General features: G+C 71.5%; 101 protein-coding genes and 3 tRNA genes. 53 read left to right on the top strand and 51 right to left on the bottom strand.

The features are described 5' to 3' along the window. Positions 1-593 precede the first annotated feature (593 nt). From dnaN to ACWGO8_RS07875, 10 genes are all read left to right on the top strand, one after another. On the top strand, positions 594-1742 hold the full coding sequence (gene dnaN, locus ACWGO8_RS07920) for a DNA polymerase III subunit beta (RefSeq protein ID WP_452042539.1): 1149 nt from the start codon (positions 594-596) through the stop codon (positions 1740-1742). Between the two features lie 125 nt (positions 1743-1867). Beyond that, positions 1868-3073, top strand: coding sequence for a DNA replication/repair protein RecF (gene recF, locus ACWGO8_RS07915; protein WP_452042538.1), 1206 nt, complete (start codon positions 1868-1870; stop codon positions 3071-3073). Continuing rightward, on the top strand, positions 3066-3560 hold the full coding sequence (locus tag ACWGO8_RS07910; protein ID WP_452042537.1) for a DUF721 domain-containing protein: 495 nt from the start codon (positions 3066-3068) through the stop codon (positions 3558-3560). Before recF ends, ACWGO8_RS07910 begins: the two co-directional genes overlap by 8 nt. A 123-nt stretch (positions 3561-3683) precedes the next feature. Further along, entirely contained in the window at positions 3684-5702 is a 2019-nt protein-coding gene (gyrB, locus tag ACWGO8_RS07905) for a DNA topoisomerase (ATP-hydrolyzing) subunit B (protein ID WP_452042536.1), read from the top strand. 76 nt (positions 5703-5778) lie between these two features. Next, on the top strand, positions 5779-8304 hold the full coding sequence (gene gyrA / locus ACWGO8_RS07900) for a DNA gyrase subunit A (protein ID WP_452043531.1): 2526 nt from the start codon (positions 5779-5781) through the stop codon (positions 8302-8304). A gap of 6 nt (positions 8305-8310) precedes the next feature. After that, a complete protein-coding gene (locus tag ACWGO8_RS07895) occupies positions 8311-8715 on the top strand; it encodes a DUF3566 domain-containing protein (protein ID WP_148733021.1) in 405 nt (134 codons plus the stop codon). A gap of 87 nt (positions 8716-8802) precedes the next feature. Then, a tRNA-Ile gene (locus tag ACWGO8_RS07890) sits at positions 8803-8876 on the top strand. A gap of 40 nt (positions 8877-8916) precedes the next feature. Beyond that, positions 8917-8989: transfer RNA gene (locus tag ACWGO8_RS07885), tRNA-Ala, on the top strand. Positions 8990-9212: 223 nt separating this feature from the next. After that, positions 9213-10016 (top strand): hypothetical protein, encoded by an 804-nt coding sequence (locus ACWGO8_RS07880; RefSeq protein WP_452042535.1) that lies wholly within the window; start codon positions 9213-9215, stop codon positions 10014-10016. 25 nt (positions 10017-10041) lie between these two features. Then, positions 10042-10488 (top strand): NUDIX hydrolase, encoded by a 447-nt coding sequence (locus ACWGO8_RS07875; protein WP_452042534.1) that lies wholly within the window; start codon positions 10042-10044, stop codon positions 10486-10488. A 211-nt stretch (positions 10489-10699) separates the two neighbouring features. Here ACWGO8_RS07875 and ACWGO8_RS07870 read toward each other — a convergent pair whose 3' ends face one another. Further along, positions 10700-10951, bottom strand: a complete 252-nt coding sequence (locus ACWGO8_RS07870; protein ID WP_452042533.1) for a hypothetical protein — start codon at positions 10949-10951, stop codon at positions 10700-10702. 599 nt (positions 10952-11550) lie between these two features. After that, positions 11551-12075: a hypothetical protein gene (locus ACWGO8_RS07865; RefSeq protein ID WP_452042532.1), complete on the bottom strand. Its 525-nt coding sequence runs from the start codon at positions 12073-12075 to the stop codon at positions 11551-11553. A 120-nt stretch (positions 12076-12195) separates the two neighbouring features. Between ACWGO8_RS07865 and ACWGO8_RS07860 the strand changes: the two genes are divergently transcribed. Both ACWGO8_RS07860 and ACWGO8_RS07855 read left to right on the top strand, forming a co-directional pair. Then, the gene (locus tag ACWGO8_RS07860; protein WP_452042531.1) at positions 12196-12741 is read left to right on the top strand and encodes a peptidylprolyl isomerase; all 546 of its coding nucleotides are present in this window, start codon (positions 12196-12198) and stop codon (positions 12739-12741) included. Positions 12742-12757: 16 nt separating this feature from the next. Further along, positions 12758-13624 carry a rhomboid family intramembrane serine protease gene (locus tag ACWGO8_RS07855; RefSeq protein ID WP_452042530.1) on the top strand — a complete coding sequence of 289 codons (867 nt, stop codon included), beginning with the start codon at positions 12758-12760 and terminating at the stop codon, positions 13622-13624. A 196-nt stretch (positions 13625-13820) separates the two neighbouring features. Here the strand turns inward: ACWGO8_RS07855 and ACWGO8_RS07850 are convergent, their stop codons facing one another. Then, positions 13821-14060, bottom strand: coding sequence for a cell division protein CrgA (locus tag ACWGO8_RS07850; protein ID WP_148733012.1), 240 nt, complete (start codon positions 14058-14060; stop codon positions 13821-13823). 72 nt (positions 14061-14132) lie between these two features. Here ACWGO8_RS07850 and ACWGO8_RS07845 point away from each other — a divergent pair, with 72 nt between their 5' ends. From ACWGO8_RS07845 to ACWGO8_RS07835, 3 genes are read left to right on the top strand one after another with little or no spacing between them, the layout of a single operon-like run. After that, positions 14133-14930 (top strand): class E sortase, encoded by a 798-nt coding sequence (locus ACWGO8_RS07845; protein WP_452042529.1) that lies wholly within the window; start codon positions 14133-14135, stop codon positions 14928-14930. A gap of 1 nt (position 14931) precedes the next feature. Further along, entirely contained in the window at positions 14932-15090 is a 159-nt protein-coding gene (locus ACWGO8_RS07840) for a hypothetical protein (RefSeq protein WP_376952919.1), read from the top strand. Next, a complete protein-coding gene (locus ACWGO8_RS07835; protein ID WP_452042528.1) occupies positions 15087-15725 on the top strand; it encodes an anthranilate synthase component II in 639 nt (212 codons plus the stop codon). Before ACWGO8_RS07840 ends, ACWGO8_RS07835 begins: the two co-directional genes overlap by 4 nt. Positions 15726-15728: 3 nt before the next feature. On the opposite strand, the gene pknB is transcribed toward ACWGO8_RS07835, so the two are convergent. The 9 genes from pknB to ACWGO8_RS07790 all read right to left on the bottom strand — a co-directional run bounded on the left by pknB (position 15729) and on the right by ACWGO8_RS07790 (position 27945). Then, on the bottom strand, positions 15729-17423 hold the full coding sequence (gene pknB / locus ACWGO8_RS07830; RefSeq protein ID WP_452042527.1) for a Stk1 family PASTA domain-containing Ser/Thr kinase: 1695 nt from the start codon (positions 17421-17423) through the stop codon (positions 15729-15731). A 37-nt stretch (positions 17424-17460) separates the two neighbouring features. After that, positions 17461-19164 (bottom strand): protein kinase domain-containing protein, encoded by a 1704-nt coding sequence (locus ACWGO8_RS07825; RefSeq protein ID WP_452042526.1) that lies wholly within the window; start codon positions 19162-19164, stop codon positions 17461-17463. Next, on the bottom strand, positions 19161-20615 hold the full coding sequence (locus ACWGO8_RS07820; protein WP_452042525.1) for a peptidoglycan D,D-transpeptidase FtsI family protein: 1455 nt from the start codon (positions 20613-20615) through the stop codon (positions 19161-19163). The genes ACWGO8_RS07825 and ACWGO8_RS07820 overlap by 4 nt, the downstream gene beginning before the upstream one ends. Further along, complete coding sequence (locus tag ACWGO8_RS07815; protein ID WP_452042524.1) at positions 20612-22024, bottom strand: FtsW/RodA/SpoVE family cell cycle protein; 1413 nt, start codon at positions 22022-22024, stop codon at positions 20612-20614. Before ACWGO8_RS07815 ends, ACWGO8_RS07820 begins: the two co-directional genes overlap by 4 nt. Continuing rightward, a complete protein-coding gene (locus ACWGO8_RS07810) occupies positions 22017-23249 on the bottom strand; it encodes a PP2C family protein-serine/threonine phosphatase (RefSeq protein WP_452042523.1) in 1233 nt (410 codons plus the stop codon). The genes ACWGO8_RS07815 and ACWGO8_RS07810 overlap by 8 nt, the downstream gene beginning before the upstream one ends. 3 nt (positions 23250-23252) lie before the next feature. Then, positions 23253-23801 carry an FHA domain-containing protein FhaB/FipA gene (locus ACWGO8_RS07805; RefSeq protein ID WP_452042522.1) on the bottom strand — a complete coding sequence of 183 codons (549 nt, stop codon included), beginning with the start codon at positions 23799-23801 and terminating at the stop codon, positions 23253-23255. Then, complete coding sequence (locus tag ACWGO8_RS07800; RefSeq protein WP_376952911.1) at positions 23798-24538, bottom strand: FhaA domain-containing protein; 741 nt, start codon at positions 24536-24538, stop codon at positions 23798-23800. Before ACWGO8_RS07800 ends, ACWGO8_RS07805 begins: the two co-directional genes overlap by 4 nt. Before the next feature lie 63 nt (positions 24539-24601). After that, complete coding sequence (locus tag ACWGO8_RS07795) at positions 24602-27112, bottom strand: glycoside hydrolase family 65 protein (protein ID WP_452042521.1); 2511 nt, start codon at positions 27110-27112, stop codon at positions 24602-24604. Further along, the gene (locus ACWGO8_RS07790) at positions 27109-27945 is read right to left on the bottom strand and encodes an HAD family hydrolase (protein WP_452042520.1); all 837 of its coding nucleotides are present in this window, start codon (positions 27943-27945) and stop codon (positions 27109-27111) included. The genes ACWGO8_RS07795 and ACWGO8_RS07790 overlap by 4 nt, the downstream gene beginning before the upstream one ends. A 365-nt stretch (positions 27946-28310) precedes the next feature. Between ACWGO8_RS07790 and ACWGO8_RS07785 the strand changes: the two genes are divergently transcribed. Next, positions 28311-28394: transfer RNA gene (locus tag ACWGO8_RS07785), tRNA-Leu, on the top strand. Between the two features lie 92 nt (positions 28395-28486). Beyond that, a complete protein-coding gene (locus tag ACWGO8_RS07780) occupies positions 28487-29170 on the top strand; it encodes a phosphatase PAP2 family protein (RefSeq protein ID WP_452042519.1) in 684 nt (227 codons plus the stop codon). A 112-nt stretch (positions 29171-29282) separates the two neighbouring features. Here ACWGO8_RS07780 and ACWGO8_RS07775 read toward each other — a convergent pair whose 3' ends face one another. Beyond that, the gene (locus ACWGO8_RS07775; RefSeq protein ID WP_452042518.1) at positions 29283-29666 is read right to left on the bottom strand and encodes a DUF4406 domain-containing protein; all 384 of its coding nucleotides are present in this window, start codon (positions 29664-29666) and stop codon (positions 29283-29285) included. Positions 29667-29714: 48 nt separating this feature from the next. Between ACWGO8_RS07775 and ACWGO8_RS07770 the strand changes: the two genes are divergently transcribed. Beyond that, a complete protein-coding gene (locus ACWGO8_RS07770) occupies positions 29715-30467 on the top strand; it encodes a DeoR/GlpR family DNA-binding transcription regulator (protein WP_452042517.1) in 753 nt (250 codons plus the stop codon). On the opposite strand, the gene ACWGO8_RS07765 is transcribed toward ACWGO8_RS07770, so the two are convergent. The 3 genes from ACWGO8_RS07765 to ACWGO8_RS07755 are packed head-to-tail and all read right to left on the bottom strand — an operon-like array spanning position 30454 to position 31894. Beyond that, positions 30454-31029: an AAA family ATPase gene (locus ACWGO8_RS07765; RefSeq protein ID WP_452042516.1), complete on the bottom strand. Its 576-nt coding sequence runs from the start codon at positions 31027-31029 to the stop codon at positions 30454-30456. The genes ACWGO8_RS07770 and ACWGO8_RS07765 overlap by 14 nt on opposite strands. Continuing rightward, the gene (locus tag ACWGO8_RS07760; RefSeq protein ID WP_452042515.1) at positions 31029-31244 is read right to left on the bottom strand and encodes a hypothetical protein; all 216 of its coding nucleotides are present in this window, start codon (positions 31242-31244) and stop codon (positions 31029-31031) included. Before ACWGO8_RS07760 ends, ACWGO8_RS07765 begins: the two co-directional genes overlap by 1 nt. After that, the gene (locus tag ACWGO8_RS07755; RefSeq protein ID WP_452042514.1) at positions 31241-31894 is read right to left on the bottom strand and encodes a helix-turn-helix domain-containing protein; all 654 of its coding nucleotides are present in this window, start codon (positions 31892-31894) and stop codon (positions 31241-31243) included. Before ACWGO8_RS07755 ends, ACWGO8_RS07760 begins: the two co-directional genes overlap by 4 nt. A 149-nt stretch (positions 31895-32043) precedes the next feature. Between ACWGO8_RS07755 and ACWGO8_RS07750 the strand changes: the two genes are divergently transcribed. Beyond that, positions 32044-32613: an NADPH-dependent FMN reductase gene (locus tag ACWGO8_RS07750; protein WP_452042513.1), complete on the top strand. Its 570-nt coding sequence runs from the start codon at positions 32044-32046 to the stop codon at positions 32611-32613. A 34-nt stretch (positions 32614-32647) separates the two neighbouring features. On the opposite strand, the gene ACWGO8_RS07745 is transcribed toward ACWGO8_RS07750, so the two are convergent. Then, the gene (locus ACWGO8_RS07745) at positions 32648-32866 is read right to left on the bottom strand and encodes an SCO4848 family membrane protein (RefSeq protein ID WP_452042512.1); all 219 of its coding nucleotides are present in this window, start codon (positions 32864-32866) and stop codon (positions 32648-32650) included. Between the two features lie 77 nt (positions 32867-32943). Between ACWGO8_RS07745 and ACWGO8_RS07740 the strand changes: the two genes are divergently transcribed. Further along, positions 32944-33744, top strand: coding sequence for an alpha/beta fold hydrolase (locus ACWGO8_RS07740; protein ID WP_452042511.1), 801 nt, complete (start codon positions 32944-32946; stop codon positions 33742-33744). A gap of 1 nt (position 33745) precedes the next feature. On the opposite strand, the gene ACWGO8_RS07735 is transcribed toward ACWGO8_RS07740, so the two are convergent. Next, complete coding sequence (locus ACWGO8_RS07735; protein WP_452042510.1) at positions 33746-34918, bottom strand: low temperature requirement protein A; 1173 nt, start codon at positions 34916-34918, stop codon at positions 33746-33748. 124 nt (positions 34919-35042) lie between these two features. On the opposite strand from ACWGO8_RS07735, the gene ACWGO8_RS07730 reads away from it, so the two are divergent. The 4 genes from ACWGO8_RS07730 (at position 35043) to ACWGO8_RS07715 (ending at position 38121) form a co-directional block, all read left to right on the top strand. After that, positions 35043-36326: a flavin-dependent oxidoreductase gene (locus ACWGO8_RS07730; protein ID WP_452042509.1), complete on the top strand. Its 1284-nt coding sequence runs from the start codon at positions 35043-35045 to the stop codon at positions 36324-36326. 3 nt (positions 36327-36329) lie between these two features. Then, positions 36330-36797 (top strand): MarR family winged helix-turn-helix transcriptional regulator, encoded by a 468-nt coding sequence (locus ACWGO8_RS07725; protein ID WP_452042508.1) that lies wholly within the window; start codon positions 36330-36332, stop codon positions 36795-36797. Further along, positions 36794-37261 carry a DUF3237 domain-containing protein gene (locus ACWGO8_RS07720; RefSeq protein ID WP_452042507.1) on the top strand — a complete coding sequence of 156 codons (468 nt, stop codon included), beginning with the start codon at positions 36794-36796 and terminating at the stop codon, positions 37259-37261. Before ACWGO8_RS07725 ends, ACWGO8_RS07720 begins: the two co-directional genes overlap by 4 nt. Positions 37262-37335: 74 nt before the next feature. Beyond that, the gene (locus tag ACWGO8_RS07715) at positions 37336-38121 is read left to right on the top strand and encodes a nucleotidyltransferase domain-containing protein (protein ID WP_452042506.1); all 786 of its coding nucleotides are present in this window, start codon (positions 37336-37338) and stop codon (positions 38119-38121) included. Between the two features lie 67 nt (positions 38122-38188). On the opposite strand, the gene ACWGO8_RS07710 is transcribed toward ACWGO8_RS07715, so the two are convergent. Together ACWGO8_RS07710 and ACWGO8_RS07705 are read right to left on the bottom strand one after the other, a co-directional pair. Beyond that, complete coding sequence (locus tag ACWGO8_RS07710; protein ID WP_452042505.1) at positions 38189-38686, bottom strand: SRPBCC family protein; 498 nt, start codon at positions 38684-38686, stop codon at positions 38189-38191. After that, positions 38683-39024, bottom strand: coding sequence for an ArsR/SmtB family transcription factor (locus ACWGO8_RS07705; RefSeq protein WP_452042504.1), 342 nt, complete (start codon positions 39022-39024; stop codon positions 38683-38685). The genes ACWGO8_RS07710 and ACWGO8_RS07705 overlap by 4 nt, the downstream gene beginning before the upstream one ends. Positions 39025-39083: 59 nt before the next feature. On the opposite strand from ACWGO8_RS07705, the gene ACWGO8_RS07700 reads away from it, so the two are divergent. Then, positions 39084-39464 (top strand): DUF2255 family protein, encoded by a 381-nt coding sequence (locus tag ACWGO8_RS07700; RefSeq protein WP_452042503.1) that lies wholly within the window; start codon positions 39084-39086, stop codon positions 39462-39464. A 33-nt stretch (positions 39465-39497) separates the two neighbouring features. Here the strand turns inward: ACWGO8_RS07700 and ACWGO8_RS07695 are convergent, their stop codons facing one another. Further along, positions 39498-40202, bottom strand: coding sequence for an SOS response-associated peptidase (locus tag ACWGO8_RS07695; RefSeq protein WP_452042502.1), 705 nt, complete (start codon positions 40200-40202; stop codon positions 39498-39500). Positions 40203-40253: 51 nt separating this feature from the next. After that, positions 40254-40805: a YbaK/EbsC family protein gene (locus ACWGO8_RS07690; protein WP_452042501.1), complete on the bottom strand. Its 552-nt coding sequence runs from the start codon at positions 40803-40805 to the stop codon at positions 40254-40256. Between the two features lie 157 nt (positions 40806-40962). Here ACWGO8_RS07690 and ACWGO8_RS07685 point away from each other — a divergent pair, with 157 nt between their 5' ends. Genes ACWGO8_RS07685 through ACWGO8_RS07675 form a run of 3 tightly spaced genes read left to right on the top strand, consistent with a single transcriptional unit; the run spans position 40963 to position 43359 of the window. Continuing rightward, positions 40963-41442, top strand: a complete 480-nt coding sequence (locus tag ACWGO8_RS07685; RefSeq protein WP_452042500.1) for a universal stress protein — start codon at positions 40963-40965, stop codon at positions 41440-41442. Positions 41443-41488: 46 nt separating this feature from the next. After that, a complete protein-coding gene (locus ACWGO8_RS07680; RefSeq protein WP_452042499.1) occupies positions 41489-42406 on the top strand; it encodes a DNA-3-methyladenine glycosylase family protein in 918 nt (305 codons plus the stop codon). A 59-nt stretch (positions 42407-42465) separates the two neighbouring features. Next, entirely contained in the window at positions 42466-43359 is an 894-nt protein-coding gene (locus ACWGO8_RS07675) for an LLM class flavin-dependent oxidoreductase (RefSeq protein ID WP_452042498.1), read from the top strand. A gap of 182 nt (positions 43360-43541) precedes the next feature. Here ACWGO8_RS07675 and ACWGO8_RS07670 read toward each other — a convergent pair whose 3' ends face one another. After that, positions 43542-44402 carry a carbohydrate kinase family protein gene (locus ACWGO8_RS07670; protein ID WP_452042497.1) on the bottom strand — a complete coding sequence of 287 codons (861 nt, stop codon included), beginning with the start codon at positions 44400-44402 and terminating at the stop codon, positions 43542-43544. A gap of 18 nt (positions 44403-44420) precedes the next feature. Next, positions 44421-44765, bottom strand: a complete 345-nt coding sequence (locus tag ACWGO8_RS07665; RefSeq protein ID WP_452042496.1) for a cupin domain-containing protein — start codon at positions 44763-44765, stop codon at positions 44421-44423. 123 nt (positions 44766-44888) lie between these two features. Here ACWGO8_RS07665 and ACWGO8_RS07660 point away from each other — a divergent pair, with 123 nt between their 5' ends. After that, positions 44889-47396: an HAD-IC family P-type ATPase gene (locus ACWGO8_RS07660; protein WP_452042495.1), complete on the top strand. Its 2508-nt coding sequence runs from the start codon at positions 44889-44891 to the stop codon at positions 47394-47396. Here the strand turns inward: ACWGO8_RS07660 and ACWGO8_RS07655 are convergent. Beyond that, positions 47326-47769: a DUF7144 family membrane protein gene (locus ACWGO8_RS07655; protein ID WP_452042494.1), complete on the bottom strand. Its 444-nt coding sequence runs from the start codon at positions 47767-47769 to the stop codon at positions 47326-47328. The genes ACWGO8_RS07660 and ACWGO8_RS07655 overlap by 71 nt on opposite strands. A gap of 88 nt (positions 47770-47857) precedes the next feature. On the opposite strand from ACWGO8_RS07655, the gene ACWGO8_RS07650 reads away from it, so the two are divergent. Continuing rightward, the gene (locus ACWGO8_RS07650; RefSeq protein ID WP_452042493.1) at positions 47858-48838 is read left to right on the top strand and encodes an N-acetylglucosamine kinase; all 981 of its coding nucleotides are present in this window, start codon (positions 47858-47860) and stop codon (positions 48836-48838) included. Positions 48839-48844: 6 nt separating this feature from the next. Here the strand turns inward: ACWGO8_RS07650 and ACWGO8_RS07645 are convergent, their stop codons facing one another. The 5 genes from ACWGO8_RS07645 to ACWGO8_RS07625 all read right to left on the bottom strand — a co-directional run bounded on the left by ACWGO8_RS07645 (position 48845) and on the right by ACWGO8_RS07625 (position 52369). Then, entirely contained in the window at positions 48845-49315 is a 471-nt protein-coding gene (locus tag ACWGO8_RS07645; protein WP_452042492.1) for an SRPBCC family protein, read from the bottom strand. Next, a complete protein-coding gene (locus ACWGO8_RS07640; protein ID WP_452042491.1) occupies positions 49312-49647 on the bottom strand; it encodes an ArsR/SmtB family transcription factor in 336 nt (111 codons plus the stop codon). The genes ACWGO8_RS07645 and ACWGO8_RS07640 overlap by 4 nt, the downstream gene beginning before the upstream one ends. 407 nt (positions 49648-50054) lie before the next feature. Further along, positions 50055-50606, bottom strand: coding sequence for an SDR family NAD(P)-dependent oxidoreductase (locus tag ACWGO8_RS07635; protein WP_452042490.1), 552 nt, complete (start codon positions 50604-50606; stop codon positions 50055-50057). Further along, positions 50603-50917: an SDR family NAD(P)-dependent oxidoreductase gene (locus tag ACWGO8_RS07630; RefSeq protein WP_452042489.1), complete on the bottom strand. Its 315-nt coding sequence runs from the start codon at positions 50915-50917 to the stop codon at positions 50603-50605. Before ACWGO8_RS07630 ends, ACWGO8_RS07635 begins: the two co-directional genes overlap by 4 nt. Before the next feature lie 96 nt (positions 50918-51013). Further along, positions 51014-52369 (bottom strand): pyridoxal phosphate-dependent decarboxylase family protein, encoded by a 1356-nt coding sequence (locus tag ACWGO8_RS07625; RefSeq protein WP_452043530.1) that lies wholly within the window; start codon positions 52367-52369, stop codon positions 51014-51016. A gap of 348 nt (positions 52370-52717) precedes the next feature. On the opposite strand from ACWGO8_RS07625, the gene ACWGO8_RS07620 reads away from it, so the two are divergent. The 5 genes from ACWGO8_RS07620 (at position 52718) to ACWGO8_RS07600 (ending at position 58603) form a co-directional block, all read left to right on the top strand. Next, positions 52718-53596: a DNA/RNA non-specific endonuclease gene (locus ACWGO8_RS07620; RefSeq protein ID WP_452042488.1), complete on the top strand. Its 879-nt coding sequence runs from the start codon at positions 52718-52720 to the stop codon at positions 53594-53596. A gap of 116 nt (positions 53597-53712) precedes the next feature. After that, positions 53713-54519, top strand: coding sequence for a DNA/RNA non-specific endonuclease (locus ACWGO8_RS07615; protein ID WP_452042487.1), 807 nt, complete (start codon positions 53713-53715; stop codon positions 54517-54519). Between the two features lie 285 nt (positions 54520-54804). After that, a complete protein-coding gene (locus ACWGO8_RS07610) occupies positions 54805-56202 on the top strand; it encodes an MFS transporter (RefSeq protein ID WP_452042486.1) in 1398 nt (465 codons plus the stop codon). Positions 56203-56412: 210 nt separating this feature from the next. Further along, on the top strand, positions 56413-57564 hold the full coding sequence (locus ACWGO8_RS07605) for an alcohol dehydrogenase catalytic domain-containing protein (RefSeq protein ID WP_452042485.1): 1152 nt from the start codon (positions 56413-56415) through the stop codon (positions 57562-57564). A 121-nt stretch (positions 57565-57685) separates the two neighbouring features. Then, the gene (locus tag ACWGO8_RS07600; protein WP_452042484.1) at positions 57686-58603 is read left to right on the top strand and encodes an NAD(P)-dependent oxidoreductase; all 918 of its coding nucleotides are present in this window, start codon (positions 57686-57688) and stop codon (positions 58601-58603) included. Positions 58604-58627: 24 nt separating this feature from the next. Here ACWGO8_RS07600 and ACWGO8_RS07595 read toward each other — a convergent pair whose 3' ends face one another. Next, positions 58628-59164: a MarR family winged helix-turn-helix transcriptional regulator gene (locus ACWGO8_RS07595; protein ID WP_452042483.1), complete on the bottom strand. Its 537-nt coding sequence runs from the start codon at positions 59162-59164 to the stop codon at positions 58628-58630. 45 nt (positions 59165-59209) lie between these two features. On the opposite strand from ACWGO8_RS07595, the gene ACWGO8_RS07590 reads away from it, so the two are divergent. Next, the gene (locus ACWGO8_RS07590) at positions 59210-59434 is read left to right on the top strand and encodes a hypothetical protein (RefSeq protein ID WP_452042482.1); all 225 of its coding nucleotides are present in this window, start codon (positions 59210-59212) and stop codon (positions 59432-59434) included. A 165-nt stretch (positions 59435-59599) separates the two neighbouring features. Here ACWGO8_RS07590 and ACWGO8_RS07585 read toward each other — a convergent pair whose 3' ends face one another. Continuing rightward, positions 59600-60160 (bottom strand): GIY-YIG nuclease family protein, encoded by a 561-nt coding sequence (locus ACWGO8_RS07585; RefSeq protein ID WP_452042481.1) that lies wholly within the window; start codon positions 60158-60160, stop codon positions 59600-59602. A 120-nt stretch (positions 60161-60280) separates the two neighbouring features. Between ACWGO8_RS07585 and ACWGO8_RS07580 the strand changes: the two genes are divergently transcribed. Continuing rightward, positions 60281-60934: a hypothetical protein gene (locus tag ACWGO8_RS07580; protein WP_452042480.1), complete on the top strand. Its 654-nt coding sequence runs from the start codon at positions 60281-60283 to the stop codon at positions 60932-60934. 33 nt (positions 60935-60967) lie between these two features. Here the strand turns inward: ACWGO8_RS07580 and ACWGO8_RS07575 are convergent, their stop codons facing one another. Then, a complete protein-coding gene (locus tag ACWGO8_RS07575) occupies positions 60968-61636 on the bottom strand; it encodes an arsenate reductase ArsC (protein ID WP_452042479.1) in 669 nt (222 codons plus the stop codon). 39 nt (positions 61637-61675) lie between these two features. Here ACWGO8_RS07575 and ACWGO8_RS07570 point away from each other — a divergent pair, with 39 nt between their 5' ends. Beyond that, a complete protein-coding gene (locus ACWGO8_RS07570; protein ID WP_452042478.1) occupies positions 61676-62287 on the top strand; it encodes a DUF1349 domain-containing protein in 612 nt (203 codons plus the stop codon). An 18-nt stretch (positions 62288-62305) separates the two neighbouring features. On the opposite strand, the gene ACWGO8_RS07565 is transcribed toward ACWGO8_RS07570, so the two are convergent. Continuing rightward, entirely contained in the window at positions 62306-63622 is a 1317-nt protein-coding gene (locus tag ACWGO8_RS07565) for an FAD-binding oxidoreductase (protein WP_452042477.1), read from the bottom strand. 121 nt (positions 63623-63743) lie between these two features. Next, entirely contained in the window at positions 63744-65918 is a 2175-nt protein-coding gene (locus tag ACWGO8_RS07560) for a S9 family peptidase (protein ID WP_452042476.1), read from the bottom strand. Between the two features lie 200 nt (positions 65919-66118). On the opposite strand from ACWGO8_RS07560, the gene ACWGO8_RS07555 reads away from it, so the two are divergent. Beyond that, positions 66119-66313, top strand: a complete 195-nt coding sequence (locus tag ACWGO8_RS07555) for a hypothetical protein (protein ID WP_452042475.1) — start codon at positions 66119-66121, stop codon at positions 66311-66313. 23 nt (positions 66314-66336) lie between these two features. On the opposite strand, the gene ACWGO8_RS07550 is transcribed toward ACWGO8_RS07555, so the two are convergent. The 3 genes from ACWGO8_RS07550 to pdxR all read right to left on the bottom strand — a co-directional run bounded on the left by ACWGO8_RS07550 (position 66337) and on the right by pdxR (position 68833). After that, complete coding sequence (locus tag ACWGO8_RS07550) at positions 66337-66726, bottom strand: hypothetical protein (protein ID WP_452042474.1); 390 nt, start codon at positions 66724-66726, stop codon at positions 66337-66339. A gap of 10 nt (positions 66727-66736) precedes the next feature. Further along, positions 66737-67213, bottom strand: a complete 477-nt coding sequence (locus ACWGO8_RS07545) for a LysM peptidoglycan-binding domain-containing protein (RefSeq protein WP_452042473.1) — start codon at positions 67211-67213, stop codon at positions 66737-66739. Positions 67214-67336: 123 nt separating this feature from the next. Beyond that, positions 67337-68833 carry a MocR-like pyridoxine biosynthesis transcription factor PdxR gene (gene pdxR, locus ACWGO8_RS07540; RefSeq protein WP_452042472.1) on the bottom strand — a complete coding sequence of 499 codons (1497 nt, stop codon included), beginning with the start codon at positions 68831-68833 and terminating at the stop codon, positions 67337-67339. A 93-nt stretch (positions 68834-68926) separates the two neighbouring features. Between pdxR and ACWGO8_RS07535 the strand changes: the two genes are divergently transcribed. From ACWGO8_RS07535 to ACWGO8_RS07525, 3 genes are all read left to right on the top strand, one after another. Then, the gene (locus tag ACWGO8_RS07535) at positions 68927-69601 is read left to right on the top strand and encodes a pyridoxamine 5'-phosphate oxidase family protein (RefSeq protein WP_452042471.1); all 675 of its coding nucleotides are present in this window, start codon (positions 68927-68929) and stop codon (positions 69599-69601) included. Positions 69602-69941: 340 nt separating this feature from the next. Next, positions 69942-70139: a hypothetical protein gene (locus tag ACWGO8_RS07530; protein WP_452042470.1), complete on the top strand. Its 198-nt coding sequence runs from the start codon at positions 69942-69944 to the stop codon at positions 70137-70139. Positions 70140-70249: 110 nt separating this feature from the next. Next, entirely contained in the window at positions 70250-73264 is a 3015-nt protein-coding gene (locus ACWGO8_RS07525) for a helix-turn-helix transcriptional regulator (protein ID WP_452042469.1), read from the top strand. 157 nt (positions 73265-73421) lie between these two features. On the opposite strand, the gene ACWGO8_RS07520 is transcribed toward ACWGO8_RS07525, so the two are convergent. From ACWGO8_RS07520 to ACWGO8_RS07510, 3 genes are read right to left on the bottom strand one after another with little or no spacing between them, the layout of a single operon-like run. Next, positions 73422-73826, bottom strand: coding sequence for a hypothetical protein (locus ACWGO8_RS07520; protein ID WP_452042468.1), 405 nt, complete (start codon positions 73824-73826; stop codon positions 73422-73424). A 31-nt stretch (positions 73827-73857) separates the two neighbouring features. Next, complete coding sequence (locus ACWGO8_RS07515; protein WP_452042467.1) at positions 73858-75375, bottom strand: leucyl aminopeptidase; 1518 nt, start codon at positions 75373-75375, stop codon at positions 73858-73860. Then, positions 75372-77075 (bottom strand): MFS transporter, encoded by a 1704-nt coding sequence (locus ACWGO8_RS07510; protein ID WP_452042466.1) that lies wholly within the window; start codon positions 77073-77075, stop codon positions 75372-75374. Before ACWGO8_RS07510 ends, ACWGO8_RS07515 begins: the two co-directional genes overlap by 4 nt. A 159-nt stretch (positions 77076-77234) precedes the next feature. Here ACWGO8_RS07510 and ACWGO8_RS07505 point away from each other — a divergent pair, with 159 nt between their 5' ends. Genes ACWGO8_RS07505 through ACWGO8_RS07495 form a run of 3 tightly spaced genes read left to right on the top strand, consistent with a single transcriptional unit; the run spans position 77235 to position 80777 of the window. Next, positions 77235-78815: an SLC13 family permease gene (locus tag ACWGO8_RS07505; protein WP_452042465.1), complete on the top strand. Its 1581-nt coding sequence runs from the start codon at positions 77235-77237 to the stop codon at positions 78813-78815. A 16-nt stretch (positions 78816-78831) separates the two neighbouring features. Beyond that, complete coding sequence (locus ACWGO8_RS07500; protein ID WP_452042464.1) at positions 78832-79710, top strand: hypothetical protein; 879 nt, start codon at positions 78832-78834, stop codon at positions 79708-79710. A gap of 11 nt (positions 79711-79721) precedes the next feature. Then, the gene (locus tag ACWGO8_RS07495) at positions 79722-80777 is read left to right on the top strand and encodes a LacI family DNA-binding transcriptional regulator (RefSeq protein ID WP_452042463.1); all 1056 of its coding nucleotides are present in this window, start codon (positions 79722-79724) and stop codon (positions 80775-80777) included. A gap of 3 nt (positions 80778-80780) precedes the next feature. Here the strand turns inward: ACWGO8_RS07495 and ACWGO8_RS07490 are convergent, their stop codons facing one another. After that, positions 80781-82400 carry a glycoside hydrolase family 32 protein gene (locus ACWGO8_RS07490; RefSeq protein WP_452042462.1) on the bottom strand — a complete coding sequence of 540 codons (1620 nt, stop codon included), beginning with the start codon at positions 82398-82400 and terminating at the stop codon, positions 80781-80783. A gap of 754 nt (positions 82401-83154) precedes the next feature. On the opposite strand from ACWGO8_RS07490, the gene ACWGO8_RS07485 reads away from it, so the two are divergent. Further along, a complete protein-coding gene (locus ACWGO8_RS07485; RefSeq protein WP_452042461.1) occupies positions 83155-84756 on the top strand; it encodes a glycoside hydrolase family 68 protein in 1602 nt (533 codons plus the stop codon). 65 nt (positions 84757-84821) lie between these two features. On the opposite strand, the gene ACWGO8_RS07480 is transcribed toward ACWGO8_RS07485, so the two are convergent. The 6 genes from ACWGO8_RS07480 to ACWGO8_RS07455 form a co-directional block, all read right to left on the bottom strand. Beyond that, positions 84822-87488, bottom strand: a complete 2667-nt coding sequence (locus ACWGO8_RS07480; RefSeq protein ID WP_452042460.1) for an ATP-binding protein — start codon at positions 87486-87488, stop codon at positions 84822-84824. Positions 87489-87569: 81 nt separating this feature from the next. Beyond that, positions 87570-90185: a DUF4062 domain-containing protein gene (locus ACWGO8_RS07475; RefSeq protein ID WP_452042459.1), complete on the bottom strand. Its 2616-nt coding sequence runs from the start codon at positions 90183-90185 to the stop codon at positions 87570-87572. Further along, entirely contained in the window at positions 90182-92800 is a 2619-nt protein-coding gene (locus ACWGO8_RS07470) for an ATP-binding protein (RefSeq protein ID WP_452042458.1), read from the bottom strand. Before ACWGO8_RS07470 ends, ACWGO8_RS07475 begins: the two co-directional genes overlap by 4 nt. 16 nt (positions 92801-92816) lie before the next feature. Beyond that, the gene (locus ACWGO8_RS07465) at positions 92817-95468 is read right to left on the bottom strand and encodes an ATP-binding protein (RefSeq protein ID WP_452042457.1); all 2652 of its coding nucleotides are present in this window, start codon (positions 95466-95468) and stop codon (positions 92817-92819) included. Beyond that, positions 95465-98068 (bottom strand): ATP-binding protein, encoded by a 2604-nt coding sequence (locus tag ACWGO8_RS07460; protein WP_452042456.1) that lies wholly within the window; start codon positions 98066-98068, stop codon positions 95465-95467. The genes ACWGO8_RS07465 and ACWGO8_RS07460 overlap by 4 nt, the downstream gene beginning before the upstream one ends. A 195-nt stretch (positions 98069-98263) precedes the next feature. Then, positions 98264-101122, bottom strand: coding sequence for a GH32 C-terminal domain-containing protein (locus ACWGO8_RS07455; protein ID WP_452042455.1), 2859 nt, complete (start codon positions 101120-101122; stop codon positions 98264-98266). A 211-nt stretch (positions 101123-101333) separates the two neighbouring features. On the opposite strand from ACWGO8_RS07455, the gene ACWGO8_RS07450 reads away from it, so the two are divergent. Beyond that, a complete protein-coding gene (locus ACWGO8_RS07450) occupies positions 101334-101849 on the top strand; it encodes an N-acetyltransferase family protein (RefSeq protein ID WP_452042454.1) in 516 nt (171 codons plus the stop codon). Between the two features lie 26 nt (positions 101850-101875). On the opposite strand, the gene ACWGO8_RS07445 is transcribed toward ACWGO8_RS07450, so the two are convergent. Beyond that, positions 101876-102802 (bottom strand): carbohydrate kinase family protein, encoded by a 927-nt coding sequence (locus ACWGO8_RS07445; protein WP_452042453.1) that lies wholly within the window; start codon positions 102800-102802, stop codon positions 101876-101878. A 4-nt stretch (positions 102803-102806) separates the two neighbouring features. Continuing rightward, positions 102807-103811: a LacI family DNA-binding transcriptional regulator gene (locus tag ACWGO8_RS07440; protein ID WP_452042452.1), complete on the bottom strand. Its 1005-nt coding sequence runs from the start codon at positions 103809-103811 to the stop codon at positions 102807-102809. Between the two features lie 233 nt (positions 103812-104044). Between ACWGO8_RS07440 and ACWGO8_RS07435 the strand changes: the two genes are divergently transcribed. From ACWGO8_RS07435 to ACWGO8_RS07415, 5 genes are all read left to right on the top strand, one after another. Beyond that, positions 104045-105145, top strand: coding sequence for a substrate-binding domain-containing protein (locus ACWGO8_RS07435; RefSeq protein WP_452042451.1), 1101 nt, complete (start codon positions 104045-104047; stop codon positions 105143-105145). Between the two features lie 135 nt (positions 105146-105280). After that, a complete protein-coding gene (locus tag ACWGO8_RS07430; RefSeq protein WP_452042450.1) occupies positions 105281-106354 on the top strand; it encodes an ABC transporter permease in 1074 nt (357 codons plus the stop codon). Then, a complete protein-coding gene (locus ACWGO8_RS07425; protein ID WP_452042449.1) occupies positions 106351-107157 on the top strand; it encodes an ATP-binding cassette domain-containing protein in 807 nt (268 codons plus the stop codon). The genes ACWGO8_RS07430 and ACWGO8_RS07425 overlap by 4 nt, the downstream gene beginning before the upstream one ends. Further along, the gene (locus ACWGO8_RS07420; RefSeq protein ID WP_452042448.1) at positions 107154-107507 is read left to right on the top strand and encodes a putative quinol monooxygenase; all 354 of its coding nucleotides are present in this window, start codon (positions 107154-107156) and stop codon (positions 107505-107507) included. The genes ACWGO8_RS07425 and ACWGO8_RS07420 overlap by 4 nt, the downstream gene beginning before the upstream one ends. Before the next feature lie 64 nt (positions 107508-107571). Further along, complete coding sequence (locus tag ACWGO8_RS07415) at positions 107572-108201, top strand: TetR/AcrR family transcriptional regulator (protein WP_452042447.1); 630 nt, start codon at positions 107572-107574, stop codon at positions 108199-108201. 153 nt (positions 108202-108354) lie between these two features. Here ACWGO8_RS07415 and ACWGO8_RS07410 read toward each other — a convergent pair whose 3' ends face one another. Beyond that, positions 108355-111189, bottom strand: a complete 2835-nt coding sequence (locus ACWGO8_RS07410) for an immune inhibitor A domain-containing protein (RefSeq protein ID WP_452042446.1) — start codon at positions 111187-111189, stop codon at positions 108355-108357. A 338-nt stretch (positions 111190-111527) separates the two neighbouring features. Here ACWGO8_RS07410 and ACWGO8_RS07405 point away from each other — a divergent pair, with 338 nt between their 5' ends. Continuing rightward, positions 111528-112391 (top strand): alpha/beta hydrolase, encoded by an 864-nt coding sequence (locus ACWGO8_RS07405; protein WP_452042445.1) that lies wholly within the window; start codon positions 111528-111530, stop codon positions 112389-112391. Positions 112392-112542: the final 151 nt, after the last annotated feature.

Genomic DNA, 112542 nt, shown 5'->3' with positions numbered 1-112542 from the left:
TTCCGCGACCTTCCACAGGCCCTCCGTGCCCCCAGAACGGGAGATTCCCACAACTGTGGACAAGTTGTGGATTGTTAAGGGGACGGCCCGCAATCCCTGTTGAGACGGCGGGGGAACCTGTGCAATACGCCGCACCGCGCATCGCCCCGGCCGCTCGGTTTCCGATCGAATCGCACACGCTGTGCACAGCTCCGATGGCGCTGCTTCGGCGTCGTTCCGCGGATCGCAGCACACCATCCACAGTTTCCACAGCGGTTAACACCGTTAAGAGAAATATGGATTAAGCAGGGCTCCACAACATCGAGTGGTCGAGCTCGGCGGCGCGGTGCTCACGGTCGCACGCCGATCCCCCTGTGGATGGTCTCGGGGTGTGGAGGGGTCCGTCGCCGCAGTTCGGTCGCGCGGAGGGGCGAGCGAGCCTGAGCGCTCACCTCCACGCGGGTCGAATCAGAGCGCACTCGATGCGCACGTGGTCGACCTCACGCTCACCACCCCCGCGACCGCGCCCGTGCGCACACGGAATGTCCCGACACCGGGCGGAACAGTCCGGATAGCATGGGTGAGCCAGCCAGCACCTCGAGGACGGGAGAACCGTGAAGTTCCAGGTCAATCGCGACGTCTTCAGTGAGGCCGTGTCCTTCGCCGTCAAGCTCCTCCCGCAGCGCACGACGCTGCCGATCCTCTCCGGCGTGCTGATCCAGGCGAACGACGACGGCCTCGTCCTCTCCTCCTTCGACTACGAGGTCTCGTCGCAGACCGAGATCCAGGCCGACGTCGAGGAGTCGGGCACCGTCCTGGTCTCCGGCCGCCTCCTCGCCGAGATCGCCGGCCGCCTGCCGAACGCCCCCGTGCACGTCGCGACCGAGGAGTCCCGCATCTCCGTCACGTGCGGCTCCGCCAGCTTCACGCTGCTCTCGATGCCCGTCGAGGAATACCCGTCGATCCCCGAAGTGGGCACCGAGTCGGGCGTCGTCCCCGCCGAGGAGTTCGCGACTGCCGTCGCGCAGGTCGCCGTCGCGGCATCTCGCGACGATGTGACCCCGGTCATCACGGGCGTGCAGCTCGAGGTGCGCGAGAACAACCTCAGCCTCGTCGCGACCGACCGCTACCGCGTCGCGATCCGCGAGATCGACTGGGACGGCGGCGGAGTCGCGTCCGAGGAAACACTCACCGCACTCGTGCCGGCCCGCACGCTCCAGGAGGTCGGCAAGACGTTCGGGCACTCGGGCACCATCTCGGTCGCGATCACCAGCCGCGACGACCGCGAGCTCATCGCCTTCAGCGCCGACCGCAAGACCGTGACGTCGCTCCTCATCAAGGGCAACTTCCCGCCCGTGCGCCGGCTCTTCCCCGACACGGTCGACAACTACGCGGTCATGAACACCGCCGAGCTCATCGAGGCGACCCGTCGTGTGGCGCTGGTGCTCGAGCGCGAAGCCGCGCTGCGCTACAGCTTCACCGCCGACGGCCTCACCCTCGAGGCGATCGGCAGCGAGCAGGCGCAGGCCTCCGAGACGATCGACGCGATCCTCTCCGGAGACGACACCGTCGTGTCGCTCAAGCCGCAGTTCCTGCTCGACGGCCTCGGCGCCGTGCACTCCGAGTTCGTGCGCATCTCGTTCACCAAGACCGAGAACCCCAACAAGCCCGGCCCCGTGCTCATCACGAGCCAGACCTCGCGCGAGCAGGCCGGCGCCGACACGTACCGCTACCTGCTGCAGCCGAACCTGCTGCTGCGGTAGAACCGTTCGCCGAGCTCGTCGAAGCGAACGGGCCGCGCCCGCTCCCTTCGACGGGCTCAGGGAGCGGGGCAGGTGTCATCCGCCGCGGGTAGCGTTGAGGCGTCCGACCGTCGAAGGGAGCCAGCGTGCACGTCGCCCGCCTCTCCCTCACCGACTACCGCAACTACGAGCGCGCCGAGCTCACGCTCGGCCCCGGTGCCACCGTGTTCGTCGGGCGCAACGGGCAGGGCAAGACCAACCTCGTCGAGTCCATCGGCTACCTCGCGACGCTCGGCTCGCATCGTGTCTCGGGCGACCAGGCCCTCATCCGGGCCGGCGCGGATGCCGCGATCGTGCGCGCCCTCCTCGCACACGGCGACCGGGAGCTCCTCATCGAGCTGCAGCTGAACCGGCAGGGCTCGAACCGCGCGCAGCTCAACCGCTCCCCGGTGAAGACCCGCGAGCTCCCGCGCTACGCGCACAGCGTGCTCTTCGCCCCCGAAGACCTGGCGATCGTGCGTGGCGAACCCTCGGTGCGGCGCCGCATGCTCGACGAGCTCCTCGTGCAGCGCACCCCGCGTCTCGCCGGCGTGATGGCCGACTACGAGCGTGTGCTGAAGCAGCGCAACTCGCTCCTCAAGAGCGCCCGCGCCAGAGGGCTCGCCGCGGCGCAGCTCCCGACGCTCGACATCTGGGACGAGCGGCTCGTGCAGCTGGGCTCCGAGCTGATCGACCAGCGCGTCGCCCTCATCCGAGAGCTCGCCGCGCCCCTGGCCGAGGCCTATCACTCGATCGTCGACGCCGATCACGCACCAGAGCTGCGTCCGCTCCTCTCGATCGACGGGGCCGACCCCGAGGCCGAGATCCCGGCGGATGCCGCGCCGAGATCGGCTGCGGCAGCGGATCTCGTCGCCGCCATCGCCGGCGACGGGGCATCCGCCACGGCCGTCCGCTTCGCCGAAGCGGTCCGAGTGCTGCGCCCGAAGGAGCTCGAGCGGGGGATCACGCTGGTCGGGCCCCACCGCGACGACGTGGTGCTGCTCCTCAACGGCCTGCCCGCGAAGGGGTACGCGAGCCACGGGGAGTCGTGGTCGTTCGCGCTCGCGCTGCGACTGGCATCCGCCGAGCTGCTGCGCCGGGACTCGACGACCGGCGACCCGGTGCTCGTGCTCGACGACGTGTTCGCCGAGCTCGACCGGCTCCGCCGTGAGCGCCTGGCGGCCGCGATCGGCGGATTCGAGCAGGTCCTCGTGACCGCGGCCGTGCTCGAGGACGTGCCCGAGCCGCTCACCGCGCGGATCGTGCACATCGACGCCGGCCACATCGTGGAGGAGGCGACGACGGATGCCTGACGCCCCGCAGCGGTCCGAGGCCGCACGTGTGTACCAGCACTTCCGCGAGATCTTCGGCGACACCCGGTCCCGCCCCGGCCGTGCGCGCAGTCGCACCCGGGAGGTCACGGGGAGCGAGCCGTTCACGCCCGGCCGCGACCCGAAGCCGCTCGCCGACGCGATCGACGGGCTCACCACGCAGCTCGGCTGGACCGCACCGCTCTCCCAGCACGAGGTGCTCGCGTCCTGGTCCGAGGTGGTCGGCGAGGAGATCGCGCATCACTCCGAGGCGATCACGATCGACAACGGCGTGCTGCAGGTGCGCTGCGAGTCGACGGCGTGGGCGACGCAGCTCCGGCTCATGCGCACCGATCTCGTCACGCGCATCCTCGACCGGTACCCCGGTGCGGGGGTCGAGACCATCCGCTTCCAAGGGCCGGATGCCCCCACCTGGAAAAGGGGTCCCAGATCGGTTCCAGGGCGTGGTCCACGCGATACCTACGGCTGAGTCGGCAAATTCGGTCACTTCCCCTGAGTCATCGCCTCAGATCGGCGCTTCCGGGCCGGTGGCGACCCTCCGTTTGATAGGATTGAGAGTCGCCAGAACGACGGTCAGGAGCCCGATCCACCCATGACAGCGGAACCGACGAAGGCCCAGCAGACGCCTGAATACGGTGCAGACGCGATCCAGGTTCTCGAGGGCCTCGAAGCGGTTCGCAAGCGCCCCGGTATGTATATCGGTTCGACCGGGCCACGGGGTCTCCACCACCTCGTCTACGAGATCGTCGACAACTCGGTCGACGAGGCGCTCGCGGGCTATGCGACCGTCATCGACGTGACCATCCTCGAGGACGGCGCCGTCCGCGTCATCGACGACGGCCGAGGCATCCCGGTCGACGTCCACCGGACCGAGGGTCGATCGACGGTCGAGGTCGTGCATACGATCCTCCACGCCGGCGGCAAGTTCGGCGGCGGCGGGTATGCCGTGTCCGGCGGCCTGCACGGCGTCGGTGCATCCGTCGTCAACGCGCTCTCGACGAGGTTCGACGTGGCCGTGAAGCGACAGGGACACGTGTGGCGGCAGTCGTACACGGTCGGTGTGCCCGACGCGCCCCTCTCGCAGGACGAGTCGATCCCCGAGTCGGAGACCGGGACGACCACCACGTTCTGGCCGAGCCCCGACATCTTCGAGACCGTCGAGTTCGACTACGAGACGCTGCGGACCCGCTTCCAGCAGTACGCGTTCCTCAACAAGGGCCTGCGCATCACGCTCACCGACCTCCGCGTCGGGCACGTCGAGATCGACCCCGAAGACACGGCGGAATCCGAGGCGGATGCCCCGGAGCCGCGTTCCGACACCTTCTACTACGAGCGCGGCCTCGTCGACTACGTCGAGTACCTCAACCGCTCGAAGCGGGGCGACGTCGTGAACGACGAGATCATCTCGTTCGAGTCCGAGGACACCGAGCGCAAGATCGCGCTCGAGGTCGCGATGCAGTGGACGACCGCTTACACGGAGTCCGTGCACACCTACGCGAACACGATCAACACGCACGAGGGCGGCACGCACGAGGAGGGGTTCCGCGCGGCGCTGACCACGCTCATCAACCGCTATGCGCGCGAGAAGGGCATCCTCAAGGAGAAGGACGACAACCTCTCGGGGGACGACGTGCGCGAGGGCCTCACCGCGGTCATCTCGGTCAAGCTCGCCGAGCCGCAGTTCGAGGGCCAGACGAAGACGAAGCTCGGCAACACCGAGGCCAAGTCGTTCGTGCAGAAGGTCACGGGCGACCAGCTCGGCGACTGGTTCGAGCGCAACCCCAACCAGGCGCGAGACATCATCCGCAAGGCGATCCAGGCGGCCACCGCCCGCATCGCGGCGCGCAAGGCACGTGAGGCCACCCGTCGCAAGGGCTTCCTCGAGTCGAGCGGCATGCCGGGCAAGCTCTCCGACTGCACGAGCAAGGACCCGACGATCTCCGAGATCTTCCTCGTCGAGGGCGACTCGGCCGGCGGCTCGGCCAAGACCGGTCGCAACCCCGAGACGCAGGCGATCCTTCCGCTGCGCGGCAAGATCCTCAACGTCGAGAAGGCGCGTCTCGACCGGGCGCTCGGCAACGCCGAGATCCAGGCGATGATCACGGCCTTCGGCACCGGCATCGGCGAGGACTTCAACTCCGAGAAGGCCAGGTACCACAAGATCGTGCTCATGGCCGACGCCGACGTCGACGGCCAGCACATCACGACCCTGTTGCTGACGCTGCTGTTCCGCTACATGCGGCCGCTCATCGAGATGGGCTACGTCTACCTCGCGCAGCCGCCGCTCTACCGACTGAAGTGGACGAACGCCGAGCACGAGTACGTCTACTCCGACCGCGAGCGCGACGCGCTGCTCGCGGCCGGCCAGGCGGAGGGCAAGCGCATCGCCAAGGAGAACGGCGTGCAGCGCTACAAGGGCCTCGGCGAGATGAACCACCAGGAGCTGTGGGACACCACGATGAACCCCGAGACCCGCACACTGCTGCAGGTCACGGTCGACGACGCGGCCGCCGCCGACGAGATCTTCTCCACGCTGATGGGCGACGACGTCGAGAGCCGCCGCAGCTTCATCCAGAAGAACGCGAAGGACGTGCGTTTCCTTGACATCTGACGTGATCAACCCCGGCGGCGACGGCGAGGGCTTCGGCATCCACGGCAGGATCGACCAGGTCGACCTGCAGCTCGAGATGCAACGGTCGTACCTCGACTACGCGATGAGCGTGATCATCGGCCGCGCGCTGCCCGACGTGCGCGACGGCCTGAAGCCCGTGCACCGCCGGGTCATCTACACGATGTACGACGGCGGCTACCGTCCCGATCGCGCCTTCTCGAAGTGCACCCGCATCATCGGCGACGTGATGGGCCAGTTCCACCCGCACGGCGACAGCGCGGTGTACGACTCGCTCGTGCGCCTCGTGCAGCCGTGGAGCCTGCGCTACCCGCTCGCACTCGGCCAGGGCAACTTCGGCTCGCCCGGCAACGACGGAGCGGCCGCCCACCGGTACACCGAGACGAAGATGGCCCCGCTCGCCATGGAGATGGTGCGGGACATCGACGAGGACACCGTCGACTTCCAGGACAACTACGACGGCCGCACGCAGGAGCCGACCGTCCTGCCGAGCCGGTTCCCCAACCTGCTCGTCAACGGGTCCGTCGGCATCGCGGTCGGCATGGCCACGAACATCCCGCCGCACAACCTCCGCGAGGTCGCGTCGGGCGCGCAGTGGTTCCTCGAGCACCCCGAGGCTTCGCGCGAGGAGCTCCAGGAAGCGCTGATCCAGCGCATCAAGGGCCCCGACTTCCCGACGGGTGCCCAGATCCTCGGCGTCAAGGGCATCAACGACGCCTACCGCACGGGTCGCGGGTCGATCACCATGCGCGCCGTCGTGAACGTCGAGGAGATCCAGGGCCGCACCTGCCTCGTCGTAACCGAGCTGCCCTACCAGGTCAACCCCGACAACCTCGCGATCAAGATCGCCGACCTCGTGAAGGACGGCAAGGTCGCGGGCATCGCCGACATCCGCGACGAGACGTCGGGCCGCACGGGCCAGCGCCTCGTGATCGTGCTGAAGCGCGATGCGGTCGCCAAGGTCGTGCTGAACAACCTCTACAAGCACACGCAGCTGCAGGACAACTTCGGCGCGAACATGCTCGCGATCGTCGACGGCGTGCCGCGCACCCTCTCGATCGACGGCTTCATCGCGCACTGGGTCGACCACCAGATCGACGTGATCGTGCGTCGCACGCAGTTCCGCCTCCGCCAGGCCGAGGAGCGGATGCACATCCTGCGCGGCTACCTCAAGGCGCTCGACGCGCTCGACGAGGTCATCGCGCTCATCCGCCGCTCGCCGACGGTCGAGGAGGCCCGTGACGGCCTCATCGACCTGCTCGACGTCGACGAGGTGCAGGCCCGCGCGATCCTCGACCTGCAGCTCCGTCGCCTCGCGGCCCTGGAGCGCCAGAAGATCATCGACGAGGCCACCGAGCTCGAGGCGAAGATCGCCGACTACAACGCGATCCTCGCGAGCCCGACCCGCCAGCGCAGCATCATCTCCGACGAGCTCGCGGAGATCACCGCGAAGTACGGCGACGAGCGGCGCACGCACATCCTCCCGGGCTTCGACGGCGACATGTCGATGGAAGACCTGATCCCCGAGGAGGAGATGGTCGTCACCGTCACGCGCGGCGGCTACGTGAAGCGCACCCGCAGCGACAACTACCGCTCGCAGCACCGCGGCGGCAAGGGCGTGAAGGGCGCGCAGCTGCGCGCCGACGACGTGGTCGAGCACTTCTTCGTCACGACCACGCACCACTGGCTCCTCTTCTTCACGAACATGGGCCGCGTCTACCGCGCCAAGGCGTACGAGATCCAGGAGGGCGGCCGCGACGCCAAGGGGCAGCATGTCGCCAACCTGCTCGAGATGCAGCCCGACGAGCAGATCGCCGAGATCCTCGACATCCGCGACTACGAGGTGGCCACGTACCTCGTGCTCGCCACCCGCGACGGGCTCGTGAAGAAGACCGATCTCACCGCCTACGACACCAACCGCTCGCGCGGCATCATCGCGATCAACCTCCGCGAGGGCGACGAGCTCGTCTCGGCGATGCTCGTCGACGAGCACGACGAGATCCTGCTCGTGTCACGCAAGGGCATGTCCCTCCGATTCGAGGCGACGGATGACGCGCTGCGCCCCATGGGCCGGTCGACGTCGGGCGTGAAGGGCATGTCGTTCCGGTCGGGCGACAGCCTGCTCGAGGCATCCGTCGTGCCCGGATCGAACGGCAACGAGGCGGAGCTCGAGGCCGTCGACGCGGCCACCGACGACAACGGCCAGAAGCTCAGCCCGACCGACACCTACGTGTTCGTCGTGACCGAGGGCGGGTACGCGAAGCGCACCCGAGTCGAGGACTACCGCAAGCAGCAGCGCGCCGGACTCGGCATCAAGGTGGCCAAGCTGAGCGAGGATCGCGGCGACCTCGCCGGTGCGCTGATCGCCTCCGGGGGCGACGAGGTCCTTGTGGTTCTTGCCAGCGGCAAGGTGGTACGCTCTGACGTCGCCGAGGTTCCCGCCAAGGGCAGGGACACGATGGGCGTCGTGTTCGCGAAGTTCGCGGACGACGACCGGATCATCGCCATCGCGAGGAATTCCGAACGGAATCTCGTGGAGGAGGCCGCAGAGTCCGAAGCGGCCGAGCCCGCGCGAGAGGAGTAACCGTCAATGAGTAGCGTCGCCGAGAAGCTGGCCCGCAAGTCGAACCGCCGGCCCCCGGCCAAGCAGGTGCGCCTGCGTCTCGTCTACATCGACTTCTGGTCGGCCGTGAAGCTGTCCTTCCTCGTGGCCGTGTGCTTCGCGGTCATCAGCATCGTCGTCACCTTCCTGATCCACACGGTGCTCAGCTCGACCGGCATCTTCGAGCAGGTCAACTCGCTCGTCCAAGACGTCGCCGGATCGAGCGGTGACCTCACCGCCGTGCTCTCGCTCGGCAACGTCATGGGCTTCGCCGTCGTCGCGGCCCTGCTCAACCTGGTCGTGACCACGGCACTCGGTGCGATCGTGGCGGTGCTGTACAACCTCAGTGTCAAGATCACGGGCGGCCTGCTCGTGGGCTTCACGAACAACTGACCCTTCGACAGGCTCAGGGACCGGCCGACCTCGGCTCGATTCGGAGATTCCCGCCCCGTCGGGTAGTCTTTCCTTCGGCCGAAATTCGGGGATATAGCTCAGGCGGTTAGAGCGCTTCGCTGATAACGAAGAGGTCCGAGGTTCAAGTCCTCGTATCCCCACTCCACAACTCCACACCCGCGGATGCCGCGACATCCGCTCGGGGCCTTAGCTCAGTTGGTAGAGCGCCTGCTTTGCAAGCAGGATGTCAGGAGTTCGAATCTCCTAGGCTCCACCCAGTGTTCATCGGCTCGCCTGCCTGGTCGGGCGGGCCGCTGTCGTCTCCGGGAACGGCGTTCGACCCCAGCCGCCGTACCCCTCCGCCGCCCGCCCGAGCGACCCTCGCCGATCGACGGCAACAGTGCGAGGATGGCGTCGGAAGAGGGGGACCGACGCGGATCGACCGCACGTGCTCGCGTCCCGCACGCCGACGGCGCACGGGATACCTCATTGCGGCCATGGCCGCGATGGCCGCCTACACGTTCGTGGCATCACTGGCCATCGTCGGGGCATCCGGCGCCCCACCAGTCACGCCGGCCGCCGCAGCCGAGCAATCGGCTGAGCCGGACGCCACCGACGACGCGAACATCGTCGCAGCGTGGAGCCGGCTGCGCGTCGGGTGGATCTACGTGTACGGGGACGGGCGCGTCGTGCTGCGGCACGACAACGGGCGGCTCCTCACGTCCGAGGGCAGCGTCTCCTTCGGGGTCATCCAGCGTCGCCTGAGCCCGTTCGGCCTGCAGCTCGTGCGGACGGGGACCGTCAACTTCGCCGCCGTCCTGGGGCAGCCCGACGACGTCGAATCCGGGTTCTGGTCGCCGGCCGCACCGGCGCTCTACCAACCGTCGTCGTATGCGCTCTGCCTGGTCAACACGGCACCGAATCCGCCCCGCGATCAACTCCTGCTCGACATGCCCGACATCATCGACCGGGTCGACGGGCCGGCCGCGGAGGTGCTGCGCGACGGCGTCGTGCGCAGCTTCACCGACGACTTCCTCGACGAGGACGGGAACTTCGCCGGCCTGGACGGGTTCCACAGCGCGCCCGGACCAGGCGTCGAGTGCATCGTCCTCGACAAGGCGGGCATGCTCGAGCTGTGGGCGCAGACGCGGCTTCCGCTGAGCGGACCCGATGATCGCGGCGTGCTGCGGCTCAGCGACGCGACGTTCGGTGTGCTCACCGATATCGACGGGGTGGAGCAGTACCTCGTCGCGGCGATCCCGATCCTGCCGCACGGGGGGTGGGTGGTCTGGGCGGGGTGAGACCGCCCTGTCGTACAGTGGCCGGATGGACATCCGCATCGCAGCGTATGGCGTGATCATCCGCGACGGGCAGATCCTGCTCTCGCACTGGAACGAGCACGGCCGGTCCGGATGGACGCTGCCGGGCGGTGGAATCGAGGGCTCGGAGCATCCGGTCGCTGCTGCGCGGCGCGAGATCTTCGAGGAGACGGGCTACGAGGCATCCGTCGACCGGCTGCTCGGCATCGACACCATGGTCGTGCCCACCGAGAAGCGCCACTCGGGCGTCGTGCCCCTCTACGCCATGCGAGTGGTCTACCGGGCGACGGTGACCGGCGGTGACCTGCGCAACGAGGTCGACGGATCGAGCGACGAGGCGCGGTGGTTCCCGCTCGACGAGGTGGCCGGACTCAAGCGGGTGAGCCTCCTCGACATCGCGCTGCGGCTGAACGCCCAGGAGCCGGCGGACGGATTCCCGCCCGCAGCGACCTGAGCGTCCGGCTCCAGCAGCGCCAGCTCCGGCCTCGGCCTCGGCGAACGCGACGACGGCGACGACGACAGCACAGCGGCCTTGAAGACCGATGCCCTCTCGACGTCGCCGTCGTGCGTTGCCGAGACCCCCGCGGATCGCATCCCCGCCGGGCGGGATGGCGTCCCGAGGTGCGGATGGTTCCGCGGGGGCTCGGTGTGTACGGTGCCCATGATCAGATGAGGCCGGCACCGCCGAGCGCGAGGCGACGGTACTGCTCGTCGCGCGCGCGGGTGGCGTCCTGCTCGGTCAGGCGGCGCAGGGTCACGGCGTCGGTGGTCCGACGCTCCTCCTGGCGACGGCTCCACGCGAGCAGCGCGAGGCCGGCGCGGCGGGCCAGTCGCTCGCGCAGCTGGCGTGCCTGGGCACGGATGGCGGTGGCTTGGCTCTGCTGAGCCGAACCGGCGGTGAGTGATGTCGTGTTCACGATCATTCCTTCTGGTGGTGGGTTCCCGACCGGGCGATCGCCGGTCGGGGGTGATGCGATCCGTGGCGGTGCGTACAGCAGGAGGCGTGCCCTCGGACGGATCGGCGCGAGGGCGCGCCAGTAGGACGTTCCGGGCGCGCGAGGGCGCGCCGGTGAGGCGGGAAGCCTGGCGGCTCCGGGCTGCCGTCCGGCGCGGCATCCGAGGGCCGAGGTGATCGATGCGACCGGGTCGACGGATGCTGCGGCGGATGCCGCGGGTCACGCCCGAGTGGGCTGCGTTCGAGTGAACGCTGTGACGGTCAGGCGCCGAAGCGCCGGGTGTCGGTGCGGGCTAGCAGGCCGGGTACGTGAGGAGGACTCCCGTGTGCGGCTCCGTGAACGAAATGATGTGCATCATCGGGTATCAACTCCTCTCCGGTTTCGTGTTGCCAGGACCGAGAGTTGACACTAGCGGGATTCTCAAGTGGAACGCAAGGCGATTTCCCAGATTCGTCGGAATCGGCTCGGAAATCAGTGCCAGCCCTGAGCTCGGCGCTCTCCAGGACGACGAAGGGCCCGCCCTGATCGGATCAGGACGGGCCCGTCGTGGAAGACCTGGTTCAGGCGGCCGGCGTGCCGCCGGCCGACGAGCCGGGCTCGTCGTCGGCGACCCAGAGCTCGTCGTCGGCACGGAACGTCTGCCAGACGGCGTAGGCCACGCCGACGGCGGCGACGATGCCGGCCCCGATCGCGAGGTACGTGCCGACGCCCGGGCCCTTCTTCTGCTGGACCACCGCGGCCGCGCGCGGCGAGACGCGCTCGACGGCGCGGCGCACGCGTGCGTCGTTGGCGATGTCGCCGATCGCGAGCAGCGAACCGAGTGCGTTGCCCAGCCCCTGCTGCGCGGCGTCGCCCGCGGAGCGGGCGTAGTCGCGCGCGGAGTCCATGCCGGGCCGGACGTAGCTCTCGTAGCCCGAGCGCATGCGCGGAACGACCTCTTCACGGGTGACGTGGCCGAGCTGGCGGCTGGCCTCCCGTGCGACCGAGTTGGCGTGCGCGAGCACCTGCTGCTGGTTCCCCCAGAGTTCTTCCGCATTGCTGCGCAGTCGCTTGAGTTCCTTGCGGCGCTTGCGTGACAGGCTCATCTCGACCTCCATCGATATGCAGCGAACCCTTCCATCTTGCCACCGAAACCGCTGGAAACGGGGTGGGAGTCGCAATCATCCATGCCGGTTGACGAATCCGCGCGTGACAGAATAATGCGCATGGCGAATCCCACCGCAGTCGCGACGATCAACACGAACCACGGCCCCATCAAGGTCGACCTCTACGGCCACCAGGCCCCGAAGACCGTGAAGAACTTCGTCGGCCTCGCGACCGGCGAGATCGAGTGGACCCACCCCGGCACCGGCGCGAAGTTGAACGACCCGCTGTACGACGGCGTCATCTTCCACCGCATCATCCCGGGCTTCATGATCCAGGGCGGCGACCCGCTCGGCCAGGGCGTCGGCGGCCCGGGCTACCAGTTCGACGACGAGATCAGCCCCGAGCTCGACTTCACCGAGCCCTACGTGCTCGCGATGGCCAACGCCGGCCGCGACCGCATGACGGGCGGCGGCACGAACGGCTCGCAGTTCTTCATCACCGTCGGCCCGACCACCTGGCTGCAGGGCAAGCACACCATCTTCGGCAAGGTCACGGATGCCGCGAGCCAGTCCGTTGTCGAGAAGCTGGCCTCGGTGCCGACCGACGGCCGCGACAAGCCGCTCGAGGACGTCGTCATCGAGAGCATCACGATCGAAGAGGCCTGACGCCCAGGTGACCACAGTGCCTGCTGGTGACGGTGGTGCCGCCGATCGGCCCGAGGTCTGCTATCGGCATCCCGATCGGCCGAGCTACATCCTCTGCCAGCGGTGCGGGCGCACGATCTGCCCCGAATGCCAGACCCAGGCGCCCGTCGGCGTCATCTGCCCCGAGTGCATGCGCGAGCAGCGCGCGTCGGCACCGCGGACGAAGCCCGCGGTGCTCACGCGCGCCCGCTCGGCTGCCGGGCGCGGCGCACCCGTGGTGACGTATGCGCTCATCGGCATCACGCTGGCGGTCTTCCTGCTGCAGCTCGTCCCCGGGCTCGCGGTCACCGACCGCCTGCTCTACGCCGGCGTCTACTCGATCCCCGGCAACTTCGAGCCGTGGCGCATGCTGACGTCGGTGTTCGTGCACTCGACCGGCCTGATCTTCCACGTGCTGCTCAACATGTACACGCTGTGGATCTTCGGGCAACTGCTCGAGGGACTGCTCGGCCGGTGGCGATTCCTCACCCTGTACCTCATCTCGGGGCTGGCGGGTTCGGTCGGCGTGCTCTGGCTGGGCGATCCGCGCACCGGCGTCGTCGGGGCATCCGGTGCCATCTTCGGCCTGATGGGCGCGTTCCTCGTGATCCAGCGGCGGTTGGGCGGCAATGCCACGCAGTTGTTCATCCTGCTCGGCGTCAACCTGGTGATCGGATTCGTGCCCGGCTTCAACATCGCCTGGCAGGCGCATCTCGGCGGCCTCATCGGCGGAGCGCTCGTGGGGCTCATCTTCACCGAGACGCGCAAGCGCTCGCAGCTGGGATTGCAGGTCGGATTGCTGGTCGGCCTCGTCGTGCTGTTGCTCGTGCTGAGCCTGCGGTACTTCTACTTCCCGATCGTCTGAGGGTTATCCACATCCCCGTCCACAGGTGGGGAGAGTTACACGCATGTAATTGTGGCCAGTTCAGGGGACACGAGGTATCCGCACGGGTATCCACCCTGTGGACAACATGTGGAGAACTCGGGCGTCGCGGCATCCGTGGGCGCACGAAAGGGGCGGATGCCGCAGCATCCGCCCGCTCGGGTCGTGTGGAAGCCGGCTAGCGCCAGCGCGTCGTCATGAGGAAGCCGACGAAGGCGATGCCGAAGCCGATGAGGATGTTCCAGGAGCCGAGGTCGGCGATGGGCAGCCGGCCCTGGCTCACGTAGAAGACGATGATCCAGGCGAGTCCGAGCAGCATGAAGCCGAACATCACGGGCTTGAACCAGACCGGGTTCGGCGCCTCTTCGCCGCTCGCCTGCTCCGCGCGCGCGGGCTTCGATGATTTCGTACGTGCCATGCGGGCGATTCTATCCGAGCCGGATGCGTACTCCCAGTCGAGGGGCTCCCAGCCGGGAATAGAATCGCTCCCATGTCCGTTTCGCAGCCCGAATCCGGTGCTGCGCAGGGCGCTCCGGGGCCCGCTCGTGCGCATCGCCGCACCGGCGTCGTCGGCGTGATCGGGGAGCTGCTCCTCACGGCGGGCGTGCTCGTGCTGTTGTTCCTCGGCTGGCAGCTGTGGTGGAACGACGCGATCATGGCGGGGCAGCAGTCGACCGCGGCATCCGATCTCAGCGCCCGGTGGCTCGAGGAGGGCCGGGCCGCCCGAGGCGACGCCGAGGTGCCCGCGCCGGCCGACTACGGCGAACCCGTCGTCGACACGGCCGACCACGAGAACGGCGAGGCGATCGCCGTCATGTACGTGCCGCGTTTCGGGGCGGACTCGCAGCGGAACATCGCCGAGGGCACCGGACTCGACGTGCTGAACAGCACCGAGCTCGGAGTCGGCCACTATCCCGGCACGCAGATGCCGGGCGAGGTCGGCAACTTCGCGATCGCCTCGCACCGCAGCGCCTACGGCGGCGGGATGCACGAGATCGAGCAGCTGCAGCTCGGCGACGCCATCTACATCCAGACGCGCGACGGCTGGTACACGTACCGCTTCCGCGACCTCGAGTACGTCACGCCCGAGACCGTCGAGGTGCTGGCGCCCGTGCCCCACCATCCCGACCTGCAGGCCGCCGACCGCCTCGTCACGCTGACGAGCTGCAACCCGCTGTACTCGACGGCGGAGCGCATCGTCGCCTACGGCGTGCTCGAGTCGTGGCAGCCGACGGCGGCCGGTCCGCCCGCCGAGATCGCCGACGTCGTCGCGACCTGGGAGGCCTGACATGTACGCTGCTCTGTGGCGGATCCTGCCCGGCCCGGCCTGGGTTCGGATCATCCTGCTCCTGCTGCTCCTCGCAGCGGTGGTCTTCGCCCTCTTCACCTGGGTGTTCCCCTGGGTGGACGGCATCATCAACCCGATCGAAGTCACGGTGGACTCATGACCCGCGTTCTCGTCATCGACAACTACGACAGCTTCGTCTACACGCTCAACGGCTACCTCCAGGAGCTCGGCGCGGAGACCGAGGTGATCCGCAACGACGACATCGAGGTCGCCGACGTGCCCGCGCGCCTCGCGGAGTACGACGCCGTGCTCATCTCGCCCGGACCCGGCAAGCCCGGCGATGCCGGCGTCTCGATCCCCGTCGTCGAGGCGGCGCTCGCGTCGGGGCAGCCGCTGCTCGGCGTGTGCCTCGGGCACCAGGCGATCGCCGAGGCGTTCGGCGCCACGGTCACGAACGCCGAGGAGCTCATGCACGGCAAGACGTCGCGGATCACGCACAACGACAGCGACTTCTACGACGGCGTGCCGCAGCCGTTCACGGCGACGCGGTACCACTCGCTCGCCGTGGTCGACGGCACCGTGCCCTCGGAGCTCGTGGTGACGAGTCGCACCCAGGGCGGCGTCATCATGGGGCTGCGCCACGAATCGGCGCCGATCTTCGGCGTGCAGTTCCACCCCGAGTCCGTACTCACCGAGGGCGGCTACCGGATGCTCGGCAACTGGCTCGCCGTGGCCGGGCTGCCCGAGGCGCGCGAGAGGGCTCTGCACCTGAATCCGCTGGTGCGGGCGGACTGAGGGTCAGCCCGCGCAGTAGGTCAGCTGGACCTCGGAACGCTGCGGAACGTCGCCCGGCGGCAGCGACTGCTGCGTGACCGGAGATCCGGGCTGCGAGTCGCACGACGGGTCGGGCTTCGGCACCGGCGTCAGCTGCAGGTTCTCGGCCGACAGGTACGACGAGGCGGCGGCCAGCGTCTGGCCGGTCAGGTCGGTCAGCGTGACCAGCCCGCTCGAGATGCGGAAGTCGACCGGCGACCCGGCCTCGGCCGAGGTTCCGGCCTCGGGCGTGGTCGCCGTGACCGTGTCGGCGGGCACGGTCGGGGAGTTCTCCCGCGTCTCGGTGCCCGGCACGAGCCCGGCCGCCTGCACGTCGGCCTTCGCCTGCTCGAGCGTCTTGTTGCGCACGTCGGGCACGGTCACGGGTTCTCGACCGGATGAGACGTACACGGTGACCGCGGTGCCGTTGTCGACGATCTCACCCTCGGGCGGATCGGTGCGGATCACCGCGCCGGCGGCCACGGTGTCGTTCGTCTCGTCGATGCGAGTGGCGGGCAGCCCGAGCTCCTGGAGCTGCGAGACCGCGTCCTCGTAGGTGACGCCGGCCAGCGCCGGGATCTCGCGCGCGTTCGACGGCAGGTCGTCGGTGGGCTGCAGGTTGAACGCCCAGTACATGACCGCGATGACGATGACGACGACGCCGATGATGCCCGACCAGATCCAGATGGCCGGAGGACGCCGCTGCGTGCGCGACATCGTCTCGTCCTCCGTGAGCTGGCGCAGCGCGAGCTCGGAGCTGGACAGCGAGCTCGTGGGCGCGCCGAACAGCAGCGTGGCCTCATCGGGCTGGCGGTGCACGGGCACGCGACCGGATGCCGCGGTGTCGACGTCGGCCCGGAACTCGGCAGCGGTCTGGTACCGCTCGTCGCGGTTCTTCGTGAGGGCGTGCAGCACCACGGCGTCGAGTGCGGGGGAGACCTTGGGGTTGATGATGCTCGGCTTCACCGGGCGCTCGCTCACGTGCTGGTACGCGACCGCGACCGGGGTGTCGCCGCGGAACGGCGGCCGGCCGGTGAGCATCTCGAACAGCACGACGCCGGTCGAGTAGAGATCGGTGCGCGCGTCGACGGTCTCGCCCTTTGCCTGCTCGGGCGAGAAGTACGACGCGGTGCCGAGGATCGCGGTGGTCTGCGCCACGGTCGTCGACGAGTCGGACACCGCGCGGGCGATGCCGAAGTCCATCACCTTCACCTGACCGGTGGTGGTGATCATGATGTTGCCGGGTTTGATGTCGCGGTGCACGACGCCGGCCCGGTGCGAGTACTCCAATGCGGTGAGCACGCCGTCGATCACGCGCACGGCGGCGACCGGCTCGAGCGGGCCGTCGTGGATGATGTCCTTGAGCAGGCGGCCCTCGACGAACTCCATCACGATGAACGGCAGTTGCACCTCGTGCCCGGCGGAGTCGACGACGGTCTCCTCGCCGGCATCGAAGACGCGGACGATCGTGGGATGCGCCATGCGCGCCGCGGACTGCGCCTCCTGCCGGAACCGCATGCGGAACGCCGGGTCGGTCGCGAGCTGCGGCTTCAGGAGCTTGATCGCGACCTTGCGGCCGAGCCGCGTGTCGGAGCCGACGTGGACGTCGGACATTCCGCCGCGACCGATGAGCGCGCCCACGCGATACCGCCCCGCGAGCACTCGTCCCTCATCGGTCACCCTGCAGCTCCGTCCTTCGTCGTCCTGATCGTCTCGGTCAGTTCTCGATGTCCACCGTCAGGGCAGGCGAGAAGGGCGAGTCGAGCTGGCCGCAGAAGTAGCGGAACGTGACGTCGAACGAACCACCGGGCGTGTCGTTCACGTTGACCTGGGCGCTCGTCGTTCCCGGTCCGAACACGGGGTTGTTCGGCACGGACGCGTCGCCCGTCACCGCGACCTCGTAGCCGCTCAGGGTCTGGCCCGCCGGGCAGCTCTGCGCCGTCCAGTTGACCGTGATCTGGCCGACGTTCGACTTGACCGGGTTCGTGTTCGTGGTGGGCGGCGACGTGGGCGCGCTCGGGGCCACGGGGTCGGTGAGGTACGTGAGCGTGATCGTCGTGCCGGGCTGCACCGGGCCGCTCGGGTTGACCTCGGACACCGTGTTGGCGAGTCCGGGCTCGCTCGCGGCCGCGCCGGCCTCGCGCACGACGGGCAGGCCGAGCCCCTCGATCTGCGCGGCCGCCTCGTCGACGTTCATGCCGATGTAGGCGTTGCGGTCGATCTGGATCGTCTGCGGCGCCTCGGTGGTGGGCGGCGGGGTCTGCGTCGTCGGCGGGGCGCTCGTCGACGTGGGCCGCCCGGTCGTCGACGCCGGAGGCTTGTCGTTCCCCTGGTTCATCGCCAGGGCGATGAGCGTGCCGATGAGCACGATCGCCAGGATCGCGATGAGCACGATGAGCGGCCAGGTCCAGGGGCTGCGCTTCTTGGGCGCAGTCTCCTCCTCGACCACCTGCTCGTCGCTGATGCCGGCCGCACCCGCGCCCGCCGCGGGCAGCACGGTCGTGGCCGCCGTGGCACCGGCGGCGGCGGGCATGAGCATGGTCGCCGCCGTCGCGCCGGCGGCGCCGAGCACCGCGGGGACTGCTGCGGCCGCGCCCTGCACATCGCCCCGGCGCAGCGCCTGCGCGGCACGTGCGAGGTGCGCTGCCGACTGCGGACGGTCGGCCGGGTTCTTCGCGATGCACGCGTAGACGAGGTTGCGCACCGGCTCGGACACCGTGACCGGCAGGTCGGGCGGCGTCTCGTTGATCTGCGCCATCGCGATGGCGACCTGCGACTCGCCCGTGAACGGACGGCGCCCGGCGAGGGCCTCGTAGGCGACGATGCCGAGCGAGTAGATGTCGGTCGTGGGCGACGCGGGGTGACCCGACGCCTGCTCGGGCGAGAGGTACTGGACCGTGCCCATGACCTGGCCGGTCGCGGTGAGCGGCACCTGGTCGGCGATGCGCGCGATGCCGAAGTCGGTGATCTTCACGCGCCCGTCGGGCGTGATGAGCAGGTTGCCCGGCTTGATGTCGCGGTGCACGAGGCCGGCCGCGTGGGCGGCCTGGAGCGCGGCGGCGGTCTGCGCGACGATGTCGAGGACCTTGTCGGTGGAGAGCACATGCTCGCGCTCGAGGATCGTCGAGAGGGCCTCGCCGGGGACGAGCTCCATCACGAGGTAGGCGCTGCCCTCCTCCTCGCCGTAGTCGAAGACGTTGGCGATGCCCTCGTGGTTGACGAGCGCGGCGTGACGGGCCTCGGCGCGGAACCGCTCGAGGAAGCCGGGGTCGCCGAGGTACTCGTCCTTCAGGATCTTGATCGCGACCTGACGCCCGATGACGAGGTCGGTGGCCTGCCACACCTCGCCCATGCCGCCGATGGCGATCCGGGACTGCAGTTCGTAGCGCCCTCCGAAGGTGAGCCCTGCGCTCGGTCTCATTTGTTCAGCACCGCCTCTAGTACCTGCTTTGCGACGGGTGCGGCGATGAGATTGCCGTACCCCTCCTGACCAAGTCCCCCGCCATCCTCCACGAGTACCGTGATCGCATACTGAGGGTTGTCGGCTGGGGCAAAACCTGTGAACCAGAGAGTGTAGGGGTCACTCTCTCCGTTCTCCGCTGTACCGGTCTTACCGGCCACGCTGACGCCGTCTATTCTTGCATTACTCGCGGCCCCGTTCTCGACGCCGTTCACCATCATCTGCACCATGGTGTTCGCCGTCTCCTCGCTGATCGCACGGCCGAATTCCGAGGGCTCGAACTCCTGCAGCGGGGTGAAGTCGGGGGCCGTGATGGCGTCGACGAGGTTGGGGTTCATCACGATGCCGCCATTGGCGATCGCCGCCGAGACCATCGCCATCTGCATCGGCGTCGCCCGCACGTCGCCCTGGCCGAACGCGGTCAGCGCGGTCTGCGGCTCGTCGAGCACGCGCGGGTAGGTGCTCACCTCGGTGAGGGTCGGGATGTCGAACTCGGAGTTGAAGCCGAACTTCTCGGCCTGGTCGCGGATCGCGGCGTCGCCGAGCTCCATGCCGAGCTCCGCCATCGGGATGTTGCACGAGAGGCGCAGCGCGTCGGCCAGCGTGACCTCGGCGCCGGAGCCGCAGGTCCCGCCGCCCGAGTTCCGCACCACGGCGTCGGTGCCGGGCAGCGTGAGGGTCGCCGGGTTCGGGAACGTCGACTCGGGCGTGTAGCGACCGGACTCGAGGGCCGCGGCGGTGACGACGAGCTTGAACGTCGATCCGGGCGGGTTCATGTCGCCGCCGGTCGCGCGGTTGAACAGGGGGTCGCTCGGGTCGGCGAGCAGGCCGTCGTACGTCGCCTGCACCTGCTCGCTGTCGTGCACCGCGAGGGCGTTGGGGTCGAAGGTCGGCTTCGTCACCATGGCGAGGATGCGTCCGGTGGACGGCTCGGTGAGGATCACCGCGCCCGTGTAGTCGCCGAGCGCGTCCCACGCGGCCTGCTGCGCCACCGGGTCGATGGCGACCTCGACGGACGCGCCCATCGGGTCCTGCCCGGAGATGATGCGGTTGAGCGAGTCGAAGAACTGGCTCGAGCTCTGCCCGCTGAGGTAGTCGTTGAGCGAGCGCTCGAGGCCGGTCGCCTCGCCGTTGACGGGGATGTACCCGGTCACGGGAGCGTAGAGCGGCCCGTTCGAGTACACGCGCTGGAACTTGTAGACGTCGTCGGACGGCTGGGAGTACGCGATCGGATCGCCGCCCACGAGGATCGGGCCGCGCTCCACGGAGTAGCTCTCGTAGAGCGTGCGCGAGTTCCGGGGGTCGGCCGCGAGCGTCTCAGCCTGCGCGTACTGGATGATCGTCGACGAGACGAACAGGGTGAGGAACATGAGCAGCACGACGATCGTGACGCGCTTGAGTTCGCGGTTCATCCGTCGATCACCAGCCTCGGATGGTTGCGGACCGTATCGGACAACCTCAGCAGCAGCGCGACGATGATCCAGTTCGCCACGAGCGACGAACCGCCCGCGGCCAGGAAGGGCGTGGTCAGGCCGGTGAGCGGGATGACGCGGGTCACGCCGCCGACGACGATGAAGACCTGCAGCGCGATGACGAACGCGAGCCCGACGCCGAGCAGCTTGCCGAAGTCGTCCTGGCCGGCGAAGCCGATGCGGAACCCGCGCGCCACGAGCAGCACGTAGAGCGCGAGGATCGCGAAGATGCCCGCGAGCCCGAGCTCCTCGCCGAGGCTCGCGATGATGTAGTCGCTCTGCGGGACGGGCGTGATGTCGGGTCGGCCCTGTCCCCATCCGGTGCCGATGAGGCCGCCGTTCGCGAGCCCGAAGAGGCCCTGGACGAGCTGGTAGCTGCCGCCGAACTCCTGGTCGAACCGATCGGGGCTGAACGGGTCGAGCCAGTTCGCGAAGCGGTTGCTGACGTAGTCGAGGGTCTGGCTCGCGACGAGCGCGCCGCCGATGAACAGCGTGAGTCCGAGCACGACCCACGACAGGCGGCTCGTGGCGACGTACAGCATTACGAGGAACAGCCCGAAGTAGAGGAGGGCGGTGCCGAGGTCGCGCTGGAACACGATGACCGCCATCGACAGCGCCCACACCACGAGCAGCGGGCCGAGGTCGCGGGCGCGCGGGAACTGCATGCCGAGGAACTTCGTGCCGACCATCGAGAGCGAGTCGCGGTTCCGCACGAGGTAGCCGGCGAAGAACACCGCCAGCGCGATCTTCGCGATCTCACCGGGCTGGAAGGTCGCGAAGTCGCCGACGCCGATCCACACCCGCGCGCCGCTCACCTCGCGGCCGATGCCCGGCACGAGCGGCAGCAGGAGCAGCACGATGGCGATGAGGCCCGAGAGGTAGGTGTAGCGGAACAGCACGCGGTGGTTGCGGATCAGCAGGATCGTCGCGATGGCGGCGACGATCGCGATGGCGCTCCACACGATCTGGCGCACCGAGGCGCTCTCCCAGCCGCTCTCGCCGTTGGCGATGTCGATCCGATAGATCATCGCGATGCCGAGCCCGTTGAGCACGGTGGCGATCGGCAGCAGGAACGGATCGGCGTCGCGGGCCACGAACCGCATCGCGATGTGCAGGCCGAACACCAGCGCCGAGAGGCCGGCGCCGAGGAGCACGAGCTGCGTGTCGATGCGGCCCATCGCGCCGAGCTGCACGAGCACGATCGCGGCCGAGTTGATGATGCACGCGACGATGAGGAGCCAGAGCTCCATGTTCCGCAGCTTCTGCGGCAGTCGGATGCGACGCACCGAAGCCGTGGGCGGCCCGCCGGAGCGGGGCGCCTCGGCCGTGCGACCTGCGGCGTCAGTCAACGGAGTCCTCCAGTCGCTGCACGATGCGGTAGGCCTCCGAGAACGAGCTCGCGCTGATGGTCTGCTCCACGCGCTGCTGGTCGTAGGTGCGCAGGTCGGCCACATCGATGGTGGTCTCGGTGTGCAGCTCGTGCAGCGAGATCGGGCCGAGGTCCTGCTGGATGCCCTGGTAGATGGCCACCCGGCCGTTGGACTCGCCGACGTAGTAGCGCGTCTGCGTCCACTGGTAGCCGAGCACGAACGTCGTCACGATCGCCGCGACGAGCAGCACGATCCAGAAGCCCCACATCCAGCGGCGCCGACGCCGGCGACGGGCGTCCTCCTCGATCAGCTCGTCGAAGTAGTCCTGCGAGTCGGGCTCGAAGTGCGTCTCCTGCACCGGGTGGGGCCGCAGGGTGGGCAGGCGGATGCCGCGGCCGCGCACCGGCTCCGCCGCCGCGCCGAACGCGAGCGGAGCCGCCGCCGACCCGACGACGAGGGCAGGCGTCTCGGGGGCCGGTGGTTCCCCCACGTCGATGACCACCACCGTGACGTTGTCGGGGGCGCCGCCGTCGAGCGAGGCCTTCACGAGCCGGTCGGCGACCTGCTTCGCGCCCGCGTCGGCGGAGAGCACCTCCTGGATCTCGTCGAACGACACGACGCCCGAGAGGCCGTCGGAGCAGAGCATCCAACGGTCGCCCGGGCGCGTGTCGAGCACCATCGAGTCGATCTCGGGCGAGCTCTCGACGTCGCCGAGCACGCGCATGAGCACCGAGCGACGGGGGTGCACCATGGCCTCTTCGGCCGTGATTCGGCCGGCGTCGACGAGGCGCTGCACGAACGTGTGGTCGATCGTGATCTGGCTGAGCTCGCCGGACCGCAGCAGGTAGATGCGGGAGTCGCCGATGTGGGCGATGACGACCCGGTCGTCCTGCAGCAGCAGCGAGCTGACCGTGGTGCCCATGCCGGTGAGCTCGGAGTGCTCGGCGACGGTCTCGGCGAGCTGGCGGTTCGCGGCGACGAGGGCGCCCTCCAGGGCGGCAGCGGCCTCGGGCCCCGTGCCGTAGTCGGCGTCGGCCTCGGCGATGCGGCGCGTCGCGATGGCGCTCGCGATGTCGCCGCCGGCGTGCCCGCCCATGCCGTCGGCGACGAGGAAGAGGCGTCGCCCGGCGTAGCCGGAGTCCTGGTTGTTCGAGCGGATCCGGCCGACGTGCGAGACGGCCGCGCTCGCCTTGACGTTCGCCATGGGCTACCGCCGCAGCTCGAACGTCGTCGCTCCGACCTTGACGGTGGCTCCGAGCGGAATGGGCGTCGGCACGGTCACTCGGGAGCCGTTGAGGAACGTGCCGTTCGTGGAGTCGAGGTCCTGGATCATCCACCGGCCGTTCCACAGCATGAGGCGGGCGTGGTGGGTGGACGTGTAGTCGTCGCGGATGATGATCGCGGAGTCGCTCGATCGGCCGATCGTGATCTCGTCGCGGCCGAGCGGGAACTCCGCTCCGGCCTTCTGGCCGCTCGTGATGACGAGGCGGGTCGCGTTCTCGGTCGAGGCGGTCTCGCCGCCCGGGCCGGAGGCGGGCGCGGCGGGATGCGCCGAGGTGACGGCCGATGGCGAGGCGGGCGCTGCGACGGGGAACGCGGCCGCCGGCGCCGGTGCGGCTGCTGCGGCATCCGGCTGCAGCTTGCGGACGCGCTGGCCGAACAGGTCGCTGCGCAGCGAGTAGACGATCGCGAAGATGAAGACCCAGAGCAGGACGAGGAAACCGAGCTGGAGGACCAGGAGGGTGAGTTCGCTCATTCGCCGGGCCCCCAGAACCCGCCCATGTCGTGGCGCTGCGTGGCGGGGTCGGCGCCACGGCCGGCGGGCGCGGAGGCCTGGGCCAGCACGCGGAAGACGATCCGCGAGCGGCCGATGGTGATCACGGAGTCGGGCTCGAGCACGGCCTCGCGCACGGGCGCGCCGTTGAGCTGGGTGCCGTTCGTCGAGCCGAGGTCGCGCACGCGCGCGCGGGTGCCGTCCCACTGCACCTCGGCGTGGCGGCGCGAGGCGCCGGAGTCGTCGAGCGTGAGGTCGGCGTCGCTGCCACGGCCGATGACCGTGCGGCCCTTCAGGATCGGGTACCGCTTGCCGCCCACGTCGAGCACGGGCGTCCAGGCGACCTGGCCCTTCACGTTGCGCGAGTCGACCTGCACCATGCCCTCGGAGAGGCCGGGGTCGGGCTGGAGGGTGATCGAGATGCCGCCGGCGAACTGGAAGCGCTGGCTCGCGGCGTGCTTCTGCACGAGGTCGGTGAGCTCGTCGATCAGCGCCGGACCGAGGCCCGCCATGCGGTCATGGTCGGTCGGCGCCATGCGCACGGTGAACGTGTTCGGCACGAGCACGCGGTCGCGCGAGACGACCGCCGCCTTCGTGTCGATCTCGCGCTTCAGCGCCGCCGTGATCTCCACGGGCTGCAGCCCCGAGCGGAAGGTCTTCGCGAAGGCGCCGTTCACGGCGCGTTCGAGACCCTTCTCGAAGTTGTCCAGTAGGCCCACAGGTCTCCCGATCCCGTTCGTAGATGGTGTCATGGTAGCCGCAGCGGCTGTGAACCCCCGTCGTCAGTCGATCGCAATCGCCGTTTCCTCCGCGTCGACGTCGAGCGACAGCGTGGGGATCGAGGCGGTGAGCAGCGTGCCGTCCGCGCGACGCGATCCGGTGACGTCGCGCATGGTCGGCGCGCCGTAGAGCCGGGGGCCCTGGCCGTCGAGCGCCACGGTCACCGGGGCATCCGCCGTGACGACCACGTCGACGCCGCGCACCTTGACCCGCACCTCGTCGCCGACCTCGGCGACGAAGGTGATCGACTCGGGCTCGAGCTCGACCCGCACGCGCGTGCCGCGCAGCGTGAGCCGGTAGGTGAGCTTGCGCCAGTCGTCGGGCAGTCGCGGATCGAAGGAGAAGACGCCGTTGTGGTCGCGGAACCCGCCAAAGCCCGACACGAGCGCGGCCCACACGCCGCCGGTCGAGGCGACGTGCACGCCGTCGGCCGCGTTGTGGTGCAGGTCGGCGAGGTCGACGAACAGCGCCGAGCGGAAGTACCGCATGGCGAGCTCGTGATAGCCGACCTCCGCCGCGATGATCGACTGCACGACCGCCGACAGCGTCGAGTCGCCCGTGGTCAGCGGGTCGTAGTACTCGAAGTTCGCGCGCTTCGCCTCGGTCGAGAACCGGTCGCCCTGCAGGTAGAGGGCGAGCACCACGTCGGCCTGCTTCAGCACCTGGAACCGGTAGATGACGAGCGGGTGGTAGTGCAGCAGCAGCGGGCGGCGGTCCTCGGGGGTGTTCTCGAGGTCCCACAGCTCCTTCTGCAGGAACGCGGAGTCCTGCGGGTGGATGCCGAGCTGCTCGTCGAACGGGATGTGCATGTGCGCGGCCGCGCGGCGCCAGCTCGCGACCTCGGCCGGCGTGACCTCGAGGCGCGCGACGAGCTTGTGGTACGCGACCGGGTCGTTCACCTGCAGGTTGTCGACGGCGGATGCCGCGGCGGCGAGGTTCGCACGGGCCATGACGTTCGTGTAGAGGTTGTCGTTCACGACCGTCGTGTACTCGTCGGGACCGGTGACGCCGTGGATGTGGAACACGTCGTCGGCGCCCGTGCGCCAGAACCCGAGGTCCTCCCACATGCGCGCCGTCTCGACGAGGATGTCGATCGCGCCACGGGCGAGGAAGTCGACGTCGCCCGTCGCGGCGACGTACTGGCAGAGCGCGAAGGCGATGTCCGCGTCGATGTGGTACTGCGCGGTGCCGGCCGCGTAGTACGCGCTCGACTCGAGGCCGTTGATGGTGCGCCAGGGGAAGAGGGCCCCGCGCTGGTTGAGCTCGAGCGCACGGCCGCGAGCGGCGTCGAGCATCCGCTGCCGGAATCGCAGGACGTTGCGCGCGACGACGGGGGCCGTGTAGCTGAGGAACGGCAGGACGTAGATCTCGCTGTCCCAGAAGTAGTGGCCGCCGTAGCCCGAGCCCGAGACGCCCTTCGCGGCGACGCCGTCGCCGTCGGTGCGGGCGGTGGCCTGCGCGAGCTGGAACAGGTTCCACCGAATGGCCTGCTGGAGCGACGGGTGGCCCTCGATCTCGACGTCCGAGCGGGCCCAGTAGTCGTCGAGCCAGGCGTGCTGCTGGTCGAAGATCTCGGCGACCCCGAGCTCCGCCGCGCGGTCGAGCGTGCGGTCGGCGCGGTCGACGAGCTCGCGCGCCGGCACGGTGCGGGCCGTGTGGTAGCTGATCGCCTTGGTGATGCGGATCGGCTGGCCCTGCTTCGCGTGCACCCGGTAGATGTGCTTGGCGAGGTCGTCGCCGATGGTGCCCGACTCGGTGAACTCGTTCTCGGTCTCGATCGAGTGCTCGGCGCCGATCGCCAGGGTCATGCCCGAGTTCGTGCACTGGTAGCCGAGCATGTAGCGCGAGCCCTCCGCACGCTTCACGCGGGGCTGGAGCACGCGCTCGGTGAATTGCTCCGCCTTGCGGGGGTCGAAGGCGCCCTGCGGCTCCTGCACGCCCGAGCGGTACTCGTCGCGTCCGTCCTGGCGGTTCAGGATCTGGCTCGAGATGGTCACCGCGGCATCCGCGTCGAGCAGCTCGACCTCGTAGTCGATGAGCGCGAGGTGCCGGTCGGTGAACGACACCATGCGCCGGCTCGTGATGAGCACGCGCTTGCCCGACGGCGTGCGCCACTCGATCGAGCGGGAGAGCGAGCCCAGGCGGAAGTCGAGCCGACGCTCGTAGGCGAGGATCTCGGCCACCGTGATGACGAGCGGCTCGTCGTCGACGTAGAGGCGGATGACCTTCGCGTCGGGCGCGTTCACGATCGTCTGGCCCACGCGGGCGAAGCCGAACGCCTCCTCGGCATGGCGGATGGGCCACGTCTCGTGGAAGCCGTTCACGAACGTGCCGTGCATGTGGCCGTCGCGTCCCTCCTCGACGTTGCCGCGCAGGCCGAGGTAGCCGTTGCCCACGGCGAACAGCGTCTCGGTGCGGCCCATGTCATCGACGCCGAACTCGGTCTCGGTGAGCGCCCACTCGTCGATGGGGAACCGGCTGCGGTTCAGCGGGTCGTGGTCGGCGAACCTCATGCAGGTTCCTCTCGGGTGCTGGGGGTGGGGGAGGGGGCGTTCGTGGCCGCGTCGGGCGATGCGGTGCCGGAGGCCGCGGCCGCTCGTTCGACGGCGGGGATGAGCTCGTCGAGCTCGTCGACGATCACGTCGGCGCCGAGCTCTCGGAGGGCCTCGCGGCCGACGCCGCGATCGACCCCGATGACGATACCGAATTCCCCGGCCGCACCGGCTTTCACGCCGGATTCCGCATCCTCGACGACGGCGCACTCGGCGGTGTCGAGGCCGAGCAACTCGGCGGCGCGCTCGAACGTGTCGGGCTCGGGCTTGCCGGGCAGGCCGTCGCGTGCGGCCACGGCGCCGTCGACGACGATCTCGAACCGGTCGGCGAGGCCGGCCGCGGCGAGCACCGAGGGCGCGTTCTTGGAGCTCGAGACCACGGCGACCTTCGCGCCCGCGCGCGTGACCGCGTCGAGGAATGCGACGCTCGCCGGATAGGGCTCGACGCCCTCCTCGGCGAGGGTGGCGTTGAAGGCGTCGTTCTTGCGGTTGCCGAGGCCGTGCACGGTTTCGGCGGTCGCGGCATCCGTCACCTCGCCCTCGTCGACGACGATGCCCCGGCTCGCGAGCAGCGACCGGACCCCGTCGTAGCGGGGCTTGCCGTCGATGTAGGCGAAGTAGTCGTCGTCGGAGTAGGGCTTCGCGCCATGCGTCTCGAGGAAGGGCGTGAACAGCCGCGACCACGCGTGCATGTGCACGACCGCGGTGGGCGTGAGCACCCCGTCGAGGTCGAACAGGTAGCCGCGGATGCCGCTGAGGTCGGCCGCCTCGGGGGCGATGGGGGAATGGGTCACGGGGGCGATCCTTTCGTCTCGTCGCGTCGTGGGGGAACGTCTCGTCGCTTCGGTCGGTGCGGGCGCCAGAACCTCTGTCGATGCTAGGGCCGCATCGAGGGTCAGCGCGAGGCCCTGGTGCCACGTTGCCGGGGTGGTTGCGGGTCGGGATCGGGTCTGGGAGCATGGCCGCCCCTCGGTGGGGGCGGCAGCTTCTGCAGGAACTTCCGCTGGGCGGGCGGCGGGCCGGGTCTCCTCAGCCGGCGTGTCGGGCGGTTCTTCCTGCATTCGGGAGGGTGCTGCCGGGGCGGCGGCGCCGAATGGCGATCGCCGCGACGAGATGTTAGTCTCGGTTGGCTGGTTCGCACCTGTGTGCGTCGCAGCATGCGCAAGTGGCGGAATAGGCAGACGCGCACGGTTCAGGTCCGTGTGCCCGAAAGGGCGTGGGGGTTCAACTCCCCCCTTGCGCACCGAGGAACGGCCCGGGTCATCGACCCGGGCCGTTTTCCGTGACTCGGTGGCGGAGCCGCGGTGGCCGATACCCGCCGACTAGGCTGCGGGCATGCACCGGGTCCTCCGCTCGTTCGTCCTCCCGGGGCTCGGAGCGATCGCCGTCCTGGCCGGCGCAGGTCGTGTCGCACGGCTCGTCGGCGGCGATGATCCCGTCGAGGACCGGCCGGTGCGCGCCCTGCAGGCGGCGTTGGGCCACGGACCCGACGACGACGGCGCGCCGACCGATGCGCCGCCCGATGCGCCCGAGCCACGTGAGGTGCTCGATCGCGTCACCGCTCCACTCTCCTGGTACTCGGGGGTGCCGCAGACGATCGCGAACGGGGCGATCTGGTGCGGAGTGGCGTGGTGGCTCACACGCGATCGGCGCTCCGCCGCCGCCCCCGGTGCAGCACTCGCGCTCGAGACGGCCTGCTTCGTCGGCTCAGCGGCCCTCGTCGGCCGGCCGCGACCCCTGGGCGTCTGGCGGCCGGAGCATCCGCACGCGACGTCGTCGTTCCCGTCGGGGCACACGGCGGCTGCGGTCGCGCTGCATACGACGCTCGCCGACCTGCTCGACCGCCACGGCGTCCGGGGCAGCCGGGTCCTCGGGCCGCTGCTGCGCTACGGGATCCCGGGTGGCGTCGCGCTCTCGCGGATCTACCGCGGCCAGCACCACATCTCCGACGCAGTGGCGGGCGTGCTGCTCGGGCGCTGGAGTGCCGGAGTGGTCAGGCGGGAGTTGCTGTCGTCGTAGGCGGCGGGCGGGCGGCGGGACCCGGCGCCCGCTGCGCCACTTCGCCGTGGGCTGCGCCAGTCGAACGGGCGCACCTGGCGTCGAAGTGGCGCAGAGCCGCCGGGGAGATGTGTCAGGCGGCGGCATCCGCAGCGTCGGGGATCTCGTCGATCGAGGTGTAGACCGGGATGCCGCGCTCCCGCGCGATCGCGACGTCGAGGTCGGCGCCGCGGGAGTCGCCAGGCAGGCGCAGCACGCCGTCGCAGTGCTGGAGCAGGCGATGCGCCGTGGGGTAGAGCACCTCCTCTGCGAGGGGATCGCCGATGCCCTCGGCGCCCGCGCTCGAGAGCACGGGAAGCGCGACCCATTCGCCGATCATCGGGACGTGGCCCTTGCGGAAGATCGGCCACGCCGCCTCCTCGAGCCGGCGGAGGTTGCGGTCGAGGAGGACGGGGTCGTCGCCCGTGCCCGAACGATAGGGGCCGGCGATGAGGATGAGCTTGGGATTGGGTTCCATGCTTCGACACCATAGTATGGAAAAACGCGTAAGAACAAGGAGAAACGTGTGCTGACCGCGCAACGACGGGACCTGCTGCTCGAACGCCTCCGACGCGACGGGCGGCTCGTCGCGCGCGAGATCGCGGGTGAACTCGGCGTCACCGAGGACATGATCCGCCGCGACCTGCGCGAGCTCGCGTCCGCCGGGCTCATGCAGCGCGTCTACGGCGGCGCGCTCCCGGTGTCGCCCGCGGTGGCCGACTACGCCGCGCGCACCGCGGTCGCGCCCGAGGGCAAGCGTCGCGTGGCGGCATCCGCTGCCGCCCTCGTCGAACCCGGATCGGTCGTCGCCCTCGACGGCGGGACGACCGCGCTCGCCGTGGTCGACGCGCTGCCGCGCGACCTGCGTGCGACGATCGTGACGCACAGCCCGACGATCGCGGTCGCGCTCGCCGAACACCGCGACATCGACGTCGAGATCATCGGGGGGCGGCTGTTCCGGCACTCGATGATCGCGTCGGGCGCGACCGCGCTCGACGCCGTCGGTCGCCTGCGGGTCGACGTGTTCCTGCTCGGCGTGACCGGCGTGCACGCCGAGGCGGGACTCACGACGGGCGACCGCGAGGAGGCGACGCTGAAGCGCTCGATCGCAGCGCGTGCAGGCGACACCTACGTGTTGGCGAGCTCGGAGAAGATCGGCGCGGCATCCGCCTTCGAGGTGCTGCCGATGGCGGCCGTGAGCGGCGTCGTGACCGACGCCGACGACGGGCCGGCGATGTCGGCGCTCGCCGCGGCCGGCGTGCAGCTCATCCGCGCGTGACCTCGCCGGGTTCCGCGGATGCCGCGACGGCCGCCTCGAGCGCCGAGAGCCGTCGCGCCGGCGAGCCCGAGACCTCCACGACGGTCGTGTGCTCGCCGATGAGGCCGGTGTCGTCGGCGAGCTCGAGCAGCACGTCGTTCATCGCCTCGCGGAGCGCGGGGTCCTCGGACCCGTCGACCTCGATGCGGTCGGGGCCGGACTCGAGGGGGAGCACGACGAGCAGGTCGACGTGGCGCATGCCCGCCGCCGCCAGCGGCTCGGCGCGTGCGGTGAGGTCGGCCGACCGGCCGCCACGGCCGAGCTCGTCGAGCGCCATGAGATAGGCGAGGAAGTCGAGCGGCGACCGTTCGGCGATCACTCGCGCACCCTCGGGCTGCTCGGCCGAACTCCGCACCGAGAGCTGCAGTTGGCGGAGGAAGCTGCCGGCATCAGGCGCCTCGAGGTCCTCGTCGAGCCACTCGTACGGCTCGGCCTCGTGCTCGTACTCGGGATGGGCCGCCAGGAAGTCGGCGATGAGCGTGCTCTTGCCGCTCGCGTGCGTGCCCGCGACCGCGATGCGCATCAGATGAGCGGCGCGTGCGTGGTCGACGCGATGAGCGCGTCGCGGCGGCGACGGGCCTCGGTGGCCTCTGTGGCGAGGCGGATCGCCTCGAGATGCTGCGCGCGACGGCGCAGGGCGTGTGCTCGACCCCAGGCCTCGAGCGCGCGGCCGGCGCGGATGGCGGCGGCGGCGATCCCCGTGGCGGGGGAGGCGGGTCGGGTCAGGGTCGCGCTCATGACTGTTCCTCCGTTGGTGCGTCGTCTTCGGTTCGTGCGTCGTCTTCGGTGACCGCCCCCCGCACGAGCGGGAATGCGTTGAGGTGCAGCTGCACCGGGCGCGCGCCGGGTGAGGGGTTGCCGCGGAAGCGGTCGATGTAGCCCTGCACCACGACCTCGACGTCGCGCGCGAGCGCGCGCAGCTCGTCGGCCGTGAGGCGGAGGTTCACCGTGTCGCTCGTCGCGGCGTCGATCCACTCGCGGCCGAACGCGCCCTCGCCTTCGGCGAGGAACTCGTGGTAGTTCTGCTGGCGTCCGCGCTCCCACTCGTTGGTGATGAGCTGGGTCGCGAGGCGCTCGGCGCTGCCCGGTGCGAAGACGCGGGCATCGGGAGTGGCGATGCCGCCGGGCCGGCGCTCCCACCAGCGCTCGCGCGCGGTGCCGCGGCCCTTCACCTCGCGCACGAGGTCGTGCTTCTCGAGCTGGCGGAGGTGGTAGCTGGTGGCGCCGCTCGACTCGCCCAGCCGATCGGCGAGGCCGGTCGCGGTGAGCGGCCCGTAGGCCGAGAGCTCGTCGAGGATGCGGATGCGGAGCGGGTGCGCCAGCGCCCGCAGGGCCGCCGCATCGAGGACCGCCTCGTGCAGCTTCGGGGTCTCATCGTGCTCGCTCATGATGCAAAGATACCGCTGCAAAGAAATATTTGCAAGCGTTTCTTTGGAAGCTTGGGATGCATCGCGAGGCCCGTCGTCGCGGCATCCGCAACCCTCTGCTGCTCGACCGCGGCCCGCCGTAGCGTGGTGACGGAGAGTGAGGAGAGACCATGCCCACCTACCGCGTCGGCTACTTCGTCGGGAGCCTGTCGTCGACCTCGATCAACCGCGTGCTGTCGAAGGCGCTCATCCGCGTGGCGCCGTCGGACCTCGAGTTCACCGAGATCCCGATCGGGCGCCTGCCCCTCTACAGCCAGGACTACGACGACGACTACCCGCCCGAGGCCATGGACCTGAAGGCGGCGATCGGGCGGTCGGACGCCGTGCTGTTCGTCACGCCCGAGTACAACCGGTCGATCCCTGGCGCCCTGAAGAACGCCATCGACTGGGCCTCACGTCCATGGGGCCAGAACTCGTTCGACCACATCCCGGCGGCCGTCATCGGGGCATCCGTCGGCTCGATCGGAACGGCCGTCGCGCAGCAGAGCCTGCGCGCGGTGCTGAGCTTCTGCAACGCGCGGCAGATGACCGCGCCCGAGGCCTACATCCAGTTCTCACCCGAGGTGTTCACCGACGACGGCGGCATCACGAAGGAGAGCACCGAGGCGTTCCTGACCGAGTTCATGCGGGAGTTCCGCGTGCACATCGAGCGCGTGCTGACGGTGCTGCCCAGGCAGTGAGGCGACGCCGCGCGGGGTCGTCGGTCGCGCGGGCTCAGAGCAGCACGACGATGCCGGCGATCGCGGATGCCGCGGCGAGCACGAGCGCGATCACGATGAGCACGACGTGCACGGTGTAGAAGCGGGTGCGGCGGCCGTCGGCATCGCGGGCGCGCGGGTCGCTCGCGATGCGCGGGTAGAAGCGCGGCCACGCGATCACGTTGAAGAGGGCATTGGCGAACAGCAGGACGGCGGCGAGCACGGGAGCGGACACCCTGCGATCGTAGGCGCTGCGTCGATGTGCGAAGCCCGGGAGGCCGCCGCACGCGACCGAGGGGGAGAATGGCCGACATGATCGACGCGTTCCCCGCACTCACCGAGATGCCGTCGCCGCAGTACGTGATGTGCACCGAAGGACGCCGGATCGCGACCTACCTCTGGGGCGAGGAGGACGCGCCGACCGTGCTCGCCGTGCACGGGTTCGCGTCGAGCTGCCGCGACAACTGGGTGAGCACGGGATGGGTGCGCGACCTGACGCGCGCGGGCTTCCGCGTGCTCGGCGTCGACCAGCGCGGACACGGTGCGAGCGACAAGCCGCACGACCCCGCGGAGTACACGATGGACGCCCTCGTCGGCGACCTCGTCACGGTGCTCGACACGTACCTGCTCGACACCGTGCTCTACGCCGGCTACTCGCTCGGCGCCCGGGTGGGCTGGCAGGTCGCCGTGCAGGTGCCGCACCACGTCGAGCGCGCGGTGCTCGGCGGCATCCCCGACGGTCGTCCGCTCGCGCGCCTGCAGATCGACCAGGCCCGCGCCTACGCCGAGCACGGCACCCCGGTCGACGACAAGGTCACCCAGAACTACGTGACGCTCGCCGAGCGGGTGGCGGGCAACGACCTCCTGGCGCTCATCGCACTCGCCGAGGGGATGCGGCTCGGGGACGCCGACCCCGACCCGTCGAACCCGCCGGCCCAGGACATCCTGTTCGCCACGGGCTCCGAGGACGCGATCCTCGAGCGGTCGCGCGCGCTCGCCGCGGCCACGCCGAACGGCACATTCGTCGAGCTCCCCGACCGGCACCACTTCAACGCGCCAGGGTCGCGCGTGTTCCGCGAGGCCGCGATCGAGTTCTTCAGCGGGAACGGCTGAATCACGTCGCGACGCCTGGCTTCGCCCGGTCGGTCAGCTCCGCGATGAGCACGATGATCACGAGCACGCCGACGGCGCAGAGGATCACGAGGCCGGATTCGAGCACGAGCGAGGCGAGCGCCAGCGCGAGGGTCAGCACCAGCGCCGGCACCGCCCACCGCAGCACCGCGCCGAGCGGACGTCCGAAGCGCAGCGAGATGATCGCGTTCGTCGCGTAGAAGATGGCGATGCCACCGCAGAGCGAGATGGCGGATGCCGCGGGCAGCAGCGCGCCCGGATCGTGGATCGCGCTCACGAGCGCGCCCGAGATCGCGGTGACGCCGACCACGATGAGGAACGGCAGGAAGCCGACGGTGTCGCGGATCGCCCGGTAGTCGCCCGCCTCCCGCAGGTGTTCGAGCCCCGAGCGCATCGCGTCCGTGCCGTACATGAAGAAGGACCACGCGAGCAGCGAGATGACGCCCAGACCGAGGAGGGCGGTGAGTCCCGAGGCGACGGTGAACGCGTCGTCGAGTGCCGTGACGCTCGAGAGCACCGACTCGCCGAGCACGATGACGACGAGCAGCCCGAAGCGCTCCGAGAGGTGTTCCACGTTCATGTTGGGGAGCACGCGGTCGGCCCAGCTCTGGCTGCTCGTGACGAGGAGGGTCACCTCGATGACGATGACGAGCCCCCAGAGCACGAAGTTCCACGGGCTCGGCACCCAGATCGACACCAGCCAGATCAGCGCGGTCACGCCGTTGTAGACGAGCAGGCGGATCCGCGACGCCGTGCCGGCGCCCCACGACTGCGAGATCCAGAGCCCGAGCAGCACGAACCGCAGCGCCGCGTTGCCGGCGGCGAAGAGCCAGGCCCGGTCACCGGTCGCCTCGGGCGCCGCCACCGCGATCGCCCCGACGGCGAACATCGCCGCGAGCATCACGACGGCGAGCTGCTTGCGCGTGAGCCACGGCATCACGTTCACCGTGAACGTCAGGTTCACCCACGACCACCACACCGACGCGAACAGTGCCGTGAACAGCAGCAGCGTCTCGAGGCTCGGATGCTCGTGGAGTCCGAGCGCGAGCTGGCCGACGAGCGCGACGAAGATGAGGTCGAAGAACAGCTCCATCCAGTGCGCGCGCGACGGATCGCGATCGACGGCCCCCTCGAACCGTGCTGCCTCGCTGGTCACGTGGTCCCCCTCCCGTCGCGCGGGATCGCGGTGATGGACACACTAGCCGCGGCATCCGCTCGCTTGACAGTACCGATGCTTTTGTGGCAAAACTGTTTGCACCACGGAGCAAGGAGGCCCCCCAGTGCGCATCGTCATCGTCGGAGCGGGGATCGGCGGACTCGTCACCGCCCTCAGCCTGCACGCGGCCGGCCATCGGGACATCCGGGTCGTCGAGCGCGTGCGCGAGCTGCGGCCGCTCGGCGTCGGCATCAACCTGCTGCCGCACGCGGTGCGCGAGCTCAGCGAGCTCGGCCTGGGGGAGCAGGTGGCGGGCATCGGCGTCGCACCCGGCCGGCTCGCGTACTTCAACCGCCACGGCCAGCCGATCTGGAGCGAACCGCGCGGCCTCGAGGCCGGCTATCGCTGGCCGCAGCTGTCGGTGCATCGCGGCGAGTTCCAGCTGCTGCTCGTCGAGGAGGTCGAGCGACGACTCGGCGCCGGCACGGTGCGCCAGGGCCTGCGGCTGACCGCGATCGACCACGGAGCGGGCGATGGCGGCACCGACGTGGCGCGCTTCGCCGACGCATCCGGCGTGACCGTCTCGATGGAGGCCGAGGTGATCGTCGCGGCCGACGGCATCCACTCCGCGATCCGCCGACAGCACCATCCCGACGAGGGCGACCCCGTGTGGAACGGGCTCCTGCTCTGGCGCGGCACCGCGATCGTGCCCGCCTACCTCGACGGGCGCACGATGATCATGGTCGGCGACGGCGAGCAGAAGTTCGTCGCGTACCCGCTGGCGGCACCGGATACCCCGGCCGGACGCTCGCGGGTCAACTTCATCGCCGAGCGGCGCGCCGCCGAGGGCGCCGAGGCGCAGTCCGACTGGAACCGCCCGGTCGACCCCGCGCCCATCGTCTCCCTCTTCGCGGACTGGCGGTTCGACTGGCTCGACGTGCCGTCGGTCATCGCCTCGGCGGAGCGCATCCTCGAGTACCCGATGGTCGACCGCGACCCGATCCAACGGTGGACGTTCGGGCGCACCGTGCTGCTCGGCGATGCGGCGCACGCGATGTACCCGAACGGGTCGAACGGCGCCTCGCAGGCGATCCTCGACGCGCGCACCCTCGCGCACCGGCTGGCGACCGAGCCCACCGTCGAGTCCGCGCTCGCCGCCTACGAGGACGAGCGCCGCCCGGCCACGGCGCGCCTCCTCGAGATGACCCGGCGCCTCGGACCCGAGCAGGTCATGCAGCTCGCCTACGAACGTGCGCCGGGCGGCTTCGCCGACGTCCACGACGTGATCCCGCAGGCGGAGCTCGAGCGCATCGCCCGCGACTACAAGGTCGCCGCGGGCTTCGACCCGGCGCGGCTCAACGAGCGATCGTCGCTGAGCGTGACGGCGACGGCCTCGCAGGGGGTGTGACGGATGCCGCACACCGCCGCCAGGCTCGGCAGCCTCATCTCACCGCTCCGACGTTCGCTGCTGCGGGTCGCCCGGTCGGCCGAGCACCTGCCCGAGATCCCCGATGCGCAGATCGAGGTGCTCCGGGCGCTCCCCGCCGGCCGGGAGTCCTCTCCGGGGGAGCTCGCCGACGAGCTGGGCCTCAGCCGCCCGACGATCAGCAACCTGCTGCGCGACATGGAGCGCGCGAACCTCGTGACGCGGCGCAGCGCGACCGACGACCGCCGCCGCGTGGTCGTCGCGGCATCCGATCGGGCCCTCGACCTGCTCGCGCGATTCGACCGCGCCAGCGCCGACGTGCTCGCCGAGGTGCTCGGCCGGCTCAGCGCCCACGACCGACGCGCGCTCGACGCCGCCCTGCCCGCGCTCGAGCGACTGCGCGACGCGGTCGAGGACGCGTCGCACCACCGCGTCGAAGGAGGCCCCCGATGATCCCGGAACCGCCTCCGACCGGGCTCGACCGGGTGTTCCGCGCCGAGGTCGTCGTCGGCGAGGTCGAGGACCACGGCCTCACGCGCGCCGGCCACCGCCGCGTGATCCCCATCCTCGGCGGGCGCCTCTCGGACGGCGTCGAGGCCGAGCTCCTGCCCGGTGGCGCCGACTGGCAGGTCGTGCACGACGACGGCGTGCTCGAGATCGACACGAGGTACTCGGCGCGCACCGCCGACGGCGGCCTGCTGCACCTGCGCACGCGCGGCGTCCGCTCGGGCCCGCCCGAGGTGCTCGAGGCGCTGCTGCGTGGAGCGCCGGTCGCGGCATCCGACTACTACTTCCGCATCCTCGTCACGGTCGAGACCTCGATCCCCGGGTTGCGTCACCTGCAGGACTCGCTGCTCGTCGCGGCCGCCGCGCGCAGCGCGGACCGCGTGGTCTACGACGCGTACCGCGTGCGATGATGCGTCGGGGCCGCGCGCCCGGGCTTGCACCCGGCGGCGCCTCCGGAGTCGACGATGCCCCGAGGAGCACGCCCATGCAGCACCACGACGACACCCTGGCCGCCTACGTCGAGCAGGTCGCCGCGAGCGACGACACGCTCGCGGTCGTCGCGACCGGGTCGGTGGCGCGGCGTGCCGAGCGGCCCGACTCCGACGTCGACGTCTGCCTCGTCGTCACGGATGCCGCGTTCGAGGCGGCCCGTCGCGATCAGCGCCTCAGCTACGTGCTGTACGACGTCGCGACCTACGACGGCGGGTACGTCGACGTGAAGGTGGTCTCGCCCGACTCCCTCGCGGCCGCGGTCGAACGCGCGGACGAGCCCACGCGCGCCTCCCTCGCCGGCGCCCGCGTGGTCTGGTCGCGCGTCGACGACCTCGAGGCGCTGCTCGCGCGCATCACCGAGCTGCCCGAGGCGGAGTGGGAGCGCCGGGCGGCCTCGTTCATCGCGCAGGCGCGCCTCTACGGCGGCTACTTCCTGGCGCAGGGCGCGCAGCTCGAGGACCCGTACCTCACGCGCTGGGCCGCCGTGCACCTCGTGAACGCCGCGAGTCGCGCGCTCCTCGCGCACCACCACGTGCTGTTCGCCGGGCCGAAGTACCTGCGGAAGACCGTGCGGTCGCTGCCGTCGATCCCCGAGGGGTTCGCCGAGCTCGCCGATCGCGTGCTCGAGACGCCGACGTCCGCGCTCGGTGCGGAGCTGCTCGAGTCACTCGAGCGGTTCCACGCGTGGCCGGTGACGCCCGACGAGACGCTGTCGCGGTTCGTCGCCGACAACGAGCTCGCCTGGCTGTGGCGGGAGCCCGCGCCCGAGTCGTTCTGACGCGGCTCCGCGTCGGCGTCGGCGGCCGCTCGCGGACGCGCGCGGACGCTCGCTCGACGCGCCGGCCTCAGCCCACGGATGCCCCGGTGGCGACGACGAGCCGGTCGATCGTGTCGGTCCAGCCCTCGCGCACGCCGCGGGCGAGCCATGCCTGCAGCCGTTCGGTGTCGACGCCCGCCGGGAACTCGAGGCGGAACACGAGCTCGGTGCGCTCGCCGAGGTCGTTGAGCAGCACGGTCGCGAGCGGCGCCTCGGCGGCCTCGGGGTCGGCCGGGTCGAGCTCGGGCCATCCGCCCACGGCACCCCAGGTGAACACGAGCCGCTCGGGCGGGTCGATCACGCGGTAGACGCCGCCCGTGACGTAGGACCTGTCGTCGCTGATCACCATCCGCTGCCGCCAGGCACCGCCGACCCGGAGGTCGACCGCGACCGGATCGGCGCCCGGGTCGTGGTCAGGGTTGAAGAACCAGCCGAGGTGCGCGGGATCCGTCCAGGCGCGCCAGACCGCCTCGCGCGGGGCGCCGAGCAGTCGGGTGATCGTGAAGCCCCGGTCGGTGGTCGTCATCGTTCCTCCTCCAGTTGCGCGGCGAGGCGGTCGAACCGGTCCTCGAAGAAGTCGCGGAACGGAGCCATCCACGCGTCGGCGGCGCGCAGCCCGTCGACGTCGAGGCGGCACGGCCGCCAGGTGCCGGTGCGGCCCTTGGTGATGAGCCCGGCCGACTCGAGCACGCGCAGGTGCCGGGAGATCGCGGGGGCGCTCACCGCATGCGGTGCCGACAGCTCGCCCACCGTCGCCTCGCCGTGCGCGAGCCGCGCGAGCATCGCGCGACGTATCGGGTCGGAGAGCGCCCCGAAGACCCGGCTGATCCGGTCGTCCTCGGCGGCGAGCTCGATAGTTAACATGATGGTTAACTATTGTCGAGGGGGTCGCCGCTGTCAAGGCCGGGTGTCAGGATCGACCCATGAGCACCTGGACGAGCGACGAGCTCGACCGCATCGGGGGAGCGGAGGAACTGCGCGTCTCCTCCCGACGCCGGGACGGCAGCTTCAGCAAGCCGATCACCATCTGGGTCGCGCGCGTCGGCGACGACCTCTTCGTGCGCAGCGCGTACGGGCCCGACAACCCCTGGTACGTCAACGCGCGGGCCCGCGGTCGCGGCCGGATCTCCGCTGGTGGCGTCGAACGCGAGGTCGACTTCGCGGATGCCTCGGGCACCGACCCCGAGACGATCGACGATGAGTACCACGCGAAGTACGACCCGATCAGCAGCCCGCGCATCGTCGCGACGGTCGTCGGCGAACGGGTCCATCCGCTCACGCTGCGGCTCGACGCACGCGACTGACGCGTCGAGCGGCGTTCGCGGCGCCGCGCGGCCTCAGCTCAGCGGCTCGATGAGCGTCGCGTCGTCGGGGTTCGCGGTGCGCGAGTTGTTGACCTTGCGGTCGACCTCGTAGCTCGAGATCGACGACGCGACCTTGTCGGACTCGCCCGTGAGGAGTGCGACCATGTCCGCCTTTCCCGCGTCGTCGAGCTTCACGGGAGCGAGGTACTCGTCCCACACGTCGGGCTCGAGGAACACCGGCATGCGGTCGTGGATCTCGCCCGAGGCATCCTTCGCCTCGCGGGTGATGATCGACATCGAGACCTCCCACTCGTCGTCGACCTTGCGCGCCGTGTAGATGCCGGCGGCGGCAAGAAGCGGGGCATCGCCGTGCAGGAACCACGCCTGCTTGCTCCCCGGCTCGCCCGTCCACTCGTAGTAGCCGCGCATCGGCACGAGGCAGCGGGAGGAGGCGAAGGCGCCCTTCCACAGTCCGTTCGTGGCGACCGTCTCGATGCGCGTGTTGAACTGCGGCCGCTTCGAGTCCTTCATGAAGGAGGGGTGGAAGTTCCACACCGCGGCGTCGACCGAGCGGGTGACCTCGCCCGTGTCGGAGTTCTTGCGCTCGCGCACGATCGGCACGACCTGCGTGGGCGCGATCGAGTAGGAGGGCCTCCAGTCGCGGTAGTCGCCGCCCTCGGCGACGAACTCCTGGATCATCTCGTCGACCTTGGCGTCGTTCGCGAAGCGTCCGCACATGCTGCCAGTCTGCACCCGGCCGCCGACACGGGGTACCCGCCGAGCGCGGAGCTAGGCGCCCTGCGCCAGCGCGAGCACCTGGGCGTTGGGCAGCGCCGCGAGGAACGCCCCCGGCACGAGCAGCTTCGACCCCCGGATGCCGCTGCCGATGATGAGCCGCTCGTGGGTCGCGACCGACTCGTCGATGAGGAGCGGCCAGTCAGCGGGCAGCCCGATCGGCGTGATCCCGCCGTACTCCATGCCGGTCCGGGCGACGGCGTCGTCCATCGACGCGAACGAGAGCTTGCGCGCGTCGAGGTGGCGACGCACGATGCCGTTCACGTCGGCCCGGTCGGAACCGCGGACGAGGCACGCCGCGTACCAGGTGCGCTCGCCGCGGCGGGCCTGCACGACGACGCAGTTGGCGCCGTCGGCCATCGAGATCTCGTAGTGCTCGCAGAAGGCGGCCGTGTCGGCGAGGCCCGGGTCGATCTCGGCGACGAGGGCGCCCCCGGCATCCGTCGTCGACTCGGCGTCGGTCGCGGCGAGGGCCTCGGCGGTGGGCGCGGCGAGCAGGTCGGGGCGTGCGAGGGCGGGCACGAAGTCGAGCGTTCCGAAGCGCATGCAGCGAGCCTACGCGTCGACGCCAGGACGCCGCCGACCCGGCGTCGTCGGCCTTGCCTGGCGTGGGTCGGCGGGGTGTGCACCACGCGCCTCGGCCGTCCGCGACGCCCCTCGGGGACCCCTTGCGGCGCATCGACGCCCCGAGGAGGATGCGGACATGCCCGAGAGCCTTCGGGATCCGCATCCGCCCGAGCGGCATCACGAGCCCGAGCCCGGACCGCCGCCGATGATCGTCGGGGTCGACGGTTCCGAGTCCTCGGTCGCGGCCCTGCGCTACGCGGCCGGACTCGCGCCGCGTCTCGACCTGCGCGTGCGGGCGCTCGCCGTGTGGAACTACCCATCGTTCATGTACGGCGGCTACTACCCGACACCCGACTGGACGCCCGAGGAGGACGCGGAGAAGATCGTGAAGCGGGCCGCCGAGGAGGTCTTCGAGGGGGAGGCGCCCGACTGGTTCGCCATCCGCACGCGTCGCGGGCGAGCGGCCGAGGTGCTCATCGACGAGTCGATCTCGGCGGAGATGCTCGTGCTCGGGAGCCGCGGGCACGGCGGCTTCGCCGGACTCCTGCTCGGGTCGGTCAGTTCGGCGTGCGCCGAGCACGCGCACTGCCCGGTCCTCGTGGTGCACGGCCGGTGAGCGGATGCCGCGGCCGGCTGTCAGCCCGGTGGTGCACACTGGACGCGTGATCGCCGAGCACGAGCTGACCTGGAGCCCGCGGCATCCGACCGACCTGCTGCAGACGATCGGCACCCTGCGTCGCGGGCCGGCCGACCCCACGTACCTCCGCGACAGCTCGGGCGCTGTCTGGCGAACGACGCGCACCGACGAGGGCGTGGCGACGCTGCGCTTCACGCAGCCCGCCGCCGACGTGCTGCGCTGCGAGGCGTGGGGACCCGGCTCGAAGGCCGCGGTCGCGACGGCGCCCGACGTGCTCGGGGAGCGCGACGACCCCACGACGTTCACGCCGCGGATCGGGTTGCTCGACGACGCGCACCGGCGCAACCCCGGCCTGCGCATCCCGCGCACCGGTCGGGTGTTCGAGTCGCTCGTGCCCGCGATCCTGGAGCAGAAGGTGATCACGCTGCAGGCGCACGAGTCGTGGCGCACGCTCGTCTGGCGATTCGGCGATGAGGCGCCCGGTCCGACGCCGCGCCGCATGCGGGTGGCGCCGTCGCCGTCTTGCTGGGCATCCATCCCGTCCTGGGAGTGGCACCGTGCCGGCGTCGACCCGCGGCGGTCTCGCACGATCGTGAACGCCGCCCGCTACGCGTCGCGCCTCGAAGAGGCGGCGGGCATGAGCACGACGGATGCCGCGACTCGCCTCACCCTCATGCCCGGCGTCGGCGCGTGGACCGCAGCCGAGGTGGCGCAGCGTGCCTTCGGCGACGCCGACGCGCTCTCGGTGGGCGACTACCACCTCTCGAACTATCTCGGCCACGCGCTCTGGGGCCGCGACATGACCGACGACGAGATGCTCGAGGCGATGACGCCCTGGGCCGGTCACCGGTACCGCGTGGTGCGCCTGCTCGAGGCGGCCGGCGTCCGCGGCCGCCCGAGACGCGGGCCGCGGATGTCGTTCGTCGACCACCGGGCGATCTGACCGCCGCACCCCCGCCGCACCCTCGCCGACCCGCCTCACCCCGACACGATCGGAGCACGATGCACTACGGACACGAGCTGCAGTTCGGCACCTTCGTCACGCCGCGGAACGATCCGCCCGACTTCGCGGTGCGGCTCGCACTGCTCGCCGAGGCCTCGGGCTACGACCTCGTCACGTTCCAGGATCATCCGTACCAGCCGCGGTTCCACGACACGTCGACGCTGCTCACCTGGGTCGCGGCGCGGACCGAACGCGTGCATCTCGCCGCGAACGTCGCCAACCTGCCGCTGCGCCAGCCCGCCGTGCTCGCCCGGGCGACCGCGAGCCTCGACCTGCTCTCGGGCGGCCGCTTCGAGCTTGCCCTCGGCGCGGGCGCCTTCTGGGACGCGATCGAGGCGATGGGCGGCCGCAGACTCTCGCCAGGGCAGGCCGTCGACGCGCTCTCGGAGGCGATCGACATCATCCGCGGCATCTGGGATCCCGCGGATCGCACGCGCTTCGAGGTCGACGGGGCGTACCACCACGTGAGCGGAGCCAAGCGCGGACCCGCTCCGGCGCACGACATCCCGATCTGGATCGGTGCGGTGAAGCCGCGGATGCTGCGCCTCACCGGCCGCAAGGGCGACGGTTGGGTGCCGTCGCTCGCCCGCCTCGAGCCCGGGGCGCTCGCCGACGGCAACGCGCGCATCGACGACGCGGCCGCTGATGCCGGACGCGATCCGCGCGAGATCCGCCGCCTGCTCAATGTCGGCGGCCGGTTCTCCGACGGGGGCGCCGGCGGGTTCCTCGACGGGCCGCCCGCGCAGTGGGTCGACGACCTGCTGCCCTACGCGATCGACGACGGCATCGCGACCTTCATCCTCGCCAGCGATGACGCGGCGACGATCGAGCGCTTCGCGGCCGAGGTCGCGCCGGCGCTGCGCGAGGCGGTCGCGCGCGAGCTCGCCCGCTAGGCGGCCTCGGCCCGCGCTCGCGCGCCCTCGCCTGCGCCCGGCCCTCCCACGCGCTCACGCCATGTTCCGCGATTCGGTGTTTGCGGGCGACACGCCGTCGTCGCTCGCCCGCGCTCGGCGCGTCGTACGCGAACACCGAAGCCGGTCACACCCAGGAGCCGACTCAGGGGGTCGGTGCGGCTTCAGCCGAGCACGGCGTCGAGGCTCGGGTGCAGGTGCCGAGTCGTGAGCACGGATGCCGCGTGCCGGGCGCCGGCGCGCAGCGCATCGGGGACGTCAGCACCGCTGAGCGTCGCATCGAGCACGGCCGCCATGAACGCGTCGCCGGCGCCGTTGGTGTCGAGCACGTCGACCGGTTCCGCAGGGACGCGATGCCGCAGCATCCGCGCGTCGACCGCGACGGCGCCATCGGCGCCCAACGTGCAGACCACGAGCGACGCGCCACCGGTGATGCACCGTTCCATGAACGGGAGGGGGTCGCCGCCGATGCCGTCGGCGTTCATGAAGATCGCGTCGGCTGCCTCGATGAAGGGCCGGTGGAACTCCGCGGTGCCGTCGTAGTCGTGGATGTCGGTCCAGATCGGGCGGCCTGCGGCTCGTGCGGCCGGGATGAGTGCGACGGAGAGCGGCGCGAGGTCGAGGACGATCGCTGCGGCATCCGACATCGCGTCGATCGCCTCAGGAGAGGGGGCGTCGTCGCGCGGCTGCGGCGTCGCGAGGTAGAGGGAGACGCGGCCGCCGTCGCGGGTCATGAGGTTCAGGTGACGCTCGGTCGCGACGCCGTCGCCGATGAGCAGGTCGACGCCCGCCGCGGCCAGCGCATCGCGCACCCGGTCGCCCTCGATATCGCCGCCGAGGAGCGTGTGGAGCGTGACGGCCCGTCCGAGCGACGCCAGGCTGAGCGCCTTCCCGGCCGAGGTGCCACCGACCGTCTCCCAGTCGCCGAGCGCGAACTGCATGTGCGGCACCGGCTCGGGCAGGCGGTCGAGTTCGACGATGCGGTTCCAGGAGGCGGGGCCGGCGATGAGGACGTGGTCGGTCACCCGTCCATTCTGGGGTGCCTACTCCAGCCACTCCGTCTCGAAGGTCGGATTCGCGTGGATGTTCGTCGAGACGAACGGGTCCGACCCGATCGAGGCGAACTTGTGCGGCGTGAACGCGGGCACCACGAGCACCTGGCCGCCGACCGCCTCGAGCCGCTCGTCGCCGACGGTGAAGAGCGCGCGACCGTGTCGCACCACGAACGTCTCGGTGTACGGATGCCGGTGCAGCCGCGGTCCCGCCCCCTCACGGGTCGAGTAGACCATGATGACCGACACCTGCGAGCCGATCGTCTCGCCCTCGATGGACTCGTTCCAGCCCACGTCGTCGGTCGCGGCATCCGGTCGCTCATGCACCAGGACCACCGGCACCACCTCCCCCTCGAGTCGAATGCGCGGCCACGATAGCGCCGCAGGCCGGATGCCGCCACCGCCCGCCGCGCCAGCGGAACCTGTCGCTCGGGCCGCCCGGTGTGGTGGGATGACTGCGTGGGGGCGATCGTCGCGAGTGCAACGGGCCTGAGTTCCGCGAAGGTCGCGGAGCGCATCGCGCGCGGCGAGACCAACGCGTTCGAGAGCCCGACGAGCCGCAGCGCGTGGAGCATCATCCGCGCGAACGTGTTCACGCTCTTCAACGGCATCGTGTTCGCGTGCTTCCTCGTGCTGCTGCTCATCGGCCGCTGGCAGGACGCGCTCTTCGGCTTCAGCGCCATCGCGAACACGATCATCGGATCTGTGCAGGAGTTCCGCGCCAAGCGCTCGCTCGACAAGCTCGCGCTGCTGCACGCGCCGAGCGCGCGGGTCGTGCGCGACGGCGGCGAGGCCGAGGTCGCGATCGCCGATGTCGTGCTCGGCGACCTCGTGGTGCTGCGTGCCGGCGACCAGGTGCCCGCGGATGCCGCGGTGGCGACCTCGGAGCGCCTGCAGCTCGACGAGTCCATGCTCACGGGTGAGTCCGACGCCGTCGACAAGCAGCCCGGCGACGCCGTGCTCTCGGGCTCGATCGTGATCGGCGGCGGGGGCACCGCGGTCGTCGACAAGGTCGGCGCCGATTCGTTCGCGAACAAGCTCTCGAGCGAGGCCAAGCAGTTCTCACTCGTGGCATCCGAGCTGCGCAACTCGATCAACAAGGTGCTGCGCTGGGTCGCGTGGATCATCGGGCCGGTCTTCCTGCTCGTGCTCAACGCCCAGATGATCGTGGCGGGCGGCTGGGTCGAGGCGATCGAGCAGGGCGGCTGGCAGGATGCCGCGGTGAGCACGATCGCGGCGATCGTCGCGATGGTGCCGCTCGGCCTCGTGCTCATGACGAGCATCGCGTTCGCCGTCGGCGCCGTGAAGCTCGCGAACCGCAAGGTGCTCGTGCAGGAGCTGCCCGCCGTCGAGGGGCTCGCGCGGGTCGACCTCATCTGCCTCGACAAGACGGGCACCCTCACCGAGGGCGACATCGTGTTCGACGCGTCGCACCCGCTCGCCGCGGCGCCACCCGATGGCTGGACCGACGTGCTCGCCTGGTACGGCGCCGAGCCCGAGGCGAATGCCACCGCACGGTGCCTGGTCGAGCCGTATCCGGTGCAGCGCGTGCTCGATCCGGGCGCCCGCATCGCCTTCTCGTCGGCGCGCAAGTGGAGCGCGGTCGGGTTCCCCGGCCGGGGCACCTGGGTGCTCGGCGGGCCGGAGATGGTGTTCGCGGCATCCGGTGACGACGCCGGCACGGATGCCGCGAGCCGCACCGACCTGCGCAATCGGGCCGCCGAGCTCGCCGCCACCGGCCGGCGCACGCTCGTGCTCGCGCACAGCGACGAGGAGCTCACCGACGAGCGTGCCGACGCGGAGCGACTGCCCGGCGCGTTGACGCCCGTGACCCTGCTGACCTTCCGCGAGTCGGTGCGACCCGACGCGAAGGAGACGCTCGAGTTCTTCGCCGAGCAGGGCGTCGCCGTGCGGATCATCTCGGGCGACAACCCGCAGACCGTCGCCGCCATCGCCCGCGAGGTCGGCGTCGACGCACCGCAGGGCTACGACGCGCGCGACCTCCCGGCCGACCTCGACGAGCTCGGCGAGGTGCTCGAGCTGCACAACGTGTTCGGCCGGGTCACCCCGTCGCAGAAGAAGGACATCGTGCTGGCGCTGCAGCAGCGCGGCCACACGGTGGCGATGACCGGCGACGGCGTGAACGACGCGCTCGCCATCAAGGAGGCCGACATCGGCATCGCGATGGAGTCGGGATCAGCTGCGACGAAGGCCGTCGCCCGGCTCGTGCTGCTCGACGGGCGGTTCTCACGGTTGCCCGGCGTCGTCGCCGAGGGCCGTCAGGTCATCGCGAACATCGAGCGCGTCTCGATGCTGTTCCTCACCAAGACCGCGTACGCCACGGGGCTGGCGCTGCTCTTCGGCGTGATGCTGCTGCCCTTCCCGTTCCTGCCACGGCAGCTCTCGGTCGTCGACGGGCTCACGATCGGCATCCCGGCCTTCTTCCTCGCCCTCATGCCGAACAAGCGCCGGTACATCCCGGGCTTCCTCCGCCGATCGCTGAGCTTCGCGCTGCCCGCGGGGGCGGTCATCGCCCTCACGCTCGCGCTCTACAGCCAGATGGCGACCGACGCGGGCATTCCCGTCACCGAGCTGCGCACCGGCTCGACGCTCATCCTCGCGATCGTCGGCCTCTGGGTGCTCATCGTGCTGTCGAGACCGATCGACGGCTGGAAGATCCTCATCATCGGCGCGATGATGATCGGCCTCGTGCTCGTCTACGCGATCCCGTTCATCAACGACTTCCTGCAGTTCGACGACCCGTCGCTCACCACGGCGCTGCTCGTGATCGCGTCGTCCGGCATCGCCATCCTCGGCATCGAGGTCGTGCGGTTCGTGCACCGCAGGGCGGTCGCGCGTATGGAGTACGTGTCGGCGCCGGCCCTGGTCGCGGCGATCAAGCAGCAGGAAGCGCGCGCGAGCGGCGGAAGAACTCCGCCGACCGCCCCGCCCACAGCGCGAGGATGACGAGGGCCGAGAGCAGCCCGCCGATGCCCAGCGACCACCAGCTCGAGACATCCGTGGGGCTCACGACGACGTCGACGACGGAGAGCACCAGCGAGATCGACAGCAGCACGGTCACGAAGATGCGCGCCGAGTTCCGGCCGCGCGTGAGGCCCGACGCCATCGCGATCGTGAGCAGCCCGAGCAGGATCATCGCGGCGCCCCACAGCGTGATCCAATAGGCCTCGCCGCCGGCCTGCACGACGTCGTCGTAGCGCAGCAGGATCAGCAGGACCCCGGCGATGATGTCGAGGATGCCCGCGATGTAGGTGAGCACCACGACGACGATGACGCGCTTCGGCGGACGCGGTCGCTCGATGCCGTCCTCGTCGCGCATGTCGCCCCCTCCCGGCGCCGCCTGCGTTTCGGGACCAGCATACGAGCGACGGCCCGCGCTCGGGCAGCCCCGCCGATAGCATGACGCCATGCTCACGGGAACGGATGGCGCCGGTGCGCCCGGCGGACGCGGCGGGGGCGGCGTGCAAGCCGGCGGCTCGCTGGCGATCGATGCGGGGCAGTCGGGCATCAAGGTGCGCCACGCGGATGCCGCGGGCGCGAGCGAGTGGGCGGGACCCGGCATCCGCACCGACCTGCCGCTGCTGCCGCAGCTCGCGCGCGTGATCGAGCAGTCGCTCGAGCAGGATCGCGCCGCGACCACCGTCGGGCTGGGCGTCTCGGGCCTCACCGACGACGTCGCCGACGCGGGCTACCTGTTGGCCGCCGCCGCGGCGTTCGGCGTGCGCAGCGTGCACCTCGCGCACGACTCGATCACCGCCTATCTCGGCGCGCTCGGCGACGAGCGCGGTGCCGTGGTGGCGTCGGGCACGGGCGTCGTGACCCTCGCGGTGGGCGCCGACGAGGTCGCGCGCGTCGACGGCTGGGGCTACCTGATCGGCGACGCGGGCAGCGGCTACTGGCTCGGACGCGCCGCGCTCGACGCGGTCATGCGCGCGTACGACGGACGCGGGGAGCCCACCGCCCTCACGGCCGTCGTCGCCGCGGACTTCCCCGACCTCGAGCGGGCGTACATCGACCTGCAGTCCGATCCCGAGCGGGTCGGGCGGATCGCGACGTACGCGCGCCCGGTCGCAGATCTTGCCGAGACCGATGCGGTCGCCGCGGCGATCGTCGAGGCGGCGGGGCGCGAGCTCGCGGCATCCGTGGTCGCCGGCCTTCGACGCGTGGGCGAGGCGGATGCCGCGGCGCCATGCGTGCGGGGGATCGGCGGGGTGTTCGGAGGCACCGTGCTCGCCCGCGCCTTCACGGCCGCGGTGCTCGAGCAGGTGCCGACGGCCGACGTGCGCATCGGCGAGGCGCACCCGCTCGACGGCGCGGCCGCGCTCGCCGGGGTGGACCCGACGAGCGCCCTGGCCGTGCACATCGCGACGGCGTCATCCGCGGGTTGACGCTCCTCAACGAGCGGAGCGAACCAGGAACGCCTCGATGCGATCGAACGCGCCGATCCACACCATGGTCGAGAAGAAGTCGCGCACCTCGGGCGTCGGGAAGCCGGTCTGCTCGACCGTGACGAGCGTGCCCGACTCGATCGCCTCGAACGTGACGACGACGTGCGTGGTCATGGTCTGCCCGCTCGGGTCGCTGCCAGACGACTCGGTGACGAGCCGGTGCGGGCGGTCGATCTCGAGGAAGACCTGCTCCTCGCGGAACAGGGTGTCGCGGTTCGGCCCCCACACCGCGACCTGCTTGCCGCCGACGCGGAGGTCGACCTCGATCTCGACGATGCCCGGCTCCTCGTCGAGGATCGAGAACCAGATCTTCTGCTGCTCGGCGTCGGTGTAGGCGTCGAAGACCTCCTCGGGCGTGGCCGGGAGCTCGCGAGTCAGGCGGAGCCCGATGGTCTCGCTCGTGTCGATGTCGCTCATGATTCCGTTCCCTTCCTGAGGGTGAAGTAGACCTGGAGGCCGTCGAGGCGGCGCTCCCAGAGTCGCTGGTAGAAGCTGATCCATGCCATGGCGTCGTCCAAGCGTTCGGTGCCGAGCTGGACCTGCCGCACGCGGCCGACCTTCTCGGTGGTGACGAGGCCGGCGGCCTCGAGTACGTCGACGTGCTTGCGGATGCCGGTGAGCGTCATACCCGCCGGCTCGGCCAGCTCGGTGATCGTCGCCGGGCCGTCGCCGAGGCGGGTCAGGATGTTCCGCCGCGTCTCGTCGGCGAGGGCGGCGAACGCCCGATCGAGTGCCTGTTGCCGAACCATGTGGTTCAGTGTAGAACACTGAACCGGAAAGTTCAATGTCAGCACTCGGCGACCTTCGTGCTGGGAGCCTCGGTCGATTGAAGGGGGTTTCCTCCCGCAGAACCGGTCGATTCGTCGACACGTCGACTCGTCTACAAGTCGATTTGTCTACAAGTCGATTTGTCTACAAGTCGATTCTTCTCCGAGTCGATTTGTCTCCGAGTCGCTTCGTCTCGGCCGGTTGATTCGACAACACGTCGATTTGTCGACGAGTGGATCTGTCGCCGAGTTGATTTGTCTCCTGATCGACGCGGCGACAGATCGACAAATCGCTCGGTTCTGCGGAGGGAAGGTCCCTGCGGGTGCCGACACGCGGCACAGGCACGCAGGGATCGGGTTGGCGAACGCGCGTCGCCATGAGAGGCGCCTCACCAGGAGGCGCCGGTCAACTCCTCGCTGACCTGCCAGAGGCGCTTCGCCGTCGCCTCGTCGAGCGAGCGCTTGGACGGCCGCTTCGGTCGGCGATCGTGGAAGTACCCACCGGTGACGCCGTCGAGCTCGGGTGACGAGGCCGCCCAGACGACTGTGTCCGCGCCACGTTCGGGGGAGCGCATGAACGGTCGCGCGAGGCCTCCCGTCGCCTCGAAGAACCGCATCTGGTCCTCCGCGCCGAAGGCGGTGCGGGTGACACCCGGGTGCACTGCGTTCACGCTGACCCCCGTCCCACGCAGGCGGCACGCCAGCTCGAAGGTGAACAGGACGTCGGCGAGCTTCGACTGGTTGTAGGCCCGTTGGCCCGAGTACTTGCGGCTCCCCTGGAGGTCGTCGAAGTCGATCGTGCCGAGCGCCTCCGCGCTCGAGGTGACGGTGACGATCCGCGCGTGCTCCTGCTCCCGCATCCGTTCGACGAGGAGGCTCGTCAGCAGGAACGGCGCGAGATGGTTGAGCGCGAACGTCAGCTCGAGCCCATCCGCGGTCACTGGCGGTGCGCCCAGAACCCGCCGACGTTGTTGACCAGCACGTCGAGTCGCGGGTATCGCTCCCGCACCTCGTCGGCGACCCGGCGCACGTGCGCCTGCGATGAGAGGTCGGCCTCGAAGACGTCGATCGCGTCGTGGCCCGATCGGCGCCGGAGTTCCCCGGCGGCGGCGGCCAACCGCGCGCCGTCCCGGCCGACGATGCCCACGCGCGCCCCGAGGGCGGCGAGTCCGGCCGCTGCAGCTTTCCCGATGCCCCCGGTGCCTCCGGTGACGAGGACGTTCCGCCCGGCGAGGGGCCGTTGCTCGCTCATCTGGTTCCGAGGCCCGGCGGCGTCTCTGGTGACGCCCGCCCGGGCGACTCCGACCTTCCTCCCTCAAGGCTCCTCGCCGATCGGAGGCGATGCAAGTCACATCGTGTCGAGGATCGCCACCAGCTGCTCGAACGTCGTGGTCGGGTTCACGATCGCGAAGCGCGTGTTCGTGCGGCCCGCGTGCGAGCTCGGAGTGACGAAGGCGCGCTGCTCGTCGAGCAGGCGGGCCGACCAGCGGTCGTAGTCGGCCTTGGTCCAGCCGTCGCGCTCGAACACGACGACCGAGAGCTGCGGGTCGCGCACGAGGCGGAAGCCCTCGCGCGACGAGATCTCGTCGGCGATGTCGCGGGCGAGCCGGATCGAGTTCGTGATCGCCTCGCGGTAGGCCGCCGCGCCGTGCGTCGCGAGCGAGAACCACAGCGGGAGTCCGCGGGGCCGGCGCGTGAGGTGCGCGGCGTAGTCCGATGGGCTCCACTCGCTCGTCTCGGTGAGGGTGTCGAGGTACTCGGCGTGCTGCGTGTGTGCGCGGCGGCCGGTCTCGGGGTCGCGGTAGATGAGCGCGCATGCGTCGAACGGCGCGAACAGCCACTTGTGCGGATCGACGATCACCGAGTCGGCGCGCTCGACGCCCGCGAACCGGTCGCGCGCGAGCGGGGAGAGCATCGCGGCCAGGCCGTAGGCGCCGTCGACGTGCAGCCAGAAGTCGTGCTCGTCCTTGAGCGCCGAGATCGAGGCGAGGTCGTCGACGATGCCGAAGTTCGTCGATCCGGCGGTGGCCACGACGGCGAACACGGATGCCCCGTGCTCCTCGAGCGCGGCACGCACGGCGTCGCCCCGCAGCATGCCGTCCTCCCCGGGGGCCACGGGCACGACGTCCACGTCCATGACGCGCGCCGCGGACGCGATCGAGGAGTGCGCCTCGGCGCTGCACACGATCTTCCAGCGGCCCGGGGCATCCGTGCCGGCCTCTGCCAGCGTCGACCGGGCGTGGTCGCGGGCCGCGACGAGTGCTGAGAGGTTGCCGAGCGTGCCGCCCTGCACGAACACGCCGCCGGCGGTGGCGGGCAGGCCGAACTCGCTCGCGAGCCAGGCGAGCACCTCGTTCTCGGCGTAGACGGCGCCGGCGCCCTCGAGCCACGAGCCGCCGTAGAGGGCGCTCGCCGACACGACGAGGTCGAACGCGATCGCGGCCTTGGTGGGCGCGGTCGGGATGAACGAGAGGTACTGCGGGTGGTCGGTCGTGATGCAGGCGGGCGCGAGCACGTGCTCGAAGAGCGAGAGGGCGCGGGTCGCGCCGATGCCGCGCTCGTCGATCGTGCGTCCGGCGAGGCGCGCCAGTTCCGACTGGGTGCTCGGCTTGTCGAGCGGGGTCTCGCTCGAGAGCATGCGGCGGCGCGAGTAGTCGAGCACGAGGTCGACGAGTCGGGTCGTCTCGCTCGAGACCTCGTGCATGCGGGTCGGGTTCGACGTCAGGGGCTCGGCGTGCACGCGGCATCCTCTCGCTCGGAGCGGGTGGGGTTCTGGGGGCAGCCAGCAGCGTGACACACGCGGACGCGTCCGCAAAATTCACGAGCGATCGCTGCGCGGGGCGCAGGGAACGGGCGAACGAGGCCCGGTCGGCGCAACGAACCGCGGCATCCGTGGCGATTCCGCGCGAGGCCCTGCAGACCGCCCGGCCGGCGTCCCCGAGCCCGGATTCCGTGCAACCCCTGATGCCGGTTTCGCTCGAGGGGCGTAGACCTGTGCTGAGGAACCCTCAGAGTCGTGGGCCCACTGCGGCCCGGAGCACGGAGGAACATCATGGACATCGACGAGCGCTCGCCGCAGTCCCTCGCGGACGTGACCGGAGCACCGGACGTCCCGCCCGACGCCGCGACGGAGGAGTCCGCCGGCTTCGACCCCGGATTCCTGGGCGTGCCGGCGCCGATGCCGACCATGCCCGACCCGCAGGCCGCGGCATCCGTCGAGCTCGTCTACGAGCACTTCACGGTGATGCTCGACACGACGCGCCGATTCGCGGGCGTGACGGGTGTCAACATCGACGGCGCCCGGCTCGTGCAGGTGCCGCGCGACGACCGCTGGGTGTTCGACGACCGCGTGCCCGAGGAGCTGCAGGCCGGGCCCGAGGTCTACGCCGACAACGACCTCGACCGCGGGCACCTCGTGCGCCGCAACGACCCGGTCTGGGGCGAGCCCGACGAGGCGGCGCGCGCGAACACCGACACGTTCTCGTTCACGAATGCGGCGCCGCAGGCGTCGGGGTTCAACCAGTCGCGCGAGCTGTGGCTCGGCCTCGAGGACCACGTCCTCGAGCATGCGCGCGTCAACGAGCTGAAGCTCAGCGTGTTCACGGGCCCCGTGCTCGCCGACGACGATCCGCCCTATCGCGGCATCCGGATCCCGCTGCGGTTCTGGAAGGTCGCCGCCTGGCACGACGGCACCGGCCTCGCCACGACCGGGTTCGTCGTCGACCAGTCGCCGCTGGTCGACGTCGACAAGCTGCCGCGCGAGCTCGGTGCAGTGCCGCCCCTCGGGCCGTTCCGCACGTTCCAGGTGCGCATCGCCGACATCGTCGCGCTGACCGGGCTCAGCATGCCCGACCTCGTGGCCGCCGAGCACCTGCCGCGCGGGGTCGAGGGCTGGCGCGCCATCGAGTCGCCCGCGGACATCCTCGTCTGAGGGCACCGGGTCTCAGGGCACCGGCCGACCGCCGACATCCGACCCGACCGGGGGGACCGGGTCGGGTGTCGGCGGTTCTCCGTCGAGGTGTCGGCGGTTCGTGGTCGAGTTGACGCATGGGCTTCGACGCGCGCTTCCTGGGGGTGGTCGCGGCGATGCCGCGGGTCGACGAGGCGGATGCCGCGACCGCCGTCGAGCTCGACTACGTGCACTTCACCGTGGTGCTCGACACCGTGCGGCGGCTCGCGCGGGTGACGGGCGTCAACGTCGACGGCGCCGAGCTCGTCGAGCTCGAGCGAGGTGACCGCTGGCGGTTCGACGACCGGATCCCGATCGACTGGCAGGCCGGCCCCGCGATCTACGCCGACAACGACCTCGATCGCGGCCATCTCGTGCGCCGTCGCGATCCGGTGTGGGGCCAGCCCGACGTCGCGGCCCGCGCCAACGCCGACACGTTCCGCTACACGAACGCCGCCCCGCAGGCGTCGGGCTTCAACCAGTCGAAGGAGCTGTGGCTCGGACTCGAGGACCACGTGCTCGAGCACGCGCGGGCGCACCGGCTGCGACTGAGCGTGTTCACGGGGCCGGTGCTCGCGGCCGGCGATCCGCCGTATCGCGGCATCCGAGTGCCGTTGCGATTCTGGAAGATCGCGGCGTGGAACACCGGCGTCGACGACACCCTCGCCGCGGTCGGGTTCGTGGTCGACCAGGCGCCGCTCGTCGAGACGTCCGAGCTCCGCGAGGCCGTGCCCGGCGAGGCGCCGCCGCTCGGGCCGTTCCGCACGTTCCAGGTGCCGATCGCCGACATCGCCGCGCTCACCCGGCTCGCCATGCCCGAGCTCGTCGCCGCCGACCGGATGCCCACGACCGTGGCGGCGGCCGGCTGGCGGCAGGTCGAGGCGCTCGACGAGATCCTGTTGTAAGCGTCGGGGCCGCCGGGCGCTCGGCGTATCGTCGACTGGTGACCCGACCCGACCACGACACGGATGATCGCGACCCAGCGCGATCGGCCCAAGAGCGACCTCGAGCAGACGGCGGAGGGCATGGCGTGACGGGCTGATCCGAGCTGCCCGTCGGGTCCGGCCAGTGTGCAGGAATGCACACCCGCTGTGCGGGATACGCGATTGCCGCTCACCCGTGCACATGGTGAGAATCGCCTGCAGCGCGTCCCCCTATCCGCGTCGCCAACTACAAGGAGGTAGTCGACCATGGCCGTCGGCAATTCGACCCAGGGCACGTCCCAGCAATCCCCGCCGTCCGCGGCATCCGGTTCCCGAGCACCCAGCGGCCTGCGCAAGGTCGTCGCGGCCTCGATGGCGGGCACGATCGTCGAGTGGTACGAGTTCTTCCTCTACGCCACCGCCGCCACGCTCGTCTTCAACGTGATCTTCTTCCCGCCGAGCGAGAACCCGCTCGACAACATCATCAAGGCGTTCCTCACCTACGCCGTCGGCTTCATCGCCCGACCGCTCGGCGGCATCGTGTTCGGCCACTTCGGCGACAAGTACGGCCGCAAGCGCCTGCTCCAGCTCGCGATCATCCTCGTCGGTGTCTCGACGTTCCTGATGGGCTGCCTGCCGACGTTCGACGCGATCGGCTATGCCGCGCCGATCCTGCTCGTGGTGCTCCGCTTCTTCCAGGGCTTCGCGGTCGGCGGCGAGTGGGGCGGCGCAGTGCTCCTCGTCGCCGAGCACTCGCCCGACAAGCAGCGCGGCTTCTGGGCGAGCTGGCCGCAGGCCGCCGTGCCCGCGGGCAACCTCATCGCCACCGTCGTGCTGCTCGTGCTCTCGTGGACGCTCTCGGACGAGGCGTTCCTCAGCTGGGGCTGGCGCGTCGCGTTCTGGCTCTCGGTCGTGATCGTCGCGGTCGGCTACTACATCCGCACCAAGGTCACCGACGCGCCGATCTTCCTCGAGGCGCAGGCCGAGGCCGAGCAGGACAAGCGCACCCGCTACGGCGTGCTCGAGGTGCTCAAGCGCTACCCGCGCGGCGTCTTCACCGCCATGGGCCTCCGTTTCGGCGAGAACATCATGTACTACCTCGTCGTGACATTCTCGATCACCTACATGTCGGCCCACCTCGGCATGGACACGTCGACGATCCTCACCCTCATCCTGTTCGCCCACGTCGTGCACTTCGCCGTGATCCCGGTCGTCGGGCGATTCAGCGACAAGCTCGGCCGCAAGCCGGTCTACGCGGCCGGCGCCGTGCTCGCCGCGGTCTGGGGCTTCATCGCCTTCCCGCTGTTCGACACCGAGAACGACTGGCTCATCGTCGGCGTGCTCATCCTCGGCCTCATGATCCACGCGCTCATGTACGCCGGCCAGCCCGCGATCATGGCCGAGATGTTCCCGACGCGCATGCGCTACTCGGGCGTCTCGCTCGGCTACCAGGTCACCTCGATCATCGCGGGCTCGCTCGCGCCGATCATCGCGACCCTGCTGCTCTCGACGTACGGCTCGTGGGTGCCCGTGGCGATCTACCTCGCGCTCGCCGCAGCCGTGACGCTCGTCGCGGTCATCGCGCTTCGCGAGACGGTGGGCATCTCGCTCCGCTCGATCGACGCGGCCGACCGCGAGAAGCTCGCCGAGCGGGTCGAGGCGTAAGGGCCCAGCGGATGCCGCGGGCGGCCGGCTCTCCGGAGCCGATCGTGCCGCGGCATCCGTGCGCCTGCGTCGGCGCGACGCGGCAGCACGCTTCCTCCCTCCCGCGAGTGGGCGATGTTGGCGCGTCACCGGCGATCAGATTCGCCAGGATCGCCCACTCGCGTCCTTCGGCGCACGCCGCACGCCGTGTCCTTCGATTCAGGAGTCACCATGACCGAACCCGCGACCACCGCGGCGACCCGCACGAGCACCCGCACGATCACCGGCGCCGTGCTCGAGGAGCTCGGGCGCGAGCGCCCGTACGCCGCCTCGATGCCGATCACCGTCTCCCAGCTGCAGCTCGACGCGCCGGGACCCGACGAGCTGCTCGTGCGCATCGAGGCGGCGGGCGTCTGCCACTCCGACCTCTCGGTGGTCGACGGCAGCCGGCCGCGCCCGGTGCCGATGCTGCTCGGCCACGAGGCCGCGGGCATCGTCGAGGAGGTCGGCGCCGCGGCATCCGCTGCCGGCTTCGCGGTCGGCGACCGGGTGGTCACCGCGTTCCTGCCGCGCTGCGGCGACTGCGACGGATGCCGCACCGGCGGCGTCATGCCGTGCGTGCCGGGCACTGCGGCGAACGCGGCGGGGACGCTGTTCGACGGCGGGATCCGACTGCACCGCGACGGCGAGCCCGTGCACCACCACCTCGGCGTCTCGGGTTTCGCGACGCACGCGGTGGTCGACCGTCGGTCGGTCGTCGTCGTCGGGCGAGATGTGCCGGCGGATGTCGCGGCGGTCCTCGGCTGCGCGGTGCTCACCGGCGGCGGGGCGGTCGTGAACGCCGGCGCGGTGCAGCCCGGGCAGGACGTGGTGATCGTCGGCCTCGGCGGCGTCGGCATGGCGTCGCTCATCACCGCGGTGTCGCTGCGTCACGGGCGCGTGATCGGCGTGGACGCCGTCCCGGCGAAGCTCGACCGCGCGCGCGAACTCGGCGCGACCGCTGCGATGACGCCCGACGAGGCGGTCGCGGCCGGGCTGCGCGCGCCGCTCGTGGTGGAGGCGGCGGGGCATCCGCGGGCCTTCGAGACGGCGTTCGCGCTGACCGCGCCGGGCGGGCGAACCGTGACCGTCGGCCTGCCCTCGCCGACCGCGCTCGCGCAGGTCTCGCCGCTGACGATCACCGCCGAGGCGCGCACCATCGTCGGGAGCTACCTCGGGTCGGCCGTGCCGTCGCGCGACATTCCGCGCTATGCGGAGCTCTGGCGCGAGGGCCGGCTCCCGGTCGAGGCGCTCATCTCGTCGCACATCGCGCTCGACGAGATCGACCACGCGATGGACATGCTCGCCGAGGGGCGGGCGATCCGCCAGGTGATCCGGTTCTGAAGGTCGGCGGCGCCCCGCGGCATCCATTGCCCGGCGGATGCCGCGAACGTATCGTGGGGAACGCGGGCACCCTGTGGTGCGACACCTGCCGCACTCCGCGTCGATGAAGTCGGGAGGGGCCATGGCGACGATCGCCTGGATCGGTCTGGGGCACATGGGAAGCCCGATGTCGGGCAACCTCGTCGCCGCGGGGCACGACGTGCGCGGCGTCGATCCCGATCCGGCGTGCCGGTCCGCGGCGGCCGAGCGCGGCGTGCAGGTCGTCGACTCCATCGCCGAGGCGGTGGAGGGCGCCGACGCCGTGTTCACGTCGCTGCCTCGCGGCGAGCACGTGCGCGAGGTGCTCGGCGGCGCCGGCGGCGTATGGGAGGCGGCGCCGACCAGGGCGCTGCTGCTCGACACCTCGACCGTCGACGTCGAGACGTCGCGGTGGTCGCACGACGAGTCCGCCGCGCGCGGCTTCCGTTTCGTCGACTCGCCCGTCTCGGGCGGCATCGCGGGCGCTCATGCGGGCACGCTCACGTTCATGCTCGGCGGCGAGGAGGCGGCCGTCGCCGAGGCGGCCGGGCTCGTCGAGCCGATGGCGGGGCACGTCTTCCGCGTCGGCGGACCCACGATGGGGATCGCGGCGAAGCTCGCGAACAACCTCATGCTCTTCGTCTCGCTGCTCGGCGTCGCCGAGGGGTCGCAGCTCGCGGCCGAGCTCGGACTCGACGCCGAGACGTTCCTCCGGGTCGCGTCGGTGTCGTCGGGTGACTCGTGGCCGCTGCGCACCTGGTATCCGGTTCCGGGTGTCGTGCCGACGAGTCCCGCCAACCGCAACTTCGACGCCACGTTCACGACCGTGCTCGCGCAGAAGGACCTCTCGTTCGCGGTCGCCGCGGGGGACGTCGCCGGGTTGCACCTGCCGGCGTCGCGCATCGCGCTCGAACAGTTCGACCGGCTCATCGACGAGGGGTACGGCGGCAAGGACTGCAGCCTCATCGTGAAGTACGCCTCCGCCGAAGGACGCATCGAGGGGTTCGACCCCGAGGCGTGAGCGCGGCCGGCGCGTCGGCGCGGGTCAGCCGTGCTGCACCGCGGCGATCACCTCGGTGAGGCGGTCGCGGAGCGAGCCCAGCTCGTCGAGGCTCATCCCGAGCCGGTCGACGACCTGCGGCGGGATGCCGAGCGCCCGCTCGCGAAGGGCGCGCCCGGCATCCGTCAGCGCGACGTCGAGCGCGCGCTCGTCGCGGGCGCTGCGCTCTCGGGTCACGTAGCCCTGCGCCTCGAGGCGCTTGAGCAACGGTGAGAGCGTCGCCGGCTCGAGCTGCAGCGCCTCGCCGAGGTCGCGCAGCGTGCGCGGACTGCGGCCCCAGAGCGCGAGCATCACGAGGTACTGCGGGTGCGTGAGCCCGAGCGGCTCGAGGATCGGCCGGTACACGCCGATCACGCCTCGCGCGGCGACCGCCAGGGCGAAGCAGACCTGGTTCTCGAGGGCGAGCAGGTCATCGGATGCCGCGCCGTCGCCGCCGCCGGCAGGGCCGGTCGCCGCGCGGTCGCTCGCCGCCTCGATCGGCGTCGCGGGTGCGCCCGTCGTCGTCGCTGCTCGGTCGTCCATGCTTCCAGTATGCATCGTGTGCGAATAGTTAGTACACTAATGATTATGACACGACCCACCCGTGGTGACCGCTCGGGCTCGCGCGGCTACGCGGGCTTCATCGAACGCCTCAACGCCCGGCTGCTTCCATACATCGGGCCGCCGCCGCTCGGCCCGTACGACGAGGAGCCCGTCCCGGCGCGTCCGGCGGCCTGCCCGATCTGCGGGGCACCCATGTCGGAGCACGTCATCGACCGCTCGTTCGAACGGACGCAGCTCCGCTGCCCGTGACGCCGGCTCGAGGCATCCGCCGGTCGACCTGCTCGACCCCGAATGCAGGAAGACCTCGCCGACACACGTGGGTGAGCGGCGGCCCGAACGGCGTTTCGTCCGAACGTTCCTGCAGTGCGGCTGCGGCTGCGGCTGCGGCTGCGACAGCACCAGCGGCATCCGCCCTCACGACGTGCGCAGCGCCACCCGCCGCAGCACCCAGCGCTCGTACTCGCGCCACGGATCGTCGACGCCGGCCGCGAGCTCGGCGATGTGGGCGAGCAGCGCGTCGTGCACCGCGAACCATTCGGTGCCGGCGAAGCGGTGCGCCGCGAACTGCACGTGCCGTCGCTGCTCGACCGCACGACCGCCGCGCTCGAACGCGAGCACCTCGTCGTGGGGCAGGCTCGCGAGGCGCAGCCGTGGGTTGACCGACGTGCCGATCTTGATCTGGTCGCGGTAGCGGATGTAGTAGACCACCTCGACGCGCGGCCGATCGAGCTCGTCGTCGGGCACCTCGCCGACGCGCCACTCGCACTCGGCGCAGACCCATCCCGACGGATAGCGCACGCCGACGCGAGAGCCGCACGCGAGGCACGGCGACGGGAGCAGGTCGGTCGTCCCGACCTCACGGGCGACCCAGTCGTGCGCCTCGAGCAGGTGCCGGGTGCACAGGTTGAGGGGTGCGCGGGGCTCGACGGGCTCGCCGCACGCGCGCCCGTCGGCGAGGACGATCCCGCACGTCATGCGAGCAGGCTACGCGCGACCGCCGACACCCGACGGGCGTTCACCCCGCCGCGATAGGCTCGTTCCCCGACCGCCGACCGGCGGGGCGGGCGTGGGGGTTCGGAGGCGAAGGGCAGCACGATGCGGTTCTGGCAGCGGCGGAAGCGGAAGCGATTCGCGCCGTTCGACCGCAAGGCCCTGCCCGAGGTCGAGCCGCTCACGTTCGAGGAGTCCTTCACCGAAGGACTGCTCGTCGCCGAGGCCGCGGGGCGCATGGCCCTGAAGAATCGCATCATCGTCGAGGCGCTCCGGGGCGAGGAGCCCTGGGACTCGGACCGGGCCGCCGCGGCCGCGCGCGAGGTGCTGCACGAGCTCATCGTCGAGCTCGACCAGGTCGCCGAGTGGTCGGCGGCCGAGCGCGAGTCGGCTGCGCAGCGCGAGGGCCGCTCCGAGCACCAGCACGACTACCACCGCGCTGATTCCTGGAACCTCCGCCTGCGCGAGCGCATCAACATCGCCGTGGCGAAGCGGCTCACCGAGCTCCGCAACGACGACGCCTACCTCGCCGCCTTCGCCGAGCGCGCCCGCCTCGAGGCGTGGGACGAGATCGCCGGGGTCATCGACCAGCGGCTCGCCCGCGAGTGGACGGGCTACGAGGTCGACGAGGACTACGAGCGCGAGCGCGACGACCGCCTCGAGGGACTCTCGCTCGACCTCGCACGCGACCTCGAGGCGGCTCGCCGCAAGCGCGAGGAACGCGACGAGCTCGACGACGCCTTCGGCGCCTGGGGCTGACAGCGGTCGGCGGTCGGCGGTCGGCGGCCAGCGCTACAACGCGAGCTCGCGGACCAGCCCGCGCACGCGTCGCTCGATCTCGCCACGGATCTTGCGCACGCGCTCGATCGGCAATCCGGCAGGGTCCTCGAGCTCCCAGTCGAGGTAGCGGGTCCCCGGGTACACCGGGCACGCGTCGCCGCAGCCCATCGTGACCACCACGTCGGACGCGCGCACGACCTCGTCGGTGAGGGGCTTCGGGAACTCACCGCCCAGCGACAGCCCGATCTCGTCGAGCGCCGAGATGATCGTCGACCTCACCGAGTTCGCCGGCCGCGACCCGGCGCTGCGCACCCGAACGCGGTCGCCGGTCAGCTGGCGGAGCAGCGCCGCCGCGAGCTGCGAACGACCGGAGTTCTGCACGCAGACGAACAGCACCCGGGGACGACGGTCGCGCGACGGCACCTCCTCGCTCGCGAGCGCCTCGAGCCGGATCGCGGCGAACGTCGCCGTGCGCGACGGCACGAACCTCGTGAGCGGTGAGTGCCCGATGAGCAGGTCATGGCTCTCGCGCACGTAGCGTCCGACGGTCTCGGGCGAGAACACGCCCGCGTAGCGGTCGGCGAGGTCGGATGCCGCGCGCGCGAGCACCTCGCTCGACGCGTGTTCGGTGGCATCCGCCGGCTTCGCGTGGCCTGCCGGGTGGGCCGCGGTCGGATTCATCGGAGGCAGTCTAGGCGCTCGCCGCACTAGCGTTGGACCATGGAGCGACGACGGGTGGAGTGGGCGGCCGGAGAGTGGACGCGGGAGCCCGTGTCGGCCCGGCAGGAGGGCGACGCCCTGGTGGTCGGCGCTGCCGAGGGCAGCGACTACTGGCGCACCACCCACTACGGGTTCATCCATGACGACGGCCATGGCCTGCTCGCCGAGTGGCCGGCGGATGCCGCGGTCGAGGTGACCTTCGACGCGTCGGCGCTCACCGCACTCTACGACCAGGCGGGCCTCCTGCTCTGGGTCGGCGACGAGCAGTGGGTCAAGGCCGGACTCGAGGTCTCCGACGGAGTGCTGCACCTCGGCGCGGTCGTCACGAACGGGGTGTCCGACTGGTCGATGGCTCCCGTACCCGACTGGGCCGGGCAGCTCGTCACGATCCGGGCGAGCCGGAGCGGCGAGCTCGGCGACGACATCACGCTGCGCGCCCGCACGGCATCGAGCGGCTGGCGCACGCTGCGCGTCGCGCCGTTCCCGGCCGCCGCGGCATGCGCGGGGCCCATGGTGTGCGCGCCCATGCGTGGCGACCTCGAGGTGCGGTTCACGAGCTGGGTCCTCGCGCCCGCCGACGAGGAGCTGCACGAGGACCCGCCCCTGGAATGATCCGCGGGCGGCGCGCTCCTACGCCGGCGTGATGTGGTGCGCCGGCCGGAACACGTCTCCCGGATCGACGTCGGCCTTGACCTGCTTGAGGCGCGCGAGCGTCTCGGGCGGGTAGATGGTCGCGGTGACGTCGTCGCCGAACTCCTGCGTGAAGTTGGAGTAGTGCCCGGCCGTGTACGAGAGCGGCTCGTCGACGACGAGGCGCACGGCGGCCACGTCGGCGTCGGGCGCGTCGAGCGGCAGCAGGCTGTTGACCATGAAGAAGGCCTGGGCGTCTCGGTAGGCGACCGCCGTCGCATCGGGTGCCACGCGTGCGTACGCGCCCCCGAGCGCTCGCAGCATGACCATGGTCGGCGCGGGGCCGCCGTAGGCGCGCTCGGCCGCGGCGAGGAGCTCGTCGGAGAGGTCGGCGACGAAGCCGTTGCCGCCGACGAACTGGAACGGCGGACGGCCCGGCGGTGCCTCCTCGAGCAGCTCGGCATACGCGACGGGACCGAGCGACACGTCGGTGATCGACGGCAGCGCGAGCAGCGGCTCGAGCAGGCCGCGGAGCTCCTCCTCCGTGCCCCGGAGCGCCACGGCGAGCTGCGGACCGGCGGGGAACTCCGGCATGATCGCGGGCATCACGATCAGCGTCGAGTTGAGCTCGTCGGGGGAGGCGATGGTCACGTCACGCCAGGCGCGCAGCACGTCGCCGACCTGCGACTGGTCGAAGTGCAGGTGGCCGCCGACGAGCTCGCCGACGGGCGAGGCCTGCAGCACGAAGCGGGTGGCGATGCCGAAGTTGCCGCCGCCGCCGCGGAGCGCCCAGAACAGGTCGGGGTGGGAGTCGGCGGTGACCGTGAGCACGGCGCCTGCGGCGGTCACGAACTCGATCTCGCGCACGAGGTCGATCGTGAGGCCATGCGTGCGGACGAGCCATCCGATGCCGCCGCCGAGTGCGAGCCCACCGACGCCGACGTCGAGCGTGTCGCCCGACGTGATCGCGAGGCCGTGTGGCGCGATCGCAGCGGCGACGTCGCCCCAGTGCGCGCCTGAGCCGACCCGGACGAGGTCGCCGTCGAGCAGTTCGACATCGGAGAACTCCGCGAGGTCGATGACCGCGCCGCCGGTGGCGGGCATGCTGCCGTGGCCGCCGCTGCGGACGGCGATCGAGAGGTTCGCGTCGACCGCCGCGCGCACGGCGGCCGCGACCTCCTCGGCGGTGGTGGGGCGGAAGACGACCTCGGGGTCTCCGGGGCCGTAGAAGAAGGTGCGTCCCTCGTCGTACTCGGTGGAGCCGGGCCCGAATGCCCGGCCGGGAACGCGTTCGCTCAACTCTGAGAGGATCGACATGAGGGGCAGTCTGGCAGCGGCCCCCGACATCCGTCACCCGTGCTCGCTGCCCGCGAACGGCGGATTCCTGCCATCCAGGTTGGCCGCGCGCTCGCCCTGCAACACTCTGCAGCCGCCGCCCCTACTCGCCCGTCGGGTGCGCCTTCGCCCGGTCGATGACCCACGCGTACGCGAACGCGCGCTCGCGCCACGCGGAGTACCGCCCCGACACGCCGCCGTGCCCGGCCGCCATCTCGGTCTTCAGCAGCGGGTCGGCGCCGGCGTCGCGCAGTCGCGCGACCCACTTGGCGGGCTCGACGTAGAGCACGCGGGTGTCGTTCAGCGAGGTGACCGCGAGGATCGGCGGGTAGTGCCCACCCCCATTGGTGCTGCCGTGCACGTTCTCGTACGGCGAGTACGACTTCATGTAGGCGTACACCTCGGCGTCGTCGAGCGGGTTGCCCCACTCGTCCCACTCGATCACGGTGAGCGGCAGCGACGGGTCGAGGATCGACGTCAGCGGGTCGACGAACGGCACCTCGGCGAGGATGCCGGAGAAGAACCGCGGTCCCATGTTCGCGACGGCGCCCATGAGCAGCCCGCCCGCGCTGCCGCCCTGGGCCACGAGGCGGTCGGGCGCGGTGACGTCCTCGTCGATGAGGTGCCTGGCCACGGCCACGAAATCGGTGAAGGTGTTGCGCTTGTCGAACTTCTTGCCGTGCTCGTACCAGAGCCGGCCCATCTCACCGCCACCGCGCACGTGGGCGACCGCGAAGATCATGCCGCGGTCGAGCAGCGACAGCCGCGGGATGCCGAACGCCGGGTCGATCGAGTGCTCGTAGGAGCCGTAGCCGTAGAGCAGCGTCGGCGCGGGCACGCCGAGGTCGACGAGGTCGTCGCGGTACACGAGCGAGATCGGGATGCGCGTGCCGTCGTCGGCCACCGCCCACTCGCGGCGCTGCGAGTAGCGTGTCGCGTCGTAGCCGCCGAGCACGGGCTGCTGCTTGCGCAGGCGTCGCTCGCCGGTCGCGATCACCACGTCGTACACCGTGGTCGGCGTCACGAAGCTCGAGAACCCGATCCGCAGGCTCGGCTGCTCCCAGTCGGCGTTGCTGCCGATGCCGACCGAGAACAGCTCCTCGTCGAACGACAGCTCGTGCAGGGTGTCGTCGGGCGTGGCATCCGCCGGCAGCCCAGCAGCGGGGACCTTCGCCACCGCGACCCGGGGGAGCCCCTCGCGCCGGTACTCGACGGCCACGAAGTCGCGGAACGCGTCGACGCCCTCGAGGCGCACGGCGGGGTTGTGCGGCAGCAGCATCCGTCGCGGCCCCTGCGGATCGGATGCCGCGACGCTCACGAGCTCGAAGTTCACCGCGCCGTCGTTGTGCACGACGAGCAGGCGGTCCTTGCCGCCCGCCACGACGTGCTCCACGTCGTACTCCACGCCGTCCTTGCGCGGCCAGACCACGCGGAACTCGCCCGCCGGCTCGTCGGCGTCGAGCAGCCAGGTCTCGCTCGTGACGTTCGAGCCGGCCTCGATCATGACGAACTTCCGGCTGCGCGTGACGCCCACCCCGAGCCAGAACCGCTCGTCGGGCTCGGTGAAGACCGAGACGTCGTCGGATGCCGCGGTGCCGACCTCGTGCCGCCAGATCGTGTCGGGCCGCCACGACTCGTCGACCGTCGCGTAGAAGAGGTAGCGCCCGCTCGGGTCGAAGACCGCGCCCGCGGCCGTGCCCTCGATGACGTCGTCGTACTCGCGGCCGGAGCCGTCGACCGAGCGCAGGCGGATCGTGTACCGCTCGTCGCCCTCGACGTCGATGCCGTAGAGCAGCGTCGACCCGTCGCCGGTCACGTCGAAGCTGCCGAGCGCGTAGTACTCGTGGCCCTCGGCCTCGAGATTGTCGTCGAGGAGCACCTGCTCGCCGGGGAGTCGCTCGAACGAGGCATCCACCAGCTCGTCGCCCGTGGTCTCGGGCAGCACCGGCGGCTCCCAGTCGTCGCCCGCGGCCGGCACGCGGCAGTGGATGCCGTACTGCGCGCCCTCGACCGTGCGCGTGAAGTACCACCAGTCGCCCTCGCGCGTCGGCACGCTCAGGTCGGTCTCCTTGGTGCGCGCCCGGATCTCCTCGAAGAGCTGCTCCTGCAGCAGCGAGAGGTGCTCGGTGCGGGCCTTCGTGTAGGCGTTCTCCTCGTGCAGGTGGGCGAGCACGGCCGGATCGTCCTTGGCGCGCAGCCACTCGTACTCGTCGACCACCACGTCGCCGTGGTGCTCTCGTTCGATCGGTCGCTTCTCGGTCTTCGGAGGAGTGAGCACGAGTCCACGCTACGCCCATGCGCCGACCCGGTTCGAGGGCGTCGGCGGATGCCGGGGTGCGGCCTGGGGCATCCGAGGCACCTCAGGCGGCCTGAGGCGACCCGACCTCCGGCACTCCGGCCGAAATAGGGCGATCGTCCGATGGGTGACGGATGCCTCAGCGCGCACGCTGGGGTCACCAGCCACCACAGGAGGATCCCATGCAGCTCTCGGCCGACTTCACGTCGCTCCACGGCCACCGTGCCGACGCCGCGCGCGGCGAGCGGGAGCTCGAGTTCCGCCGGATCGCCGAGGAGCGCCGAGCCCTCGAGGCGCAGTCCGCTCCCGAGGCGCCGGCCGCGCCCCTCGCGCACCGCCGCCGCGCACGCCGCACCGCGCGCCTGGCGCTGCGATGACGGAGACCGGAGCCCGCCCGGCCTCAGTCGGGCAGCTCGCGGATCTCCCACCGGTCGCCGTCGACGGGTTGCAGCACGCCGCGCACGCGTTCGCCGTCGCGGATCGCCTGCCACCCGATCGGCGGCAGCTCGCCGCCGACCACGTCGGTGCTGCCCGAGAAGGTCGGCGACTCGTACCCGGCACCGACGAGCGCCTCCTCGCGGGCGCTCGCGTCCCAGAGGCCGGACATCGACCAGGTCATCCACGCGGCCGCGAGTCCGCCGACCACGAAGAGCGCGTAGCCCGACTCGCGCATGGTCTTCGAGCGGTAGTGGCCGCCGACCGCTGACGCCATGATCGCCACGACGAGCACGATGCCCGGGAACACCAGCGGCCACGGATTCCACGGCGCGATGGTCACGACCTCGCTCACGACCACGGGATCACCCCGTCTTCGTCCAGTCGAGGTTGATGAGATCGCCGATGTAGACCGTCTCGCCGTAGTCGTGGATCTGCGGGTTCATGCGGAGCAGCTGCTGCTGCGGCAGTTCGAAGCGCTGCGCGATGTCGAAGAAGCTGTCGCCCTCGACGACCGTGTAGCTGAAGGGTGCGCCGTTCCCGTCGAGCACGGGGGTGGCGGTTGCGCCGGGTCGGGGGCCGGTGTCGTACGCCGGACCCCACTCGACGACCGGCGCGGGCGCGTTGGGCACCGGCTCGGGGGCGACGGGCTCGGGCTCGGCCGCGGGCGGCGCCGTGGCGACCGGCGGCGGCGTGGGGGTGGCCGTGACGGTCGCGAAGACGGTGACCGGCGGCGGCGTCGCGGCGGGCTGCACGACGCAGCCGCTCAGGCCGAAGATCGCGGCGACCGCTCCGATCGCGCCGCCGACGACGAGCGCCGACGTGCCGAGTCCACTCCCCACCGAGCCTCCCCATCGACGTGCCGAACGGCGCGTCAGCATCGGGCGCGCCGCTCGCGCCAGCCTATCGACCGTCTCGGGAAGCGCAATCCCTCCCGCGACGGATCCGGCCGCGCCGGGAGCCGTTCAGCTCGCGGCGAGGACCGCCGCGCGGATGCGCTGCAGCCCCTCGACCAGCTGCGTATCGGAGACGCCCGCGTAGCCGATCACGATGCCCGGCTCCTCCTGGCCCGGCACCGCCGAGTAGTCGGCGAGCGGCGCGACCGCGACCCCCTCGGCCTCGAGCCTCGCGAGCACGGCGGCGGATGCCGGGTGGTCGGGCAGTCGCACCACGGCGTGCAGCCCGCCGTCGAGCCCGCTCAGCGGTGCGCCGGGCAGCCCGTCGAGGGCGTCGAGCACGAGCTTGCGCCGGTGGGCGTAGTCGCGCCGGGTGCCCGCGATGTGCCGGCGCACCGACCCGCTCGCGAGCAGGGCGGCCATCGCGTCCTGCTCGACGCCGGGCACCGGGCACCGGTCGTCGGCGCGCATGGTCGCGTACGCGTCGCGCAGCTCGGGGTTGTCGGGCAGCACGAGGTAGCCGAGGCGCAGCCACGGCGTGAGCACCTTCGAGAAGCTCCCCACGAGCACCGCGCGGCCCGCCTCGTCGAGCGACGCCAGCGCGGGCAGCGGCGGGCCGAGGTGCCGGTACTCGCTGTCGTAGTCGTCCTCGAGCACGACGGCGCCGGTCTCGCGAGCCCATTCGAGGAGCTCGAGGCGGACCGCGACGGGCAGTCGTCCGCCGAGCGGGTACTGGTGGCTCGGCGTGACCATGACCGCGTCGGGCGGACGGGGCATCCGTCGCAGCGCCTCGACGACGATGCCGTCGCCGTCGACCGGAACGGGCACCGTGCTCGCGCCGTGCAGCTCGAGGGTGCGCCGCGCCGACGGGTAGCCGGGGTGCTCGACCGCGATGACCGGCGGGCGACCGAGTGCGACGGCCAGGGCGGACGCGCTGAGCGAGAGCGCCTCGCTCGTGCCGGCGGTGACGACGATGTCGTCGGCCTCGCACGCGACGCCGCGCGCCATGCGCAGGTGGTCGGCGATCTCCTCGCGCAGGCGAGGGACGCCGAACGGCCGCGGGGACTCCGACGGGATGTCGCGGGCCGCCGCCTCGCGCCAGGCCGAACGCCAGGAGCGGGTGTCGATGCGGGACGTCGAGGGCCGGCCCGGCAGCAGGTCGATGCGGGGTGCGACGCGCTCGCCGACGGGCCGCGCGGGGCGCTCCGTCGCGCGCGGCTCGCGTCGGGCGTCAGGCCGACCCTCCTGCGGCCGGGCACCCGGCGTGACCGCAGTGCCGACGGCCGCGGTGGCGACGGATGCCGCGGCGTCGTGCGGCGCGAGGTCGGCCACGCGCGTCGGCGCGCCCTGCCGCATCTCGAGGTACCCCTCGCCGGCGAGCTGCTCGTAGGCGCCCACGACGGCGCTGCGGGAGATCCCGAGCTCCGAAGCGAGCCCGCGCGTGGAGGGCATCTGGTCGCCCGCCCGCAGCGCGCCGCCGAGGATGCCGCGGCGCAGCCCGTCGACGAGCTGCACGCCGATCGGCAGGCCGCCGTCGCGATCGATCACGAGGATGGGTCCGTCCACGGCGCCCTCCGATCCGCTCGACTGGACTGCCGGATGCTGCGGGAACTGGTCTGCACGGCGAACCAGTATGGTCGCGAGACTAGCAGCGTGACCATGACGAACACCACCGCCCCCCGCCGCATCCGTCGCCTGGCCGAGCGCCAGACCACCGACCGCGACGAGCTCTTCGAGCTGCTCGACACCGAGCTCGTCGGGCACCTCGTGGCCGTGGCCGACGGCACGCCGATCGTCGTGCCCATGGGCTTCGCGCGGGTGGGGGAGCACGTGTACGTGCACGGCTCGACGGGCGGCGGCTTCGCGCTCCGCGCGGCGGCCGAGCGCGCGACGGTCGCCTTCTCGGTGACCGCCCTCGACGGGCTCGTGTTCGCGCGGTCGCTCTTCGACAGTTCCATGAACTACCGCAGCGCCGTGGTCTACGGCGTGCTCGAGCCGGTCGACGACGAGCAGGCGGATGCCGCGCTGCTCGCGCTCTCCGAGCGGCTCATGCCCGGCCGGTCCGCCGAGGTGCGCGCGATGACGCGCAAGGAGACGGCGGCCACGCGCGTGCTGCGGCTCGCCCTGGACGACGTCGTCATGAAGCGGCGCGCGGCCGGGGCATCCGAGGACCCCGACGACGGCGAGGACCACGCGGTCTGGGCCGGCGTCGTGCCGCTCGGACGCGCTTGGGGTGCGCCCGAGCCGTCCCCCCTCACGCCAGAGGGGACCCCGATCCCGGATTCCGTGCTCGCCCTGACGACCGGGCGGGGACGGGTCGACAGACTGCTCTGATGGAAAGGAGGTGCGCGATGTTCGCGACCTTGCTCGTGCTGGGACTGCTCGCCGCTGCGGCGATCACGACCTCGCTCGTGCAGTTCCGGCGTGACGGCTACCACCGTACGCCGACGCTGCTGCACTGAGCCGACACGACCCGACGAACGACCGCGCCTCGCCGATCGACCCCGTCGACCGGCACGCCCGGGCCCCCTGCCGCCCGGGCGCCGCAGGCACCTCAGGTGCCCTGCGTCCCACGCTGCCCCGAAATAGGGCGATCGCCCGATGGGTCCCGGGTGCCTTAGCGCGCACGCTGAAGGCATCCGATCGGAAGCATCGGACCGACTCAGGAGGAATCATGCAGTTCTCGGCAGACTTCGTCGTCATCGGCTCGCACCGCGCCGACGTGCTCGCGGCCGAGCGCGAGATCAGCCGCCGCATGGCCGCCGACGAGCGCGGCTCGGACGACGCGGGGGCGTCGCCCGCGCCGGTCGCCCACCGCGTCCACCGCCGCCGTCGCGCGCACCGCCGTGCGCCGCAGCTCGCCCTCCGGTGAGCCTCGCAGCCGCCATGCGCGGCGATGACGTCCTGCGCGGCGTCGTCGGACCCGTTCCCGGTCCCGACGGCGCCGTGCGCGGTGTCGGCGGTGAGTGGCACCATGAGAGGGTGACCACGTCAGCGCCGGCCATGATCGGCCGAGACGCCGACCTCGCGATGCTGAACGAACGCCTCGCCGAGGTGCGCGCGGGCGCGCCCTTCACCGTGATCATCGGCGGCGAGGCGGGCATCGGCAAGACGCGGCTGATCCGCGAGTACGAGGCCGGCCTCCCCGACGACGTCCGCCTGCTCGCGGGTCAGTCCGTCGACCTCGGCAGCGTCGCGGCGCCCTATGCGCCGGTCAAGACCGCACTGCGCACGCTCCTCGCCGAGGTGGGGGCCCAGCGCATGCTCGACGCCGTCGGCCCCGGCCGCGCGGCGCTCATCGCGCTGCTGCCCGAGCTGGTGTCCGACGAGGCATCCGTCGCCACCATCGTGCCACCCGTCTCGCCGGTCGCCGCCGGCTCCGCTACGGGCCAGCTGCACGAGGCCATCGCGGTGCTGCTCGAGACGTTCTCGCGCGACCACCCCATCGTCTTCGTCATCGAAGACCTCCACTGGATCGACGCGGCCAGCCTGGCCCTGCTCCGGTTCCTCATGCGTGCGCTGGGCTCCAGCCGCGTGCTCACGGTGCTGAGCTACCGCACCGAAGACGTGACGCGGGGGCACCCGGTGCGCGACTTCCTCTCCGAGGCCGAGCGCGACCGCTGGGTCGAGCGCCGCGAGCTCGGCCGGCTCACGAAGTCGCAGGTCAAGAAGCTCACGCGGTCGCTCATCGTCGACGAGGTGCCGAGCGAACTCGTGCTCGACACCGTGTTCCGCCGAAGCGACGGCGTGCCGTTCTTCGTCGAAGAGCTGGTGGGCATCGACGGATGCCGCGAGGAGGGCCTCGTGCCCGACACGCTGCGCGAGCTGCTGCTCGCCCGCTACGAGCGACTGCCCGAGCCGGCGCAGGGGCTGCTGCGCCTCATCTCCACGGGCGGCGTGCGCATCTCGCACACGATGCTCGAGGCGGTCTACACCGGCACGGCCGACGAGCTCGACGCCGCCGCCCGCCAGGCCGTGCTCTTCGGCGTGCTCACCATCGAGGGCGACGACTACGCGTTCCGGCACGCGCTCGTGCGCGAGGCCATCCTCTCCGACCTGCTGCCCGGCGAGCGTGCGCGGTTCCACGCGCGGTATGCCGAGGCCTACGAAGCTGCCGCTGCGGCCGGCGCCCGCCGGCTCGCCGCCGAGATCTCCTACCACTGGCTCGGCGCCCACGACGCCGCGAAGGCGTTCCCGGCCACCATGCAGGCCATGCGCGAGGCGCGCGCCGCCGCCGCCTACGGCACCGCCGCCCAACTCGGTGAGCGGGCGCTCGGGCTGTGGGACGTGGTGCCCGACGCGGCCGCACTCGCGGGCATGAGCAAGCTCGAGCTCATGGGGCGCACGGCCTCGCACCTGCGCAACGCGGGCGAGGGCGACCGCAGCCTCGCGCTCGTGAAGGCCGCGCTCGCCGAGTGCCCGCGCGACGACCCCAACTACCCGCGGCTGCTGCGCGACAAGGGGCTCTACCTCGCCAACGTCGGCAAGCCCGGCTCGGTCGCCGTCCTCGAGGAGGCGCTCGCCGCCCTCGACGCGCGCGGCGACACCGGGCCCACCGAGCTCCGCGCGACCACGCTCACCGCGCTCGCCGGCCGACTCATGATCGACGGCCGGCTCGACGACGCCGTCGAGACCGCCGATCGCGCCCTGGCCGTCGCGACCGAGATCGGCTCGCCGCGCTACGCCTCCATCGCCACGAACATCGCCGGCATCAGCCGCGCCGACCGGGGCGACGTCGACGAGGGGCTCGCGCTCCTCGAGCGCGCCCGCGAGCTCGCCGACGGCGACGGTGCGGCGCTCCTCCGCTACTGGGTGAACGCGTCCGACCAGCACTACCTCGTCGGGCACTACCACGAGGCGGTGCGGCTCGCCGAAGAGGGGCTGGCGCAGGCGCGTACGCAGGGCGTCGAGCGCAGCTCGGGCGTCATCCTCGCGTCGAACGCCGTCGACCCGCTGTTCGCGCTCGGGGAGTGGGAGCGCGCCGAGGAGCTCATCGACCGTGCCCTCGCGCTCGACCCGCCGACGCCGTTCACGGTGTACCTGCTGCGCGCCCGCATCTGGGCGCTGCTCTGGCGGGGCGAGACCGAGCGCGCAACGCGGCTCTGGCACAGTTCGCGAACGTCGATGGCGGCCGTGATGGAGGTCGAGATGCAGACGCGCCTCGCCGTCGGTCGCGTCGCCGCCGAGATCGCCCTCGCCAACGACGACCTCCCCGCCGCGTGGCGCGAGGTGCGCCCGCTGCTCCACGAGCGGCACGCGCCGCTGGCCGGCTACGCGCTGCCGTTCCTCTGGGTCGCCGCGCGTGTGGTCGCCGCGGTCCGCGCGCGGCCGCACGCCGTGAGCGAGGCCGTCGCCGCCGAGGTGGCCGACGCCGTGCCCGAGTTCCGCGCGCTGCTCGACCGGCTCTCGTACTGGCCGACGCAGCCGGTGTGGGCCACCGTGTTCGAGGCCGAGCTCGCCGAGGCATCCGAGGGCGCCGGAGCCGGTGACGCCGGCACCGACGTCGAGGCCTGGCGTGCCGCCGTCGAGGCGGCGGCCGTTCCCGAGGCGCCCGGGTTCCTCATCGCCTACGCGCTGCTGCGCCAGGGCGAGGCCGAGCTGGCGGGCGCCGACCGAGCGGCCGCGCGCACGTCCCTCCAGGCGGCGCTCGATGTCGCCGAGTCCGGCGGCGTCATCGCCGTGCGCGATCGGGTCGTGCGGGTCGCCGCCGCGGCCGGCATCGCGCTCGACGGCGTGGGCGGCGGCGCGGGACTGGTCGCGCCCGAGACCGGGGTCGCCGGCACCCCGTCCGACGCCGACGTGCTCGCCGCGGCGGAGCTCACCGCTCGCGAGCGCCAGGTGCTCGAGCTCATCGCCGAGGGCCTCAGCAACCGCCAGATCGGCGAGCGGCTCTTCATCAGCGGCAAGACCGCGAGCGTGCACGTCTCGGCGATCCTGCGCAAGCTCGGCGCCGCCACGCGCACCGAGGCCGCCTACCGCGCGGGCGCCCTGCGCTGAGGCCGCGCTCGCCCGCAGGCGAGCGCCTCGCGGCATCCGTGCGCACCTCGACTCGTACGCAATTCAGGTTCGGAGGTGTGTCGTCGCCACCTGAATTGCATAGATCGGCGAGGTGGGAATGGTCGATCGAGTCCCGGTCGGAGCCGCGGTCAGACCCCTACTTCCACTCCCAGTACTCCGACGTGGTCGTGCCGTCGGCGCCGACGCCGTACTCGAACAGCACCAGCACGTCGGCCAACCGGTTCCATTCGTCGGGCACCGTCTGGAAGCACAGTGATCCGCGGTGGCTGGCGGCGCCACCGTGGTCCGAACGGCCGAGGCCGTGGCCGGTCCACGTCGCGGTCCGCCCGTCCTCCGTCGTCATGATGCCCCGGCCCTCGCTGTACTGGGTCCCGTCGGGACGGACGACCGTCAGGTAGGTCCCGACGTCCCTGACGTTCACCCCGAGGAACGTCCCGGTCGCCTGGAACGACGTCTCGAGCTTCATGCGGCCGTCGTCGTCGCGGAGCACGCGCTGGTACGTGACGCTCCCCGTGATCTCGCCGAACTGGTCACCGAGCATGATGTTCCCTCCTGCTCATTCGAACCGAGGTTCACTTGGCCGGTTGGAAGCCCCGTGCCACCTGGATGAGGAGCCGTGCCCCGAAGCCCGTCGCGCCCTTCGAACGCCAGGAGTCGTCAGCATCCGACTGCATCGTGCCCGCGATGTCGAGGTGCGCCCACGGCGTCTCGCCGACGAACTCAGCGAGGAAGAGCGCCGCGGTGGTCGCCCCGGCGTACGGGCCGCCCAGGTTCGAGATGTCCGCGACATCCGAGTCGAGCTGCTTGCGGTACTTCTTCTCGAGGGGCAGCTCCCAGACCCGCTCGTCGGTCTCGTCGGCGGCCCGCTTCACGCGGCCGACCATCGTCGGGTCGTTGCCGATGACCGCGGCGAGCGACGGGCCGAGCGCCATGAGCGCGGCACCCGTCAGCGTGGCGATGTCCACGATCGCGTCCACGCCGTCCTCGTTCGCGAGCTCGATCGCGTCCATCATGACGAGCCGCCCCTCGGCGTCGGTGTTCTTCACCTCCACCGTGCGGCCGCCGCGGGCGGTGAGCACGTCGCCGAGCTTGTACGCCGAGCCCGACGGCATGTTGTCGGTGCACATCAGCCAACCGGTCACCGTGGCCGTCGCCCTGAGGGCGCGCAGTGCGGTGAAGGTCGCCAGCACGGATGCCGCGCCGCCCATGTCCATCTTCATCAGCAGGTGCATCGGGTCTGACGGCTTCAGGCTGATGCCACCGGAGTCGTACATGATGCCCTTGCCCACGAGCCCGAGGTGCCCGCTCGACGCACCGACCGGCGTGTAGCGGAGCTTCACCATGCGGGGCTCCTCGGCACTGCCCGCGTTCACGCCGAGCAGCCCCCCGCAGCCGAGGGCGATGAGCTGCTGCCGGTCGAACACCTCGACGTCGAAGCCGAACCGTCGTCCGAGCTCCGTGGCGACGTCGGCCATGTCGACCGCCGTGAGGTGCCCGGGGGGCGTGTTCGCGAGGTCGCGGGCGATGGCGGCCGCGCGGGCGGTGACCGTTCCGACCTCGGCGCCGGTGGATGCCGCGACGTGATCGACTCCGTCGATGAGCAGCTCCACGCGCTGCAGCGGGGTGTCCTTCGGCTTCTGCTGCAGCTCGCCGTAGCGGTAGCGGGCGAGGATCGCGCCCTCCGTCAGCGCCTGCGCCGCGGCCGCGGCATCCGTCGACCCGATGTCGGGAACGCGCAGGCCGATGCGCGCGAACCGGGATGTCGCGCGCGTGAAGGCCGCGGCGGCATCACGGAGACCGGCGGTGCCGAGATCGGCGATGGCGCCCGCGCCGATGAGGACGATGAGCGGCGCGCTCGGACTGGGCAGCGCGAGCGTCGTGCCGGGCTTCGCCTCGAAACCGACCCGCGCCTGCGCCTCGCGATCGAGCGGGACACCAGCGGGCACGTCGCCGTCGCTGGTGACGACCACGCCGATCGCGTCGAGCGCGGCCTCGTCGAGCTCGCCGACCACCGCGACCCTGGGCAGCGTGTCGAGCGAGGGCGTGGCCGTGAACTCGGCGGGAATCAGCTTCTGGGGATTGCGCGTCATGCGAGCGCCTCCTTCTCGTCGACGGGGTCGATGACGTCGTCATCGTCGGGTTCGAGCTTCTCGGGCAGGTCGCCGGCGCGGCGTCCGGGCATGCGGGTCGCGGGCACGATCGCGAGCAGCGAGATCGCGCCCAGCCCGAGGAGCGAGATCTTCAGGGCCTCGAGGCGCGCCTCGGCGTTCACGAGGATGGCCGCGTCGAGCTCGGGTCCGCTGGCGCGACTCGCGAGCACCTCGGCGAGCTGCTCGTTGGTGAGGAAGTTCGCCTCGTTGAAGTTCACCTGCGCGATGAGCTCGTCCGAGATCTCGGGGTGCTCCTGCGCCCCCGAGAGGAGCAGTGACGACAGCATGCCGACCGCGAACGCGCTGGCGACCGCGATGCCGACGCTGCCCGACAGGTTGTGCACGAGTCCGCGCCAGGCACCGACGTCGCCGGCGAGCTGCTTCGGCGCGGCCGACAGCAGCGTGTTGAACACGAGCGCGACGATGGCGCCCTGGCCGAGGCCGAGCAGGATGAGGCCGGCCACGACGAAGCCCTGGCTCCACTCGCCGCGGACGGTGAACGCGAGGAGCGTCAGCGCGGAGGCCACGACGATGAAGCCCGCGGTCGCGAGCAGGCGCGGCGTGAACCGGCCGTAGAGGTAGGCGACGAACGTGGACGCCAGGAAGATCGACAGGGTGTAGGGGATGATCGAGAACGACGTCTCGATGCTCGAGCGTCCCTGCACGACCTGGATGTAGAGCGGGATGAGGAAGTTCGCCGCCGTGCCGACGAAGAGCATCGTCGCCATGCACGCGGTGACCGCCCGCTCCGAGCCGGTGGCGAGCACGCGCAGGTCGAAGATCCGGGGCCTGCCCTCGCGCCCGCGCCTGCGGAGCCAGGCGAAGAACGCCTGCCCGACGATGAGGCCGGCGATGATCAGCAGTGGCGCGGGCGAGATGCCCAGCACGTCGAACGGCGCCTGCGGGCCGGCGAGCCAGAGGCCCCACGTGGCGAGCCCGCTGAACCCGAAGCTCAGCAGGATGACGGCGACGGCGGCGAGGACCGCGCCCGTCCAGTCGATCGAGAGGTCCGGCTGCGCCGGCACCTTCTTCAGCATGAAGCTCAGCAGCAGGTTCACCAGGGCGAGGGCCGCCATCAGCACGAACGACCACCGCCAGCCGATCGTGTTCGCGAACCAGCCGGCGAGGATCAGCGCGAGCACGCCCGCCGCGGGGATGGCCGCGGCGAGGAATCCGATCGCCCTGGCCTGCTGCGGGCCGTGGTAGTTGGTGGCGATGAACACCGTGAGCGCCGGCGCGATGAGCGCGATGACCGCACCCGACGATGCTTGCGCGATGAACAGCATCGCCGGGCTCACGCTGAGCGCGACGCCGAGCATGGCGAGCCCGTGGATGGCCACGGCGATCTGGAACACGCCCCGGGTCCCGAAGCGCGACCCGACCTTCGCCCCGAGCAGGATGAACGCGGCCATGGCGAACGTGCCCGCGGTGATCGCCGTGCCGACCGACGTCGCGGGCGTGTCGAGATCGGTCGTGATGCCCGCCATCGACACGGTCAGCGCGTTCACGGCGAACGACGCCTGGATCTGCGTCAGCACCACCACGATCAGCGCGAGCCATGACGAGGCGGCCGGCATCGCCGTCGCCGTCTCGCCCGTCGTCTCGCCCGAAGATCGGGTCGGATCAGTCGCTCCGCTCATGCATGCCCCCAGGTCGCAGTCCGCAGTCGATGCATCGGCGCATCCGGACTCACTGTATTGCGGGCGAGCGCAGGCCGGAATGCCTCCGGACAGGCGGTTCGCCGGTTGGCCCCCCGAACCTTCGCCCACCGATCACCGCGACGTCGCTACCCTGAGCCCATGGACCCCGTCGTCGTCACCTTCGTGATCCTCGGGGTCGCGGTCGTGGCCTTCGTGTCGGGCCGAATCCCGCTCGCCGTCGTCGCGATCGGCGTGAGCCTCGCGCTCTGGGCCACCGGCGTGCTGAGCCTGCAGCAGTCGCTCGCGGGCTTCGGCGATCCGACCGTGCTGTTCATCGCATCGCTGTTCGTCGTGAGCGAGGGTCTGGATGCCACGGGCGTGACCGCCCGGCTCGGACGGTTCGTCGTGGCGCGGGCCGGCACGGGCCGCACGCGCGTGCTCCTCACCGTGATGGTGATCGTTGCGGTGCTCACGGCACTCATCAGCGTCAACGGCGCGGTCGCCGCGCTCCTCCCGATGGCGGTCGTCGTCGCGGTGCGCGTCGGACTGCCCCCGTCGCAGCTCCTGCTGCCGCTCGCGTTCGCCGCGCACGCGGGGTCGATGCTCGCCCTGACCGGCACGCCCGTGAACGTGATCGTCTCGGAGTTCGCGGCCGACGAGGCGGGCGGGTCGTTCGGGTACGTCGAGTTCGCCCTGGTCGGCGTTCCGCTCGTCATCGGCACCGTGCTGCTCGCGCTGGCACTCGGCCCGCGGATGCTCCCGGCGCGCACGGCCGCCGCCGTTCCCCGCGACCTGGCCGATCACGAGCGCACCCTGCTCGCCGATTACGCGGGACTCGTCGACGCCGACGGCGGCGGCCGCGCCGCGCTCATCGACGCCGAGCACGGCGTCGCCGAGGTGATGGTGCCGCCGCGCTCCGAGCTGCTCGGGCTGCGGGTCTTCCCGGGCATGCTGACGCCGAGCGGCCGCCTCGTGATCCTCGCGGTCGCTCGGAACGGTCGCGAGCTGTCGGGGCCGGACACGGCGCTGCAGGTCGGCGACGTGCTGCTGCTGCAGGGCAGCTGGGACGACCTCGAGGAGCACACCGCGGGCGACGACGTGCGCGTGGTAGACCCGCCCGCCGCCGTGCGCGGGCAGGCGGCTCCGATCGGGGTGCGCGGGTACCTCGCGATCGGCGTGCTCGCGGCGATGATCGTGCTGCTCGCGACCGGACTCGTGCCGGCGGTCGTGGCCGGCCTGCTCGCCGCCGGGGCGATGATCCTGCTGCGGGTCGTCTCGATCGGTCGCGCCTACCGGGCGATCTCCTGGACCACCGTGATCCTGGTCGCGGGGATGATCCCCATGTCGACGGCGTTCACGACCACGGGTGCCGCCGAGCTCGTCGGCACGGCGCTCGTGGATCTCGCCGGCCCGGGCGGGCCGTACGTGGTCCTCCTCGCCGTGTCCCTCCTCGTGGTCGTGCTCGGCCAGCTGATCAGCAACATGGCGACGGCGCTCATCGTGGCGCCGATCGCGATCTCGTCGGCGATGGAGCTCGGCGTCTCGGCGCGTCCCTTCCTCATGGCGCTCACGGTGGTCGCGGCGGCGGCGTTCCTCACGCCGATCGCGACACCCGTGAACCTCATGGTCATGGGCCCCGGCGCCTACCGATTCGGCGACTACGCGCGGTTCGGCTGGCCCTTCACGCTGTTGTTCCTCGTCGTCGGGGTGCTGCTGGTGCCGCTCATCTGGCCGTTCTGACGGCCATCATGGGTGGATGACCGAACGACGTGCCCTCCGCGAGCTCGCGCCGAGCGAGGCACGCGCCGAGCTCCTCGCCGCGGCGCGCGGGTTCGCGGCGCGACGTCGGCCCGCCGACCTGCTCGCGCAGTGGGCGGACGACCCGACCGTGCGGCCGAGCCACGTCGATGCTCGAACGTCGGCGCGGCTCGACGTGATCGCCCTCGAGGCGGCATCCGAGTATGAGGCGCTGCTCCTCTCGCCGGTCGCGCCGCTCGGCTCGAACTCCGTCGTGGCGCCGACGTCGCAGGACCGCACGCTCTCGACCATGCGCACGACCGAGGTCGTCTCCGATCCCACGAACGTGCTCGCGCTGGAGGCGGCGACCCGGCTGGTCGAGGACCCCGACACCGACGTGCGCCTCTGCGCAGCGCACCAGGTCCTCCGCATGCAGCCCCCGCCATCCGGCCGCGGTCGAACGCAGCACTTCCGGTTGTTCGCGCTCGCCGACGCGGGGCGCGGCCGTCCGTCCGACGGCTTCGAGGTCGACGCGGTGGTCGCGCAGCTCGCCGCCCACGATCGGCTGATCCGAGCGGCGGCCGCGACGGAGGGGTACGTTGCCGACGGGCCGACGGCGATCGTCCGCACCGACGATCGCTCTCCGGCGCTCGCGGAGCGGATCACGGCGGCGCTCGCCGTGGCCATGCCCAGGGTCGCCGTGCGCACCGAGCGGCTCTCGTCCTCGTACTACGCCGGGCTGCGCGTCGGCTTCGGCGTGCACGACGCCGCGGGCGAGTTCCTGGAGATCGTCGACCTCGGCGCGCACGACTGGGTGGCCGGACTCACGGGCAATCGCAAGCACCGCTTCGTGGCCAGCGCGATCGGCATCCAGCTGCTGCCGTTGCTCGCGCCGTAGGCTCGATGCCCATGGGAGAGGAGCGAGCGGATGCCGCGGCCGGCCGTCGCCCGAGCATCCGCGCGGTGGCCGCGCTGGCCGGCGTCTCGCCGACGACGGTGTCGCACGCGCTGAGCGGCACGCGGTCGGTGCGCGCCGAGACTCGCGAGCGGGTGGTCCGCGCCGCCGCCCTGCTCGGGTATACGCCCAATCGCCTCGCGAGCGGGCTGCGCCTGCAGCGCACCGGCGTCGTGGGCCTCGCGAGCGATCGCATCGCGACGACGCCGTTCGCCGGGCGCATCGTGCAGGGCGCGCAGGATGCCGCGCGTGAACGCGGCGTGGTGCTCATGGTGGTCGACGCCGAGGGCGATCCCGGCCTCGAGGACGCGCAGCTGCGCGCGCTGCTCGACCACCGGGTCGATGGGATCCTGCTCGCCCGGATGTCGCACCAGGAGGTCGCCCGTCCGCCGGCGCTCGGCGAGCTGCCCGCCGTGCTCGTCGACGCCGTGCCGACCGGCGGCTGGCGCGTGCCGGCGATCGCACCCGACGAGCGCGGGATCGCCGCGACGGCGGTGGCGCACCTCCTCGCCGCCGGGCATCGGCGCATCGCCTTCGCCGCGACGACCGATGACGCGCCCGCGAGTCGCGGTCGTGCCCAGGGTTTCCGCGAGGCACTCGACGCGGCCGGACTCGACGGCGGCCGGGCTTCGATCGAACGGAGCGGCAGCGACGCGCGCGGCGGACGGGAGGTCGGGCGCCGGCTCCTCGATCGACCCCCCGTGGAGCGCCCGACGGCCGTGTTCTGCTTCAACGACCAGATCGCGATGGGCGTCTACCAGGCGGCCGCGGCGCTCGGACTCGACGTGCCGCGGGACTGCTCGATCGTCGGGGTCGACGACCTCGAGATCGTGGCCGCGGCGCTCCAGCCGGGCCTCACGACGATCGCACTCCCGCACCGCGAGATGGGTCGCTGGGGCATGTCGACGCTCCTCGACCGCATCGAGGGCACGGCGGCGGATGCCGCGGAGCCGCTGCTGCTCGCGTGCGACCTCGTCGAGCGCGGCTCGGTCGCCCCGCCCGCAGGCTGAGGCTCACTCCAGCCGTTCGACGGGAGCGACCGCGAGCGGCGCGAGCCGGAGCGAGCGCAGCTCGGCGGCGCCGGCGACCGACTCGACGGACAGACCGTTCGCGCCGGGTGCTCCGAAGACGAGGCTCGAGAGCACGGCCTCCCCGTCGTTCACGAAGACCTCCACGGAGGAGGCGTCCACGATCACGTCGAGGGTCACGACGCCGTCGCGCACCGACACCGGTGCCGTGCGCACGGCACGGTAGGCGTCGGGCATGCTCGCCGCAGCAGCATCCGCGTCACGTGCGACGAACGCCGTGCCCGACCCGAAGTCGACGCCGACGGTCGCGAACGCGCCGCCGCCCTCCTTCACGCGGAACCGCACCTCCGAAGCGGGGTTCCGCCGGTCGGGCGCCACCTCGACGCGCAGTCGGTAGGCGTCGGCGTCGGGCTGGGGCAGCTCGGTGCTCGCGGCATCCGTCACCCGCTCGCCCTCGACCACCTGCGGCGGGCCCTCGAGCGCCTCGAGCGCCTCGACCGGGCTCGAGACGAGCGTCGGCCGGCCGTCGACCGTTCGGAGGGCGAGTTCGCGCACGACCGAGTCGGCGCCGCCGTGCCAGTCCTCGGTGGGCAGCTCGCCCGCATACGCCCAGTTGTTGAGCCAGCCGATCGCGTAGCGCGACGCGAGTCGCTCGTCGCCGGACCGGCGCGGGTCGTCCCAGGTGACGGCGGCGTAGAAGTCGGCGCCGCGGTCGAGCCATGACGGGTCGGCGGATGCCGCGGTGAACCGCTCGCCGTCCCACTCCCCGGTCCAGTACGCGGTGCCGGTGGTCATGCCGTGCTCGGCGCCGTTGACGCCGGCTGCGAGCACCCACGTGGTCTTCGCGGGGTCGCCGTCGAGCGACATCCGGAACAGGTCGGGGCATTCGAGCACCCCGAGGTCGTCGCGCTCGAAGCCCGAGCGGTAGGTCCAGTGCTTCAGGTCGGGCGAGGTGTAGAAGCCGACCTTGTGGCCCTCGGCGAGCGCCATGAGCCACTCGCCGCGGGTGTCGTCCCACACGATCTTGGGGTCGCGCCAGTGCGCTTCGCCCGGGTTGTCCATCACCGGGTTGCCGTCGAACGGCTCGAAGCTGTAGCCGCCGTCGGTCGAGACGAACAGCGACTGTCGCTGGACGCCCTCGTGCTGCTGGGTCATGATCGCGATGACGGCGCCGGCGCCGAAACCCGCCGTGTTCTCGGTGTCCACCACCGCACTGCCGGTCTCGATGTCGCCCAGGCCGTTCTCGTACTTCTCGATCGCGACGCCCTCCTCGCGCCAGTGCACGAGGTCGGTCGAGGTCGCGTGGTACCACTCGGTGCCGTTCCCGTCGGGGAAGTCGGCGTTGTAGAGGTAGTAGTAGTGCCAGCGGCCGTCCAGCCAGAACGGCCGCTGCGGGTCGTTCATCCAGCGCTCGGCCGGCGTGAGGTGCACGGCAGGGCGGTAGGGCGACCAGTCGGCCGGTCGCTCGAAGCGGGCGGCAGCGTCGGGGTCGGTGGAGGGTCCGGGGCCGGCTGGTGCGCGGCCGGCCGTGGGCGCGAACGCGATCGCGAGCACCACGGCGACGATCGCGATGATGGCGGCTCCGGCCGCGGCGGCCCAGGTCACGCGCAGCCGCCGCCGGCCCGGTCGCGCGGGCGCGCCGGCCTCCGGCGGGGAGCCGGGTCGGTGTGTTCGGTTCATGATCCTCCGTCGTGGTTCGCGCACCGCCACGACCAGGGCCTCGCCGGCAGGCGGTCCGTGGAAACGGGCGGCGCGCCTTCGCAGCGGTTCTGTTCGGGGAGGAGCGCAAGCGCCACTCGAGGAATCGGAGGCCACGCTAACGGTGTGCAAATCGATTTGCAAACTTCACCGAGCCGAGTGGCCGTGTGAAAGCGCGACCATCCGCGGCAGGCCGCTGATCGGGGAATTTCGATGCGAATGCAATCACTCGATCCGACCGGGTGACGACTTGACATCGTTGTCAGAATGCCCATAGGTTCCTGTGCGGGGGAAGTGCAACGCCACGTTCTCGAGGACCGATCAGGCCATGCCGAAGGTTCCGACGAAAGCGAAGAACGTGAAGACATCAGACCGTGCACCGCGCACGCTTCGTGCACGCGGTCACGCCATCCGCAGGCGCGCCGGAGTCATCCGGACGCGAGCGCCCCACCAGGACTCCCGACCGCTCGGCTGACGCCGACGGCTCGGGCAGGCACGGATGGCGGACCGCGCGTGCCGCGACCGCTCGACCACACGACCGCGACCCGCGCACGCCGCGCCGCGGCATCCGTGCCGACCTCGCCGCCACCTCGGCGGCGCCGCATCACCCATCGGAACGACCACCGCCCGCGGCGGCGTTCACCATCGAAAGGCGACGAACATGTCGACACCAACCCGGCGCATCAAGCGCCCGATCATCGGAGGCATCGTCACGGCGGGCGCCGTGGTCGCGACCCTCTTCACCGGCACGGCGGGCGCGCAGGCCGCCCCCGACGAGCTGCAGCCCGGCCCCGAGCCGACCGTGCACACGCAGGAGGCGTTCGCGCCCGAGGACGACTTCACCGCGAAGTGGACCCGGGCCGACGCACGCCAGCTCCAGCGGCTGAGCGACCCCGACGCGCCGTCGCGGGCGAACTCGATGCCGGCGGCCCTCACCATGCCGGAGGTCCCGCAGGACTTCCCCGACATGTCGAACGGGCAGGTCTGGGTCTGGGACACCTGGCCCCTGACCGACGAGGACGGCAACCAGTACAGCGTGAACGGCCAGGAGATCATCTTCTCGCTCGTGGCCGACCGCAGCCTCGGCTTCGACGACCGGCACGTCTTCGCGAAGATCGGCTACTTCTTCCGGCCCGCCGGAATCCCGGCCGACGAGCGTCCCGAGAACGGCGGCTGGACCTACGGCGGACTCGTCTTCAAGGAGGGCGTGACCGGCAAGATCTTCGACGACCAGTCGTACAGCCACCAGACCCAGTGGTCGGGCTCGGCGCGCATCTTCAAGGGCGGCGAGATCAAGCTGTTCTTCACGGATGTCGCGTTCTACCGTGACGCGGCCGGCAACAACATCAAGCCGTACGACCCGCGCATCGCGCTCTCGGTCGGCAAGGTGCACGCCAACAAGCAGGGCGTGAAGCTCACGGGCTTCGACACCGTCACCGACCTGCTGCAGGCGGACGGCACGTACTACCAGAACGGCGAGCAGAACGAGTTCTTCAACTTCCGCGACCCGTTCACCTTCGAGGACCCGGCGCACCCGGGTGAGACCTACATGGTCTTCGAGGGCAACTCGGGCATGCCCCGCGAGTCGGCGCAGTGCACGGCCGACGACCTCGGCTACCGCGAGGGCGACCCGCACGCCGAGACCGTCGAGCAGGTGAACGCCTCTGGCGCGACCTACCAGATCGGCAACATCGGCCTTGCGAAGGCGAAGAACGACGAGCTGACCGAGTGGGAGTTCCTGCCGCCGATCCTCTCGGCCAACTGCGTGACCGACCAGACGGAGCGTCCGCAGTTCATCTTCAAGGACGGCAAGTCGTACCTCTTCACCATCAGCCACCGCGGCACGTTCGCGAACGGCCTCGATGGTCCCGAGGGCGTGTACGGCTTCGTCGGCGACGGCATCCGGAGTGACTTCCAGCCGCTGAACGGCGGGTCGGGCCTGGCGCTCGGCAACCCGACGAACCTCAACTTCCTCGGCGGCCAGCCGTTCGCCCCGGACTACAACCAGCACCCGGGCCACTTCCAGGCCTACTCGCACTACGTGATGCCCGGCGGCCTGGTGCAGTCCTTCATCGACACCATCGGCACGCACGACGACTTCGTGCGTGGCGGCACCCTCGCGCCGACCGTGAAGATGGACATCGGCGTGGGCGGCGACCCGACGAGCACGGCCGTGGACTACTCCTACGGCAACGGCGGGCTCGGCGGCTGGGCCGACATCCCGGCGAACCTGAACGTCAACAACGGCGGCAAGCTGAAGTAGACGATCGAACGACGGATGCCCCGGGGGATCTCCTCCGGGGCATCCGCTCGCGCTCGTTCGGACGGTCAGGCGGTCACGGCGCTCACGGTCGTCTCGGCCTCGACCGACCCGAACGCGTAGCGGAGCGCCTCGCGTCGCGACATCCCGCGTCCGCGCTCTCGCGCGGCCTCGAACACGCCCGCGTACTCGGAGGCGAGCACGCGCTCGACGATGGGGCCCGACGTGGCGTAGGTGCGCTGGTCGACGCTGCCCGTGCGGGTGCGGAGCATGTCGGTGACGCCGAGCAGGATGCCGCCGCGCTCGACGTCGCCGAGCACGATCGCGCAGGCGGCGAGTCCGTCGACGGCGTTGACGGCGCCCTCCTCGTTGCCGATCTGCAGGGTGAGCTCGAGATGACGGGCGAAGAACTCGGGCGTGGGCTCGCCCATTGCGAGCTTGGCCCATCCGGCGTTCGTGTACTCGATCATCTCGACGAAGCGGTCGCCGATGCGTTCCGCGATCCCGATGACCTGGTGGAAGATCTCGAGCGCGTCGACCGCTCGGCCTCGCATCAGGGTGATGCTGCCGAGCTGGCCGCGGAAGAGCGCGTTGAACGTCGCATCCACGTCGGGGCCGACGAGCTCGATCGCCTTGCGCTGGAGCTCCTCTGCGCCGTCGAGGTCGGGCGCCGCGGCTGTGGCGCACGCGAGGCCCTGCACCGTGAGCGCGGCACCCTCGCCGAACCGGTCGCCCGCCGCGCGGAACAGCTCGGCCGCCTCCTGCAGTGGCCGGCGGTCCACCTCGGTGCCGCGATGCGACAGGGCGACCCACGACGAGAAGGTGATCGCGATCGCCCGGCTGCGATCGGTCAGCGGCACGCCCGTGTCGAGCAGCCGGTCCATCCAGGTCTTCGCGACCGGGAGCTGGTTGCGGATCCACCAGTAGAGGAGCACGCGCCAGATCGCGTCGGCGACGATGTCGACCTCGCCGACGGCGATGAGGTGCTTGTAGCCGGCGCGCACGTTGTCGCGCTCGGCCTGCAGCCGCTCGACGGTGGCCTGCTGGGTGAAGCCGCGCAGGAGCGGCTCGGCCTCGGCGGCGAGGCGCACGTAGTACTGCGCGTGGGCCATGCGGACCGCGTCGGCATCGGGCTCGCGCCCGAAGCGCAGGGCCGCGAGCTCGCGCACCGGCACGAGCATCGAGAAGAACGAGACGCCGGCGACATCGTGCTGCCGCAGCAGGCTGCCGTCGACGAGTTCGAGCAGCGTTCCCGGCAGGTCGACCGCCCACGGTTCCTCGCCCGCCACGGCCTCGACGGCCTCGAGGCTGAAGTCGCCCACGAACACGCCGAGCCGCACGAACAGGGCCCGGGCGAACGGTCCGAGCAGGTCGATGCTCCACTCCACGGTCGCCCGGATCGTGCGCTGGCGCTCGGGCATGTCCCGGTCGGACGTCGTCAGGATGGGGAGGACGTTGTGGAGCTTCTCGAGCATCGCGGTGGGCGTGAGCACGCGGATGCACGCCGCCGCGAGCTCGATCGCGAGCGGCACGCCGTCGAGCGCATCGCAGATGCGCGCGATGTCCTGCGCGTTCTCGTCGGTGAGGTCGAACCTCGAGTCGGCGGCGTGCGCGCGATCGACGAACAGGCGCACCGCCGGGGCGTCGCCGATCTCGTCGAGCGTCCCGCCCTCGGGGTCGTCGGGCAGCCCGAGCGGCTCGACGTCGAACACCTGCTCCCCGTGGACGCGCAGCCGCGTCCGGCTGGTGACGAGCACGGTGGCGCCCTGCAGTTCGGTGAGCAGCGCGGTGACCTCCGGTGCCGCGGCGACGACCTGCTCGAAGTTGTCGAGCACGATGAGGTCGCGCCGACCGCGTCGCGCGACGGCCAGCCGCTCGAGCGTGGGCGCCGTGCCGTCGTCGCGCACCCCGAGCTCCCGGGCGACGGCGGGCAGCACGCCCGCGCCGTCGCGCACGTTGGCGAGCGGCACGAACGTCACCCGGTCGAACCGGTCGCGGGCCTGCCGTCCGGCCTCGATGGCGAGCCGCGTCTTGCCGATGCCGCCCGGGCCGACGAGGGTGACGAGCCGGCGGGGCTCGTCGCCGCCGAGCCACTCGTGCAGCGTCATGAGGTCGGTCTCGCGGCCGAGCACCTCGTCGGGCGAGACGGGCAGGTGGTCGGCCGCGTCGTCGGACGCGCCCGAGTCGACCGCTGCCGGGTCCACGGCGTCGTCCGTCGCCGGCGCCCGCGATGCGTCGAACCGCTCGGCGAGCAGCGTCGCGAGGTCGCCCTCGATGAGCTCGGTGAGCTCCTCGGCCGTCTCGAACGTCTTGTACGAGGTCGAGTCGTCGCCGCGGATCTCCTCGACGAGCTTCGCGAGCCGTTCCTCGCGCTGCGCCGGCTGCTTCAGGTAGATGAGCTTCGGCATGTCGCGTGGCGCCAGGCGGTACTCGTCCTCGAGCCCCGAGAACTCCTCGTCGGGCGCGATCCAGCCGTACTCCTGCCAGTAGAGGCCGACGAAGACGTCGCTCTGGTCGAGGTAGGCGCGGTAGAGCTCGCGTGGCGGATGCGGCCGAGCCCCGAGCTCGAACATCACCGGGGCGAGGTGCAGCCGCTCGATCGCCGAGCGTGCGGCCCGGCGTTCGGGCTGCAGCTCCTTCAGCGTCGAGCTCACGAAGACCCGCAGGCGCTGGTCGGGCGTGCGGATGCCGCGCACCTCCGCGGCACCGCTCACCATGACGGCTCCCTCGACCACTGGGTGCATCCGCAGCGACGCCCCATGCTGCCATTGTCCGCGCGCCGGCGGCCGCCGTCCAGCACCCGGACGGGTGGCGCGCTACGCCCAGGCCTCGGCGGCGAGCTCGGGGCCGAGCGCGAGGTCGAGCACGGCGCGGCGCGGCATCCGTCGACCGCTCGTTCGCGCCGCCTCGAACTCGGCCGCCCGGTCGGACGCGAGCACCGCATCGACGAACGGCTGGTAGGTGATGTACGAGCGCTGCTCGCTGAGGCCGGTGCGTGCGCGGAGCGCCTCGGACGCGCCGAGGAAGAGGCCGGCGCGGGCGAGGTCGCCGGTCGCGCCGTCGGTCGCCGCGAGGCCCTCGAGGGCGTACGCCATGCCGTCGTCGTTGCGGAGCCGCGCCGCGAGGTCGAGGTTCCGCAGGAAGGAGGCGCGATCGGGCTCGCCGAGGGCGAGATGCGCGTACCCGATCTGCGTCAGCGCGATGCTCTCGACGAACAGGTCGCCGATTCGCGCCGCGTCGTCCCTCGCCTCCTCGAAGAACGGCAGGGACTCGGCGAACCGGCCTCGCGCGAGGTAGATCCGCCCGAGGGCACCGCGGAAGAGCGCGTCGAAGGACGGATCACTGCGCACTCCGCGGAGCTCGAGCGCGCTGCGCTGCCGTTCCTCGGCCAGCGCGAGGTCGGGCGGCTCCGCGGACATGTAGGCCAGCGCGAGCACCGTGAGCGCGAGGCCCTCGCTGAAGTCGTCCCCGAGGCCGCGGAAGATCGCCGCGCTCTCCTCGAGCGGCTCGGCGCGCACCTCGCCGTCGGTCTGCCAGAGCGGCACCCACGCCGTGAAGGCGAGGGCGATCGCGCGCGTGCGCGGGGAGAGCGGCTGCCCGGAATCGAGCATGAGGTCCATCCACGCCTTGGCCTCGGGCAGGAACCCGCGGATCCACCAGTAGAGGAGGAGGCGCCAGACCGCGTCGGCGACGGGATCCACCTCGCCGATCGCGATGAGGTGGCGGTAGGCCGCGCGCAGGTTGTCGCGTTCCGCCTCCAGCCGTCCGAGGGCGTCGATCTGGGTGCGGCCGCGCAGCAGGGGCTCGGTCTCGGCGGCGAGCCGCACGTAGTGGTCGGCATGCGCGCGGCGGACCGCCGCGGCATCCGGCTCGCCCGCGAATCGCGCCGTCGCGATCTCGCGCACCGGGGCGAGCATCGAGAAGAGCGGCATGCCCGCGTCGGCGTGCTGGCGCAGGAGGCTGCTGTCGACGAGCGTGAGCAACGTGCCGAGCAGGTCGGTCGCGAAGGGCGCGCCGGCCGTGACCGCCTCGACCGCGTCGAGGCCGAAGTCGCCGGCGAACACCCCGAGCCGGGCGAAGAGCTCGCGGGGTTCGGGCTCGAGCAGGTCGATGCTCCACTCGACCGTGGCCTGGATGGTGCGCTGCCGCTCGGGCACGTCGCGCGCCGCGTTCACGAGCAGCGGCAGCATCTGGTCGAGCTTCGCGAGCATGGCCGCCGGGGTGAGCGCCCGGATGCACGCGGCTGCGAGCTCGATCGCGAGCGGCACGCCCTCGAGCGCGCGGCAGATGCGCGCGACGTCCGCCGAGTTCGCCGGCGTGACCTCGAAGCGTGGATCGGCCGACTGCGCCCGATCGCGGAACAGCTGCACGGCCGGCGACGCGAGCACGTCCTCCACGGTCGCCTGGGCGTACTCGTCGGGCAGCGCGAGCGGTTCGACGTCGAACACGCGCTCGCCGCGGACGCGCAGGCGCGAGCGGCTCGTCACGAGGAAGGTCGCGCCGGGCACGTCGTTGAGCAGCGACACGACGTCGGTCGCGGCGTCGAGCACCTGCTCGAAGTTGTCGAGCACGATGAGGTCGCGCCGCCCCGCCCGCGCGACGCCGAGCTGCTCCGAGAGCGGCCGATCGCCCGTGTCGCGCACGCCGAGGGCGCGGGCGATGGCCGGCAGCACCTCGCCGGCGTCGCGGAGGTGCTCGAGCGTCACGAAGGTCACCCGGTCGAAGCCCGCGCCGACGCCGTGCGCGATCTCGATCGCGAGGCGGCTCTTGCCGATGCCGCCGGGGCCGACGAGGGTCACGAGCCGCGTCGCGTCGTCGCCCACCCAGTCGAGCAGCGTCGCGAGCTCGCGATCCCGTCCGACCGCGTCGGTGAACGGCGCGGGCAGGCGGCTCGGTGTCTCCTGCGCCGGCGCCTGGGCGGAGGCCGGCGCCGCGGTCGCGGGAGCGCGCGAGGCGTCGAAGCGCTCGGCGAGGAGCGTCGCGAGGTCGGCCTCGACGAGCTCGGCGAGCTCGGCGGCATCCGTGAAGGGCTTGTAGGAGGCACGGTCGTCGTCGCGGATGCGGGTGAGGAGGCCGTTCAGGCGCGCCTCGCGGTCGGCCGCCTGCTTCACGTAGATGAGCCGGGGCATGTCGCGCGGCGCGAGTCGCCACTCGTCCTCGAGGCCCGAGATCTCCTCGCCGGGGGCGATCCAGCCGTACTCGCGCCAGTAGACGCCGACGAAGACGTCGCTCTGGTCGAGGTAGGCGCGGTAGAGCTCGCGCGGCGGGTGCGGGCGGGCGCCGAGCTCGAACATGACGGGTGCGAGCCGAAGGCGTTCGATCGCGGCGCGTGCTGCCCGGCGTTCGGGCTCCAGCTCCTTCAGCGTGGAGCTCACGAACACCCGCAGGCGCTGGTCGGGCGTGCGGATCGGGGCGTCCGAGGGCGGGCTCATGCTGGCCGCTTCTGGCCGAGTGCGAGCGCGATGGCGGCCCGCCGCGGCATCCGACGGCCCCGTGCTCGGCCCGTCTCGAAGGCGTCGGAGTGGTCACCCTCGAGCACCTGGGCGATGATCTGCTGGTAGGTCACGATCGAGCGCTGGTCGCTGAGGCCCGTGCGTGCGCGCATGGCGTCGGCGATGCCGAGCATGACGCCCGCGCGATCGAAGTCGCCGAGGGCCGCGGATGCCGCAGCGAGCCCCTCGAGGCCGTACGCGCCGCCGTCCTCGCTGTTGAGCCCGTACGCGAGCTCGAGGCTGCGCGCGAACGCTTCGGGCCTCGGATCCCCGAGCACCAGGTGCGCCCAGCCGAACTGGTTCACCGCGATGCTCTCGATGAACGGATCGCCGATGCGTGCCGCGTCGTCCCACGCCGCCTCGAGGATTCGCGCGGCGTCGGCGGCATCGCCGCGCATGAGTCGGATGCGCCCGAGCGAGGCGCGGAAGAGTGCGTCGTACGGCCCGTCGCTGCGGATCGCCTCGAGCTCGAGCGCCGAACGCACCCGCGCCTCCGCCCGTTCGAGGTCGGGCGGCAGGATCGACAGGTACACGAGCGAGAGGATGGCGAGGGAGAGCCCCTCGCTGAGCTCGTCGCCGTCCTCCCGGAACAGGGCGACGCTCTCCTCCATCGGCTCGGCGCGCAGCTCGCCGTCGGCCTGCCACAGCGACACCCACGAGGAGAAGGTCATCGCGATCGCCCGCGTGCGTCCCGAGAGGGGCACGTCGGACTCGAGGATCGCCGTCATCCACGCCTTCGCCTCGGGGAGCATGTTGCGGATCCACCAGTAGAACAGGAGCCGCCAGACCGCGTCGGCGACCGGCTCGACGTCGCCGATCGCGATGAGGTGGCGATACCCGGCGCGGAGGTCGTCCTGCTCGGCCTCCAGGCGCTCGAGGGCCGCGGCCTGCGTCGCGCCGCGCAGTCGCGGCTCGATGGCGGCGGCGAGGCGGACGTAGTGGTCGGCGTGCGCGCGGCGCACCGCCGGGGCATCCGGGTCGAGCTCGAAGCGAGCCGCGGCGACCTCGCGCACCGGCACGAGCATCGTGAAGAGCGAGGTGCCCGCCTCGTCGTGCTGGCGGAGCAGGCTCCCGTCGACGAGCTCGAGCAGCGTGCCCAGCAGGTCGCTCGCCCACGGCTCGCCCTCGGTGACCGACTCGACGGCGTCGAGGCTGAAGTCGCCGGCGAACACGCCGAGGCGCGCGAACAGCGCCTCCGCCTCGGGTCCGAGCAGCTCGACGCTCCACTCGACCGTGGCGCGGATCGTGCGCTGGCGCTCGGGCACGTCGCGTGCCGAGGTGACGAGCAGCGGCAGCATCCGGTCGAGTCGCGCGAGCATCGCGGCCGGCGTGAGAGCCCGGATGCGGGCGGACGCGAGCTCGATCGCGAGCGGCACGCCCTCGAGCGCGCGGCAGATCCGCGCGACATCCCCGGCGTTCTCGGCCGTGACCTCGAACCGCGCGTCGGCGGCCTGCGCGCGGTCGAGGAAGAGCTGCACGGCGGGCGCCTCGAGGATCGCGTCCACGTCGTCGAGCATCGGGTCGGGCGGAAGCCCGAGCGGGTCGACGTCGAACACCTGCTCGCCGCGGATGCGGAGCCGGGCGCGGCTCGTCACGAGGAACGACGCGTCGGGCAGGTCGGTGAGGAGGGCGGCGACGTCGGGGGCGGCGTCGAGCACCTGCTCGAAGTTGTCGAGCACGACGAGGTCGTGCCGGCCCGCACGCGCGACGCCGAGCTGCTCGCTCAGGGGCCGCTCGTCGGTGTCGCGCAGCCCGAGCGCCCGCGCGACGGTCGGCAGCACGTCGGCCGGGTCGCGCACCTGGGCGAGCGGCACGAACGTGACCCGGTCGAAGGGCGCGCCGACGCTGCGCGCGACCTCGATCGCGAGCCGGCTCTTGCCGATGCCGCCGGGTCCGACGAGGGTCACCAGGCGGTGCGCGTCGTCGCCGAGCCATTCGAGCAGCGTCGCGACCTCGCGTTCGCGACCGACCGCGTCGGTGTAGGGCGCGGGCAGGCGAGTCGTGGGTGCGGGCTCCGCCGCGGTCTCGGTGGCGGTCTCCGTCGCATCCCGACCCGGTGACGGATGCCGCGACGCGTCGAAGCGCTCGGCGAGCAGCGTCGCGAGGTCGGCCTCGACGAGCCCGGCGAGCTCCGCGGCATCCGTGAACGGCGTGTACGAGGTCGAGCCGGCATCTCGGATGCGGGTCAGGAGCTCCGCCAGTCGCGGCTCGCGCTCGGCGGGCTGCTTCACGTAGACGAGCCGCGGCATGTTGCGCGCCGCCAGCCGCCACTCGTCCTCGAGGCCCGAGACCTCCTCGCCGGGCGCGACCCAGCCGTACTGCTGCCAGTAGAGGCCGACGAAGACGTCGCTCTGCTCCAGGTAGGCGCGATAGAGCTCGCGAGGAGGGTGGGGCCGCGCGCCGAGCTCGAACATGACGGGCGCGAGGCGCAGCCGCTCGATCGCGGCGCGGGCGGCTCGGCGCTCGGGCTCGAGCTCCTTCAGCGTCGAGCTCACGAAGACCCGCAGCCGCTGGTCGGGCGTGCGGATCCCTGCCGAGCCGGGTGGGCCGCTCATGACCCGGCCTCCCGGTTCACCCCGGCACCTCCGGTGCGCGAGGGCCCCCCGCGGGGGTCGTGACCGCCGCGTCATCGAGCGCGATCTCGAGCACGGCGCGGCGCGGCATCCGGCGCCCGATGACCCGCGACGCCTCGAACTCGGCGGCGCGGTCGGTGGCGAGCACGGCGTCGATGGCCGACTGGTAGGTGACGTACGAGCGCTGTTCGCGCAGGCCGGTGCGGGCACGCAGGGCCTCCGCGGCGCCGAGGAGGAATCCGGCGCGCTCGATGTCGCCGGTGATGGCGGCGCATGCAGCCAGCCCTTCGAGCGCGTACGCGTCGCCGTCCTCGTTGCGCAGGCCCACCGAGAGCTCCATGGCGCGGGTGAACAGCTCGGGGTGCGCCTCGCGCTTCGCGATCCCCGCCCATCCGATCTGGATGAGCGCGATGCGCTGGGCGAACCGGTCGCCTGCGCGTTCGGCGAGCTCACGCGCGCGCTCGAACCGCTCGACGGCGCGGGCCGGCTCGCCCCGGAAGTGCAGGATGCGCCCGAGCACGCACTCGAACAGGGAGAAGTAGGTGGTGTCGCGTCGGATGGCGTCCAGCTCCAGCGCCGCGCGCTGCCGCGCCTCGGCCCGGTCGAGGTCGGCCGGCGTGGCCGACATGTACGAGAGCGCCGCGATGGCGAGGGCCAACCCCTCGCCGAACTCGTCGCCGACCGAGCGGAATGCCGCGACGGCCTCCTCCATGGGCTCGGTCCGGATCTCCGAGTCCGGCTGCCACACCGCGACCCACGAGGAGAACGCGATCGCGATCGCCCGGGTGCGAGGCGAGAGCGCCCGGCCGGATCGGAGCACGATCTCCATCCAGTCCTTGACCTCCGGCAGCAGCCCCCGGATCCACCAGTACAGGTACAGGCGCCATACCGCATCGGCGACGACGTCCGCCTCGCCGATCGCGATGAGGTGGCGGAAGCCGGCTCGCACGTCGTCGCGTTCCGCCTCGATCCGGTCGAGGGCGACGGTCTGCGTCGCCCCGCGCAGCTGCAGCTCGGTCTCGGCGGCGAGCCGCACGTAGAACTCGGCGTGGGCGCGGCGCACCGTCGCGGCATCCGGATCGAGGTCGAACCGGGCCGACGCGATCTCGCGCACCGGCACCAGCATGGAGAAGAGCGGCACGCCGTGGTGCTCGTGCTGGCGCAGGAGGCTGCCGTCGACGAGCTCGAGCAGCAGGCCGAGCACGTCGGCGGCCCAGGGTTCGCCCTCGGTGACGGCCTCGACCGCATCGAGGCTGACGTCGCTGGCGAACACGCCGAGCCGTTCGAACAGCGCCCGCGCGCCGACCCCGAGCAGGTCGACGCTCCACTCGACCGTCGCCTGGATCGTGCGCTGGCGCTCCGGCAGGTCCCGCGCCGAGGTGACGAGCAGCGGGAGCACCCGGTCGAGCCGATCGAGCATGGCCGCGGGGGTGAGCGCCCGGATCCGCGCAGCCGCGAGCTCGATCGCGAGCGGCACGCCCTCGAGCGCCCGGCAGATCCGGGCGACGTCCGCGGCGTTGTCGTCGGTCACCTCGAACCGCGGATCCGCGGCGTTCGCGCGATCCCGGAACAGCCGCACCGCCGGCGCCTCGAGCACCTCGTGGAGGGTGACCTCATCGGGGTCGGGAGGCAGGCCGAGCGGTTCGACATCGAAGACCTGCTCGCCGCGCACCCGGAGCCGCTCCCGGCTCGTCACGATGAACGTCGCGCCCGGAAGGTCGGTGAGCAGCGAGACGACGTCGGGGGCGGCGTCGACGATCTGCTCGAAGTTGTCGAGGACGACGAGGTCTCGCCGCCCGGCGCGCGCGACGCCGAGCTGCTCGCTGAGTGGGCGGTCGCCGGTGTCGCGCACGCCGAGCTCCCGTGCGATCGCGGGAAGCAGCTCGCCGGGGTCGCGCACCTGCGCCAGCGCCACGAACGTCACCCGGTCGAACCGGGCATCGGCGTTGCGGGCCACCTCGATCGCGAGCCGGCTCTTGCCGATGCCGCCGGGTCCGACCAGGGTGACGAGGCGCTGTGCGTCCCGGCCGATCCAGTCGAGCAGCGTCGCGAGTTCGCGCTCGCGTCCGACCGCGTCGGAATAGGGCGCGGGCAGGCGGCCGACGGGCGCCGGCTCGGATGTCGACTCGGACGTGGACTCGGACGTGGGCTCCGAAGCGGCGTGCGACGCGTCGAACCGTTCGGCGAGGAGCGTGGCGAGATCGGTGGCCACGAGCTCTGCCAGCTCCTCCACCGTCGAGAACGGGGTGTACGAGGCCGTGTCGTCGTCGCGGACTCGCGCCACCAGGTCCGCGAGCCGCGCCTCGCGCTCCGCGGGCTGCTTCAGGTAGATGAGCTTCGGCATCTCGCGGGGCGCGAGGCGGTACTCGTCCTCGAGTCCCGAGATCTCCTCGCCCGGAGCGACCCACCCGTACTCCTGCCAGTACAGGGCGACGAACACGTCGCTCTGCTCGAGGTACGCGCGATACAGCTGGCGTGGCGGATGCGGACGCGCGCCGAGCTCGAACATCACGGGCGCGAGCTTCAGCCGCTCGATCGCGGCACGCGCGGCCCGTCGCTCGGGCTCGAGCTCCTTGAGCGTCGAGCTGACGAACACGCGCAGGCGCTGGTCGGGCGTGCGGATGCGCGGCCCGGAGCCCCCGTCGGTCACGGCACCACCGTCTCCGCCGGATCGAGCACGAGGTCGAGCACCGCGCGCCGCGGCATCCGTCGACCGCGCGCACGTGCCGACTCGAACTCGTCGGCTCGATCGGATGCGAGGACCCGGTCGACGATCGGCCGGTAGGTGAGGTCGGGTCGCTGGTCGACGAGGCCGGTGCGCAGGCGCACGGTCTCGCTCGCGCCGAGCAGCAGGCCGGCGCGCTCGATCTCGCCGACCGCCGCCGCGCAGGCGGCGAGGCCCTCGAGCGCGAAGCCCACGCCGTCCTCGTTGCCGAGCTGCAGCGACAGGTCGAGGTGCCGGGCGAACAGGTCGGGCCGTGGCTCGCCGTGACCGAGGCGCGCCCAGCCGCCGTTCGCGAGCGCGAGGCTCTCGACGAACACGTCGCCCATGCGCCGTGCGTCGTCGAGCACCGCGTCGAAGAGCTGGATCGCTCCCTCGGGGTCGCCGCGCAGGATGGTGAGGGCGCCCAGGTTGAGGCGGAACATCGCCTCGAACACGGGCTGCTCGGCCTCGGTGACGAGCTCGAGCGCCCGGCGCTGGAGCTTCTCGGCCCGCTCGAGGTCGGGCGGCGACAGCTTCGTCGAGGCGATGCTCAGCACCGTGAGCGCGCATCCCTCGCCGACGGGGTCGCTGACGGAGTGGAACAGCGCGACGCTCCACTCGATCGGGCCGAGCTCGACCTTCGACCCCGGCTGCGACAGCGAGACCCACGACGAGAGCCCGAGCGCGATGGCCCGGGTGCGCGTGCGCAGCGGGGCGCCCGTGCCGAGGATCTCGTCCATCCAGACCTTCGCCTCGGGCAGCTGGCTGCGGATCCACCAATAGAGGAAGAGCCGCCAGACCGCGTCGGCGACCTGGTCGACCGCGCCGATCCCGATGAGGTAGTGCGCCGCTGCGCGCAGGTTGTCGCGCTCGGCCTCGATGCGCGCGAGGCCGCCGGCCTGCGCGGAGCCCTGCAGCTGCGGCCCGATCTCGGCCGCCAGCCGGAGGTAGTGGTCGCCGAAGGCCCGTCGCGCCTTCGTGGCGCCCGGCTCGCGTTCGAACCGCCCGGCGGCGATCTCGCGCACCGGCACCAGCATCGAGAACAGGGGCACGCCGTGGTCGTCGTGCTGGCGCACGAGGCTGCCGTCGACGAGCTCGAGCAGCGTGCCGAGGAGGTCCTCGGCCCAGGCCTCGCCCCGCGTCACCGCCTCGATCGCGTCGAGGCTGAAGTCGCCCGCGAACACGCCGAGCCGCGCGAAGAGCCGCTGCGCCTCGTCGCTGAGCAGGTCGAGGCTCCAGGCGACGGTCGCCTCGATCGTGCGCTGCCGCTCGGGGATGTCGCGCGCGCCCGTGACGAGGAGCGGCAGCATCCGGTCGAGTCTGCCGAGCATCGCCGACGGCGTGAGCGCGCGGATGCGGGCGGCGGCGAGCTCGATCGCGAGCGGGACGCCCTCGAGCGCCCGGCAGATCCGCGCGATGCCCTCGGCGTTGTCGGGCGTGAGCTCGAACCGCGGATCCGCCGCGCGAGCGCGGTCGACGAACAGCCGGACCGCCGAGGCATCCCGGATCGCCTCGAACGACGCACGCATCGGATCGGGCGGCACGACCAGCGGCGCCACGTCGAAGACGCGCTCGCCGCGGACACGGAGCCGTGCGCGGCTCGTGACGAGGAACGACGCATCGGGCAGGTCGTTGAGGAGCTGGACCACGTCGGGCGCGGCGCCGAGCACCTGCTCGAAGCTGTCGAGCACGATGAGGTCGCGGCGACCCGCGCGGGCGACGCCGAGCTGCTCGCTCAGCGGCCGGTCGGAGGTGTCGCGCACGCCGAGCTCGCGCGCGATCGCAGGCACGACATCGCCCGGCTCGCGGAGGTGCTCGAGCAGCACGAAGGTCACGCGGTCGAACGGGTCGCCCGCGCTGCGCGCGACCTCGATCGCCAGTCGGCTCTTGCCGATGCCGCCGGGTCCGACGAGCGTGATGATGCGCCGGGCGTCGTCGGTGAGCCAGTCGAGCAGGGTTGCGACGTCCTGCTCGCGGCCGACGGCGTCGGTGTACGGCACCGGCAGGTGCTCCGCGGCGTCGACCGCCTCGAGCGGCTCGTGAGCGGCGACGGGCCCGCGCGACGCGTCGAAGCGCTCGGCGAGGAGCGTCGCGAGGTCGGCCTCCACGAGGTCGGCGAGCTCCTCGACGGTCGAGAACGGCGTGTACGACGCGGTGTCGTCGTCGCGGATCCGGCCGAGCAGCTCCGCGAGGCGCTCATCGCGCTCGGCCGGCTGCTTGATGTAGATGAGCTTCGGCATGTCGCGCGGCGCGAGCCGGTACTCGTCCTCGAGGCCCGAGATCTCCTCGTCGGGAGCGATCCAGCCGTAGTGCTGCCAGTAGATGCCCACGAAGACGTCGCTCTGCTCGAGGTACGCGCGGTAGAGCTGCTGCGGCGGGTGCGGCCGCGCGCCGAGCTCGAACATCACCGGCGCGAGCCGCAGCCGCTCGATCGCGGTCCGTGCGACCCTGCGCTCGGGCTCCAGCTCCTTCAGCGTCGAGCTCACGAACACCCGCAGTCGCTGGTCGGGCGTGCGGATCTGGGCCTCGGGCGCGCTGCCGCTCATGGCGAGACCCCCGGCCTCACCAGGGTGCATCCGCCTCGGCGCCCCATTCACACATTGTGAGGCGCGCCGGGGCCGTCGTCCACCACCCGAGCTGGGGATGTCGCGCACGGGGCGGTGGGTGGTCATGCGGCGTGGCACGCGAGCCCACTGCGAGCGGGGTGCGACGGTCAGCATCGCGCACCCCGCCCGCGTGGCTCAGCCGGCGACGCGCACGACGAGGGTCCCCCCATCGGTGGTGCCGGTCGAGTTCTCGAGCTCGACCGTGTACCGGTGCTCGCCCGGCGCTGCGTCCGTGATCGGGAACGCGACCACCCGATCCGAGGACGCCGAGCGGTACACCCGGCCGATGACCGAGCCGTGCTCGAGGAGACGCACCACGGTGGTGGGCGCGGCGCCCTTGCCGACCTTCACCTTGACGACGTAGTCGCCGTCGGCGTCCGGCCCGCGCTTGGGGCCCGTGAGCGCCGTCACCTCTGCGCTGGGCGGAGCCGACCTCGCGCCGTCGATCCCCGCCTCCCGGTACATCGCCCCGTGCAGCGGCGTCACCGTGAGCGATTCGACCGAGGCTCCGTCCCCCTCGGCCCAGAGCCCGATCGCGTCCGCGCCCGCGTTCGGGAACGCCTGGTCGGTGATCGTCGTGCGCCCATCGGCGGTGAACACCTCCACCGAGGCGCGGTCCACGTAGGCCGTGATCGCGATCCGACCATCCACGAGGGGAACGGGCGCGTCGTCGAGCGAGGCGAACGACGGGTGGAACGCGGTCGACCCCGAGTCGCGGCGGTCGACGAACAGGCGGCCGGATGCCGCGTCGTACCCGATGCGCGTCGCGGACTCGCCGTCGCCGAGCACGCTGATCCCGACCGCGTCGGCATCGCCCGGCGCGAGGACGGCGTCGATGCGCACCACGTCGCCGGCAACGGGAAGCGTCTCGGAGCCCGGTGCGATGGGCCCCGTGGCATGCGTGTAGGCGAGGTCGCGTTGCTCGAGCTGCGCGAACTCGGGCACGACCCGCTGCGCGAGCCTGGGCCCCTTCGGCGTCGTGACGAGCGAGACGTCGCGGGGGAGCGCCATCGCGCTGCGCCAGGTGCCGGTCGGGATGTCATTGGCATAGTCCCAGTCGTTCATCCAGCCGAGCATGACCCGACGGTCGTCGGGCGCGTTCGCGAACGACACGGTGGCGTAGTAGTCCCGGCCCCAGTCGAGCCATTCGTAGCCCTCGATGCGCGGCGCGGCCGGGGCATCCGCGAACATCACCTGGTCGACGAGCACGTGGCCCCAGCCGAACCGGTTGTTGTCCACGATGCGCACGGATGCCTCGCGACCGGCGTACTCCGCGACGTCCCAGCTCACCCAGTCGAGGCTCTCGCTGTTGCGCCCGGTCGCCGTGCGCACGACCTCGCCGTCGACGACGAGGCTCACGCTGGTCTCCTCGGATCGCGCCTGCGCGGGCTCAGCGCCGAGCACCAGGTGGTCGACGGTGAGGTGCCCCCAGCCGCCGGTGGCGTCGTCGTGCACCTGGAAACGCGCGTCGCGGCCCGCGAACTCCGCGACGTCCCACGACTGCCAGTTGAGCTGGCCCGCCTCAGGACCCGTGGCGGTGCGAACGACCTGGCCGTCGACGACCAGCCGCACCTCGAGCGTGCCGTTGAACCGCTTGCCGCCGCCGACGAGGAAGCTCAGGTGGTCCTCGCCCGGGCGGATCGTGAAGGCGGGCGAGGTGAGGTCGCCGAGGTTGTCGTCGCCCTTCGGGCCGCCCTCCCACGTGTTCAGGCGCTTCTGCCCGAGGTAGTAGTCGCCGCCCGCGGTCGACGGGTTGCGCCACGGCTCGGTCGCGAAGTCGCCCGTGACGTCCCACCCGCTGTCGGCGAGCGTCGTGCCGTCGGGGAGCTCGAAGCCGTCGAACAGCAGGCGGCCGGCGGGGGGCTCGTTGCCCAGCTGCGTTCCGTCGACGTGCGGGTGGCTGCCGCCGCCGACGAGCAGGTTGACGTAGGGCCGGTCGATCGTGAACGTCGGCGACGCGAGTGTGCCCACCGGCCAGTCGCCGTCGGCGAAGCCGTTCACGAGGCCGGCGCCGACGAAGCCCGAGACCGGGTTCTGGCCGGGGAGTGTCCCGGTGGCCGGGGCATCCGTCCACGGGCCGTTCCTCCAGTTGCCCGGCTCGTTGGCCACCGTCCAGCCCTCGTACGTGCCGCCGTCGAAGTCGGCGAAGACGTCACCAGGCGGCAGCGCGGCATCCGACACGGTGCTCTCGGAGGTGAAGGTGGTGCCGTCGAAGTCGCCCACGAAGTACTGGCCGCCCGAGCCGCCCGCGACCGACCCGGGGTTGAGGTTCACGACGAGCACCCACTTGGTGTTCGCCGGGTCGCCGTCGACCGCGAGGGGGAACAGGTCGGGGCACTCCCAGATGCCGCCGGTGGCGTTGGCGGGGCCGAAGTCGCTGAGGTGCGTCCAGGTCTTCAGGTCGTCGCTGCGGTAGAGCACGACCCGGTACTGCAGCGCCTCGACCGCGACCATGACCCAGTACGACTCGCCCGTCGCGGGGTTCGTGTAGCGGAACACCTTCGGGTCGCGGAAGTTCGCCGACCCTCGATCGAGGATGGGGTTGCCGGCGTACTTCGTCCACGTGGTGCCGCCATCGGTGCTGTAGGCGAGGGACTGCGCCTGCTTCCCCGCGAGCGTCGGATGCGCGGGCGTGTAGGCGCTCGTGTAGATCGCGACCATCGGCGGGTTCTCCGCCGTGCCGAGGCCGCTCGTGTTGTGCTCGTCGACCACGACCGAGCCCGAGAAGATGTCCTCGACCGCGCGGCCCTCATCGTCGAAGGTCTGGGGGATCGCGATCGGCTGCTCCTCCCAGTGCACGAGGTCGGTGCTCGTCGCGTGGCCCCAGCTCATGTTGCCCCAGCGGGTGCCGTAGGGGTTGTGCTGGAAGAACAGGTGCCACGTGCCGTCGTCGTACACGAGGCCGTTCGGATCGTTCATCCAGTTCCGCTCCGGCGAGAAGTGCAGGTACGGCCGGTACTGCTCGCTCGCCGGATCAGGTCCGTCGTCGGCCATGGCGGGCATGGTACCCGCCACGCCCATCGCGAGCGCGGCGACGGCCGCCGCCGCGACGGCCGCGCGCCATCGTGATTTCGTAGTCATAGTCTGGTTCGCCCTTCATCGCGCGAGTCACGTGTTCTGTGTGACATCGTTGTCAGTCAACGGCCGCGATGCTACGCAGTGTCCGCCGGACATTGCAAGGGCACCGGTGCCGTAGCCTCGACGCATGGACGCGGTCACCCGCCGGGCGCAGGTCGCGGATGCCCCGGGCATCGCGCGCGTGCACTGGGAGAGCCATCAGACGACCTACGTGCTGCCCGGGCGGGTCGCGCGCGACCGGGTCGAGGCGTGGACCATGCGGATCCGCATCTCGTCGTGGACCGCCAACCTCGCGATCGCCAACGACGTGTACCCGGTGCCCGAGGGCTTCCACCGCATGGAGATCTGGGTGGCCGAGGTCGACGACGAAGTGGTCGGCTGGGCGAACACGAGTCGGGGACGCGACGACGACCACCCTCGCGACCTCGAGCTCGAGGGCCTCTACGTGCTCGAGCGGCACCACGGCACCGGGGTCGGCCAGGCGCTGCTCGACGCGGCGATCGGGGAGCGGCCGGCCTACCTCTGGGTGCTCGCCGACAACCCGCGCGCCCAGGCGTTCTACCGCCGCAACGGGTTCGAGCCCGACGGCACCGAGAAGCTCGACGAGGAATGGGACGTCGCCGAGGTGCGCTACGTGCGCTGACGGACGCCACGTCCGCCGCGTCGGGCTCAGCTGGGGTAGACGGTCTCGTGGTCCGGGACGCGCAGCAGCGCCCCCTCGTGGCGCACCGTGGCGGCGGCGATCGTCATCGCCTCGCCCAGGGTCGCCGCCCAGGCATCCGCCGTCTGCGGCACGCCCTGCGTCGCGACGTGGTGCACGATCGCCGACAGCGTCGCGTCGCCGGCGCCCATGGTGTCGACGACCGGACCGGGCAGCGCCACGATGTCCGCGTGCACGACGTCGTCGCCGGCGTGCACGGTCGCGCCGTGCCGGCCAGCGGTGGCCAGGATCGCCGCGTCACCGCCGTCTCCGCGGAGGCGCTCCACGAATGCGTCCAACGTGTCGTCGAGGAGCAGCTCCGCGTCCTCGTCGCCGACCTTCACCAGCAGCGACCGCGCCGCGAAGGCCTCGAAGTTCGCGAGGAACCGCTCACGGTCGGCCATCATGCCCGACCGCGGGTTGCCGTCGACGATGAGCCGCTCGCCTGGACGCTCGATCGCCGCGACGATCGCGGCGACCTGCCCGTCGTCGTCGAACGGGTAGCAACTCACGACCACGAGGTCGGCGTCGTCGAGCGCGCCGCGGGTGGCGTCGTCGAAGCGCAGGGCGCGACGCTTCGCGGCCTCGTTGAACTCGTAGCGCGGCTCGCCGCCCTCGCTGCGATCGGAGACGGCACGCGAGGTGCCGTACGGCGACGGGCTCTCGACCAGGCGCACGCCGTAGTCGCGCAGGTAGGCACGGATGCGCTCGGCGGGCTCGTCGTCGCCGAGCATCGCGAGGAGCGTCACGTCCTCGCCGAGCAGGGCGAGGCCGACGGCCACGTTGAGCGCGGCACCGCCGACGAACTCTCGGGAGCCGTGCTCGTCGCGGAGCTCGTCGATGAGCGCGTCGCCGACGACGGCGACCCGCCTGGGCGGAGGTGTCGGGTCGGTCATGCGGTCAGCCTTCCTGGCGCGGCGGGAGCTCGCCCGAGCCGCGCTCGATCAGTCGGGTCGGCACGATCGTACGCGACGCCGGGGAGTGGTCGCCGTCGAGCCGGGCGAACACCCGCTCGGCCGCGATCCGCCCGATCGCCTGCGGGTCCTGCGCGACCACGGTGACGCCGGGCTCGAGCAGGTCGCCGAGCGGCACGTCGTCGAAGCCGACGAGCGCGGTGTCGTGCTGCCGGCCGAGCTCGCGCAGGGCGCGGATGACGCCGATCGTGACGAGGTTCTGGCTGCCGAAGATCGCCGTCGGCGGGTTCGACGAGTCGAACAGCGCCAGGGTCGCGGCACGTGCGGACTCCTCGTCGTGGAGCCCCTCGAGGACGGGCACGTCGCGAGTGGCGACCCCAGCTCGGCCCAGCTCTTCGAGGAAGCCGCGGCGGCGCTCGCGCGCCGTCTGGATGACGGGACGGTCGCCGACGTAGGCGAGGCGCCGGTGGCCGCGCTCGAGCAGGTGGCGGGTGGCGATCGCCGCGCCCTCGGCGTTGTCGCTGACGACCGCGTCGGACGTGATGCCGGCCGGCTCGCGGTCGACGAACACGACGGGCGTGCCGCGCCGGAGCTCGGGTGCGAGGTACGCCTGGCTCTGGGACACGGTCGTGAGGATGAGCCCGTCGACGCGGCGACGCAGGAACGCGTGGACGGCCTCCTGCTCGCGGTCGGGATCGTCGTCGAGGCTCGAGGCGAAGACCGCGACCCCGTGGCGGAGCGCCACGTCCTCGACGGCGCGGTGCACGGCGCCGGCGAACGGGTTGTCGACGCTGCCGACGAGCAGCCCGAGCGTCCTCGTGCGGCCGTCGGCCCTGCGGAGGTTTCCGGCGTGCAGGTCGGGCTGGTAGTCGAGCGTGCGCGCGGCCGCGGTGACCTTCGCGATCGTGGCCGCCGAGACGTTGGGCTCGCCGTTGATCACCCGCGAGACGGTCTTCACCCCGACGCCCGCGAGTGCGGCGACGTGCCGCATGGTGGGGCGGGATCTCGGGTCCGCCGCGGCGCCCGACGCGCGCAGCGGGGGACGTTCCGCCCCGCCTCCCGCCGCGTCCTCCGAGGCCGCCGGTGTCGCGTTTGACAACGATGTCACCTTCTGATCTCCAATGTGCAAGTTCGACTTGACTATACACACGGGCATGGTCTAGACCTAACGTGACATCGTTGTCAGGTCGGCAACGATCACCACACACCGGAGGAGATTCATCGATGAATCGCACAGCACCTGCGGCGTTCCGTCGCCGCATCATCACGGCCGGAGCGCTGACCGCCGCCGCCGCGCTCGCCTTCACCGGATGCGCCTCGGGCGGATCCGCATCGGGGGCCGACGCGGGCGGTGACGAGCCGATCGGCGTCTCGCTCATCGTCAAGACCACCAGCAACCCGTTCTTCGTCGCGATGCAGGACGGCGCGGAGGCCGCCGCCGAGGACCTCGGCGTCGAGCTCACGATGGCCGCCGGCAAGGAGGACGGCGACGAGGACACCCAGATCCAGGCGATCGAGAACGCCATCTCGAAGGGCGACGCGGGCATCCTCATCACCCCGAACGGTCCGGCCGTCGAGGACGCGCTGGTGAAGGCCCGCGACGCCGGCCTCTACGTCATCGCGCTCGACACCCCGCCCGCCGACCCCGACTCGGTCGACATCACCTTCGCGACCGACAACTTCCAGGCCGGCCAGGAGATCGGCAAGTGGACCGCGGCCAAGCTCGGCGGGGAGAAGGCCACGATCGCGCTCATCGACCTCTTCGACGACAAGGTCGTCTCGGTCGACTACAACCGCGACCAGGGCTTCCTCGACGGCATGGGCATCGACACCGCCGATGCCGAGGCCAACGGCGACGAGGCCTCGACCGGCACGTACAGCGGCGGCGACTACGAGATCGTCGGCAACGAGGCCTCGCAGGGCGCCGAGGACGGCGGCCGCACCGCCGCTGAGACGCTCCTGTCGAAGAACCCAGACATCAACGTCGTGTACACCATCAACGAGCCCGCGGCCTATGGCGCGTACGAAGCGTTCAAGGCGGCCGGCAAGACCGACGGCCTCATCGTCGTCTCGGTCGACGGCGGCTGCGCCGGCATCGACGCCGTGAAGGACGGCATCATCGGCGCGACCAGCCAGCAGTACCCGGTGAAGATGGCGGAGCTCGGCGTGCAGGCGATCTTCGACCTCGTCCAGTCGGGCACCGCGCCCGAGGTCACCGACGGCCTCGACTTCTACAACACCGGCGTCGCGCTCGTCACCGACGACACCCAGGACGGCGTCGAGTCGATCGACACGGCCGAGGGCGGCGAGATCTGCTGGGGCTGATCCCCGGCACCAGACCGTGAGGCGGTGCGGGTCGGGGGCGGATGTCGCGAGCGGGCCGAGCCCCGCGGCATCCGTTGCTCCCCGACCGGCCCGCACCGCCCCACCTCACCGCAACCAGAGACACGGAGAACCCACGTGAGTCAGCACACGACCCAGCCGGCGGCAGCCGGCAGCCCACCGCAGGGGGAGCCGCCGACGTCGGCGCTCGACCTGGCCGAGGAGTTCCTCGACCGCACCACGCCGCTCAGCCGCATCCGGAACACGCTGCACCGGTACCCCGCGATCAGCCCGGCGATCGTGCTCGTGCTCGCCGTGATCGTGTTCGGCCTGCTCAACGACCGCTTCCTGAACCCGGCGAACCTCTCGCTCATCACGCAGCAGGTCGCGGTGGTGGGCACGCTGGCCGTGGCCCAGACGCTCATCATCCTCACCGCGGGCATCGACCTCTCCGTCGGCGCGGTCATGGTGCTGAGCTCGATGGTCATCGCCCAGACCACGGTGCAGGCGGGGCTGCCGGCCCCGCTCGGCCTGTTCCTCGGACTCGTCGTGGGCCTCGGCGCGGGCGCGTTGAACGGCTTCCTCGTCACGAGGCTGAAGCTGCCGCCGTTCATCGTGACGCTCGGCACCCTCAACATCTTCGTCGCGCTGACGCTGCTCTACTCCGGCGGCGCCACCGTGCGCGGCGCCGAGATGCCCGAGCTGCTCACTTGGACGGGTGCGACCTTCAACGTGCTGGGCGTGAACTTCACGGTCGGCGTCATCATGATGCTGCTCCTGTACGTGGTCGTCGCGTTCATCCTCGCGAAGACCGCCTGGGGCCGGCACGTCTACGCCGTCGGCGACGATCCCGAGTCGGCGCGCCTCGCCGGCATCCGGGTGAATCGCGTGCTCATGAGCGTCTACCTCGCCGCCGGCGCGATCCTCGCGATCGGCGCGTGGATCCAGATCGGACGCACCAACGCCGCCTCGCCGAACGCGGGCGTCGACCTCAACCTCGACTCGATCACGGCCGTCGTGATCGGCGGCACGAGCCTCTTCGGCGGCCGCGGCACGGTGTGGGGCACGCTCCTCGGCGCCCTCATCGTCGGCGTCTTCCGCAACGGCCTCTCGCTCGCCGGACTCGACGTGCTCTGGCAGACCTTCGCGGTGGGCGTGCTCATCATCGTCGCCGTCTCCGTCGACCAGTGGATCCGAAAGGTACGCAAATGACCGACACCATCGCATCGGATGCCGCGGCCAACGCGCCCGGCGAGAGCCGCACGCCCATCCTCCGCGCCCGTCGGCTCGTCAAGACGTTCGGCCGTGTCGTCGGCCTCGACGGGGTGAGCCTCGAGCTGTACCCGGGTGAGGTGCTCGCCGTGATCGGCGACAACGGCGCGGGCAAGTCGACGCTCATCAAGTGCCTCACGGGCGCCGAGGTGCCCGACGAGGGCGAGATCTTCCTCGACGGCCGGCAGGTGCACTTCAAGCGCCCGCAGGACGCGCGTGCTGCCGGAATCGAGACGGTCTACCAGAACCTCGCGGTGTCGCCGGCGCTCGACGTGGCGTCCAACCTCTTCCTCGGTCGCGAGGAGCGAAGGAAGGGGCTGCTCGGCTCGGTGTTCCGCGTGGTCGACCAGAAGGGGATGCGGCACAAGGCGAAGGCCGAGCTGACCGCGCTCGGCATCTCGACCCTGCAGGACGTGACGGTTCCCGTCGAGAACCTGTCGGGAGGTCAACGGCAGGCCGTCGCGGTCGCCCGCGCCGCGGCCTTCGGCTCGAAGGTCGTGGTGCTCGACGAGCCGACGGCCGCGCTCGGCGTGCGCGAGTCCAACCAGGTGCTCGAGCTCATCCGGAACCTGCGCGACCGGGGGATCCCCGTGATCCTCATCTCGCACAACATGCCGCACGTGTTCGACGTGGCCGATCGCATCCACGTGCAGCGGCTCGGCAAGCGCGCGGCGACGATCACGCCGCAGACCCACTCGATGACCGACGCCGTCGCGATCATGACGGGTGCGGCGCGCGCATGAGCTGGTCGAGTGAGGAGGGCCGCGTCGAGCTCCTCGCGCGCTTCACGGCGCGGCCCGGGTGCGAGGAGGAGGTCGCCGCGCTCCTCCTCGCCCTCACCGCGAAGGTTCGTGAGGAGCCCGGATGCCTCGCCTTCGAGCCGTACCGGGCGGCTCTGCCCCCCGCCGGCGCAGCGGTGACGGCCGGACCCGAGCGAGCCGGCGCGGCCTTCACGGTGCTCGAGGCGTATCGCGACGAGGCGGCGTTCGCCGAACACCTCGCCGCGCCGTACGGCGCCGAGTTCAATGCGGCGCTCGGGCCGCTGATCGTCGAGGACGGCTCCGTCCTCACGTTCATCTCGCCGCTCTCCTGACCAGTGGTCGCGACCGCGGGGTCCGACCCGAGCGGGTACGGTGGGGAGGACCTCGAGGAGCACCATGAGACCCGGACCCCGGCGCAGCATCAGCCAGGCCGACATCGTCGACGCCGCGTTCGAGCTCCTCGAGCAGAAGGGCATGGCGGCCGTGTCGGTGCGCGGCGTCGCCGCCTCCCTCGGGCTCACGCCCACCGCGATGTACACCTACTTCCCGTCGAAGAACGCGCTGCTGCGGGCGATGGTCGAGCAGCTCCTGTCGACGATCGACCTCGCCGCGGCATCCGATGCCGACGTCGCCTGGCGCGACCGCGTGCATGCGCTCGCCAGGGCCCTGCTCGACCGGCTCGCCGAGCACGCGGGATCGCTCGTGCTCGTCACGAGCGGACCGCTCGACGGCAAGCACGCGCTCGGCCTCAACGAGGCGCTCATCGCGGGCTTCGCCGGCGAGGGGATGCCGCACGCCGAGGCCGCTCGCGCCGCTGTCGCCGTGCGCGCCTACGTGCTCGGCGTCGCCGCACTCGAGGCCGCGGAGCGGGCGGGCCGCGAGACGCCCGACGACTCGGCCTCCGGGACCCTGTGGTCGGATGCCGCCGCGTTCCCGCTCACCGAGGCGACGACGGATGCCGCGGGGGACGGCTTCACGTGGGGGCTCGACCGGCTGCTCGACGGGTTCGACCGCCGCGCCGCCTGACGCGGCCCGCTCGACGCGGCCGTGGCGGCCGCACCGCATGCGGCAACGCGCGCACCGTGCCACCGTGCCGTCGCACGCGCCGCCGATGAACCCGGAAACGCGGCGAGGCGCCGACCCCGAAGGGCCGACGCCTCGCCGGTGCATCCGGTCAGCTCACTCTGCGCTCGGCGGGGTGACGCTGATCAGTGCGGCGCGGTTGTCGTCCATGGACTTCTTGACCTGGATGGCGGTGCCGTAGCCGACACCCGAGTCCGCCGGGTTGCCCGAGCCGAACGGCCCGAGTCCGATGTCGAGACCGTCGTAGGCCGGCAGGCGGTTGCCCTGCAGGTCGTACAGCGGGGTCGTGTACAGCGCGTTGCCGACCGACGGCACGACGGTCGAGGCGTCGCGGTCGCGGTAGAACAGCGCACCGTCGGACTCGCGCAGCGCGAACCCGGGCACCCAGCCCTGGTCATCGGTGAAGGTGCTCACCGGGTCGAGGGCCTTGATGTCGGTGCAGAACTCCGTGAGCGCCGCGTTGGTGAAGCACTCCCGGAAGGGGTGCGTCTTCGTGAGGCCGAACGCCGCGTTCGACGACTGCGCACGCGAGGGCATCACGTTGAGCGTCGACGGGTCGGCGTCGGCCGCCGCGCCCGTGCGCTGCAGCGGGTTGAAGTGGCTGTCGACGATCAGCAGGCCGCCCTTGGCGCCGTAGCTGGGCAGCGCCGTCTCGTTGGCGGTGATCTGGTTCGAGCTGCCGTAGGTGGTGTCGCGGTACCAGATCAGCGCGCCGGGCGCGTTGTAGGCCAGCTTCTCCACCTTCCACGCGTCGACGCTGTACGTCGAGTTGTAGGCGTACTTCAGGCCCTCGTCGAACCCGTCGAAGTTGCGCCACTCGACCAGGTAGTACTGCGCCTTGATCGAGGTGCCGGTGTCGACGCGCCAGCCGGGGCCGGTCGTCGTCGTGAACGAGGCGACCTGGGGCGTCCAGCCGTTGTCGCCGTTCTCGACGTCGTCGCTCCACACCGTGGTGGCGCCGCTGGTCAGCGCGAAGTCGTCGCTGAACCAGCCGCGGTCCTGGTACGCCGCGTCGGTGGCGAGGCGCAGGCGGACCTGGATGTTCTGGCCGGCGTAGGCCGAGAGGTCGACGTACTGATGGGCCCAGCCGTGCGAGTCACCCGTGAGGCCGTACTTCTTGTTGCCGTAGTCCGCCATGCGACCGTTCGGGTCGGCGTAGCCGTCGGGCGTCGAGACCTCCGTGCCGTCCTCGCCGCGGACCTTCAGCTCGGTCCAGTCGGCGCCGCCGTTGGTCGAGACCTCGACGAAGCCGTAATCCCAGTCGGACTCGATGACGAAGTTGTTCCACATCCAGAACTTGGCGTCGGCGGGGACGTTCGAGATCGAGCGGCCCAGGCGCAGGTCGGCCCAGTCCTGGTCGGCGCCCGTGTACCACATCTTCTCGCCGCTGTGCGGCTCGGCCAGGGTCACCACCTTGTCGGGCAGGTTGACCTTGATGCCGTCCTGCGTTCCCTTCTTCGGACGCGAGGTCTGGCCGACCTTGACGGTGGAGGGTGCGTCGCCCGGGTTCACCTCGACGGGGTCGACCCAGCCGAGCACCCACTTGTCCCAGATGCCCATGTGGGTCGGCATCGACTGGAAGATCGGGCCCGAGTGCGAGCCGGAGCTCATGAGGTCCCAGAAGTCGACGTCGGAGCTCGCCGCGTTCGACGTGTCGTACAGGTCGGGCAGGCCGAGGTCGTGGCCGTACTCGTGCGCGAACACGCCGACGCCCGAGTCCTCGGGCTGCACGATGTAGTTCGACAGCTTGAGGTTCGTGCCGGGGATGTCGGCGCCGCCGGCCACGGCCGACGAGTGCGCCCAGATGGCGTAGGTGCTCTCCGCGCCGCCGCCGCCGGACTTGTCCTCACCGGCGTGCACGAGCACCACGTGGTCGATCACGCCGTCGGGCTCGAGCACGTTGCCGTCGCCGTCGCGGTCGCCCTGGTCCTCGATGTCGTAGTCGGCCCACGGGAAGTTCGGCTGCGCCTTCGCGAGCGCCGCCACCGCGTCGATGGGCAGCTGACCGGGACCGAGCGGGTTGTCGGGGTGGCCCTGCATGTCCTGGATCGCGCCGGCCTCGTACTGGCCCTGCTCGTTCTTGAAGCAGAGGCTCGCGCCGTAGTACGCCTCGGAGTGCGGGACGGTCACCCACGGGGTGGCCGAGCCGTGCACCGTGTAGGCGTTGCGCGACATCTCCTCGTACATGTTCTTCATGGTGTAGCCCGAGATGTCGAAGCCGGGCTTGCCGTCGGGACCGGTGAGGTCGGTGCGCACGCGCTCCGTGATGCCCTCGTCGGTGAAGAGCATCTTGTTGTAGTGCTCGGAGGAGAAGTCCGGCACCCACATCGAGTTGTTGTCCTCGAGGTCGTAGCTGGCCGGGTCGGGGATGTTGTTGTGGAGCGGGCCGTTCTGCACCGATCCGGGCTTGCACTCCGTGGAGCCGAACGCGGTCGGCACGTAGGAGTTCGTGAAGTCGTCGTTCGCGTTCTCGTCGAACTCCACCAGGATGGTCAGCAGCTTCGCCTCCTGCGTCGTCTTCGACTGCTTGAGCTGCTTCTGCTTGATCTGCTTCGGGCTCTTGCCCGACTCGACCGACTTGGCCTCGAGCTTCGCGAGCCCGTTGGCCGCGACCGGGTTGCCCTGGCCGAACTTGCGGTCGAGCGCGTCCGCCTTCTCGATGGCGGCCTGCGTCGCCTCGGTGCCCTGAGCGGATGCCCCGCCCGTGATGGACCCCGCGACGGCCTCCTGGTCGACGCCGAAGGCCTCCTCCGCGCGCGGCGCGACGTAGTTCATGTAGTACTCGTCGTCGCCGATCACCGGCGCCGAGATGTGCGATGGCGCGGCGTTCGCCGTGGACGTGCCCAGGGTCGCCAGACCGGCGGCCGCGAGCGCGAGCACGGGGATCGTCGCCACCGCACGCCTGCGGGCGCGAGTGGTGTTTCCGAACATGCTTCTCCCTCCAGGTGCCCCGGGGGATGACCCTCGAGACACGAAACAACGTCCGCCGGGTAGACGAACGTAAGCGGAATCCTGCACTGCCACACCGCCCTATGGAAGGGCCTTCCGAAATCTGTGGAGAGCCTGCGCAGTTCCATTGCGCGAGCGTGCACGAATCCGGCGAAACACCCTCGAACGGGTCACGGATTCGCAGTAGGCGAGGGGTCCTCAGCTGCGGACGGCGCGACGTGAACACGGCGTAACAGAATCCGGCGGGTGCTGGCCGATGTCGCCGGGCGGACGTAGCCTGAGCCGGTGCCGCAGATGCGGCCGGCAGTGGGGAGGCGGCGATGAGCGACGACACGGGTCCGACCCTGGCGGACTGGGAGCTGGCCGAGATCGAGCGCGCGAACGCGTCCGATCTCACGCCCGTCGTGTTCGTGCACGGGCTGTGGCTGCTCTCGAGCAGCTGGCAGCCGTGGCGCGACCTGTTCGAGGACAACGGCTTCATCACGCTGGCTCCAGGCTGGCCCGACGACCCGGCCACCGTCGCCGAGGCCCGTGAGCATCCCGAGGTGTTCGCCCGCAAGATGGTGCAGCAGGTCACCGACCACTACCTCGACGCCATCTCCCGGCTCGACCAGGCGCCCGTCGTCATCGGCCACTCCTTCGGCGGACTCATCGCCCAGAAGATCGCGGGCGAGGGCGCCGCGGCCGCTACGGTGGCGATCGACAACGCGCCGTTCAGGGGCGTACTGCCGCTGCCCGCCTCGTCCCTCAAGTCGGCGGCCCCGGTGCTGTCGAACCCGGCGAACGCGAAGCGCGGCGTCGCACTGACGTTCGAGCAGTTCCAGTACGGCTGGGCGAACGCGCTCGACGAGGCCGAGGCCCGTCACCTCTACGACACGTTCCACGTCCCGGCGGCCGGCGCGCCGCTGTTCCAGGCCGCGTTCGCGAACTTCAACCCCTTCGGCGGCGAGACCGCCGTCGACTCGAAGAACCCCGAGCGCGGGCCGATGCTCATCATCGGCGGCGAGGAGGACCACACCGTGGCGCCCGCGATCTCGCACGCGAGCTACCGGATCCAGTCGAGGAACCCCGGCACGACCGAGGAGATCGTCATGCCGGGGCGCGGGCACTCGCTCACGATCGACTCGGGGTGGCGGGCGGTCGCCGACGAGGCGCTGGCGTTCGTGCAGCGGTTCATCCAGTAGTCACAGGAGGGGATGACGCGGCACTGGTCGGGGGGGGGCGGGGGCCCCCCCCACCCCCCCCCCCCCCCCCGCCCCCGACGCTAGGTGGGGGGGGGGGGTTGGGGGGTGGGGGGTAAAGGGGTAGGGGGGGCGGGGGCCCGGGGGGGGAGAC

It is taken from the genome of Agromyces sp. NPDC055661, assembly GCF_053618135.1.
This window is presented reverse-complemented; position numbering and strand designations above follow the sequence as displayed.

What these genes read in the sequence shown, in the direction of transcription:
- ACWGO8_RS07910 (WP_452042537.1), top strand. Translation starts at nt 3,066, where the DNA reads ATGCCTGACGCCCCGCAGCGGTCCGAGGCCGCACGTGTGTACCAGCAC.
- gyrB (WP_452042536.1), top strand. Translation starts at nt 3,684, where the DNA reads ATGACAGCGGAACCGACGAAGGCCCAGCAGACGCCTGAATACGGTGCA.
- gyrA (WP_452043531.1), top strand. Translation starts at nt 5,779, where the DNA reads ATGCAACGGTCGTACCTCGACTACGCGATGAGCGTGATCATCGGCCGC.
- ACWGO8_RS07895 (WP_148733021.1), top strand. Translation starts at nt 8,311, where the DNA reads ATGAGTAGCGTCGCCGAGAAGCTGGCCCGCAAGTCGAACCGCCGGCCC.
- ACWGO8_RS07880 (WP_452042535.1), top strand. Translation starts at nt 9,213, where the DNA reads ATGGCCGCGATGGCCGCCTACACGTTCGTGGCATCACTGGCCATCGTC.
- ACWGO8_RS07875 (WP_452042534.1), top strand. Translation starts at nt 10,042, where the DNA reads ATGGACATCCGCATCGCAGCGTATGGCGTGATCATCCGCGACGGGCAG.
- ACWGO8_RS07865 (WP_452042532.1), bottom strand. Translation starts at nt 12,075, where the DNA reads ATGAGCCTGTCACGCAAGCGCCGCAAGGAACTCAAGCGACTGCGCAGC.
- ACWGO8_RS07860 (WP_452042531.1), top strand. Translation starts at nt 12,196, where the DNA reads ATGGCGAATCCCACCGCAGTCGCGACGATCAACACGAACCACGGCCCC.
- ACWGO8_RS07850 (WP_148733012.1), bottom strand. Translation starts at nt 14,060, where the DNA reads ATGGCACGTACGAAATCATCGAAGCCCGCGCGCGCGGAGCAGGCGAGC.
- ACWGO8_RS07845 (WP_452042529.1), top strand. Translation starts at nt 14,133, where the DNA reads ATGTCCGTTTCGCAGCCCGAATCCGGTGCTGCGCAGGGCGCTCCGGGG.
- ACWGO8_RS07840 (WP_376952919.1), top strand. Translation starts at nt 14,932, where the DNA reads ATGTACGCTGCTCTGTGGCGGATCCTGCCCGGCCCGGCCTGGGTTCGG.
- ACWGO8_RS07835 (WP_452042528.1), top strand. Translation starts at nt 15,087, where the DNA reads ATGACCCGCGTTCTCGTCATCGACAACTACGACAGCTTCGTCTACACG.
- ACWGO8_RS07825 (WP_452042526.1), bottom strand. Translation starts at nt 19,164, where the DNA reads ATGAGACCGAGCGCAGGGCTCACCTTCGGAGGGCGCTACGAACTGCAG.
- ACWGO8_RS07820 (WP_452042525.1), bottom strand. Translation starts at nt 20,615, where the DNA reads ATGAACCGCGAACTCAAGCGCGTCACGATCGTCGTGCTGCTCATGTTC.
- ACWGO8_RS07810 (WP_452042523.1), bottom strand. Translation starts at nt 23,249, where the DNA reads ATGGCGAACGTCAAGGCGAGCGCGGCCGTCTCGCACGTCGGCCGGATC.
- ACWGO8_RS07805 (WP_452042522.1), bottom strand. Translation starts at nt 23,801, where the DNA reads ATGAGCGAACTCACCCTCCTGGTCCTCCAGCTCGGTTTCCTCGTCCTG.
- ACWGO8_RS07795 (WP_452042521.1), bottom strand. Translation starts at nt 27,112, where the DNA reads ATGAGGTTCGCCGACCACGACCCGCTGAACCGCAGCCGGTTCCCCATC.
- ACWGO8_RS07780 (WP_452042519.1), top strand. Translation starts at nt 28,487, where the DNA reads ATGCACCGGGTCCTCCGCTCGTTCGTCCTCCCGGGGCTCGGAGCGATC.
- ACWGO8_RS07775 (WP_452042518.1), bottom strand. Translation starts at nt 29,666, where the DNA reads ATGGAACCCAATCCCAAGCTCATCCTCATCGCCGGCCCCTATCGTTCG.
- ACWGO8_RS07765 (WP_452042516.1), bottom strand. Translation starts at nt 31,029, where the DNA reads ATGCGCATCGCGGTCGCGGGCACGCACGCGAGCGGCAAGAGCACGCTC.
- ACWGO8_RS07760 (WP_452042515.1), bottom strand. Translation starts at nt 31,244, where the DNA reads ATGAGCGCGACCCTGACCCGACCCGCCTCCCCCGCCACGGGGATCGCC.
- ACWGO8_RS07755 (WP_452042514.1), bottom strand. Translation starts at nt 31,894, where the DNA reads ATGAGCGAGCACGATGAGACCCCGAAGCTGCACGAGGCGGTCCTCGAT.
- ACWGO8_RS07750 (WP_452042513.1), top strand. Translation starts at nt 32,044, where the DNA reads ATGCCCACCTACCGCGTCGGCTACTTCGTCGGGAGCCTGTCGTCGACC.
- ACWGO8_RS07740 (WP_452042511.1), top strand. Translation starts at nt 32,944, where the DNA reads ATGATCGACGCGTTCCCCGCACTCACCGAGATGCCGTCGCCGCAGTAC.
- ACWGO8_RS07725 (WP_452042508.1), top strand. Translation starts at nt 36,330, where the DNA reads ATGCCGCACACCGCCGCCAGGCTCGGCAGCCTCATCTCACCGCTCCGA.
- ACWGO8_RS07720 (WP_452042507.1), top strand. Translation starts at nt 36,794, where the DNA reads ATGATCCCGGAACCGCCTCCGACCGGGCTCGACCGGGTGTTCCGCGCC.
- ACWGO8_RS07715 (WP_452042506.1), top strand. Translation starts at nt 37,336, where the DNA reads ATGCAGCACCACGACGACACCCTGGCCGCCTACGTCGAGCAGGTCGCC.
- ACWGO8_RS07710 (WP_452042505.1), bottom strand. Translation starts at nt 38,686, where the DNA reads ATGACGACCACCGACCGGGGCTTCACGATCACCCGACTGCTCGGCGCC.
- ACWGO8_RS07705 (WP_452042504.1), bottom strand. Translation starts at nt 39,024, where the DNA reads ATGTTAACTATCGAGCTCGCCGCCGAGGACGACCGGATCAGCCGGGTC.
- ACWGO8_RS07700 (WP_452042503.1), top strand. Translation starts at nt 39,084, where the DNA reads ATGAGCACCTGGACGAGCGACGAGCTCGACCGCATCGGGGGAGCGGAG.
- ACWGO8_RS07695 (WP_452042502.1), bottom strand. Translation starts at nt 40,202, where the DNA reads ATGTGCGGACGCTTCGCGAACGACGCCAAGGTCGACGAGATGATCCAG.
- ACWGO8_RS07690 (WP_452042501.1), bottom strand. Translation starts at nt 40,805, where the DNA reads ATGCGCTTCGGAACGCTCGACTTCGTGCCCGCCCTCGCACGCCCCGAC.
- ACWGO8_RS07685 (WP_452042500.1), top strand. Translation starts at nt 40,963, where the DNA reads ATGCCCGAGAGCCTTCGGGATCCGCATCCGCCCGAGCGGCATCACGAG.
- ACWGO8_RS07675 (WP_452042498.1), top strand. Translation starts at nt 42,466, where the DNA reads ATGCACTACGGACACGAGCTGCAGTTCGGCACCTTCGTCACGCCGCGG.
- ACWGO8_RS07655 (WP_452042494.1), bottom strand. Translation starts at nt 47,769, where the DNA reads ATGCGCGACGAGGACGGCATCGAGCGACCGCGTCCGCCGAAGCGCGTC.
- ACWGO8_RS07650 (WP_452042493.1), top strand. Translation starts at nt 47,858, where the DNA reads ATGCTCACGGGAACGGATGGCGCCGGTGCGCCCGGCGGACGCGGCGGG.
- ACWGO8_RS07645 (WP_452042492.1), bottom strand. Translation starts at nt 49,315, where the DNA reads ATGAGCGACATCGACACGAGCGAGACCATCGGGCTCCGCCTGACTCGC.
- ACWGO8_RS07640 (WP_452042491.1), bottom strand. Translation starts at nt 49,647, where the DNA reads ATGGTTCGGCAACAGGCACTCGATCGGGCGTTCGCCGCCCTCGCCGAC.
- ACWGO8_RS07630 (WP_452042489.1), bottom strand. Translation starts at nt 50,917, where the DNA reads ATGAGCGAGCAACGGCCCCTCGCCGGGCGGAACGTCCTCGTCACCGGA.
- ACWGO8_RS07625 (WP_452043530.1), bottom strand. Translation starts at nt 52,369, where the DNA reads ATGCACGAGGTCTCGAGCGAGACGACCCGACTCGTCGACCTCGTGCTC.
- ACWGO8_RS07620 (WP_452042488.1), top strand. Translation starts at nt 52,718, where the DNA reads ATGGACATCGACGAGCGCTCGCCGCAGTCCCTCGCGGACGTGACCGGA.
- ACWGO8_RS07615 (WP_452042487.1), top strand. Translation starts at nt 53,713, where the DNA reads ATGGGCTTCGACGCGCGCTTCCTGGGGGTGGTCGCGGCGATGCCGCGG.
- ACWGO8_RS07610 (WP_452042486.1), top strand. Translation starts at nt 54,805, where the DNA reads ATGGCCGTCGGCAATTCGACCCAGGGCACGTCCCAGCAATCCCCGCCG.
- ACWGO8_RS07605 (WP_452042485.1), top strand. Translation starts at nt 56,413, where the DNA reads ATGACCGAACCCGCGACCACCGCGGCGACCCGCACGAGCACCCGCACG.
- ACWGO8_RS07600 (WP_452042484.1), top strand. Translation starts at nt 57,686, where the DNA reads ATGGCGACGATCGCCTGGATCGGTCTGGGGCACATGGGAAGCCCGATG.
- ACWGO8_RS07595 (WP_452042483.1), bottom strand. Translation starts at nt 59,164, where the DNA reads ATGGACGACCGAGCAGCGACGACGACGGGCGCACCCGCGACGCCGATC.
- ACWGO8_RS07590 (WP_452042482.1), top strand. Translation starts at nt 59,210, where the DNA reads ATGACACGACCCACCCGTGGTGACCGCTCGGGCTCGCGCGGCTACGCG.
- ACWGO8_RS07585 (WP_452042481.1), bottom strand. Translation starts at nt 60,160, where the DNA reads ATGACGTGCGGGATCGTCCTCGCCGACGGGCGCGCGTGCGGCGAGCCC.
- ACWGO8_RS07580 (WP_452042480.1), top strand. Translation starts at nt 60,281, where the DNA reads ATGCGGTTCTGGCAGCGGCGGAAGCGGAAGCGATTCGCGCCGTTCGAC.
- ACWGO8_RS07575 (WP_452042479.1), bottom strand. Translation starts at nt 61,636, where the DNA reads ATGAATCCGACCGCGGCCCACCCGGCAGGCCACGCGAAGCCGGCGGAT.
- ACWGO8_RS07570 (WP_452042478.1), top strand. Translation starts at nt 61,676, where the DNA reads ATGGAGCGACGACGGGTGGAGTGGGCGGCCGGAGAGTGGACGCGGGAG.
- ACWGO8_RS07565 (WP_452042477.1), bottom strand. Translation starts at nt 63,622, where the DNA reads ATGTCGATCCTCTCAGAGTTGAGCGAACGCGTTCCCGGCCGGGCATTC.
- ACWGO8_RS07555 (WP_452042475.1), top strand. Translation starts at nt 66,119, where the DNA reads ATGCAGCTCTCGGCCGACTTCACGTCGCTCCACGGCCACCGTGCCGAC.
- ACWGO8_RS07535 (WP_452042471.1), top strand. Translation starts at nt 68,927, where the DNA reads ATGACGAACACCACCGCCCCCCGCCGCATCCGTCGCCTGGCCGAGCGC.
- ACWGO8_RS07530 (WP_452042470.1), top strand. Translation starts at nt 69,942, where the DNA reads ATGCAGTTCTCGGCAGACTTCGTCGTCATCGGCTCGCACCGCGCCGAC.
- ACWGO8_RS07520 (WP_452042468.1), bottom strand. Translation starts at nt 73,826, where the DNA reads ATGCTCGGTGACCAGTTCGGCGAGATCACGGGGAGCGTCACGTACCAG.
- ACWGO8_RS07515 (WP_452042467.1), bottom strand. Translation starts at nt 75,375, where the DNA reads ATGACGCGCAATCCCCAGAAGCTGATTCCCGCCGAGTTCACGGCCACG.
- ACWGO8_RS07510 (WP_452042466.1), bottom strand. Translation starts at nt 77,075, where the DNA reads ATGAGCGGAGCGACTGATCCGACCCGATCTTCGGGCGAGACGACGGGC.
- ACWGO8_RS07505 (WP_452042465.1), top strand. Translation starts at nt 77,235, where the DNA reads ATGGACCCCGTCGTCGTCACCTTCGTGATCCTCGGGGTCGCGGTCGTG.
- ACWGO8_RS07500 (WP_452042464.1), top strand. Translation starts at nt 78,832, where the DNA reads ATGACCGAACGACGTGCCCTCCGCGAGCTCGCGCCGAGCGAGGCACGC.
- ACWGO8_RS07495 (WP_452042463.1), top strand. Translation starts at nt 79,722, where the DNA reads ATGGGAGAGGAGCGAGCGGATGCCGCGGCCGGCCGTCGCCCGAGCATC.
- ACWGO8_RS07485 (WP_452042461.1), top strand. Translation starts at nt 83,155, where the DNA reads ATGTCGACACCAACCCGGCGCATCAAGCGCCCGATCATCGGAGGCATC.
- ACWGO8_RS07475 (WP_452042459.1), bottom strand. Translation starts at nt 90,185, where the DNA reads ATGAGCCCGCCCTCGGACGCCCCGATCCGCACGCCCGACCAGCGCCTG.
- ACWGO8_RS07470 (WP_452042458.1), bottom strand. Translation starts at nt 92,800, where the DNA reads ATGAGCGGCCCACCCGGCTCGGCAGGGATCCGCACGCCCGACCAGCGG.
- ACWGO8_RS07460 (WP_452042456.1), bottom strand. Translation starts at nt 98,068, where the DNA reads ATGAGCGGCAGCGCGCCCGAGGCCCAGATCCGCACGCCCGACCAGCGA.
- ACWGO8_RS07455 (WP_452042455.1), bottom strand. Translation starts at nt 101,122, where the DNA reads ATGGCCGACGACGGACCTGATCCGGCGAGCGAGCAGTACCGGCCGTAC.
- ACWGO8_RS07450 (WP_452042454.1), top strand. Translation starts at nt 101,334, where the DNA reads ATGGACGCGGTCACCCGCCGGGCGCAGGTCGCGGATGCCCCGGGCATC.
- ACWGO8_RS07445 (WP_452042453.1), bottom strand. Translation starts at nt 102,802, where the DNA reads ATGACCGACCCGACACCTCCGCCCAGGCGGGTCGCCGTCGTCGGCGAC.
- ACWGO8_RS07440 (WP_452042452.1), bottom strand. Translation starts at nt 103,811, where the DNA reads ATGCGGCACGTCGCCGCACTCGCGGGCGTCGGGGTGAAGACCGTCTCG.
- ACWGO8_RS07435 (WP_452042451.1), top strand. Translation starts at nt 104,045, where the DNA reads ATGAATCGCACAGCACCTGCGGCGTTCCGTCGCCGCATCATCACGGCC.
- ACWGO8_RS07425 (WP_452042449.1), top strand. Translation starts at nt 106,351, where the DNA reads ATGACCGACACCATCGCATCGGATGCCGCGGCCAACGCGCCCGGCGAG.
- ACWGO8_RS07420 (WP_452042448.1), top strand. Translation starts at nt 107,154, where the DNA reads ATGAGCTGGTCGAGTGAGGAGGGCCGCGTCGAGCTCCTCGCGCGCTTC.
- ACWGO8_RS07415 (WP_452042447.1), top strand. Translation starts at nt 107,572, where the DNA reads ATGAGACCCGGACCCCGGCGCAGCATCAGCCAGGCCGACATCGTCGAC.
- ACWGO8_RS07410 (WP_452042446.1), bottom strand. Translation starts at nt 111,189, where the DNA reads ATGTTCGGAAACACCACTCGCGCCCGCAGGCGTGCGGTGGCGACGATC.
- ACWGO8_RS07405 (WP_452042445.1), top strand. Translation starts at nt 111,528, where the DNA reads ATGAGCGACGACACGGGTCCGACCCTGGCGGACTGGGAGCTGGCCGAG.